Source organism: Streptomyces sp. UC4497 (assembly GCF_054871485.1).
Window position 1 is genome coordinate 111,006 of sequence record NZ_JBTYHB010000010.1, and the last position, 112,452, is coordinate 223,457.

The window sequence follows — 112,452 nt, forward strand, 5'->3', positions numbered from 1 at the left end:
CACCGCACCGACCGCCGCGAACAGGACGCCGGTCCGCCAGCGCACGGTTCCGGTGCCCGCGTGCCGGGCCAGGGCCGTGGCGGAGGTGACCGTGACGATGACCAGGCTGGTGGTGCCCGCGTCGGCCGGGTCGACGTCCAGGAGGTAGACGAGGGCCGGAACCGCGAGGACGCCACCGCCGCCGCCCAGCCCGCCGAGGGCCAGGCCGACCACGGCGCCGCAGAGCACCGCGAGGATCAGGGTGTTCACGCGGGGACGCCGCCCCCGTCGGCCGGATGCTCGACCGGGCCGTGCCATGCGGCGAAGCCACCGCGCAGGTCGTCGGCGTCGAAGCCGCGGGCCCGGAGAACGGAGGCGGCCACGGACGAGCGGTTGCCGCCGGCGCACATCACGACGAGTGGCTGATGCTGATGCGGCGTCAATTCGCCGATCCGTGCGACGAGTTCGGGCAGCGGGATGGTGCGGGCGTCGGGGAGGGTGCCGGTGTCGTGGATCTCGCCGGGGGCGCGTACGTCCAGCACGGTGAAGGGCCGGGGGCTTTCGGTGAGGCGGGTGGCGAGCGCCTCCGCCTCCACGCGCGGCATCGACGTCACGTGCTCGGCGCTCAGGGTGTCGGCGGGCAGGGCGCCGAGGACCCGGTCGTAGCCGATGCGGGCGAGGCGGTTGCGGGCCTCGCGCGCCGTGCCGGGGTCCCCGCACAGGACGAGGTCGGCCCCGGCCGGAAGCACCTCGCCGCAGAGTTCGGCGAAGCGGCCGCCGAGCGGGACGTTGACCGAGCCGGGCAGGTGGGCGGCGGCGAAGGCGTCCGGTGCCCGGGTGTCGAGGACGGTCGCGCCGTCGCCGACGGCCCGCCGTGCGGCGTCCGGGGTGAGTGCGGGCACGGGGGCGTCCTCGTCGAGCACCGGACGTGCCTCGCGGTTGCGCTCGGACGTGAACGAGAAGTAGGCGGGCGCCGCGGACTGGCCGGATGTCACGACCTCGACGAACGCGTCCTCGGACATGTCGGCCAGCGCGTAGTTGCTGACGCGCTGGGTGCCGAGCGTGCAACTCAGCTCGGCCGACAGGTTCTTGCCGCAGGAGGAGCCGGCCCCGTGTGCGGGGAAGACGCGGGTCTCGTCGGGGAGGGTGAGCAGGTGCTCGCGGGTGGAGCGGTAGAGGGCGCGGGCCATGTCCTCCGCCGACCGGCCGCGCGCGCTGAGCAGATCGGGGCGGCCCACGTCGCCGATGAACAGGGTGTCGCCGGTGAGGACGCCGTAGGGGACGGGGTCGGCCGCGTGCTCGCGTACGACGACGCAGACCGACTCCGGGGTGTGTCCGGGGGTGTGGAGGATCTGGAGGTCGACCTCACCGAGGCCGAGGTGTTGGCCGTCCGCGAGGGGGTCGGTGTCGAAGTCGACGTCGGCGGCGGAGCCGTAGGAGATGGGGGCGCCGGTGCGCTCGGCCAGCTCGAGGTGGCCGGAGAGGAAGTCGGCGTGGACGTGGGTCTCGATGACGCGCTCGATGGTGAGGCCGTGGTGTGCGGCGGTGGCGAGGTACTCGTTGACATCGCGCTGGGGGTCGACCACGACGGCGCGGCCCGTGGTGCGGTCGCCGATGAGGTACGAGGCGTGCGAGAGGCAGTCGAGGTAGAACTGCACGAATATCAGCGGGCCGGTGCCGTCGTGTATCAGCGGTCCGGTGCCGTCGTCGGTGACGGGATCTTGGGGGATGGCGGGCTCCTGGGACATGACGGACTCCTTGGGCATGGCGGACTCCTGGGTGATGACGCTGCTTGGGGAAGGCGTGCGGGTCACGCGAGCCCGCGGAGCATGAGGTTCCAGTACAGGAACGGCAGACCGTGCCGCTTGAGGTACCACATGTCGGTGCGCTCGCGGACCGTGTCGATCAGCGGGATCGACGGGGCGGGCCGCCCGCTGTAGTCGAACTCGGCGAGCAGCATCTTGTTGCGGGCCGTGGTCAGCGGGCACGAGGAGTAGCCGTTGTAGACGGCGAGCGGTTCCTGGCCGTGCGCCGTCGCGAGCAGGTTCTCGACGACCACGGGCGCCTGCTGGCGTACGGCCGCGCCGGTCTTGGAGTTGGGCGAGGAACCGGCGTCGCCGAGGGCCCAGATGTTGGGGTACCGGACGTGCCGCATCGTGTGCTTGTCGATCTCGACGTAGCCGGCCGGGTTGGCGGCGTCCGCGAGCGGGCTCCGCTTGATCCAGTCCGGGGCGCTCTGCGGCGGTACGAGATGGGCCATGTCGTACGGGAGGGTCCTCTTGCTGCCCGTACCGATGTCGCTGACGACGACCTCGCGGGCCTCGGGCCGGACCTCGGTGATCTCGCTGCCGTAGTGGACGTGGATGCCGTACCGGCGGGCCACGCCCTCAAGGACCCGCGCGAACTCCGGAACACCGAAGATGGTGTCCGTCGGGAGCACCAGGTGGATGTCCATCCGGCCGAGAACGCCCTCCCGGCGCCAGTGGTCGGCGGCGAGGTAGGCGATCTTCTGCGGGGCGCCGCCGCACTTGATGGCTCCGGGCGGCATGCCGAACACGGCGCTGCCCGAGCGGGTCTCGCGGATGAAACGCCAGGTCGCGGGCGCGGTGTGCGGAAGGTAGTTGCTGGAGAGCCCGTTCTGGCCGAGTCCGTCCGCAAGGCCGGGCACGCCGTCCCAGTCCAGCTGGATGCCGGCGCAGACCACGAGGTGGTCGTAGTGCACGACGCCGCCGTCGTCGAGGGTCACCTCCTGGGCGTCCGGATCGACGGCGACCGCGGCGCGCCGGATCCACCGGACGCCCTTCGGCATCACGGACTTCTGCGGCCGGACGCTCTCCTTCAGCGGCGCTCGTCCGCCCCCGACCAGCGTCCACAGCGGCTGGTAGTAGTGCCGCTCGCTCGGGTCGAGGACCGCGACGTCCCGCTCGCCGGCACGACGGAGCCGCGCCGCGACCGAGATGCCGGCGGAGCCGCCGCCCACGATCACCGTCCGGTGGTGCTGTGTGGTCACCAAGGGAATCCCTCCCGTGAATGTACGTACATCTACGCTAGAGCGTGCGACCGCTGGCGTACAAGCGGCTGAGGGTGATCTGGCTCAAGTTGTACGTACATTTAAGGGTGGGGTAAAGGAGGTGCGGGAGGTGGTGCGCGCCGTAGAAGGTGTGTGCGTGCACATCGACACCGCCCTGACCCGCAGACTCGTCGACGCGCAGTTCCCGCAGTGGGCGGGCCTGCCGCTGGAGCGCGTCGAACCGGGTGGCTCGGACCATGTCATCCATCGGCTCGGCACCGAGCTCGCGGTGCGGATGCCCCGGCACACCGGGCCGCTCGGCGGGCTGCACAAGGAGTTCGCCTGGCTGCCCAGACTCGCCCCGCGCCTGCCCCTCGCCGTGCCCGTCCCGGTGGCGCAGGGCCGTCCAGGCTTCGGCTACCCGTGGCCCTGGTCGGTCTCCCGCTGGCTGGACGGAGAGACGGCCGACGCCGGGAAGTTGGGCGACGACACCGCCGTCGCTGGTGAACTGGCCGCGTTTCTCCGTGCGTTGTGGAACTTCGGCCGGATCCACCGGCCCGCGCCGGGGCCCGCCGCGGTCCCGCCCCCGGAGCCACTGGCGGACCGTGACCGTGACACGCGCGCGGCGATCGCGCTGGCCGCGGACGCCTTCGATGCGGAGGCGATGGCCGAGGTGTGGGACGCGGCGCTGGCCGCCGAACCCTGGGGCCGGCCGCCGGTGTGGGTCCACGGCGACTTCCACACCGGCAACCTGCTCACCGTCGACGGTCGCCTCGGCGCGGTGATCGACTTCAGTGGCCTGGCCTACGGGGACCCGGCCACCGACCTGATGATGGCCTACTCGTTGATGACGGCGCCCAGTCGGGCGGTCTTCCGCAACGCCCTCGGGGTGGACGACGCCACCTGGGCGCGCGGTCGCGGCTGGGGCCTGACCGGTGGCCTCATCGCGTACGCCGCCTACGCCCACGAGTCGCCGGGAATCGCGGCGGTGACCACCCGTCAGATACAGGCTGTGCTGGAGGACTTGGCGGCGCATCCCGCAGAGAGCTGAGGGACGTGTGACCAGGTCCGCGTGATTGATGTGCCGTGGGTATCGCGAGATCCAGAAAGAGTGTTGGACGCGAATCACCCGCAGTCGTAGCGTCCTCTCATCCCCAGTGACTCCCTTCCAGAGGGCCCCCGCGGCTGGCGCCGACGCCCGGCGGAAGTCGACGGAAGGAGATCAGCAGCATGACGCTGGACGACGCGGCGCCGGTCATCGAGTCGATCGACATTCTGCGCGTGGCCATCCCCTACGACAGCGGGCGCAGGCGCCCCACCACCGTGGGGGACACGACACTGAACGCGGCCGCCGCGTCGGTGGAGCGCATGGAGTGCCTGCTGGTGAAGGTCGTCGACTCCGACGGGCGGACCGGTTGGGGCGAGGCGTTCGGGCACGCCGTGAACCCGGTGACGTTCGCCGCCCTGCGCGACCTGGTCGGTCCGCTGTACCTCGGCACACCGGCCCGCCCCGGCGCCGCCCCGCAGGCGGACCACGCGCTGCACGCCTTCGGCCGCGCCGGCCCCGTGCTGTTCGCCCAGTCGGGGATCGACATCGCCCTCTGGGACCTCGCCGCGCAGCGCGCCGGACTCCCGCTGCGCCGACTGCTGAACTCGCACGCCGCCGATCAGGTCGAGTCCTACGCCAGCCTCATGGTGTACGACAACGAGCCGGAGGAGATTGCCCACCGCACCAAGTACGCGGTGGAGCAGGGGTTTCGCGGCATCAAGCTGCACGAGACCGAGTACGAGGCGATCGCCGCCGCGCGCGCCGTACTGCCGGACGGCGTCGAACTCATGGTGGATGTCAACTGCCCCTGGACGCCGGACGAGGCCGAGCGCCGGATGGAACGGCTGCGGGACCTCGACCTGACCTGGTTGGAGGAGCCGGTCTTCCCACCGGACGACGCGGCCGCCCTCGCCGGGCTGCGGGCCACCGGCGTCCCGGTCGCGACCGGCGAGAACGCCTCGGGGCCCGCCGGTTTCGCCGCGCTCTTCGCGCGCCGGGCCTGCGACGTGGCACAGCCCAGCGTCTCGAAGATCGGCGGCATCAGCGGCCTCCTCGAGGTCGGCCTGCTGGCGAGGACACACGGCGTACGGGTCGTGCCGCACAACTTCGCCTGCGGCCCGGCCGCCCTCGCCACCGCCCAGTACCTGGCCGCGTACCAGCCCACCACACGCCTCGAAGTCCCGCTCGTGACCTGGCCCGTGCGGCTGCACGAGGCCCAGGCGTGGGAGCCCGTGACCGGCCTCTCCGGCGACCCCGGCCTCGGATTCGTCCCAGACCAACGCGTCCTCGACGACCACCTGATCGACTCCGCGCGCCTCGTTCCTCAGGGGGAATAGCCCTTGCCGTCGGGCGGCTGCTGGACTAGGCAGTTCATGACCGCGCAACCGACAGAGACGGGGATCCCACCCATGCGAGTCAAAGCTCTCGATCACTTGGTGCTGAACGTGGCCGACGTCGACAAGTCGCTGGAGTTCTACTCCGGCCGCCTTGGGCTCGCGCCCGAGCGCGTGGAGGAGTGGCGGGCCGGGAAGGTGCCGTTCCCGTCCGTGCGCATCGACGACAGCACGGTCATCGACCTGTTCGCCACCGCGCGGGTCGAGTCCAACGTCGACCATTTTTGTCTTGTGGTCGACCCGCTGGACTGGCAGGGGGTCATCGACTCGGGGGAGTTCGAGGTTTTGGAGGGGCCCGTGCCTCGGTGGGGTGCGCGGGGGCAGGCGCAGTCGGTGTACGTGAAGGACCCGGACGGGAACACGGTCGAACTGCGGTGGTATCCGCAGGACGTCGAGGGCTGAGTCGAGGGCTGTGTCGGACCGACGATCATGAACACCGGTCCGTTGACTGGCTAGAACGGCCGTGCGACGGTGAAAGAGCGTTGCCCCTTTTACCTGCCCAGGCCCCGTGCGAGCACGGGGCCGCTTCAAGAATGGGAAGCGGACACTGTGACGCTCGGACATGCCCAAACCCCTCAGCCCACCGACGCTCCGGCCGACAGCGACCGCAGTCTCACTCCGGCACAACTCGAGGCCTACGAAAAGGAGTTCGCCGCCCGCCCCGCGAACCGGCTGATGCAGAACGCCGTGACGCAGACGACGGTGGACGACATAGCCCTGGACCGGCGGATCGTCACCGCCATCGACCACTCGGTCTCGCACCACCTGGACGACTGGAAGGTCACCAACCAGAAGCGCAGCGGCCGCTGTTGGATGTTCGCCGGCCTCAATCTGCTGCGTGTCGGCGCCGCGGAGAAGCTCGGCGTGAAGGACTTCGAGTTCTCCCAGAACTACGTGCTGTGGTGGGACAAGTTCGAGCGCGCGAACCACTTCCTCGAGAGCGTCATCGACACCTCCGATCGCGACGTCGACGACCGTACGGTGGCGCACCTGCTCGGTGACCCGATCAGCGACGGCGGGCAGTGGAACATGTTCGTGGCGTTGGTCGCCAAGCACGGCCTCGTGCCCAAGTCGGCGATGCCGGAGACCGAGAGCTCGTCGGCGACCGGGCCCATGAACCGGGCCCTGATGAGTCTGCTGCGGCAGGGCGCCCGTGATCTGCGGCGCGCCGCGGCCGAGGGTGCGGAGGCGCAGCGGGCGCGCAAGGCGGAGGTGCTCGGCGCCGTGCACCGCGTGCTCAGCATCCACCTCGGCACACCGCCGCAGACGTTCCTGTGGCAGTGGCGGGACAAGGACCAGGAGTTCCACCGCGAAGGCTGGATGACACCGACCCAGTTCGCCGAGGCGTACGTACAGATACCCCTCGACGAGTACGTGTGCCTCGTCCACGACCCGCGCGAGTCGAGCCCGGCGGGGCGCACCTTCACCGTCGAGCACCTGGGCAATATCGTCGAGGCGCCGCCCGTGGTCTACCTCAACGCGGACATCGACCTGCTGAAGCGGCTCACCATGGAGGCCGTCGTGGGCGGCGAGCCCGTCTGGTTCGGCTGCGACGTCGCCCAGCAGATGCGCCCCGACCTCGGTATCTGGGACGCCGAGCTCTTCGACTACGAGTCCGTGTACGACGCGTCGTTCGAGCTCGACAAGGCGGACCGGCTCCTCCACCACGAGACCCAGATGACCCACGCGATGCTCTTCACCGGCGTCGACGTGGTGGACGGTACGCCGCGCCGGTGGCGGGTCGAGAACAGCTGGGGCGAGGAGAAGGCCGACAAGGGCTTCTGGACCATGAACGACTCGTGGTTCGGCGAGCACGTCTTCGAGGTCGCGGTCCGCCGCTCGGCGCTGCCGCCGGAGCTCTCCGCCGCCCTCGACGAGCCGCCGATCGTGCTGCCGGCCTGGGACCCGATGGGCGCGCTCGCCCACTGATCGGATCGTCAGGGGAGCACCGGTGAGTCCGGGGACATGACGACCGCCTCCAGGTCCGGGTGCTCGAGCACCTGCTCCGCCGTGGCGGCGGAGCAGGCGATCCACGTCGCCGTGAGATCGGTGTCTCCGTGCACGAACCAGGAGCGGTCGGCGGGCCACCACAGGTCGGGTACGAGGGCGTTGACCACGTCGGCGCCCTCCCCGACCTCACCCGCGACCGTCATGGCGAGGGCAGTCACCGAGGCGACCGGGCCGTGGAACACGGGGTACCCGCGGTGCGGGAGTTCGAGGCGGGGCGCGTCCGTGATGTCGACGGCCGGTCGCGCCTGCCATGACACCGCGCTCGTCCCGCTCACGAGCAGGGCAGTCACCGCACTGTCGTCGAAGTAGCCGCACCCCTCCCACACCCCGAAGTAGCAGTCGTCCGGTGTGGCCGTGCACTTCTCCAGGACCGACGCCAACGGCGCGGCCAGCGGGCCCGGCAGCGTACCCTCGCCCGGCCCGTCGTCCGCATCCGTGTCGTCGTCCTCGTCCTCGTCGGACCCGGCCGGATGCAGCACGCGGACGTACCGCTCGTAGCCGGCGGGCAGCAGCGAGCCGACCATGCCGGCCGCGAAGTCCGGCAGCGCGGCGCGGACCCATGCGGTCGGGGTCAGGTCATGGCAGAGCGTCAGCCCTGCGGGGAGTGAAGGCATAGGGGAAATCCTTAAGGCGACCGAAGGAACTCTCAATATCGCAGGCCACCTGCCGCGCCCTACGGTGACAGCCATGACACCCGTGACTCGCAGGGCAGCGGCGGACCAACTCACCTCGAACCAACGATCGTTCCGTGACGCGATGGCGAACCTCTCCGCAGGCGTCAACATCGTCACCACGGACGGACCGCGCGGACGCGCCGGCATCACGGTGAGCGCGGCCTGCTCCGTCACCGACGACCCGCCCACCATGCTCGTCTGCATCAACCGGTCGAGCCGCAGCCACGACCTGTTCACGGAGAACGGTCGGGTCTGCGTCAACGTCCTCGGCCCCGACCACGCCGACGTCGCCAAGGCCTTCGCGGGCGGCGTGCCCCCCGAGGAACGCTTCGCGGCCTGCGGCGACGTATGGGACCACGCACTCGCCGATGTTCCGGTGCTCAAGGGCTCCGCCGCCTCCGTCGTCGGGCGCGTCACCGGCACCGCCGAACAGGGTTCGCACACCGTGATGTTCATCGAGGCGGAGCGGGTGCTCGTCGGGGAGGACGGGGCGGGCGCGCTGGTCTACTTCCGCCGCCGGTTCCACTCGATCCCCACGTCGCTGACCGCGTGACAGGGGCGCGACTACGCCGCCGGCTCCGCGAGCGCGTGGCGGCGGAAGTCGCGCGGTGTCCGGCCGTACGCCGTCTTGAACACCCGGCTGAAGTGGCGGCCGTCCAGCAGCCCCCAGCGCGCGGCGATCATGCCGATGGGCTGCCGGGCCGCCGCCGGGTTCGCCAGATCCCGCGCGCACCGCTCCAGGCGGCGCGTCCGGATCCAGCCCGCGACCGTCTGGTCCTCGGCGGCGAACAGCTTGAACAGATAGCGGCGGGAGATCCCGTGCGCCTCGGCGATCGAGTCCGGCGTGAGGTCGGGGTCGGGGAGGCGGCTGTCGATGTGCGCGCGGATCCGCAGCATCATCGCGTGCCCCGGTTCCGTGGGCGCCGCACGGTCGAGGCGCTCCGACACCAGCGCCGTCATCAGGGACGCCGCCCCGTCCGCGAGCCCGGCCGCCGCGGGCCCCGCGCAGGTCCTGGCCTGCTCGCCGAGCGAGCGCAGGAAGGGCCCCACCACGGCCGCCGCCCCGCCGCTCTCCCCGGTCAGCCGGCGCGCCGTGAGGCCGCGCACCGCCTCGGGCCGCACCGGCAGCATCGCCCGCGGCACCAGCATCAGCACGGTGCGAAAAGCGGTGTCGTAGCGGAACGCGTACGGGCGCGTGGTGTCGCAGATCGCGAGGTCGCCGGGGCCCAACGCCCCCTGCGCGCCGTCCTGTTCGACGACACATGCGCCCGCGACCTGAAGCGCCACCTTGTAGTGGTCGTCCTCGCTCCGCGCCGCCAGCCGCTCCGTGCGCCGCACCCGCAGCGGTCCCGCGCTGATGGAGCCGAGCAGAAGCTGCCCCAGCGCGTCGCAGGTGGCGGTGCCGTGGAAGGCGCCCGCCGCGACCGGCCTGGTGTCGAGCCCGCCGAACACGTGCGACATCTCCTGCGCCCAGTGGTCGAAGCGGTCGTCCCGGGCGACGCCGTCGGTGGTCACGTACGAAGGCATGCTGCGCTCCACCCGCCGGAGGACTTTGGATCAACGTAGTCCGAACTTACGTGCATGCAAAGGCGGAAACGGATGCACGTACCCGCACTCCGGCACCGCCCGCCGCGCGCAAAGTACGTCCCGAACCGATCGAACTCCGGCCGCAAGGAGACCTCGTGACCGTGCAGTCCGCAGAACCGGAACCGCGCACCCGGCTGCGCAAGGGCGCCGTGGGCGTGGCCGGCATGGTGTTCTTCGTGCTGTCCGCGCAGGCGCCCCTCACCGGCGTCGCGGGAACCCTGCCCATTCCGCTCGGCCTCGGCAACGGCGGCGCCGCGCCCGCCGTCTATCTCGTGGTCGGCGTCATGGTCGGCCTGTTCGCCGTCGGGTTCATCGCGATGAGCCGGCACGTGACCGACGCCGGCGCCTTCTACGCGTACGTGACACGCGGCCTCGGCCGACCGCTCGGCGTCGGCGCCTCGCAAGCCGCGATCCTCTGCTACAGCGCGACACAGGCCGCGCTCTACGGCCTGTACGGCGTGGTGGCGCAGGGACTCGGACAGCGCTACCTCTCGCTCGACCTGCCGTGGTGGGCGTGGACGCTCGCCACGATGCTCCTCGTGCAGGCGCTCGGCTCGCTGAACATCGAGCTGGGGGCCCGTCTGCTCGCCGTGCTCGTCGTCGCCGAGACCTCGGTGCTGCTGCTGTTCGCGGGCCACCAACTCCTCGGCGGCGGCGGCCCGAACGGCCTCGACATCGCCGGGTCGTTCGCCCCGTCCGCCTTCTTCACCGGCGCGCCCGGCGTGGCGCTGACCTTCGCGATCGGCTGTCTCCTCGGGTTCGAGTCGACCGCCCTGTACGCGAAGGAGGCACGGGACCCCGCGCGGACAGTGCCCCGAGCCACCTATGTGTCGGTCGCGGTGATCTCGCTGTTCTTCGCCCTCGTCTCCTGGATGATCGTGAGCTACTACGGCGCGGACCGGGTGCAGGGTGCGGCACTTGACGCACTGCGCGAGGGCGATGCCACGTCCGTCGTCCTCACACCCCTCACGCACACGCTCGGCGGCTGGGCCGGTGATGTCACGCAGATCCTGCTCGCCAGTTCGCTGCTCGCGGGCGTCGTCGCCTTCCACAACGGGATCAACCGCTACTTCCACTCCCTGGGCACGACCGGGGTGCTGCCCCGCGGGCTCGCCCGCACCAACCGGCACGGGGCGCCCTACGCGGCGAGCCTGGCGCAGACGGTGCTCGCCGCCGCCCTCGTCGTGCCGTTCGCCCTCGCCGGGGCCGATCCGGTGCTCACGCTGCTGACCTGGGGCGGCGGTGTCAGCGTCCTCGCACTGATGCTGCTGTACCTGCTGACCTCGGTGTCCGTGATCGTGTTCTTCCGCAGGAACCGGCTCGATGGGAGGATCTGGCACACCATGCTCGCCCCACTGCTCGCGATCGCCCTGCTGTGCGGCGCGACCGTACTGGCGCTGCGCAACTTCACCACCCTGGTCTCCGCGTCCGGCACCACGGCGCTGATCCTGGAACTGACCGTGGTCGCGGTGTTCGCCGGGGGAGTGGTCCTCGGCCTCCTGCGGCCCGGCCGGGCGGAGGCACGTACGCACGAAGGAAGCGAGGAATCATGACAGGTGAACCGGCGGCCGACCTCGTCTACGTGCTCGACGACGACGAGCAACTGTGCCTCTCCCTGGCCTGGTTGCTGGAGTCGGTGCACATCAAGACGGAGTGGTTCACCGACGCCGACGCCTTCCTCGACGCCTTCGACCCGGACCGCCCGGCCTGCCTCGTCCTCGACGTACGCATGCCGGGCATCGGCGGATTCCACGTACAGGAACTCCTCAACGCCCAGGGCGCGGCCCTGCCCATCGTCTTCGTGTCCGCGCACGGCGACATCCCCATGTCGGTGCGCGCACTGCAGGCCGGAGCCGTCGACTTCCTGGAGAAGCCCTACGATCCCCAGCGGCTGCTCGACATCCTGCAGAACGCGCTGCGGGAGGCGGGCGAGCGCTACGCGCGCCGAACCGAGCAGCGCTCCCTGCGCGAGCGGATCACCCACCTCAGCCCGCGCGAACGCGAGATCCTGCGCCAGGTCGTCGAGGGCGTCCCCAGCAAGGTGATCGCCCGGCAGCTCGGCATCAGCCTGAAGACGGTCGACGCCCACCGTGCGCGCATCCGCGAGAAGACGGACGCCGACACACTCGGCGCGCTCATCGGCGACATGATGCGCTGCGGCCTGCGCCCCGAGGAGGTGTGACGGCCGATGCCCGCCACCGCCGACCTCGCCTGCCCCGACCTGGTCCGCCTCTTCGAGGCCGTCGACCACTGCGTCCTGGTGCACGACGCCCGCACCAAGGACATCCTGTGGGCCAACCCCGCCGCACGCACCGCGCTCGGCTTCACCCTCGACGAGCTCAAGCCGCTCAAGGCCCCCGACATGAGCTCCAACGCGGCGCAGTACGCGCGGCACATCGGTGTCGCCTGGCTGCAGCGGGCCGCCGACGAGGGCCGCAGCCGCATCGAGTGGTGCTACCGGTCGAAGTCCGGCACCGACATCCTCAGCGAGGCGCTCGCCAAGCGCGTGGAACTGTCGGCCGGACCCGTCGTCATGGTGCAGTTCCGCGACATCGCCGAGGAGAAGGCCACCCGCCGCGATCTGACCCGCACCGAGGCCCGGCTGCAGGCGTTCCTGCGCAACCTCGACGAGGGCATCGTCGTGCTCGACGACGACGGCCGGATCGTCTTCGCGGGCGAATCCGCGGGCATCCTGCTCGACCGGGACCCCGACGCCATGCTCGGCACGGACTTCACCGAGTTCCTCGCGGCCGACTCCGGCGCCGTCCTGCGCGACGTACTGAAGGACACCTCACGCGGCGGCCGCCCCACCGACACCCGCTACCGGCTCTCGGTACCCGACGGCGCGGGCGGCGGCCCCGACCGCTGGTTCGCGGCGCGCTGCCAGTACATCGACATCGAGAACGACCTGCGGGGACTGCTGCTCCTCTTCCACGACATCACCGACACGGTGCACACCGAGGAGGAACACCGGCGCGACGCCCAGTACCTCAACCACCTGGCCCGCTACAACGCCATGGGCGACATGGCGATGGCCATCGCCCACGAGGTCAGCCAGCCCATCGCGGCCGCCCACAACTTCGTCGCGGGCGCCCTCGGCCGCATCGACGACACCCCGGAGCCCGGCCCGCTGCGCTGGGGCCTCGACCACGCCACCCGCCAACTGGAGCGCGCCACCACCATCCTGTCGAGCCTGCGCGCCTACGTGGTGCGCCTGGAGGACGCGAAACGCTCCGTCGACCTGGGCGACGTCGTCGCCGACTGCGCGTACTTCGTCGACGTACGGGCCAGGGCGCACCAGGTCGCCGTGCGCTGGGAACCCACGGAAGCCGACCTCCCCGTCAGCTGCGAGAAGGTGCTCATCGGGCAGGTCGTCATGAACCTCGCCTTCAACGCCGTTGAGGAGATGGCCCGTTGGCCCGACGAACCGGGGGAGGTCACCATCGCCACCCGCAGGGACGCCGACTGCGCGGAGGTCGAGGTGCGCGACACCGGCGGCGGACTGCCGGCCTCGTCGGACGGGCGGATCTTCGACGGCGTGTTCACCTCGAAGGGCAACGGACACGGCATCGGCCTCGCCCTGAGCCATCGCATCATCACCCGCCACGGCGGCGAGATCGAGGCGTTCCCCAACTCCCCGCGCGGCACCGTCTTCCGGTTCAGGCTGCCGCTGCGCGGCGCCGCGGGCAACGGGGACGCCGCGGGTGCCGGGGCGTAAACGATCAGGGAAATCCCCTACACGTCCCTACTGATTCCCAATTGTTGGCGCAGAAGGCCGCGCCTAGTTTTGTCCGTGAAACGAGTTCGAGCGATCAACTCGCCGGTCAGGCAGGGGAATGACGCATGACGCAGACATTGGACAACGTGCTGGACCTGGTGGCCGAGCGCAGGGCGGAATTCGAGAACGGGCGCCACGTACCGCGCGACATGATCGCCGAATTCAAGAAGGCGGGCCTCTACCGCGCCAGCGCACCCCGGCGTTTCGGCGGCGAACCGCTGCCACCGGCCGAATTCCTGCACCTGATCGAGCGGATATCGCGGGTCGACGGATCGGCCGGCTGGGTCGCGAGTTTCGGCTCCTCCCTGATCTATCTCGCGGCGCTGCCGCTGGAGACCCAGAAGCAGCTGTACGCGGACGGGCCCGATGTCGCCTTCGCCGGCGGCCTCTTTCCCGTCCAGCCCGCCGAACCGGTCGACGGCGGCTACCGGGTCTCGGGCCGCTGGAAGTTCGCGAGCGGCTGCAAGGGCGCCGACGTCCTCGGCGTCGGCATCAAGGTCGGCGAGGACCGGGCCGGTCGGCCGCGCACCGCGGTGCTGCGCCCCGAGGACGTCGAGATCGTCGAGAACTGGGACGTCATCGGGATGCGCGGCACCGGCAGCCACGACCTCGCCGTCGACGGCGTCGTCGTCCCCGAGGAGTGGACCTTCGTCCGCGGCGGCGAGCCGACCGTCGACGAACCGCTCTACCGCTACCCGGCCGTCCCGTACGCGGCGCAGGTCCTCGCCGTCGTCGGCCTCGGCGTGGCGCGTGCCGCGCTCGACCAGGTCATCACCGAGGGCGGGCGCGCCAGTTACACCGGAGGTCCTGTCGCCGCCGACCGGGCCGCGTACCGGATCGCGGTGGGCCGGGCGGAGGCCCGGCTGCGCTCGGCCCGCGCCTTCTTCTACGAGATCACCGAAGAGGTGTGGGAGACCGTGCTGGGCGGCGACCCGGCCACCGCCCACCAGGCGAGCCTGCTGCGCCTCGCCTCCACGACCCTCGCGCAGGACTCCTTCGACGTCGCCCGCACCGCCTACCAGCTCGCGGGCATCCGGGCCATCGCGGACGGCAGCCCGATGCAGCGCTATCTGCGTGACGCCTCCGTCGTGCCGCAGCACGCGTTCTTGCAGGAGGGCCTGTACGACGGGGCGGGGGCGGTGCTCATGGGCGTCGAGCCGTTCCCCGGATACCTCTGAACCCGATCCGGCCATCTCTGAACTCGACCCGCCCAGTTCCGAATCCTGTTCACGAAAGGCGACCCCACCATGTCCACTTCCCCCCAGGCACCTCTGCGGGTGCTGTTCTGCATCGGCGTCAACCAGAACTTCTTCGACCTCCCGACCGGGCAGGGCAAGGCGGTCTGGGACGGCTTCACCAGCATGCTCCGCCAGCTGCACGAACTGCCGGGCGTCAACGTGATTGGCACCATCGACGACGACCAGCACATGGTCGGCCCCTCCGGCTCCTGGCCCTGGACCAGCTATGTCCTCGCCGACGTCGTGGACCAGCCGACGGTCGCCGCGGCCTGCAACCTCTTCCGTACCGTGCAGGTCGGCGAGTACGGCCTGTGGCGGTACATGAAGATCGAGGCCCGCGTCGGCCGGCCGCTGCCGGACGTGACGAAGTGAGCCCGGAGGGCGTGGGGGAGCGCTGGGAGGACGACACGCACCGCGTGGTCCTGGTCACCGGGGCGGCCGGCGGCCTCGGCGGCGCCATCGCCGCGCGCTTCTACGACCACGGGTACCGGGTCGCCCTGACCGACCTGGACGAGGACGCCGCGGCCAAGGCGGCGGCCGAACTCGACCCCACCGGGGAGAACGCCGTCGGCCTCGCCCTCGACGTCCGCGACAAGGAGGCGTTCGCCCGCGCCCGCGACCGGCTCGTCGAACGGTGGGGCGCGGTGCACGTCCTCGTGAACAACGCAGGGCACTCCAAGGTCGAGTCGCTCATGGACATCACGCCGGAGAGCTTCGCCGCCGTGGTGGAGACCAACATGCACGGCACCTTCTTCGGCTGCCAGGTCTTCGGCTCGTACTTCGCCGAGCGCGGCTACGGACGCATCGTCAACCTCGGCTCGCTCGCGGGCCAGAACGGCGGTACGGCGACCGGCGCCCACTACGCGGCGGCCAAGGGCGGCGTCGCCACGCTCACCAAGGTCTTCGCCCGCGACCTCGGCCCGCGCGGCGTCACCGTCAACGCCGTCTCGCCGGGCCCGCAGGACCTGCCGGTGGTGCGGCGCACCGTGGCCCCGGAGAAGCTCGCGCAGACCGAGGCGATGATCCCGGTGGGGCGCCTCGGTCGCCCGCAGTTCATCGCGGACATGGTCGTCCTGCTCGCCGCCGAGCACGCGGACACGGTGACGGGGGCGTGCTGGGACGCGAACGGGGGGTTGTTCATGCGGTGACCGACGTCGTGGTGCGGTCACTCGCCTCTGGCGGTGGGCCGCTCCCGCGTCTCGGGGCTCTGCCCCGGACCCCGCGGGCTCTCGTCCACAAGCGGGGCTTGTTGGTACACGCTCTGGAACCGCAGATACGCCGCGAGCCCCTCCGGCCCCAGCTCGCTGCCCAGGCCGCTCGACTTCGTGCCGCCGAACGGGGCGACGGGGTCCGGCAGATAGCCGTTCACGCCGATCGTGCCCGTGTGCACGCGGCGGGCGACGGCCGCGCCGCGCTCCGGGTCGGCGGTCCATACGGTGCCGCCGAGCCCGAAGTCGGAGTCGTTGGCGATGCGGACGGCGGCCTCCTCGTCCTCGTAGGGGATGACGCACAGGACCGGGCCGAAGATCTCCTCGCGGGCGACGGTCCAGGAGTTGTCGACGTCGGCGAGGACGGTCGGCTCCAGGAACCAGCCGCGGTCGAGTCCGGCCGGGCGGCGGCCGCCCGTGGTGAGCCGGGCGCCCTCGGCGAGGCCCTTGGCCACGTACCCCTCGACCCGGTCGCGCTGCGCGGCGCTGACGAGCGGGCCGACGAGGGTCTTCGGGTCCAGGGCGTTGCCGACGGGCAGGGAGCCGGCCAGGTCGGTGACGAGGTCGACGACCTCCGCGTAGCGGCCGCGCGGCGCGAGGATGCGGGTGCTGAGGAAGCAGGTCTGCCCGTTGTTGGTGAGCGTGGCCGCGACGAGGTCCTGGCCGATGACCGCCGGGTCGAGGACGGCGTCGTCGAGGACGATACCGGCCGACTTGCCGCCCAACTCCAGCGTCACGGGCCGCAGTAGACGTCCGCAGGTCTCGCCGATGGTGCGGCCCGCGGCCGTAGAGCCGGTGAACGCGACCTTGTCCACGCCCGGATGCGCCACCAGATGGGCGCCCGCCGCGCGCCCGCCCGGCACGATGTTCAGCACCCCCGCCGGCACCCCGGCGGCCTGCGCGGCCTCGGCGACCAGGTACGCATCGAGCACGGTTTCCGGGGACGGCTTGAGCACCACCGTGCAGCCCGCCGCCATCGCGGGCGCGATCTTGAACATGGACAGGACCTGCGGATAGTTCCACGGCACGATCGCCGCCACGACACCGACCGGCAGCCGCCGCACCTCCACCGCGCCGCCGAGTAGTCCGGTGCGCACCTCGCTGAACGTGGTCTCGCGGGCCAGGCCCGCGTAGTAGCGCAGCACCGCGCTCGGATAGCCGACCTCCAGCTGCCGGGCGATGCTCACGGGCATCCCGTTCTGCACGCTGACCAGCGTCGCGATGTCCTGCGCCCGCGCGTCCAGTTCCGCAGCGAACCGCTCCATCACCTCGGCGCGCCGCGAAGGCTCCCAACTCGCCCAGCCGCCGGGGGAGTCGAAGGTTTCACGAGCGGCGCGCACCGCTGCGTCGACATCCGCCTCTACCGCCTCGGGAACAGAGCCGAGCGGCAGCTCCGTGCTCGGGTCGACGGGCGCGAGGCGCCGCCCGGTGCTGGGGCGCACCCACGCTCCGCCGATGTACAGGTGGTCATGGCGATGGTCCATGTGCGTACTCCGTTGGTCGCTCGGTGGACCGTTCCCGGCCGGGACGGCATGCTGCGACCCTGACCCTTCGCGCGGGGCGCGGGACACCACTGGGTGCACGCATTGGCGCCTACGCGTGCACGCGCTGCCGCACCGGCGCGGATCCACCGGCCTACGTTCGCGGTGACACGGACGTAGGGCAAAGCTTCGGGAGCGTCTCATGAGTGACCTGCACGATCACGATCCGCTCGCACCGGTGACCGCCGAGGAGATCCGGGCGGCCCGGAACATCCTGAGCACCGCGGACCTGCTCGCCGACACCACCCGCTTCGCCTATCTGGGGCTCGAAGAGCCCGCGAAGGAAGCACTGTTCGGCATCAAGGCGGAGACGGAGACGGCGGACTGGCGTCGGGTGCGGGTCCTGCTCCAGGACACGGCCGGAGCGCCCGCCCGCGACGTCGTGGTGTCCCTGACGGACGGGCGCGTGGTGTCCGACCGGCAGCTCGACCCGGCGAAGGACGGGCAACTCCCCGTACTGGAGGAGGAGTTCGGAGCCGTCGAGGAGGTGCTCGCCAAGGACGAGCGCTGGCTCGCCGCGCTGGAGAGCCGGGGCCTCGACGTACGGAAGGTGCGGGTCGCACCGCTGTCCGCCGGTGTGTACGCCGACGAGTACCCGCAGGAGACCGGGCGGCGCATCCTGCGCGGCCTCGCCTTCGTGCAGGACCACGAGGCGGACCACGCCTGGGCGCACCCGGTCGACGGGCTCGTCGGCTACGTCGATGTCACCCACCGCACCGTCGACCGGGTCATCGACCTCGGCCCCGTCCCGGTCCCCGCCGGCTCCGGCAACTTCGACGACCCGGAGGTCGCGGGACCGCCGCGCACCAGCCAGCGTCCCATCGAGATCACCCAGCCCGACGGCCCGAGCTTCGCCCTCGACGGCCACCGCCTGACGTGGGAGAACTGGTCGCTCGACATCGGCTTCGACGTCCGCGAGGGCCTCGTCCTGCACCGTATCGCCTTCGCCGACCGCGACACCGGCCGCACCCGCCCGATCATCCACCGCGCCTCCATCGCGGAAATGGTCGTGCCCTACGCCGACCCGTCCCCGGTCCGCTCCTGGCAGAACTACTTCGACACCGGCGAGTATCTGATCGGCCGCTGTGCCAACCCCCTTGAGCTGGGCTGCGATTGCGTCGGCGACATCACCTACCTCGACGCCGTGATCGCCGACGAACAGGGCGCGCCGCGGACCCTGCGCAACGCGATCTGCCTGCACGAGGAGGACGCCGGGATCCTCTGGAAACACACCGACCTGTGGGCTGGCTCCGCCGAGACCCGGCGCCAACGCCGCATGGTGCTCTCCTTCTTCACCACGATCGGCAATTACGACTACGGCTTCTACTGGTACCTGTACCTCGACGGCACCATCGCCTTCGAGGCCAAGGCGACCGGCGTCGTCTTCACCGCCGCGTACGAGGGCGACGACCGGTTCCGGGCCGAGATCGCTCCGGGGCTCGGGGCCCCCTTCCACCAACACCTGTTCTGCGCACGCCTCGACATGGCAGTCGACGGAGTCACCAACCGCGTCGAAGAGGTCGACGCCGTCCGCGTCCCGGTCGGCCCCGACAACCCGCGCGGCAACGCCTTCACGCTGCGCCGCACCCCGCTGCTCACCGAGCGCGCGGCGCAGCGCGACGCCGACCCGGCCGCCGATCGCACGTGGCACATCACCAACCCGGAATCCCTCAACCACCTCGGCAGGCCCGTCGGTTACGCCCTCTTCCCCGAGGGGAAGCCGACCCTGCTCGCCGACCCGGGGTCCTCCGTCGCCGCCCGCGCCGCCTTCGCCACGAGGCACCTCTGGGTGACCCGCTCCGACGCCGCCGAGCGCTACCCGGCGGGCGACTTCGTCAACCAGCACCCCGGTGGCGCCGGCCTGCCCGCCTACGCCGCCGCGGACCGCGACCTCGACGGCCAACCCCTCACGCTGTGGCACACCTTCGGCCTCACCCACGCCCCGCGCCCCGAGGACTGGCCGATCATGCCGGTCGACCACACGGGCTTCACCCTCAAACCGTTCGGCTTCTTCGACCGCAACCCGACGCTGGACGTACCGCGTCCGGGGTCCGGCCACGGTGCGTGCGGTACACCGGACTGTCATGGGTGAGTGACGCGCGGCAGGATCCTCTCGCCGGCGCCGGCGTGGCGGCCGGACGTGTACCGGGGCGGCCCCCTACCAGGAGAACCGCTCCGCCCGAAACTCCGCGAGGAGCGCGTCGCCCCGCCCGCCGACGATCTCCGAGGCGAGCAGCCGTCCGATGACCGGCCCGAGCGTGATGCCGCTGTGGGTGACGGCTTCGTAGTAACCCGGCACGGCCGATACGGCGCCTACGGAGGGGAACCCGTCGGTCGGGATGGGCCGGTTGACGACACGGGTCCGTGCGATGCGGGCGTTGGCGAGCCCAGGGACGACGCGCTGAGCGGCCGCGTGGAGCAGCCTCCCGAACCCGTCCGGGCCCCCGGCGCCGCCGTCCGTATCGATCAGCGCGTCGACCTCCCGACTGTGCAGCACCACGGACGCGTCCCCGTCGGGGCGGATCTCGATGTGCGGCGTATGCATGGCACGTCGCACCGGCACCTCGGCGCAGTCGACCCGGGCGACGGCGCCCGGCTCCCGACGCATCGGCAAGTCCCGTCCGACGAGCCCGGCGATGTGCGAGGCATCGGGCCCGGCGGCATTCACGACGGCGTCGACGTCAAGTGCCCCGCCGTCGGAGAGGTCGAGCGTCCGCACACCACCATCCGCACCGGTACGGATGTCACGCACGGCGGTCCCTGCCCGAACCTCGGCACCGGCCGCGACGGCCTCCTCGACCAGCCGCCCGACGAGCTGCCGCCCCTGCACCCACCCCTCATCGGGATAGAACAGCACGCGGGCTGCCTCGGGAATGCTGACCACAGGCTCGAACCGCCGCCGCACCTCGGCCCCCGTACACGCCTCGACCCGGTACCCCCACCTCCCCAGCAACTCCGCCGTCTCCACGAGCTTCGCCTCCGCCGCAGCCTCGTCCGCCCAGCGCAGATGACCGGTGGGATGCCACCACGAGCCCGCCCCCAACACCCCGGCCAACTCCCGATGCGCCGCAATCCCGGCGACGTTCAGATCGAAGTAGGCCCTGCTGACCGTCTTGTTACTGGCATTGACCCACGAAAACGACCAGTCACTGACCCCTTCACCGGGCTGCCCGGCGTCGACGAGGACGACGTGGGCCCCGCGGCGGGCCAGGTTCCAGCCCACGCAGGCACCCACGACGCCCACGCCGATGACTGCGACACGCTCAGGTGACACGGCTCTCAGGCCCCCTCTGCCTCCACCAACGCCAGCAACGGCCCCCGCTCCTCCTCCGCCACATACCCCGCGTAGTAGTCGTACAACGTGCGACGTGAGATGCGGGCCGCTGCCAGGCCGTCGCGGGTGCGGATGGCCTCCAGGACCTCCTGGTGGTGGCGGAGGGAGGTGTGCATCAGGGCTTGGCGGTTGTCGGCGTGGGCGACCTTGTCGGCGATCAGGGTGAGGACCGCCCCGCGGACGACCTGGTTGGAGACCTCTATCAGTGCGTTGCGGCTGGCTCGCGCCACCACCTCGTGGAACGCCACGTCCGCCTTGCTGAACTCCTCGTAGCCCGCGTCGATGGCGTGCGACATCGACGTCACTGTCGCCTCCATCGCGGAGAGTTCGTCGTCCGTGCGCAGGCGTGCCGCGAGTTGGCTGGCCGAGCCGTCGAGGATCATGCGGAAGGAGATCAGCTCGGCCATCGAGATGGTGTCGAAGCGGGCGAGCCGCGTCATCTCCTTGGCCAGGCCCGCCGTGGTGAACGGCAGGATCTCCGGGCCGTGCGGATCGCCGTGGCGGGAGCGGATGAGGCCGTTGCTCTCCAGGACGCGCAGCGCCTCGCGCACCGTGGGGCGGCTCGCGCCGAACTGGCTGACCAATTCGCGTTCGCTCGGGAGGCGTTGACCCGGCTTCAGGTCGCCGGAGGCGATCGCCTGCTCGATCTGTTCGACGATGCGCTGGTAGAGCCGTACCGGCGCGACCTGCTGAAAGCGTGCCCCCTCCGGCGTCACGGAGCCTCCCCTTCCAGCGCCAGCGGCGCGTCGTCCGGCCACTGGGGGATCGCCTCGGCCGGCCGGTTCCGCTCGTACCAGGCCGCGGCCTGAAGGACGCCCAGGTCGTCGAAGCGGCGTCCCGAGATCTGTACGCCGATGGGCCGACCGTCCGCCGTGAAGGCGCAGTTGACCGTCGCGGCGGGCTGGCCCGACATGTTGTACGGGGCGGTGAAGCCGATGTGCGACATCGTCTTCCCCGGTTCCATGAACGGCATCGGCTGCTCCGCCGCGAACGCCGACACGGGCGCCACCGGCGAGAGCATGATGTCGTACGGAAGCGTCGCCGCCACCGTCTGGGCCTGGATCCGCATGATCTGCTGGTAGCAGCTGAGCACCCGGGTGCCGGGCACGTCGGCGCCCTCGCGGCACCAGCCCATGATGTACGGGTGGACGCGCAGTGCGGCCTCGGGGGACAGCTTGCGGAGGTCGTTCCAGGAGCGCACCCGCCAGAACAGGTCGAGATCGTCCAGGAGTTCCTGGGACATAAACGGCGACACCGCTTCGACCGTCGCGCCCGCCGACGCGAAGACGTCCGCCGCCCGGCGCACCGCCTCCACCACCTCCGGATCGCGCGGGCCTCCGCAACCCGCGTCCAGGTGCAGGCCCACGCGCAGTCCGCGCACGTCCCCGGTCGGCTGTGACCAGTCGATGTCCTGCGGTGGCAGGCTCGTCCAGTCGCGCGGGTCGGGCGTGCTCAGGACCCGCATGAGCAGGGCCAGGTCCGCGACCGTGCGTGCCATGGGGCCCGCCACGCGTCCCAAGTACGGGGTGTCCAAGGGGATTCGGCCGTCGCTCGGCTTGAGGGTGGCCAGGCCGAGCCACGTACCCGGAAGCCGGATCGAGCCGCCGATGTCCGAGCCGACGTGCAGCGGCCCGTACCCGCCCGCGGCCGCCGCCCCCGCCCCGGAGCTCGAACCGCCCGTCGTCCAGGCCGGGTTCCAGGGACTGCGGGTGATGCCGTGCCGGCTGGAGACGCCGGAGGAGAGCATGCCCCAGTCCGGCATCACGGTCGAGCCGAGAACCAACCCGCCGGATTCCAGGACCCGTTCGGTGATCGGCGCGTCCCGCTCGGGCACGACCGGCTCCACTCCCGCGTTGCCCGAAGGCATCGGGACGCCTCTGCGGGCGATGTTCTCCTTGAGCGTCACCGGCACGCCGTCGATCGGCCCCAGCGGCTCTCCGGCCGCCCAGCGCGCCTCGCTCGCCTCCGCCGCCTTGCGGGACTCGGCGGGGTCCCGCACCCAGAACGCGTTCAGCACACCCTCGCGCGCCTCGATCACCGACTGCACGGCGTCGTGCACCTCGACCGGTGACACCGTGCGATCGGCGAAGCGGGCGGTCATCTCGACGGCGGACATGGTGGCCAGGTTCTGTTCGGTGAACATCCGCACCCTCTCCTCTGGACGGGACCCACTCCACTGGACAGGCGTCAGGCATCTCTCCACTGGAACACGCGCCGCCCTCTTGACAGGTACTCCCTCAGTCGTCACGGTACCTGTCAAGTGAGCTTACTGGTCAGGCCAGTTACGGCGGAAGGTGTCGTGCATGAGCAAGGACCGACGATTCGGGCACCCCGCCCGGACGGCCGCCTCCGCGCTGGCCTGCTGTCTTCTGCTCCTGGCCACGGCCTGCTCCGCCGGTTCGACCGCCGCCGGATCCCGCCCGGAAGGCCCCGGCGACTCCCTCGCCATCGGCGTCACCGCCGAACCCGCCAATCTCGACTTCACGAAGACGGACGGCGCCGCCATCCCCCAGGCGCTGCTCTACAACGTCTACGAGAACCTGGTGAAGCTCGACCAGCACGGCAGGATCCGGCCCTCGCTCGCGAGGTCGTGGGAGCTGTCGAAGGACCGCAGGACGTACACCTTCCACCTCACCAAGAACGCGAAGTTCAGCAACGGCGCACGCTTCACCGCCGAGGACGCCAAGTTCTCCATCGAGCGCGTCGTCCCCAAGTGGACCGTGGCGCTGAAGGCCCAGATGAGCGTCGTGGACCGCGTACGGGCCGTCGCCGCCGACGAGTTGAAGGTGACGCTGAAGCGGCCCAGCAACGACTGGCTGTACCGGATGACCACCCGCACGGGCGCGATGTTCAGCCGCACCGGCGTCGACAAGCTGGCCACCGACCCCGTCGGCACCGGACCGTACGAGCTGAAGAGGTGGAACCGCGGCGACTCCATCACGCTCGCCCGCCGCCACGACTACTGGGGCCCGGCGCCGCACTTCGACACGGTCACCCTCAAGTACTTCAAGGACCCGACGGCGATGAACAACGCGCTGCTCACGGGCACCATCGACGTCATCGGCGCGATGCAGTCACCGGACTCCCTCTACCGCTTCGAGAACAACCCCAAGTACCGCGTCATCGAAGGCTCGACGAACGGCGAGGTGATGCTCTCGCTGAACAACGGGTCAGGGCCCATGAAGAGCAGGAAGGCCCGGCAGGCCGTCCGCCACGCCATCGACCACAAGGCCCTCGTCGACACCTGCTGGGGCGGGCGCGGCAAGCTCATCGGGAGCATGGTGCCGCCGACCGACCCCTGGTACCAGGACCTCACCGACCTGTACCCGTACGACCGGGACAAGGCGCGCAGGCTCCTCAAGGAGTCGGGTGAGGCCGGACGCACCCTGCGGCTGCGGATTCCGACGCTGCCGTACGCCGCCGCCTGCGGAACCGTCGTCAAGAGCCAGCTCGAACAGGCCGGATTCAAGGTCGAGTTGAGCCAGCTGGAATTCCCCGCGGCCTGGCTGTCGACGGTGTTCAAGAACGCCGACTACGACATGACGATCATGTCCCATGTCGAACCCCGCGACATGCCCGCCGTGTTCGGAGACAAGAAGTACTACACCCGCTACGACAGCCCCGCGTTCCGCGCGCTGTTGGCCAAGGCGGACACCGGCAGCCAGAAGGAGCAGATCTCCGCGATGCGCGAGGCCGCCCGCACGCTCTCGAAGGACGCCGCCGCCGACTGGCTGTTCCTGCTGCCGAACCTGATGGTGGCGGACGCGGACATCACGGGACTGCCGGTCAACAGCGTCACCGAATCCCTGGACCTCACCGGCCTGAGCCGGTCCGGCCGGACCGACGGGTCCTGAAAGGCGGCCTGAGCCGATGATCGTCCGTCTGGTGCAGCGGATCGCGATCCTGCTGGCGAGCCTGTTCGTGAGCTCCGTCGTGGTGTTCGCGTTCATGGCGGTGCTGCCGGGTGACCCCGCGCGCGTCGCCCTCGGGACCGGCGCGTCCGACTCCGCGGTGTCCCAACTGCGCGAGCAGTTCGGCCTCGACCGCTCCCTCCTCGACCAGTACCTGGGCTGGCTGCACGACCTGGTCACCTTCGACCTCGGCAACTCGTACATCTCCCATACGCCGATCGGTCCGCAGCTCGCCGACCGCCTCCTGGTCACCCTGTGGCTAGTGGGCACTGGCATGGTGATCGCCGTCATCGTGGCGGTGCCGCTGGGCACGCTGATGGCGGTCCGGCACCGTAAACCCTCGGGGCTCGTCCTGTCGGCGCTGTCCCAAGTGGGCGTCGCCGTACCGGCGTTCCTCGCGGGCATCCTGATGATCACCGTGTTCGCGGTGGGGCTCGGCTGGCTGCCGGCGAACGGCTGGACACCACCGGCCGACGATCCGGTGCTCTTCCTCAAACAGCTCCTGATGCCCGCGCTCTCCCTCGGCCTCGTGCAGGCCGCCGTCCTCACCCGCTACGTCCGCAGCTCCGTGCTCGACGTGCTGCGCGAGGACTACCTGCGCACCGCCCGCGCCAAGGGCCTGCGCCCGATGAAGGCACTGGTGCGGCACGGACTGCGCAACGCGTCCGTGCCCGTGGTCACCGTCCTGGCGCTGCAACTGGCGACGCTCCTCGTGGGCGCCGTCGTCATCGAGCGGGTCTTCGTGATCCCCGGCCTCGGTAGCCTGTTGCTCGACAGCGTCGCAGGCCGGGACCTCATCGTCGTACAGGACGTCGTCATGATCATCGCGGCGGCGGTGCTGCTCGTGAACTTCCTCGTCGACCTGGCCTATCTGCTGATCGATCCTCGACTCAGGGTGCGTGGGTGATGGCTGCTTCGAACGCCTTGGACGCCGGCGCGGCGGTACGTCGCCGCCGCAGGCCGCTGCCCGGCTCCCTCCTCGTCGGCGGGACCGTCGTCGCGCTCGTGGTCGCCGTGGCCCTGCTGTCCTTCCTCTGGACGCCGCACGACCCGACGCTGGTCGACCCCGCCGTGCGGATGCAGGACCCGTCCGCCGAGTACTGGTTCGGCACCGACAAGTTCGGCCGCGACGTGTTCAGCCAGATCATGATCGGCTCGCGGACGACGCTCTACGTCGGCCTGGTCGCGGTCGGCGTCGCCGCGGTCGTCGGAGTCCCGCTGGGCATCCTCGCCGGGATGGGCTCGCGCTGGTCCGGCGAACTCCTGATGCGCGGAAACGACCTGATCCTCGCGTTCCCCGCCCTGCTGCTCGCCATCATGTTCGCCGCCGTCTACGGCGCGGGGACCGGGGTCGCCATGGTCGCCATCGGCATCGCCTCCATCCCCGGCTTCGCCCGCCTGATCCGCGGCGGCACCCTCCAGGTGATGGGCACGGAGTACGTGATGGCCGCCCGAGCGGCCGGACGCAGGCCGTTCGCCATCGCGCTGCGGCACGTACTGCCCAACGTCAGCAGCCTCATCATCGTGCAGGCCTCGGTCGGCTTCGCCATCGCCGTCCTCGCCGAGGCCGCGCTGTCCTTCCTCGGCTTCGGCACCCCGCCGCCCACCCCGTCCTGGGGCCGGATGCTCCAGGAGAGCCAGGAACTGCTCGGCACCGCGCCGCGGCTCGCCGTCTTCCCCGGCCTCGCGATCGCGGTGGCCGTCCTCGGATTCAACCTGCTCGGCGACGGGCTGCGCGACCGCTTCGACCCCAAGGTGGAGGACCGCCGATGACCGCCGCTGCCGAGACCGACGACGTACTGAGAGTCCGCGGGCTCGACGTGACCACCGGTGACGGCCGGCCGCTCGTCGAGGACGTCGACTTCACCATCCGCTCCGGTGAACGCGTCGGCCTCATCGGCGAGTCCGGCTCCGGCAAGTCACTGACCTCGCTCAGCCTCATGGGCCTGCTCCCCGAAGGGCTGAGCGCCACCGGGTCGGTGCGGCTCGCCGGCGTCGGGCACGAGCTGGTCGGGGCGGACGAGGCGCGGATGTCCGGCGTACGGGGCAAGGACATCGCCATGGTGTTCCAGGAGCCCATGACCGCCCTGAACCCCACGATGCGGATCGGCCGCCAGATCGCCGAAGTGCTGCTCGTCCACCGCACCCGGCCCGACCGCGCCTCCGCCCACGCCGCAGCCGTCGAACTCCTCGACCAGGTGGGCCTTCCCGACCCGGCGGCCGCCGCGCGCGCCTACCCGCACCAGTTCTCCGGCGGCCAGCGCCAGCGCGTCGTCCTGGCCATTGCCCTCGCCAACGACCCCGCGCTGCTGGTCTGCGACGAACCCACCACGGCACTCGACGTCACCGTGCAGGCCCGCGTCCTCGACCTGATCGTGCGCGGGGTGAAGGAGCGTGGTTCGGCGCTCCTGTTCATCACGCACGATCTGGCCGTGGTCGCCACCGCCTGCGAACGCGTCATGGTCATGTACGGCGGCCGGGTCGTCGAATCAGGGCCCGTACGCGAGGTGTTCACGCGCCCGAGGCACCGCTACACGAAGGGCCTGATCGGCGCGTCCGACCTGACGGCCGTCGACGAGCGCGGCCGGCTCGCCACCATCGGCGGTTCGGTGCCGCCCGCGGGCGGCTTCCCCGCCGGATGCGTCTTCCGCAACCGGTGCACCGCGGCCACCGAGCAGTGCGCGACCCGCCCCGAGTGGACCTCGACGGGCCCCGACTCCGGCTACGCGTGCTTCCACCCGGTACCGACGGCGCACGCGGATGCGCACACCCCCGACCACCAGGAGGCCGGCCGTGGCTGAGCAGCAGACCGGTGGAGAGCGACAGGCCGGTGGAGAGGGCCAGACCGGTACCGACGCCCTCCGCGTCACCGACGTCACCCGCGACTACCACCGGCCGCGCGCCTCGCTGCGCACCCCCGCACCGCCCGTGCACGCGCTGCGCGGCGTCAGCTTCTCCGTGCCGCACGGCGGGAGCTTCGGCATCGTGGGGGAGTCGGGGTGCGGCAAGTCGACGCTGCTGCGCATCCTCGCGGGGCTCGACAAGCCGACGAGCGGCACGGTCGAGATCGACGGCCGGGACATCACCCGGCTCCGGGAGCGGCAGCTCCGCTTCGTCCGCGAACGCCTCCAGCTCGTCTTCCAGGACCCGATGAGCTCGCTCGACCCGCGGATGAAGGTGGGCGACATCGTGGCGGAGCCACTTGTCGCGCAGGGCATCGGCAACCGCAAGGAGCGGGTGGCCGAACTCCTCGAATCCGTGGGCCTGGGCGCGGATGCAGCGCGGCGCTACCCGCACCAGTTCTCCGGCGGCCAGCGCCAGCGCATCTCCATCGCCCGCGCCCTGGCCCCGCGTCCGGGCATCATCGTGGCGGACGAGCCGGTCAGCGCCCTCGACGTGTCCGTGCGCGCCCAGGTCCTCAACCTCATCGCCGACCTCGTCGACGAGCTGGACCTCACCCTCGTCTTCGTCTCCCACGACCTGTCCGTCGTGCGGCACGTGTGCGACCGCGTCGCCGTCATGCGGGCGGGCGAGATCGTCGAGAGCGGGCCGACCGAGGAGGTCTACGAGAACCCTCAACACCCCTACACCCGCAGGATGATCGCCGCCGTGCCCACGCTGGAGAAGGCGCTTGCGGGAGTGACGGCGGCCGACCTCAACCAGGAGCACCACTCGTGAACGCACACCCCGAACCGGACTCCGCCACAAGCTCGTTGACGAAGGAGTTCCCCGAGGGCCTGCCCGTCGGAGACACCTGGCTGCCCGCCCCCGTGAGCGACGACGTGCGCTTCCCGTACGACGGGTCGGTCATCGGCCGCGCGCCCGTCGGCGACACGGCGCTGGCCCGGCGGGCGCTGGACGAGGCGGTCGCGGTCCGCACCCGGGTCGGCGCGCTCCCTTCGCACGTCCGCAGCTCGGCCCTGCAGTCGACGCACGACGCGATCGCCGCCCGCCGCGCCGACTTCGAGCACCTCCTCGTCCTGGAAACGGGAAAGCCCCTGGTCGACTGCCGGGTGGAGGTGGACCGCACGCTCCTGACGCTGCGCACGTCCGCCGAGGAAGTGGCCCGGCTGCACGGCGAGACGGTGCCGCTCGACCTGCTGCCCTCGGGCGAGGGACTGCTCGGCTTCTGGACCCGCAAGCCGATCGGTGTCGTGGTCGGCATCGCCGGGTTCAACTACCCGCTGCTGCTCGCCGCGCACAAGCTCGCGCCGTCCGTCGCCGCCGGCTGCCCGGTCATCGCCAAGCCCGCCCCGCAGACTCCGCTGGCCACGCTGTGGCTCGTGCACCTGCTGCGTGAGGCCTTGTACGAGGCCGGGGCGCCGCGGGCGGCGGTGCAACTGGTCACCGGAGGCCCGGAGGTGGGCGAGACGCTCACCACGGACCGCAGGATCGGCGCGGTCTCCTTCACCGGCTCCGCTGCCGTCGGCCACCGCATCGCCAAGGATGCGGCCCCCACCAAGACCCTTCTCGAACTCGGCTCCAACGCCGCCCTGTTGGTGGCCGCCGACGCCGACCTCGACGCGGCGGCGGACGCCGTCGTGCGCGGCGGCTACTACGCGTCCGGGCAGGCCTGCATCAGTGTGCAGCGGGTCATGGTGGAGGCGGCGGTGCGTGAGGAGTTCGTGGCGCTCCTGAAGCAGCGCATCCCGGGGATCGTGACGGGTGACCCGCGCGATCCCGAGACACGTGTCTCGGCCCTCATCGACGAGGGCTCGACGAGCCGCGTACGTACGTGGGTCGAGGAAGCGGTGAAGTCGGGTGCGACCCTCGCGGTCGGCGGCGGGGCGACGGGCGGCGTGCTGGAGCCGACGCTCCTGCTCGACCCGGACCCCGATCTCGCCGTCTGGAGCGAGGAGATCTTCGGTCCGGTGGTGTGCCTGCGCTCGGTCCCGGACATGGACGCGGCGTTCGCCCTGGTCAACGACTCGCGCTACGGACTCCATGCCAGCGTCTACACCGCGTCCCTGGAGACCGCGTTCGCCGCGGTGGAGCGGCTTGAGGCGGGCGGCGTGGTCGTCAACGAGGTCCCCGGCTTCCGCTCCGACACCATGCCGTACGGCGGCGTGAAGGACTCGGGGGCGGGCCGCGAGGGGCCGCGGTTCGCGATCGACGAACTGACGGTGACCCGCATGGCAGTGATCCGCCCGAGCACGACGAAGAAGGACCGGTGACACGGTGACGACGCAGGAACCGACACAACCCACGGACTACGCGGGCCTGTTCCGCCTCGACGGGCGCAAGGCGGTCGTGGTGGGCGGGGGCGGCGGCATCGGCCGGGAGAGCGCCCTGGCGCTGGCCGCGCACGGCGCGCAGGTGGTGTGCGCGGACCGCGACCTGAAGGCGGCCGAGGAGTCGGCGTCGCTGGCCCCCGGCATGTCGGCGTACGCCCTGGACGTCCTGGACACCGACGCGGTGACGCGCGCGGCGGACGAGCTCGGCCCGGTCGACGTCCTCGTCTTCACCGCCGCGACGAACGTCCGCAAGCGCCTCCTCGACTATACGTCGGAGGAGTTCGACCGGGTCGTGTCGCTCAACCTGCGCGCCTCCTTCGACCTGGTGCGGGCGTTCGGCCGGGGCATGGCGGAGCGCGGCCGGGGCAGCATCATCGGCTTCAGCTCGATCCGCGCGGTGACCGTGGAGCCGGGCCAGGGCGTGTACGCGGCGACCAAGGCGGGCCTCGTCCAGCTCGCGCGCACGGCGGCGGCCGAACTGGGCCCGTCCGGCGTGCGCGTGAACACCATCGCGCCGGGCGTCGTGTCGACCCCGCTGACCGCGCAGATCCGCGCGGTCCCGGAGTGGTCCGACGCGTACGCCTCCAAGAGCGCCCTGGGCCGCTGGTCCCGCCCCGACGAACTGGCGGGTGCCGTCGTCTACTTGGCCTCCGACGCGTCGTCGTTCGTGACGGGCAGTCAACTCTTCGTGGACGGCGGCTGGACGGCCATCGACGGCCGATACACCCCGCCGAGCTGACCCGGCCCGGCTCGCCTCGGCACGGCCGGGCGCGTTGTCCCGTCAGTGAGTGGGCGCGACCTCACCCGTCAGGTCCGACGGATCCGTGTTCGCCCCGCACAGCAGCACGGCGACCCGCTCACCCGGCGCGGGGCGGTACGCGCCCGAGGACAGGGCCGCCGCGGCCGCGGCCGTGCCGTGCTCGACGACCACCCGGTACCGGTCCCAGACCGCACGGCGCGCCCGGACGATGGCGTCGTCGGTCACGAGCACCGACTCGACGTCCGCGGCGCGGGCGGCCGCGAAGGCGATGTCGCCGATCCGGCTCGCGCCGAGCGAATCCGCGGCGACGCCCGAGACGGGCACGGTCACCGGCCCGTCCGCGGCGAGCGCCGCGTGCAGCGTCGGCGCGCTCGTGGGCTCGACGGCGACGACCCGGGCCCGGCCCGCCAGAGCGGTGGCCACCCCCGACATGAGCCCGCCGCCACCGACGGCCACCAGCACCGTGTCCAGTTCGCCCGCGGTCTGTTCCCACAGTTCGAGGCCGATCGTGCCCTGCCCCGCGCACACCGCGGGCTGGTCGTAGGCGTGACAGAACAGGGCGCCCGAATCGGCGGCCCGCTTGGTCGCCGCCTCGTAGGCGTCGTTGTACTTCACGCCGACCTGCACCACGTCCGCGCCCAGCTCGCGCAGCTTGGCCACCTTCACGGCGGGCGCCGTCTCGGGCACGAACACCTGGGCGCGAGTGCCCAGTTCGGCGGCGGCGTACGCGAAGGCGAGCCCCGCGTTGCCACCGGAAGCGGCGACCACCCCGGCATCGGTCAACAGGCCCCGGTCCGCCGCGGTGAGCAGATGGTTGAAGGCGCCGCGGGCCTTGAACGAGCCGGTGTGCTGCAACAGTTCGAGCTTGAGCCAGGCCCGCCCGGCCGTCGGCGCGAGCTCCTGCGGAGCCACCTCCATGAGCGGGGTGCGCCGTACGCGCCCGTCGATGCGCCGGGCTGCCGACTCGACGTCTTCCAGAGTGATCAAAACGTGCCTTTCTGCGAATGCCTGTGGATGTCTACGGAGCCGTGGTCCGTGCGGACAGCCGGTCCAGTGCCGACTGGCTGTCCTCGTCCGCCGCGCGGAAGATCAGCAGGCGCTGATCCGGGTCCTGCACGGGCATGAGCACCTCGAACCGCACCGTGATCACACCCACCTCAGGATGCCGTACCGCCTTGTCACCCCGACCGTTGACCTGGATGTCCCGCTCGGCCCACAGCCGCGCGAACGTCTCGTCCCCCGCGAGGAACTCGGCGATGAGGTCGCTCAGCGCCCGGTCCTCGGGATGCGCGGCCCACGCGGAGCGCAGGTGCGCGACCCCTTCCCGCAGGACGCGGTCCCGGTCGACGTAGAACTCGCGGATCCGCGGATGCATCAGGCACAGCCACATCGCGTTGCGGCGCGCGGGCGGCAGGGTGTCGAAGTCCAGGAGCAGGTCCGCCATCTCACGGTTCCAGGCCAGGATGTCGAACCGGTGGTTCATCAGCATCGCCGGCAGCGGCGACAGGTCGGTGACCAGACGGGCCAGGGAGGGCGCCGCCGTGGCGGACGGCTCGGTGGCGGTGCGGGGGCGCTGCTGGGCCAGGTCGAAGAGGTAGGACCGTTCGACGGGGGACAGGCGCAGCGCGCCGGCGAGCGCCTCTACGACGTCCGCGGAGGGCCGCAGCCCGCGGGCCTGTTCGAGGCGCACCACGTAGTCGACGCTGACCCCGGCCAGCTCGGCGACCTCCTCGCGACGCAGCCCCGGCGTCCGGCGGGTCCCGCGCCGCGGCGGCAGGCCGAGCGCGCGCGGATCCAGCCGCTCGCGCCGGGCGCGCAGGAAGGCGGCCAGCTCCTGCGCGGTGTCCACGGTGTGCGTCGTCATGGTCGTTGCAACAACGAGGGTGGGACCGGCGTTCCCAGGATCGCCCTTCCCTTATGCGCGGCCGGCGATGGACGGAGCCTGGTTCCCGTCAGCAGCACACGTGCTCAGCGCAATAGAGGAGCACGGCAGCACACGTGCACCGCAGCACACGTACACCAGGAGAACCACACGATGTCCCTCACCCTCGACACCTACCGGCTGCTCGGCCGCTCCGGCCTCCGGGTCTCCCCGCTGGCCCTCGGCACCGCCACCTTCGGCACCGAATGGGGCTGGGGCGCCGAGCGGGACGAGGCGCGCAAGCTGTTCGACCTGTACGTCGAGCGCGGCGGGAACTTCGTCGACACCGCCGACACGTACACCAACGGCAGCTCCGAGCGCCTGCTGGGCGCCTTCGCCCGCGACCGGCGCGACAGCCTGGTCCTGGCGACGAAGTACACGACGCTGCGCACGCCCGGCGACCCGAACTCGGGCGGCAGCCACCGCAAGAACCTGTTCGCCGCGGTGGAGGAGAGCCTGCGCCGGCTCGACACGGACCGGATCGACGTCCTCTACCTCCACGTATGGGACGACACGACGCCCATCGAGGAGACCCTGCGCGCCCTGGACGACCTGGTCCGGCAGGGCAAGATCCTCTACGTGGCGATCTGCAACACGCCGGCCTGGCAGGTGGCCCGCATGCAGACCATCGCCGAGCTGCGCGGCTGGTCGCCCCTGGTCGCGCTCCAGATCGAGTACAACCTGATCGAGCGCGGCGGGGAGCGCGACCTGATCCCCATGGCACGCGAGCTGGGCCTCGGGGTGATTCCCTACTCGCCCCTCGGCGGCGGCGTGCTCACCGGTAAGTACGGCCGCGACGACCTCCGCCCGTCGGAGGCCGACGGCACCCGCAGGAACTTCAACCTCGCGCTGGGCACCCTCACCGAACGCAATCTCGCCATCGCCGACGCGGTACGGGAGGTCGCCGCCGACCTTGGCCGCACACCCGCCCAGATCGCCCTCGCCTGGACGCTGCGGAACCCCGGTGTGACGGCACCGATCATCGGCGCCCGCACCCCCGAGCAGTTGAAGGACAACCTGGGCGCCCTGGAGGTCGACCTCACCGACGCCCACCTGTCGCGCCTCGACGAGGCGAGCGCCATCGAACTCGGCTACCCGCACGACATGCTCGCGAGCGGGCACATCCGCACGGTGACGAGAGGAGACCTCAAGTTCGACCGGCGGGACTGACACGGTCGTCCTAAGTGGCAGGTCCGACGCGATTGTCCGAAGCGGCAGGACCGACACGGCCGTCCGAAGCGCGCACCGCCGCATCCGCGACCACCGCGTCCTGCCAGGCCATGCCCGAGCCCTTGAACAGCACGGGCCGGTCGGTGGCGTACAGCGACTCGTCGCGTACGACCCGTGCCATGGGGAGCAGCCGCGCCACCGGCAACACGCCCTCCGCCACGGGGATCACGATGTCGCCGCACTCCCGCAGCGCCGTGTCCGGGTCCTCCACGATCACCTGGGCGCGGGCCGTCAGGGCCGAGTCCACCTCGCGGGCGTCGGCGTCGTGCGAACCGACGGCCAGCACGACGGCGTCGTTGCCAAGGAGGGCCGAGTCGAAGAGCGGGGTGGCGGAAGGCGTCGCGCACACGACGAGGTCGGCGCGCCGCACCCATGCATCACCGTCCGCCGTGGCCACCACCCGGTCGTCCCCGACCAGTGCCGGATCCACCCGCGAAGGATCCCGTACGACGTACGTCACCTCGGCCAGTTCGGCGCCGACATCCCGCAACGTCCTTACGTGACCGATCCCTTGAGGCCCCGCGCCGAACACCACGACCTGCCACCGCCGCCCCGGCCGGGTCAGCAGCGGCAGCACCGCCGCCACCGACACGGCAGGCGTACGCAGCGTGGTCAGCGCCGCGCCGTCGACGACCGCGGCGGGTGCGTAGGACGGCGGGCGGAAGACGAGGTGGACGCCCTGGATGCGGGGGAGGCCGCGGTCGGCGTTGGCGGGGACGGCCGAGATCGCCTTCACCCCGACGCCGAACGCGGACGCGGACGGCATGGCGAGCAACTGGCCCTGCTCCTCCGGGAGTTCGAGGATCGAGCGGGGTGGTCCCGCGGTCGCCGGGTCGAGGCCGCCGATGAGTGCCTCACGGATCGCGGTGACCGCCTCGCGGGGCGGCAGCAGTTTCGTCAGCTCGTCGGCGCCGATGTACTCGATCTGCGTCGACGGATCCTGCGGCTCCCTCTGCTCCCTCTGCGCCTTCTGCTCCTCCTGCACGTGTGCTCCTCTTCGCGTGGGCGAGGCCGGATGATCACCGTATCCCCGAAGGGTCAGTCGGCCGGGTCCGCCGCGTCCCCACCTGTCTCCGGCTTCGTGTGCAGGATGTCGCGCACCTGGTCGGCGGCGCGCAGCATGCTCTCGCTGATGAAATCGCTGAAGCGGGCGATGTTCTCGAGCCGCGCGGCGGCCGGGGACTCACGGCCGAGGATGCCGACGCCCTGCCGTGCGACCTCGGCGATCCGCGCGGTGCCGCGGGCGCTCGCGATCGTCGACTGGTACCAGACGTCGTCGTCGACGAGATAGCGCTCGCGACGCCCCGCGTCCCGCTCGCGCCGGATCAGGCCCTGGTCCTCGAGGAACGCGATCGACTTGGAGACGGACGCCGGGCTGACGTCCAGGCGTTGCACCAGGTCCGAGGCGGTGAGGCTCCCGGCGTCGCTGGTGAACAGGCACGTCAGCACGCGCGCCGTCATCTTGGGCATGCCCTGCTGCATGAGGAGGGTCGTGAACGTCTCCTCGTACTCGCGCACCGCCTCGTCGTCCCGGCCCGGAGCGTGCGCGGGCCCGCGCGGGACGGCCTGCTTGCGGCGGTGGGCGCGGCGTTCGGTGGCGCGGTGGGCGAGGTCGGAACGGTAGGACGTGGGCCCGCCGTTGCGCATCACCTCGCGGGTGATGGTCGAGGTGGGGCGCTCCAGGCGGCGGGCGATCTCGGCGTAGGCGAGCCCGTCGGCGAGTCCGAGCGAGATCTGCTGCCGTTCCTGCTGGGTGAGTCGGCCTCCCGGCATCGCGAGCACCTCTCCGTCTTCTGCGTGGACCTGACGCACGGCAGCGTAGCGTTCACCGCCACCCCAATGCAACGGAACCGCGCGTTCTGTTGCGTTAGATCTCTACTCGTTGCAATGAAATTACCGTGCTGGCCTGGGGTTAAGTCTTTACAGTGCAATGCGGATGTTGCTCGATCATGAAACGCAACGTAGCTTTTCACTCATCGGAAACAGCGCAACGAAGAAACAAAGAAGCAACGAAGCAACGCAACGACGACAGCTCAAGGAGCACACCATGCAGAAGTTCGACACCCCCGCCGCCATCTCCGCCGTCCTGCGCCTCTCCGCCGGGCGCGTCCAGATCATCGCCGCCGACCGCGCCGACACCACCGTCGAGGTCCGGCCGGCCGACTCCTCGAAGGGCCGCGACGTGAAGGCCGCCGAGCAGACCACCGTCGAGTTCGCCGACGGGGTCCTGCGGGTCGACGCCCCGGCCGCGAAGAACCAGCTCCTCGGCGCGTCCGGCGCCATCGAGGTGACGGTCCAACTGCCCGCCGGATCCGGCGTCGAGGCCGTCTCCGCCGCCGTCGAGTTCCGCGGCGTCGGACGGCTCGGCGAGCTCGTCTGCGAGGGCGCGCACGGCACCGTGAAGATCGACGAGGCCGCGAGCGTGCGGCTGTCCTCCTCCGTCGGTGATGTCACGGTCGGCCGGCTGACCGGCCCCGCGGAGATCAAGGTGCAGAAGGGTGACATCCGTATCGCCGAGGCCACATCGGGCGCGCTCGACCTGAGCACCCAGATGGGCAACGTGACGGTCGACGCCGCCCCTGGTGTCTCCGCCACCCTCGACGCGGGCACCGGCTACGGCCGGATCAACAACTCGCTGACGAACTCCGAAGGTGCGAAGGCCCAGCTCACCATCCACGCGACCACCAGCCACGGGGACATCACCGCCCGCAGCCTGTGACCGCGCACCATGCACCACGCACCACGACCTCGCGGCAGCCGTCCGCGAGGTCGCGGTGCGTTGGTCAGGGGAGAGTCCGCAGCTGAATCGCCTCCCCGGTGGGGTGGTATCCGGCCCGCCATGCGGCGGCCGCCGTCGAGCCGTCCCAGGCGTCGGCCACGGTTGTCGCTGGCCCAGCGAAGGCGACGCGCCGACCTGGGAACCCGCATCCAGCGCCGCTCCGCTGCACGCACCCGGTCGGCGCTGTACCAACCCGCGCCGGATTGGCCCGAACCCGTGCCCGACACGCAGCCGTTCGGGCCGTCCGCGAGCTATGACCAGGGCAGGACCAGCGCGCCCCAGGCGACCACGGGACCGAGGGCCACGATGCCGCCGGTGTAGCTGATGACCTGGCGGTAGAAGCGGCGGGCGTCGACCCCGCGGGCGTTGCTCAGGACCAGCGCGCCGTTGGTGGAGAAGGGGGACGTGTCCACGATCGTCGTCGAGACGGCGAGCGCGGCGATCAGTCCCGCGGCGTTGAGGTGGCTGGACAGCAGCAGCGGGACGGCGACGGGGATGATCGCGGTGATGATCGCCGTGGAGGAGGCGAAGGCCGAGGTGATGGCCACGGTGAAGCACAGCAGCAGGGCGACGAAGAGCGGGGCGCCCAGGCCCGCCGCGTGTTCGGAGATGTTCTCGATGATGCCGGCCTTCTCCAGCATGGCGATGTACGTCATCATCCCCGCGACCAGCAGCAGCGTCGACCAGCTGATCCCGTCCACGGCCTTCTCCTGCCGCTTCATGTCCACCAGGGCGAGCAGCGCGCCCGCCGCGAGCGCCAACAGCCCGATCTCCAGGTGGAAGCCGAGCGCGCCGACGACCAGGACGACCAGGGCGCCGAGGGTGAGCCACTGACGCCAGTCCGGCATGCCGGAGACGGCCAGGTCCGGGTCCTCGGGCGTCGCGTCCGTGTCCTCGGCCAGCGGAGCGGGGCGCTTCGCGAGGAGCGCGTAGGTCACCGCCGACAGCACCAGGTTGATCACGAAACTGGCGGTGAACAGTGTCACGGGGGAGACCTGCAGCGAGGTCTTGTCGACGACCCCCAGCACCAGCGCCCCGGAGACGGCGAGCGGCGAGAACGCCCCCGCGTGGCCGCCGCTGATCACCATCATGCCGACGACCAGCGGGTTCAGCTTGTACCGGTGGGCGAAGTTCATGCCGATCGGAACGAGGAGCGCGACCGCGGCCGGGGTGAACGTGCCGAAGGCCGTCAGCAGCGCCGCGACCAGGAACAGCACCCACGGAATGAGCGCCACCTTGCCCCGCACCATCCGCACGCCCGCGGTGACGAGCCAGTCGATGGTGCCATTGCGGCGGGCGACGGAGAACAGATAGGTGACCCCGACGATCGTCACGAAGAGATCCACCGGGAACCCCTCGAAGATCTCCTCCTGCGTGAGGCCGAGGGAGGCGGTGCCGACCACGAAGGTCGCGACGAAGGCGAGGATGCCCAGGTTGATCGGCAGCACGGTGCCGACCACGAACATCACCAACAGGGCGCCTATGGATATCACTTCAGCAGACATCATTGTCCTTGGTGCGGTGGGGACAGGGTCGTACGGTCGGGGACCGGCGGTGAGGTGCGGGGGGTGGGGTGTGTTCGTGCGTCCCGGTCAGGCGGCCTGCGGCTCGCCGGTTCCGGGTACGTAGATCCGGGCGTCGGCGAGCAGTCGCGCGGCGCGCCGTACGGTGACCCGGCCCGGCAGGCCGTCCCGTACGTCGGAGCAGCGGACCGCCACCACGCCCGCCGGGGTGCCGAGCCGCAGCCAGCCGTCGTCCCGGGCGGCCGCGACCCCGCGGACCACGGAGCCCCGCACGAGGCCCGCGGCGGCGAGGGCGACGGCGGAGGTCAGGCCGATCGCCGGGTGCGGCGCGTTCATGCTGAGCATGCGCACCGACACGTCGTAGTCCTCGGCCGCTACCTGTTCGCCGAGCGTCGTGGTGTACGGCACCGGGGCCCCGACGAGCCCCACCTTCGGCACCGCGTCACCGGGTGCATGGCCCGGCTCGACCAGACCCATCAACGGCGCCGCGGCATGCCGGACCGCGCGCAGCCACGGCACATCGGTGCGTACCCGGTCCAGGGACTCGGAGCCGCTCCGCCCCGCCCCGTCGGCGTCGACGAGGACCACCGGGGCTCCGGCGTCCACCATGCTCACGAGGACCGGGTCGGCGTCGTGGAGCGGCAGCTTCTGCGTGGCCTGCCCGGTCGGGAGCAGGGCGCCCGTGGTGCCGCCCGCCGGGTCGCGGAACGTGAGGTCGACGGCGACACCACCGGCCCGCGTGCCCGGAACGGTCTGCCGTCCGAAGTGCTGCACCACGCCACCCGTGGTGTCCACGACTCCCTCGAGGACAGCGCCGGTGTTGCTGTTGCGCATGACCACGCGGGTCCGGTCGCCGGCGATCGGCACCATGCCCTTCGCCACCGCGTACAGGGCGACGCCCGTGGCGCAGTTTCCGCAGTTGCTCGTCCACTCCACGGTGGCGTCGCCGATGCCCACCTGGGCGAAGAGGTAGTCGATGTCGACGCCCGGCTCGGGCGAGGCGCTGACGATCGCCGCCTTGGAAGTGGTGGGGGTGGCGCCGCCGACCCCGTCCAGTTCCACGGGGTCCGCCGCGCCGTACGCGGCGACCAGCATCCGCGCCAACTCGTCGCGGTCCGCGGGGACATGGACCTGGTGGAACAGCCAGCACTTGCTGGTGCCGCCACGCACAAGGGTCGCAGGGATGTGCACGTCTGAGGCTCTTCCTTGATCAGTGGTGAACGCCGGCGGAACGGGAAGTTCCGGCGATTGCCAAGACCATCGCAGAGGTGTGACTTGGGGACAATGGCAGTTCACTTCACTCGGGTTTAGCTGCGCTAAAGTCAGCTACATTGGACCCATGCTGAACGTGCGTCGCCTGCTGCTCCTCACCGAGGCCGCCGAGCGCGGCTCGCTCACCGCGGCCGCGGAGGAGCTGGGCATGACCACCTCCGCGGCCTCCCAGCAGATGTCGCTCCTGGAGCAGGAGGCGGGCCAGCCCCTCGTGGAGCGGCTGCCCCGCGGCATCCGGCCCACCCCCGCGGGCGCCGCGCTGGCCGAGCGGGGCCGCGCGGTCCGCCGTGAGCTGCGCGCCGCCGAGGCCGACCTGCACTCGTTCGCCGCCCTCGACCAGGGCACGCTGCAGCTCGGTTCGTTTCCCACGGCGAGCGCGTCGCTGCTGCCGCTGGCGCTCACCAAGTTCCGCCGCAGCCACACCGGCATCCGTATCGAGGTGCGGGCGGGCGTGCTCGCCGAACTCCGCGAGATGCTGCACACGGGCGAGGTGGAGCAGGCGCTGCTGTGGGACTACGAGTGGAACAGGGTCGACGACCCGGCGCTCACGCTCACGCATCTCCTCGACGACCCCACGGTGCTTGTCGTCCCCGCCGACTCCCCGCTGCGCGCCCACGCGCCCGTGCACCTCGGCGGCCTCGCCGACCAGGAGTGGATCATCCGCGCGGACAACCACCCCGTCGCCGACGTGCTGCGGCGCAGCTGCCGTCAGGCGGGCTTCGAACCGCGTATCACCTACGCCTCGCACGACTACCAGGAAGCGCAGGCCATGGTCGCGGCCGGACTCGGGATCGCGCTTGCGCCCCGGCTCGCCCTCACCAGCCGGCGCAGCGACGTCCGGCTCCTGCCCTTCGCCTCCGACGTCGCGGCGCCGACCCGCCGCATCCTCCTCGCCCGCTCCACGTCCCGGCCCGCGACGCCGCCCGCGCAGGCGATGGCGCGCGTCCTGCGCACGGTGGCGCGGCGGTTCGCGGCGCCCGGCCTCGACCGGGCACAGCTCGGAGCGGTGCGCCGCGGCTGACGCGCGGGAGCCGGTGAGCTGGGCTCCCGCGCGCAGGCGCCGGTCAGACGATCAGCGTCACGGCCTGCGTGGAGTCCGAGGAGCGGCCCGTCTCGATCTCGTACGTGCCCGGTTCCACGGCCAGGTCCAAGGACCGTGTCACCGAGGCCAGGACGGTGTCGTCCAGGGGGAAGGCGACCGTGGCCTTCTCGCCCGGCCCCAGGTCCACGCGCCGGAAGCCGCGCAGCTCACGGACGCGCGGCCAGGACGTCCCGCCGCCGACCCGGCGCACGTACAGCTGCACGGTCTCGCGGACCAGCCGCTCCCCGGTGTTGACGACCTCGACCTCGCACACCCCGTCGCGGACGCGCGGCGCGCCGAACTCGGTGGTGGTGTACGACAGTCCGTGCCCGAACGGGTAGAGCGGGGTGCCGGGTTCGTCCACGTAGCCGCGGAAGCCGTGGTCCTTGGAGTTGTAGAAAACGGGGAGCTGGCCGGAGGAGCGGGGCACCGAGACGGGCAGCCGTCCGCTCGGCTCGCACACGCCGAGGAGCACGTCCGCGACGGCCCGGCCGCCCCACGGGCCCGGATACCAGGCGCTCACCAACGCCCCTGCCCCGTCCGCGAGTTCGGGCACCGCGTGCGGACGGCCCTGGATCAGCACCGCCACGCACGGTGTGCCGGTCGCCGCCACCGCCTCGGCGAGCGCCCGCTGCCCGGCGCCGAGCCGGACGTCGGCGAGGTCGACGCCCTCGCCGCAGGTCATCTCCGTCGGGTTGCCGGTGGTGATGACCGCGGCGCCGTTGTCGTCGAAGCGCGTGTCGTGCTCGCGGGCGCTGGAACCGCCGAGCACGAGCACCGCGACATCGGACGAGGCGGCCAGCTCCACGGCTTCCGCGATCCCCGAACGGTCGTCGCCCACCAGGTCACAGCCGCGCGCGTACGACACGTCCGCGCCGGTCTCCCGCAGCCCGGCGAGCACCGAGACACCACTGTCCGGCCGCTGCGGCGACGTGTAGTCGCCGATCTGCTGCGGGATCGAGTCGGCGTTCGGACCGATGACGGCGATGCGCTTCTTGTCGGGCCCGAGGGGGAGCAGCGCCCCGTCGTTGTGCAGGAGCGTGATCGACGCGCGGGCGATCCGCTCACTCAACTCCCGTGTATCAGCCGCCCGTTCGGGTGCCTCGGCGACGGAGGGGTGCTCGAAGAGGCCGAGCCGGAACTTCAGCGTCAGGACGCGGGCCACCGCCGCGTCGAGGGTCTCCACCGGGACGAGACCACGCTCCACCGCCGTCCCCAGCTCCGGGAACACCCCGTCCCACAGGCTCAGATCCGTGCCCGCCGACAGCGCGAGCGCCGCCGCGGACGGGCGGTCGCCGGCCAGCCGCACCAGACGGTCGAGGGCGCAGCCGTCCGCCATCACCAGGCCCTCGAAGCCCCAGCGCTCGCGGAGCAGCCCGGTGAGCAGGTCGCGCGAGGCCGCACACGGCAGGCCGTCGAACTCGTTGTAGGCGGCCATCACGCCCGCCGCCCCCGCCCGCACGCCCGCGAGGGCCGCCGGGAGATGGATCTCGTGCAGCTCACGGGCGCCGATCTCGGTCGCGGCACTGTTCCGCCCGCCCACCGAACTCCCTTGCCCGGCAAAGTGCTTGAGCACGACGGCCGCCCGGTCCGCGGCGATGGTGTCACCCGTGCCCTGCATCCCCTCCACCAGGGCCTCGGTGAGCCGCGCCGCCAGGTACGGGTCCTCGCCGAAGCACTCCTCGGCGCGGCCCCAGCGCGGGTCCCGCACCAGGTCGAGCGCCGACACGAGCGCGATGTGCCCGCCACGGGCCCGCAGTTCGGCCGCCGCGGCCGCCGCCGTCTCCCGGTACAGGTCCGGGTCCCAGGTGGCGCCGACCGCCAGGTTCACCGGAAGCACGGTGCCGTCGAGGGCCTGGTGGCCGTGCGGCACCTCCTCCACCATCAGGACGGGGATGCCGAGCCGCGTGTTCTCGACGACATGCCGCTGCACGGCGTCCGCGACCCGCGCCCCGTCCGCCGCCGTGATCCCGTCGGCGAAGGTGACACCGGACCACGGGTCGGCCCGTTGCAGGCCGTACAGCGCGCCCATCCCGCCGAACCGCGCCACCTCCTCATGGAAGGCGCCCGTGAGCCGGTGCCCCTGTGCCGTGCGCTCGTACGCGTCCCAGCCGTACATCCGCTGGTTGACCTGGCCGACCTTCTCCGTGAGCGTCATCCGGTCGAGCAGGTCACGCACCCGGTCGGCGACCGGCGCGTCCGCGTCCCGATACAGCTCCATGGGTCAGGCCTCCGTGTCCAGTTCGAGGACCCGCACCCCGTACGGTGCGAGCGTCACCTCGTCGAGCGGCTTGCCGAGTCGGTCGGACGGGCGCACCGTCAGCTCCTCGTCCGCCTGGCTGACCAGCCACAGGAACCGCCGCCCGTCCTCGTGGACGAGGGTGTCCGCGCTGACCAGCGGCGTGTCCACGGTCACGGGCCGGGCCGCGCCCGCGACCTCGGCGAGCGCCGCGTACAGCCGGTGCGTCTGCTCCGGGTTCACCTGCGCGGTCCGCGCCGCCATGTGTTCCAGCGGGTACGTGGCGAGGACCGCCCGGCCTGCGCCGATCTCGTGCACGAGCAGCGCCGGACGGCCGTGCGCGTCCGTCGCGACGACCCGCGCGCCGTCCGGCACGACCGGCAGCCACGCGCGGCTGTCCTCGTTCCCCGCGACGGGGAAACGCAGCGTCTCACCGGCCCGCACACCACCGAAGTCCTCGGTGAACGTCATGGCCAGCTCGTCGTCCTCGATCGGCTCCGCCACCCCGTACGACAGCTGCATCTCGACCCCGAACAAGCCGTCCAGGTCGTGGAACCACGGCCCGCGCGTCCCCGGATGCTCGCCGGAGCAGAACGACAGATACACCGTCGCCCCCTCGCGCGCCCGCTGCTCCAGACCGCGCCGCGTCCGCGTCGTCAACTGCCGTGTCGACGGCAGCAGATACAGCTGTACGTCACCGGCCTCCGGCAGCCCGTCGACCTCACGGACGAAGCCCACCGGCAGATCCGCGCCGCGCGCGGCGACGTAACCCTGGTGGAGCGAGCTGAAGATCAGCGGCCGGTCGGCGGGGCGGCTGTACGGGTAGCCCTTCTCCAGGAACGCCGGGACCACGAGCGCCGCGCCCGCGTCCGTGCGCCGACAGCGCGGGAAGTCCACGTCCTTCAACACCTCGGCGAACGCGGCGAGTTCACGCAGTGGCTCCTTCGGGCGGCCCGCGCTGTCCGTGATCCCGAAGTGCATCTCGAACGGGTGGTGGTCGTACGGCGACTGCTCCCACAGGTCGTCGTAGTCCGTGTTGTTCCAGGCCATCCAGCCGGTGGCCCCGCCGAGCAGCGAGTTGTGCAACGTCTGCCGGTAGTAGACGCCCGCGTTGCGCGCGGACACGGTGTCCGTGGAAAGGCCGAACTCCTCCAGGATCACCGGCTTCCCCGTGACCGCGGCCAACTCGCACTCGAACGCGGCCCGGTAGTGCTGGCGCGGCCGGTCCGTGTCCGAGCGGTAGACGTGCGGGCCGACGAAGTCCACGTACGCGTCGGTGTCGCGCAGCGAGAACCCGTTGTCCTTGCCGGTGACCTCGATGCCCCACGCGCCGTCGCCGAGCGACACCGGCTGCGTGGCGCCTGCCGCCACCACGGCCTGACACATGAACTGCGCCCAGGCCGTCACCACGTCGGAGGACGGCGGGTCGACCTGGTAGATCCGGCCGTACCCCGGCATCTCGTTGGTGATCAGCCAGCCGGTCACCGCCGGGTGGTCCTTGAAACGCCGCGTCATCTCGGACGCGAACCACGCCTGCCGGCCGACCATCCACACGTCCTCGTACAGGTCACGGTTGCCGCGCCAGGCCGGGTCCCAGTTCTCGCCGGACATGTGGCCGACGATGAAGGTGGGGACCGACCCCATGCCGAGCTCCTCGTGCGCGTCGAGGAAGTCCCGGAACCGGTCGCAGAGTTGCTCGTCGATGCGGTGCGGCTCCGGGTGGAAGTCGGGCCAGTAGAAGAAGGACCGGGTCATGTTCAGGCCGTGCTCGTGCAGGGCTCGGAGCTCCTCGCGCACGACGGCGGGGTCGTAGTTCCGCCACATGAGCGGACCGCCTGTGCGGGACCAGTAGTTGGCACCGAGCCAGGGCAGGACGGCGGGGTGGTGGGACAGCTGGGCGCTGTGGCGACGCATGGTGCTCCATAAGGTGGTGCCGAAAAGGTGTAAATGTATGGGGAGTTGGGGCTACGGCCCTGCCGGTCCCGTCGACTCCCGTACGACGAGCCGGGGGCTCTCGGTGAGGTCCGGTGCGGGCACACCCTCCTCGCCGACCTCCGCGAGCAGCACCCTCGCCGCCGCCGCGCCCACCACCGTCACCCGCTGGTCGACGGTGGTGAGCCGGGGGTGCAGCCAGCGGCCGAGCGGCAGGTCGTCGTAGCCGATGACGGACAGGTCGCCGGGGACCGAGAGGCCCGCGCGCTGGGCCGCGCCGATGCCGCACATCGCCATCGAGTCGTTGGCGTAGACGATCGCGGTGGGGAGGGAGGGGAGGGCGAGGAGACGCTCCGTGGCGGCGATCGCGTCCTCGGCGCTGAAGTCCGTGGGGATCACGGCGGCCGGGACGAGCCCGGACCGGGCGAGGACATCGGTGAACACGCCCTGCCGGAACCCCGAGTGGACCAGCTCCGGAGGACCGGACACATAGCCGATCCGCCGATGACCGAGGGCGAGCAGATGCTCCACGGCCTCCGTGACACCGGTCTCCTGGTGGCTGAGCATCACCCCGTCCGGGCCGCCGAGCAGCACGAACGGCAGCCCGAGGCGCCGCAGTTGGGCCGGACGCGGGTCGTCGATCCGGCTCTCCGTGAGCACCGCGCCGTCCACCCGGCCCTCGGCGGCGAGCCGCTCGTACAGCCGGCCCTCCTCGTCGACGTCCGCGACGAGGTGCAGGAGCAGACCGTAGCCGCGCGGCGCGAGCTCGCTCTCCAGGCCGTTGATCAGCTCGCTGAAGTGCGGGTCCGTGCCCAGGACATCGCTGGGGCGGCGCACCACGAGGGCGATGGTGTGGCTGCGGGAGCGGCGCAGGGCGCTCGCCGCGGCGTTCGGCGACCAGCCGAGGCGGGCCGCGGAGTCCTGCACGCGCTGCCGGGTGGGCTCGGAGATGCGGCCCGTGCCGTTGAACACCTTCGACACCGCGGCCGGTGACACCCCGGCCTCGGCCGCGACGTCCTTGATGGTGGGGCGCCTGCCCGGCGCCCGCCTTCCCAGCCCACTCACATCTTCACCGCGCCACTGACCAGGGCCGTCTGCATCCTCTTCTGCAGCACCGTGTACACGATCCACACCGGGACGAGGGTGAGCACGGTGCCCGCCGTCAGCACACCGTAGTCCGTGCCGGTCACCGACTTCAGGGTGGGCAGGGCGACTTGGATCGTGCGCAGGTCCGGGTCGGGGCCGATGAGGACGAGGGAGTACAGGTACTCGTTCCAGAAACTCAGGAAGTTGAGGAGCAGCACCGTCGCGATGCCGGGCAGACACATCGGCGTATAGATGTGCCGCAGCACCGCGAAGGTGGAGGCGCCGTCCATCCGCGCCGCCTCCTCCATCTCCTTCGGGATGGTCCGCATGAACTGCACCAGGATCACCACCGACAGCGGCAGCGCGGTCGCCGGGAGCAGCAGCACCATGAACGTACGGGTGTGGAACAGGCCGGCGGCGGCCGCGAGCAGGAACGTGGGGAACAGGGCGGCGAACGTCGGGATCAGGAACCCGAGCGAGAACACCTTCTCGATCACCGACGCCGCCCGGCCCTCGGAACGGGCGAGCGCGAACGCCGCCGGAACCGCGAGCCCGAGCGTCAACGCCAGGGCCACCACGGTCACAAGCGCGGAGTTCACCACCGCGGTGCCGAGGCCCGCGGTCCGGAAGGCCGTCGTGAAGTTGTCGAGGCCGAGCGAGGTCGGCGGCGCCAGCGGACTGCCGAAGATCGCGTCATTGGACTTGAACGAGGAGGCGACGAAGTAGTACAGCGGCACCGCGAGCAGCACCGCGTACCCCCACACCAGGATGTGCGCGGGCCACCACGACCGGCCGAACTTCGCACGACTCTTGCTCATGGGAACGCTCATGGGAAAACAGCTCCGATCGGCTCAGTGCTCAGTGCTCAGTGCTCGGCGCTCAGTGGCTGGCGCGGAAGACACGGCGGATGGTCAGCAGGCCCACGAGCCCGGAGAGGAACAGGATCACGCCCACGGCCTGGCTGTATCCGAGGTCCGCCTCGATGAACGCCTTCTGGTACACGAGGAAGGACAGCGTCGTCGACGAGGTGCCCGGGCCGCCCTGGGTGAGCAGCAGCACGTGCTGCGCGGAGCCGAACAGCGTCCACAGCAGCTGCAGCATCGTCACCACACCCACGTAGTCCCGCACGACCGGGAAGTGGATGCGCCACATCGTCCGCCAGTGCCCCGCCCCGTCCAACTGCGCGGCCTCACCGAGGTCTTCGGGCACGCTGGACAGGCGCGCCGCGAACAGCACGGCGGTGAAGCCGATGCCCGCCCAGATGTCCATCGCGATCAGGCAGTACAGGGCCGTCGACGGGCTGGCCAGCCAGGCGTCGGTGAGCGAGTCGAGGCCGAGCCCCGACAGGGCGCCGTTGAGCAGGCCGTCAGGGGAGAGGGCGGCGTAGAAGACCATCGCCTTCGCCGGCGTCGAGATCAGACCGGGTACGAACAGCAGATACCGGATGACGCGATGGCCCGGCGGCCGCTGCGCCACGTAGTAGCCGATCATGTACGCGCACACGATCATCACCGGCAGCGCGATCACGAGCTGGACCGCGGTGTTGCGGACGGCGGCCCAGAAGGCCGGATCGGCGAAAACGGTGCGGAAGTTGTCGAGGCCCGCGAAGGACACCGGCTGGAGCATGCCCGGCCAGTGCAGCGCCGCGATCACGAAGATCGCGACCATCGGGCCGACCATGAACAGCAGGTACCAGACGAGCGCGGGCAGCGCGAGGATCGTGCCGCCCTGACCGCCCTTGCGGCTGCCGCCGGGCTTTACGGGGGAGGGGGCCCGGCCCGCGGTGGCGGCGGGCCGAGACGTGGTGATCGTCATCGGGGTCGACTTCCGTTCTCGACGTTCTTGACGTTCTCGGCGTTGTCAGCGGTCTCGACGATGTCGGCGCTCTCGGTGTTCTCCACGGTGTTCTCCACGGCGGGCTCAGGCGGAGCGGTACGCGGATTCCAGCGCCGTGCGGATGGCGCGCGCGGAGGTACCGGGAGTGAAGGCGGTCGACGTCGCCTGGATCAGCGGCTGCGCGGCGGCAGCGGGGATGTACTGGTCCGGGAGCACCACCTGGCCGACGGAGTCGCCGAGTTGCTGCGCCTTCGCCACCAGCGGGAAGTCCGTGCTGAGCGCGTCGGTGACCACCGACATGTCGCGGCCGCCCTCGGTGACGAACCGGTCCACGACCTCGGGCCGGTACATGAAGCGGACGAACCGCTCGACCGTCTTGATCTTCTTGACCCCGTTCGGGCTGACCCAGAAGCCGGAGACGGTGTACGTACGCAGGATCGTCGGCTTCTTCTGCGCGGCGCCGTCGGCGAGCGGGAACCCGCCGACCGACGTGGTCTTGACAACGTTGTCCGGAACGCTGGCGAGCGCCGAGGACATCGCCGACTGCATGGCCGCGTGCCCGGTGTTGAACTGCGTCGTCATCGCGTCCGACGTGAGCCCCTGCGCCTTGTCGGCGAACACCCCGGCATCGCGCAGATCCACGAAGTACCCGATGCCCTCCTGCGCGCCGCGCGAGCCGCTGAAGTCACCCGTGCGGTACAGGTGCCGGGCCTCGGCCGGTGTCAGGAACGTCTGGATGATCTGGGCGAGCAGCTTCTGCCCCGTCCAGTCGTTGCCGCCCACCGTGAACGGCGTGATGCCCTTGCCGCGCAACTTCCGCGCGGAGGCGACGAGTTCGTCGGAGGTGGCCGGCGGGGTGTCGACCCCGGCGCGCTCAAGGAGCGCGTGGTTGAAGGCGATCGGCCAGTTCGTCCCGATGTAGGGGAAGGCGCGCAGCCGGCCCTCGGTGTCGGTCCACTCGGTGACGGCCTTCGGGATGATCCGCTCGCGCAGCCCCCAGTCGTCGAGATAGCCGCCGACCGGAACGGTGGCGCCGACCTCGGTCCACGACAGTGTCTTGTCGTAGAGGTTGACCATCACGACATCGGCCTCGGCGCGCGCGAGCCGCGAGGTCTCGTAGACCTGCCCGAGGTCATCGCCGTTGATCAGGTTCTTCACGGTGATGTCCGGGTTTTCCTTGCGGAACTGGTTCACGACCGCGCGGAACGTGGGGGAACCGGGAGCGTTCCCGCCCATCTGGCTGTGGATCACCAGGGTGTCGGGGTCCGAGCCGTAGGCGGAGAACGCGCTGCACGCACTGAGCGCGGGCACCGCCGCCAGACCCGCACCCAGAGCCATGAAGCCGCGTCGATTCATCGGGGAGCGCAAGGCGGGAGGCCTCCTGTCGCGTTGGTATATCGATATACCTTCGGGGTGCGAGCACCGTAAGCAGGAAGCGGAAGGGGGTCAACCCCTTGACACAGATGACGAGTTGCGCGGGGTGGCCGGGGGAGTGGCTCAGCCGGACGCCGTGACCGGGGGTCGCATGCCGAGCCACTGCTCGGCGTCCCACGCCTCGAACCGCTCGACCTCGGTGAAGCCCAGCGTGGCCGCGAGACGCATCGAGCCGGTGTTGGCGGTCTGGGTGGTGAGCAGCACCGGTTCGCCGGGAAGGACACCGGCGAGCCAGTCGAGCGCCGCCGCGCACGCCCGCGGCAGGAACAGGTAGCCGAGGTCGAGCTTCCCCGCCGCGGCCGGGCGTTGATGTTTCGGCGCCCTCCGGAGCAGGAGATGGCCGATCATCGCCCCGTCGAGCTCGACGACAAGGCTCCCGGGCCAGTGCTCCGGAACCGCGGGCAGCTCGCGCTCAAGAGCCTCGCGCGGCCTCGGGCCACCGAGGTAGGTGTGCACCTCCACCGAGGCCAGCAACTCGACGAACGCCGCACGGTCCCCGGCCTCGGACCCACGCAGCACGAGCCTCTCGGTCCTGATCGGCTCCGGCGGCCAGCTGGTGAGCCCCAAGTCTTCCATCGGCGCACGCTAACAGGCGGTCGAGGTGCTCACCCCTGCGCCGTCGGCCGGACCACGATGTCGCCGACGTCGACATTCGCCGGCTGCTCGACGGCGAAGGCGATGGCGCGCGCGATGGCGTCCGGCGGGATGCCGATGTCGCCCATCGTCGAGGTGATGTCGTCCTTCACCTCCGATGTGATGTGGTCGGCGAACTCCGTGCGGGTGACGCCCGGCGAGACGACCGTGACCCGCAGGCTGTCACCGGCCTCCTGGCGCAGGCCCTCGGAGACGGTGCGCACGGCGTTCTTGGTGGCCGCGTACACCGACATCGTCGGGACGATGCGCAGTCCGGCGGTGGAGACGATGTTGACGAAGTGGCCCGAGCCCTGCGCGCGGAAGACGGGCAGCGCGGCGGCGATCCCGTACAGGACGCCCTTGAAGTTGACGTCGATCATCTTCTCCCAGTCCTCGACGCGCAGGTCGTCGAGCGGGGAGATGGTGCCGATGCCCGCGTTGCTGACGAGGGCGTCGAGGCGGCCGAAGCGTTCGCGTGCCAACTCCACGAGTGACACCAGGTCCTGTTGGACCGTCACATCAGTGCGGATCCAAGCGACTTGGCCGCCGTTCTTCTCGATGCGGTCCGCCAGATCCGCCAGGCGCTCGGTGCGGCGCGCCGCGAGAACGACCTTCGCGCCGCGTTCCGCGAGCAGTAGGGCCGTGGCTTCGCCGATGCCGCTGCCGGCGCCCGTGATCGCCACGACTTTGCCTTCGATTCCAGACAGGGGGGTGGTCATTCCTGACATGGGGGTGGTCCTTCCCAGGGGGAGAGTGCGGGTGGGCCAAGGGCGCACCTCGCAGCCTAAGTGGGGGATCCCCCACTTAGTTCGATGGAGTGACCATAAGTGGGGTAGCCTCCACTTAGCAAGTGGGTACGAAGGGAACCGGTGATGGACCGAGCCGCGGAGCGGCCGCTCAGGGCGGACGCGCGACGCAACAGGGAGAAGATCCTCGCCGCCGCGGTGCGGGTGTTCACCGAGGACGGCCTCGACGCGCGCCTCGAACACATCGCCAAGGTCGCGGGCGTCGGCAGCGCGACGCTGTACCGGAACTTCCCGACCCGCGAGGCCCTCATCGAAGCGGCCTACCGCAACGAGGTGGCCCAGGTCTGCGAGGCCGCCACCGAGCTGCTCGCGGCGCACCCGCCGTTCGAGGCCCTGCGCGCGTGGACCCGCCGCTTCATGGACTACGCGAGCGCCAAGTACGGCATGGCCGACGCCCTGCGCGCCATGGCCGCCGAGGGCGGAAATCCGTACGGGCACAGCCGGGACATGATCGAGGCGTCCATCGCCGAGCTGATGGACGCCTGCAGGCGCGCCGGGGCGATCCGCTCCGACATTCCCACGGGTGACATCTTCGCCGCCCTCGCCGGGATCGCCCTCACCTCCGCCGGGCCCGAGCAGCGGGCCCAGGCCGAGCGGCTCCTCGACCTCACCCTGGACGGGCTGAGGCACACGGCCTGAGCGCTCAGGCGCGCAGGCCGGGGTGGGCGCGGGGCCTGCTGGGCGGGGGCAACTCCCCGGTTTCCACGAAGAGTTCGGGGCGCTCGGCCTGGATGGTGCCGATGTCGTCGAACACGCCCTGGAGGTGACCGCGCAGCGCCTGCTCGGCCCGCGCCGCATCGCGCAGTTCCAGGGCGTCGACCACCGCCCGGTGCTCGTCGATGAGGTGCTCGATACGGCGCGGCAGCGGCAGGCTCAGCCGGCGGGCGCGGTCGAGGTGGGCCTTGGCCGTGGTGACCGTGCGCCACAGTGTGCGGTGGCCGCTGGCTTCCATCAGCCGGCGGTGGAACGCCTCGTCCTGCTCGAAGAACAGATCGTCGTCCGCCGCCTCGAAAGCGGCGCGCTGCGCGTCGAGGTTCGCGCGCAGCGCCGCGATGTCCTCGTCGTCGGCCCGCTTTGCCGCCTCGCGCAGCGCGGCCAGTTCGAGTGCCTCGCGCATGAACTGCGCTTCGAGGACGGCGTCGACGCTGATCCGGGACACGAACGTGCCGAGCTTCGGGAAGATGTCGACCAGCGACTCCTCGCCGAGCAGGATCAGCGCCTCGCGCACCGGCGTGCGGCTGACGTCGAGCTCCGCGGCGAGCTCGTTCTCCGACAGCGGGGCGCCCGGCGGCAGTTCGAGAGACGTGATCCGGGAGCGCAGCAGCGCGTGCACACGTACCCGGTTGGACTCCTTGGGTGTCACGGCCTCCACCGTGCGCCGTGTCGCCCTGTCGCTTCGTCGCTGCTCGTCCCGCATGCCGTCACCCTCTCACCTCAGCTGCGGAAATTCTTACATACAAGCCTTGTATGTAAGCGGTCGCCCAGGTAGAAAATGACGAGCCCGCTTCCGACCGGAGGTCAATGATGACCAGCCACCCCGTCACCGACACCGAGGTGACGACGCCGTCCGGCACGACCCCGCCACCCCGTCCCCGCGGCCGCGGCAAGAACGTCCGCTGGGGCATCGCCGTGCTCTGTTTCGGCGGCCTCGCGGTCAACTACCTCGACCGCTCCACGCTCAGCGTCGCGCTGCCCACCATGTCCAAGGACCTGCACATAGGCCCCGAGACCCAGGGCTTCGTCCTCAGCGCGTTCTTCCTGACCTACGCGATCTGCCAGCTGCCCGCCGGCGCGCTTCTCGACAAGTACGGCGTGAAGCGGGTCTTCGCGCTCGGCGCGATCTGGTGGTCGGTGGCCACCATCTGCATGGGCCTGGTGCGCGGCGTCGGCTCGCTCGTCGGGGCGCGGATGCTGCTCGGCGCGGGCGAGGCCGCCGGCTATCCGGCGCCCGCGAAGGCCGTCTCGCGCTGGTTCCCGCGGCACGAGCGCACCCTCGCCAACAGCGTGTGGGACAACGGTGCCCGCGTCGGCACCGCCATCGCCCTGCCGCTCGTCACGATGCTGGTCTCGGCCTTCCACTGGCGGATCGCCTTCGTCGTCTGCGGACTGCTCGGCTTCCTGTGGATCATCGGCTGGTGGCGGCTGTACCACGAGCCCGCCGACCACCCGAAGCTCAGCGCCGAGGAGCGCGAGTACATCGAGGCCGGCGGCGCCCGCGTCGAGGAGACACCTGCAGAGAAGGACGACGCGCCCAAGGTGCGCTGGCGCGACCTGTTCCGGTACCGGACGGTCTGGGGCATGATGCTCGGCTTCTTCTGCCTCAACTACGTCATCTACTTCTTCATCACCTGGTTCCCCAGCTACCTCGTCGACGAGCGCGGTTTCGACCTCCTCTCGCTCGGCTTCTTCGGCACCGTCCCCGGCCTCGTCGCCATCGTGGGCTCGCTGCTCGGCGGCTACACGGCCGACCGGCTGCTGCGCAAGGGCTGGTCCACCACCAAGGTCCGTAAGACCTGCCTGATCTCCGGCACCTTGTGCTCGTCCGTCATCGCGCTCGCCGTCGTCGTGCCGACCGCGTCCGGCGCGCTCGCGCTGCTCTCCCTGAGCTACGCCTCGCTGACCTTTGCCACCGCGTCCGTGGCCTCACTGCCCGCCGACGTCGCGCCCACCGCGGGACACGTCGCGTCCCTCGCCGGCATCCAGAACTTCGCCTCGAACGTCGCCGGGGCGCTCGGCCCGATCGTCACCGGCTTCCTGCTGGCGGCCTCCGGCGGCTCGTACCTGGTGCCGCTGCTCGTCTCCGGCGCCCTGTCGATCGTCGGCGCCCTGACCTACGCGTTCGTCATCAAGCGCGTCGAACCGCTGCCGGTGCGGGCCTGAGACCGCCTGCAAGACTTTTCGTACGAGAGAAAGGAGCGCCTCGTGGCCACCACCACGACCCGCGCCGCCGTGCTGCACGGACCCAAGGACCTGCGCGTAGAGGACCGTCCGGTGCCCGAGCCAGGCGACGGTGAGGTGCTCGTCGCCGTCCGTGCCGTCGGCCTGTGCGGCTCCGATCTGCACTACTACGAGCACGGTGAGAACGGGCCCAACGTGTTGCGGCAGTCGACCGTCCTCGGCCACGAACCGGCCGGGTTCGTCGTCGGTCTCGGAGCGGGCGCCGAAGACCTGCCACACGGCACGCCCGTCGCGATCGAGCCGGCCCACCCCTGCGGGCGCTGCGCCCTGTGCCGGGCCGGGCGCTACAACCTGTGCCCGAAGGGCACCTGCTTCGGCTCGCCGCCCACGAACGGCGCGCTGACCGAACTGATCGCCGTACCAAGGGACTTCGTGCACCCGCTGCCCGAGGGCATGGACGTGAAGCTGGGCGCGCTCGTCGAACCCCTGGCGGTCGCCGTGCACGCCGTGCGCCGCGCCGGCGTCGCGCCCGGCGAGCGGGTCCTGGTCACCGGCGCCGGGCCGATCGGCGTGCTCGTCGCCCAGGTCGCCGCCGCCTGCGGAGCGCTGGTGACGGTGTCCGACGTGGCCCCGGCACGGCGCGAGTTCGCGGCCCGGCTCGGCGCCGACACCGTCGACGCGACCGCGCTCACCCCCGACCCCGACCGGGCACACGCACTCGCCGACCCGGACGGCTACGACACCGTCCTGGACTGCTCGGGCGTCGGCCCCGCCCTGGTCTCCGGGATCCGCGCGCTGCGCCCCGGCGGCACCGCCGTCGTCGTCGGCAACCCCAACCGCCCCGAGACCGAACTGCCGCTGGCCTGGATGCAGCGCCAGGAGATGTCCCTGCTCACCTCCTTCCGGTACGCCGCCGGGGACTTCGCGGCCGCCGTGCGGCTCGCCGGGTCCGGCCGCGTACGCCTCGACGAGCTGGTCACCGCCGAGTTCCCGCTGGAGCGGGCCGGCGAGGCGCTGCACACCGCGCTCACCGACCGCACCCAGATGAAGGTGCTCATCACGCCCGGCGAGGTGGACGCGTGACCACCGCCCAGCACCGCGCGGCGCCGCGCCTGACCCGGGCCGCGCTCCCGGTGGCAGGCCTCAAACTGCCGCCGCTGACCCCCGAGTCCGGCATCGTCCACCTCGGCCTCGGCAACTTCCACCGCGCCCACCAGGCCGTGTACACCGCCGACGCGCTGCGGCACACCGACGGGCCGTGGGGGATCACCGGTGTGTCCACCACGCCCGGCGCCCGGCCCCGGCCGGTGATCGAGGGCATGGCCGCACAGGACGGCCTCTACACGGTGCTCACCCTGCACCGCGACGGTGCCGTCGCCGCGAGTGTGCCCGGTGTGCACCACACGGGTCTGGTCGCCGACGGGCAGGGCGCGGACGTGGTCGCCGCCATCGGCGCGGACACCACCCGCATCGTCTCCCTCACGGTCACGGAGAAGGGCTACACGTTCGGCGCGGACGGCCGACTCGACCTCGACGACCCGCTCATCCGCGCCGACCTCGCGGGCGGCACCCCGCGCACTGCGTTCGGCCTGATGGCACGCGGCCTGCAACAGCGGCTCCGGACGGGCGCCCCGCCCGTGACGCTCCTCAGCTGCGACAACCTCATGGACAACGGGGCCCGACTCCGGTCCCTGCTCGGCGAGTTCATCGCGGCGCTGCCCGCCGCCGAGCGCGAGGACCTCCGGGCGTACGCAGATGCCTCCGTGTCGACACCGAACAGCATGGTCGACCGGATCGCGCCCGCCACCACCGACGAGCACCGCGACCTGGCCGCCCGCGCGTTCGGCGTCCGCGACACCGTTCCGGTGCCCGCCGAGCCGTACAAACTGTGGGTGATGCAGGACGACTTCCGCGCGGGACGGCCCGCCTGGGAGCACGCGGGCGCTGTGTTCACCAAGGACGTGGCGCCGTACGAGCTGATGAAGCTGCGCCTCCTCAACGGCGCGCATTCGCTGCTCGCCTACCTCGGGCTGCTGCGCGGCCACCGCTCCATCGACCAGGCGGTGGGCGACGAACTCCTCGGCGGTGTCGTCGAGTTCGCGATGCGCGAGGAGATCCTGCCGACCGTCCCCGAGCCGGACGGCATGCCCGGCGCGACGTACATCGATGAACTCCTCGACCGCTTCGCCAACCCGGCGCTCGGCCACCGCACCGCCCAGGTCGGCTCCGACGGCTCCCTGAAGATCCCCGTGCGCTGGGCAGGACCCCTCACCGAATCACTGTCCGCCGGACGCCTGCCGTGCGTGCTCGCGCTCGGCTTCGCCGCGTACATACGGGTGATCACGGCCGACGACGCGTACGACGAGCGGAGTCTCGGCACCGTCCACGACGGCGCCCGCGCCCGGCTGACCGAACTGGCGTCGCGCGCGACCGGCCCCGACGGGAAGGCCCGCCTGCTGCTCGCCGAAGGCGGTCTGCTGCCCCAAGAGGCCGCCCAGCACGCGGAGTTCGCGAACACCGTCGCCGAGTTCGCGCGGATTCTGGACGCGCACGGGGCCGAAGCAGCGCTGCGGGCCGCCGCCCGCGACTGACACACCATCCAACGACGCCACCCCCCGAGAGAACGGCACCGCATGTCCTCCACCATCACCTCCGCCGAGGTCTTCGTCACCTGCCCCGGCCGCAACTACGTCACCCTGAAGATCACTACCTCCGACGGTGTCACCGGCATCGGCGACGCCACCCTCAACGGCCGGGAGCTGGCCGTCGCCTCCTACCTGCGCGACCACGTCTGCCCCACGCTCATCGGCAAGGACCCGGCCCGCATCGAGCATCTGTGGCAGTACCTCTACAAGGGTGCCTACTGGCGGCGCGGACCCGTCACCATGACCGCGATAGCCGCCGTCGACGTGGCGCTCTGGGACATCAAGGGGAAGGTCGCGGGCCTCCCCGTCTACCAGCTGCTCGGCGGCGCCGCCCGCGACGGCGTCACCGTCTACGGGCACGCCAGCGGCAACACGATCCCCGAACTCCTCGACGACGTACGGCGGTTCCGCGACAAGGGCTTCCGCGCGGTCCGCGCCCAGGCGGCGGTGCCCGGCCTGGAGCGCGTCTACGGCATGCGCAAGGGCGACGGGGACACCTACGAGCCCGCCGACGGCAACCTGCCGACCGAGGAGGTCTGGGACACCGGCGCCTATCTGGACTTCGTGCCCCAGTACATGGCCGCCGTCCGCGAGGAGTTCGGCTACGGCTTCCACCTGCTGCACGACGTGCACCACCGGCTCTCCCCGATCGAGGCCGGCCGGCTCGGCAAGTCCCTCGAGCCGTACCGCATGTTCTGGATCGAGGACCCGACGCCGGCCGAGGACCAGGAGGCCTTCCGGCTCATCCGGCAGCACACCACGACGCCGCTCGCGGTCGGCGAGATCTTCAACTCGATCTGGGACTGCCAGCACCTCATCACCAACCGGCTGATCGACTACATCCGCGCCTCCGTCTCCCACGCGGGCGGCATCACGCACCTGCGCAGGATCTTCTCGCTCGCCGAGCTGTACGGGGTGCGCTCCGGTTCGCACGGCGCGGGCGACCTCTCCCCGGCCTCGTTCGCCGCCGCGCTCCACCTCGACATGTCGATCCCGAACTTCGGCATGCAGGAGTACATGGCCCACCTCCCCGGCTACGAGGAGGTGTTCCACACGTCCTGGACCTTCGAGGACGGCCTGATGCACCCCGGCGACCGCCCCGGCATCGGCGTCGAGTTCGACGAGAAGGCCGCCGAACGGTTCCCGTACGAGCGCAAGTACCTGCCGGTGAACCGGCTGCGGGACGGGGGCGTGCACGACTGGTGACGAGGCCGCGCGGCGCACGCCGGTTCAGCCGAGACAGTCCTCGGGTGTCGTGCCCGGGTGGGTCAACGGCAGGCCCAGCAGGGCGCGTTCGGTGAGCCAGTGGGTCGGGCGGTGGCGGGGATCGCCCGTCGTGGTGTGCAGGGACCGCTGAAGGTCCAGCATGCGGGTGGCGCCGACGCGGTCGCCCCAGGCCAGCGGTCCCGTGGGGTAGCCGAGGCCGAGCGTCACCGCCAGGTCGATGTCCGCCGGGGCGGCGAGCCCGCGCTCGGCGATCGACGCGGCGACCGACACCACGGAGGCGAGGAGGCGCTGGGCCACCGAACCCGCGGTGTCACGGACGAGCGTCACGGTGTGTTCGCCGCGTGCCAGTACCGCGCGCGCGTCGCGTGCGGCGGTCGGGTCGGCCGCCGGGGTCACCGACAGCACACGACGGTCGCCCGCCACGGACAGCGGATCCACGCCGAACGTGCGCTCAGCGGGGAGTTCGTGGGCGGCGATCGCGTCGGCCACGGTCGTGCCCCACACCGGGACGAGGACAAGGGCTTCGGGGGAGGGGCGGCTGTCGTGCTCCACGGAGGCACCGGCCGTCGTCAGCGCGTCCCGCAGGGCCCGCGCGGCCTCGCCCTCGCCCACCACGTGCACCGGGCGGTCCGCATCGCCCGTCACCGGCTCCTCGGGGGAGTCCGACGCCTCGGGACCGTACGCGTACCAGCCCCGCCCGGTCTTGCGGCCGAGCAGTCCGGCCGTCACCCGGTTCGGCGTGAGGTAGGACGGGCGGAGCCGGGGCTCGTGGCGGAAGCCCTGCCAGATCGAGTCGATGACCGCCGCCGTGACGTCGAGCCCGGTGAGGTCCATCAGCTCGAACGGGCCCATCCGCAGCCCCAGCACATCGCGCGCGACGCGGTCGATGTCCGCAGGACGCGCCACCGACTCCTCCAGGAGCGCGAGCGCCTCGGTCACCAGGCCGCGCCCCGCGTGGTTGACCAGAAAGCCGGGGGTGTCGGCCACCGTCACCGCGCGGTGCCCGCAGCTCTCGACCAACTCCGTCAGAAGGGGCGGGAGTTCGGGGCGGGTGGCGGCGCCCGGCACCACCTCCACGATGCGCATCAGCGGCACAGGGTTGAAGAAGTGCAGGCCCGCGAGGCGCGTCGGGTCCGCGAGCGTCGCCGCGATGCGCGTCACCGACAGGGAGGACGTGTTGGTCGCGAAGACTGTGGTGGCAGGGAGGGTCTGCTCCAGCTTTCCGAAGACCTCCGCCTTCGTGTCCAGGTCCTCCCGTACGGCCTCGACCACCAGCTCCACGTCGGGGCCCGGTGCCCAGGGGTCGTCCAGCGGGACCAGCCGCGCCACGGCCGCCGCGCTGTCCTCGGCGGACATGCGGCCCTTGGCCACCGCGCGGTCCAGCATCGACTGTACGAAGTCCACCGCCTCCCGCACCGCCTCCGCCCGGACGTCGCCCAGCTCGACGGTGTGTCCGGCACTCGCCGCCCACTGGGCGATGCCGCGGCCCATGGCTCCGGCGCCGACGATCCTGATACGCATGGCAGTGGGGACCTTTCGCAGATTCGGGAGGGGGTGGATCGGGGGAGTACGGGGTGTGTCAGCGGAGATAGACCCGGCCGGGGTCGACGTCCTCGCGCAGCAGGCGCAGCTCCGCCGCGCTCGGCGGCTCCACCGTGTCGACGTGCTCGGCCACCTTCAGGTCCCAGCCCGTCGCCTCCTTCACCTGCTCGACGGTGACACCGGGGTGGACGGCGGTGAGCCGCAGTTCCTCGCCGATGCCCTCGCGGGCCAGGATGCCCAGCTCGGTGATGACACGCGTGACACCGACGCCCAGCGGCCTGATGCCTTCCGCGAGCGCGCGGTCGGGTCCTGGCGTGGTGCAGAAGTCCAGTGTCTCGGTGAAGGAGCGCGGGTTGTGGCGGCGCATCACGACGAACACCTCACGGGAGTTGGCCATCACCTCGATGCCGCCGCCGGATCCCGGCAGCCGCACCGAGGGGCGTTCCCAGTCCCCGATGACCGAGGTGTTGAGGTTGCCCCAGCGGTCGATCTGCGCGGCGCCGAGGAAGCCGACGTCGATGTGTCCGCCCTGGAGAACGCAGCCGAACAGGGCCGGCATCGAGAGCACCGCCTCCGCGCCCGAGATGAGCACGGCGTCCGCGATGGTCTCCGGCAGGTGCGAGGGGTGCGCGCCGCACACCCCGGACTCGTACACGACCTCGATCTGCGGGGCGACCGTCAGGTGCGCCAGTTCGGTGGCGAGTGTGGGAAGGCCGATACCGGCGAACACCGTTCGGCGGGCGGCGAGTTCGCGTGAGGCGACGACGGAGAGCAGCTCCGAAGAGGTGACCGCCTCGGCGGTCCCGGGCGTGGCAGCAGTCATGGTGGTCAGGTCCTTCTCGTGTGTCGCGCTCACAGTCGCCGTCCGTAGTTCACCGGTTCGCTGAGGGCCTCGCCGACCGCGAGGCCCTCCCAGAACTCCTCGCCCTGCTTGGCGACGTACTCGGCGTGGTCGGCCGTTCCGTACACCCACTCCGCCAGCCATTCCTGGAGGCGCTGCGGGTCCTTGCTGATGTGGGACCAGGCGCGGTAGAAGGCGTTGTCCCGGTCGTAATAGCCCTGCGCGAACGACGGGTGCGCGCCGCGCGGGCAGACGACGACGGCGTCCACGGCGTGCGCCGGGACGAGCGTGCGGTTGGGGTCCGAGCGGACCACCTCGTCCTCGACGAGCTCCTCGACCACGACGATCGCCTTGTCGGCCGCGTACACCGCCTCGGCCTGGATGCCGGTCAGACCCCAGATCTGGGTGTTGCCCCGGCGGTCGGCGCGCTGCGCGTGGATGATCGTGACGTCCGGGTTCACTGGCGGCACCACATAGATCTGCTCGGGCTCGCCGTCCGGGCCGGGGTAGGGCGAAGTCACCTTCTGGAGCGCGTTGTTGATGCCGGGCAGGTCGCTGCCGCCGTAGGAGCGCAGCGGGAAGAACGGCAGGCGCTGGGAGCCGGCGAGGTAGCGGCAGATCATCCCGTAGTGGCTGTACTCCTCGAAGGCGAGCGGCGCCGGGTCCGCCCGCTCGATCCTGCGGCGCAGCTCACCGAGCGAACCCGCGGAGGAGTTGCCGACGAAGGAGGACACGAGGCGCGAGACGCAGCCCGCGGCGAGCATCTGGTCCACGACGATGTCCGCCGTCATCCGGACGACCGTGAGGTCCCTGCGGCCCTGCCGGATGATCTCGTGTCCGGCGGCGGTGGGGACGAGATGGGTGAAGCCCTCGATGCTGACGGTGGCGCCGTCGTGCACGAAGGCGGCGATGGCCTCCTTCATCGACATGACCTTCGGTGACTCGGCTTCCACGGTGCTCCTCGGCGAGTGCGTACTGGTCGCCCTACCGTGTCAGCGCCTATTGATTGCCGTCCAATACCAAATTAAGGTCGGATCAAGACCGCTGGCTAATGAATGGGGGCGGGCTCGTGGAGCTGCGTCATCTCACCGCGTTCACCGCCGTCGCCGAGGAGCTCCACTTCGGCCGGGCCGCCAAGCGGCTGCAGATGGCGCAGCCGCCGCTGAGCCAGCAGATCCGGCAGCTGGAGAAGGAGCTCGGCGTCCAGCTCTTCGAGCGCAACACCCGCTCCGTGCGCCTCACCAGCGCGGGGGAGTCCTTCCTTGAACCGGTACGCACCGTGCTCGCCGACCTCGACACGGCGGTGCGGGCGGCGAAGGCGGCCGGGCGCGGGGAGTTCGGCCGGGTCACGATCGGGTTCGCGGGCGCCTCCAGCCACGAGACGCTGCCCCGGCTCACCCGCGCCGTGCGGGCCGCGCACCCGGCTATCGAACTCGTCATGAAGGGCCAGACGTACGCCAACGTCGCGCTCGACCGGGTCGCGGACGGCTCGCTCGACCTCGGCTTCGTACGGCTCCCGGTGACCCAGCCGGGCGTGGCCCACCGGGTCATCGACGAGGAGGAGCTGCTGTGCGCGCTGCCCTCCGACCACCATCTCGCCGCGCTCGACGAGATCCCCATCGGCATCCTCGCGGACGAGCCCTTCGTCTCCTTCCCCGCGAACGCCGGGTCCACGGTCCGCGACGCGATGGTGGAGACCTGCGAGGCCGCCGGGTTCAACCCGCGGGTGGTGCAGGAGGCCCCCGACTCGTACACGATCCTGGCGCTCGTCGCGGCCGGTGTCGGTGTCACGCTCACGGTGTCCTCGGTCCGGCACATCCAGCAGACCGGGCTCGTCTACCGGCCCCTCGCGGGAGAGCCCATCCGACGCCAGGCGGCGCTCGCCTGGCGGGCCGACAACCCCTCCGCCGCTCTGCGTGCGGTGCTGGAGGTCTGCGAGGAGGCGCTGCCGACTCCCGGCAGCGTCGATTGAAACGCCGTCCGTGGTGCTGATTGAGACGCCACCCGTCTTGATGGATCGAAAACTTGGTATTGGACCGACTAAGCGGTCGGGTGCGATGGTCGGCTCACCTCCCTGAGCCGCCCGAAAGGTGTTCCGCCGTGCCCGAACAGGCCGATGTCGTCATCTGCGAACCACTGCGCACCCCCATCGGGCGCTTCGGCGGCGCCTTCGCCCGGCAGACGCCGGCGGCGCTCGCCGCGCGCGTCGTCGCCGAGCTCGTCGCCCGCACCGGAATCGACCCGGACCGCGTCGACGAGGTGATCCTCGGGCAGGCCTACCCCTCCTCGGACGCCCCGGCCATCGGCCGCGTCGCCGCCCTGGACGCCGGGCTCCCCGACTCCGTCACCGGCGCCCAGATCGACCGGCGCTGCGGCTCCGGTCTGCAGGCCGTCCTCGACGCCGCCATGCAGATCCGGGCGGGCTTCAGCGAGGTCGTGATCGCCGGTGGCGTCGACATGATGAGCGCCGCCCCGTACTACACGCACGAGGGCCGCTGGGGCATCAAGGGCCCCGGCCTCCAGCTCCACGACTCGCTCGCACGCGGCCGGGTCACCGCGGGCGGCATCCACCACCCCGTGCCCGGCGGCATGATCGAGACCGCCGAGAACCTGCGCCGCGAGTACGCGATCAGCCGCGCCGACCAGGACGCCCTCGCCCTGCGCTCGCAAGCGCGCGCCGCCCGCGCCATCGAGGAGGGCCGCTTCGACGCGGAGATCGTGCCCGTCACCGTACGAGGCCGCAAGGGTGACACCGTCGTCAGCGCCGACGAGCACCCGCGCCCGGACACCACCGCCGAGCAACTCGCCGCGCTGCGGCCCATCATGGCCAAGTCCGACGCGGAGGCCACCGTCACCGCGGGCAACGCCAGCGGCCAGAACGACGCGGCCGCCGCCTGCCTCGTCACCAGCGCCGCCACCGCCGAACGGCTCGGGCTCACCCCGCTGGTCCGCCTCGTGTCCTTCGCCCGCGCGGGCGTGCCCGCCGCGACGATGGGTATCGGCCCCGTCCCGGCCACCCACGCCGCCCTGGAGCGCGCCGGACTCACCCTCGCCGACCTCGACCTGATCGAGCTCAACGAGGCCTTCGCCGCCCAAGTCCTCGCCTGCACCCGTGAGTTGGGCCTCGGTGAGAAGGACCACGAGCAGCGCATCAACGTCAACGGCTCCGGTGTCTCGCTCGGTCACCCCGTCGGCGCCACCGGCGCCCGCATCCTCGCCACGCTCGCCCGCGAGATGCAGCGCAGCGAGGCGCGCTACGGCCTGGAGACCATGTGCATCGGCGGCGGCCAGGGCCTCGCCGCGGTCTTCGAGCGCATCGCCGCGTAACCACTCCCCAGTCACGCGTCACCACTCTCCAGCCATCAGAGCAGTCCCCACCCGTCCCCATCCGCTTGATCAACGACGTTCACGGAGCGACCCATGAGTGCGTCCACCGCCACCTCGCGTGCGGAGACCAGAGCCGCCAACAGAGCAGGATTCGGTGCCTTCGTCGGATCCACCATCGAGTGGTTCGACTTCTACATCTACGGCACCGCGGCGGCGCTCGCCTTCGACAAGGTGTTCTTCCCCGAACTGGACGGCGCCATCGGCACGTTGGTGGCCTTCGCCACCTTCTGGGTCGGTTTCCTCGCGCGCCCCATCGGCGGCATCGTCTTCGGTCACTTCGGTGACCGTCTGGGCCGCAAGAAGACGCTCGTCATCACGCTGCTGATGATGGGCATCTCCACCACCGCGATCGGCCTGCTGCCGAGCTACGCCTCCATCGGCGTCGCCGCGCCGATCCTGCTGGTCTGCATCCGCATGATCCAGGGCATCGGCCTCGGCGGCGAATGGGGCGGCTCCGTCCTCATCGCCTCCGAGAGCGCGCCCAAGGGCAAGTCGGTGCTTTACGGTGCGTTCGCCCAGCAGGGCTCGCCCGTCGGCAACACGCTCGCCACGCTGAGCTTCCTCGCCATCAGCCAGCTGCCCGACGACGCCTTCGTGTCCTGGGGCTGGCGGGTGCCGTTCCTCGCGTCCGCCGTCCTCGTCCTGGTGGGCCTGCTGGTCCGCCTCAAGGTCGCCGAGTCCCCGGCCATGGCCAAGCTCATCGAGAAGAAGGAAGTCGTCAAGCTTCCGCTCACCGAGGTCCTGCGCAGCCACCCCGGCCTGATCGCCCTCGGCATCGGCGCCTGCACCATCGGCCTGTCCGCGACGTACTTCAAGTCGACGTTCGCCCTGTCCTGGGCCACCAGCTCGCTCGACTTCGACCGCAGCTCCTTCCTGACGATCATCCTCGTCGCGAACATCACGCAGGTCATCGTCCAGCCCTTCGGCGCCGTGCTCGCCACCAAGATGAAGAGCTGGTCCCGCGCGGTCACCGTCATGCTGGTGCCCGAACTGGTCCTGCTGCCGCTGATGTTCGTCCTCATCAGCACCGGCAACTACGGCCTCGCGATGCTCGGCGTCGCCGTCGCCACCATCCCGCACTGCCTCTACTACGCGGCCCTCGCCGGCATGCTCGCCAGCCGCTTCCCCGCCCACCTGCGCTACACCGGCATCTCGCTCTGCTACCAGCTGTGCGGCACGCTCCTCGGCGGCACGACCCCGATCATCGGCCAGTTCCTCCTCAACAAGACCGGATCCATCAGCGCGGTCATCGCCTACGCCCTGTTCCAGGTCGCGTTGACGCTCGGCTGCATGCTGCTCCTGCTCAAGCGCCCGAACCACGACGAGCTGGCACTTGAAGCCCCTGCAGTGTCTGAGCAGCGGAGCCCCGAGGCCGCAACCACGAACGGAGCCTGACCATGCCGCTGACCGTCCACGGCATCCCTGAAATCCTCGGCCTCGCCGGCCGCGACCTCGGCCACTCCGAGTGGAAAGAGATCACCCAGGAGCTCATCGACGCGTACGCGTACGTCTCCGGTGACCACCAGTGGATCCACACCGACGTCGAGCGCGCGGCCAGCGGCCCGTACGGTCGCACCATCGCCCACGGCTACATGGTGCTCAGCTGGGGCATCCCGATGTTCGGCGAGCTGCTCCAGGTCAAGGGCGTCGGCCGGGCGCTCAACTACGGGGTGAACCGCGTCCGTTACCCGGCTCCCGTGCCGGTTGGCAGCCGCGTACGCCTGCACGCCTCCGTCACCTCGGTGACGGAGGTCGCGCGGGGCGGGGTGCAGATGACGCGGGCGTTCACCTTCGAACTGGAGGGCTCCGAGAAGCCGGCGTGCGTGGCGGAGTCGCTCACGCACTTTTACCCGTAGGTCGGCGGCTCCTTACGGCTCCTTAGGGACGATCCAGCGGAGCCGGCCGCTTCACGGACGACAGCACCGTGAGCGCGCCGGACTCCGGGGACGCGAGGGAGATCCGCTCCAGGACGTCGAGCACGTGGAAGGCGAACTCACCGGACGCGCGGTGCGGTCCGCCGTCCAGGTGCCGCGCCAGGTCGAGGACGCCGAGGCCGCGGAACGGCCCTGTGGCGGGTGCCTTCGCCTCGGTCACCGCGGGGAGTTCGCTCCACTCGGTGTCACCACGGCGCTTGATGCGCACCGGGCGGTCGAACGTATTGGGGTCCGGCAGGGAGAGCGTGCCGCCGGTGCCGTAGATCTCCACGTGCGGCAGCTCGGTGTCCCACACGTCGAAGGAGTACATCACCGTCGCCAACACCCCCGAGTCGAAACGGAGGATGGAGGTGGCGTGCGTGGGCACCTCCACCGGCACCGACTCCACGGTGCGCTTGGGGGCCGTCACCGCCAGCTCCTTCTCGGCCATCGCGTTGGCACCCATGACGTCCCGCACCGGGCCCAACAGGTTGACCAGCGCGGCCACATGGTACGGACCCCAGTCGAGGACGGGCCCGCCGCCGGCCTGGAAGAAGAAGCCCGGGCTGGGGTGCCACGCCTGCACCCGGCTCGATCGTACGAAGCTGGTGGCGGCGAAGGGCGTACCGATCAGGCCCTCGTCGATCGCGGCGCGCGCCGTCTGCCCGGCGGTACCGAGGAACGTGTCGGGCGCGCCGCCCAGCGTGCGGCCCGTCTCGGTCGCGGTCACCAGGTTGGCGCGTGCCAGCTCGGTGGTCGCGGCGAGCGGCTTCTCGGTGTAGACGTGCTTTCCGGCGCGCAGGGCGGCGTCGTTGAGGGGCGCGTGCACGGCGGGCGGGGTGATGTTGACGACGATCTCCACGTCGTCGTCGGCCAGCAGTTCCTCGGTGGTGCCTGCGGCCGGGATGCCGAACTCGGCCGCGGCCGTGCGGGCCCGGTCCAGGTCGACGTCGGCAACGCGGGTGACGGTCAGCTCGGGGAGGGTGGCGATGCCGGCGGCGTAGGCCCGGAAGATCGAACCGGTGCCGAGAATGCCGACGTTGACGCTGCGGCTCATGAGCGGGCAACTTCCCTTCGGGCGGGGTGGGTTCGGGGGACGAGACCTCCGCCGCGAAGTACACGATCTTGCGCCAATCAAACACCGGGGGTGTGGGATGTCAAGGGTGCGTGCAGCAACTCATGAGGCCGAGGCGCCCTGCGCACCCCGTCCCCGCCTCCGCTCCATCAGATCCACCACCCCGTCCGGCGACAGCACATGCTCCACCGCGAGGACCGTCCCGCCGACCCACCCCGCCCGCTCGCCCAGCACACTCGGTTCGAGGACGAGCCTGCGCGTGGCCAGCGGCAGCGCCTGCCGGTACACCACCGACCGCACCCCGGCCAGCAACTCGTCACCCGCCCCCGCAAGCGCCCCGCCGAGCACCACCCGCGCCGGGTTGTAGACGTGCAGCAGAAGCGCCACCACCTCACCGATCCGCTCCGCTCCGGCGCGCACCACGCGCAGTGCGTCGGGGTCGCCGTGTGCCACGAGCCGGGCCAGGTCACCGGTCGTACGCAACTCCGAACCCGCCGCCTCCCGCCCCGCGTTGAGCCCCCGGATCATCACCGCAGCCGAGGCGACCGCCTCCACGCACCCGCTCTTCCCGCACCGGCACACCACCCCCGACGCGCCACCGGAGGTGACCGGGAGATGCCCGATGTCGCCCGCCGCGCCGTCCGCCCCACGGTGCAGTTCGCCGTCCGCCGAGATCAGGCCACCGCCGATGCCGGTCGACACCTTCACGAACAGCAGCGGGAGTTGGTCCTCGGGCAGGCTGCGCGCCTCGCCGAGTGCCATCAGGTTCACGTCGTTGTCGACGAGCACCGCGCAGCCGAAGCGCTCCGCGAGCGCGTCGCCCACCGGGTACCCGTCCCACCCCGGCATGATCGGCGGCCGTACGGGCGCCCCGGCGGCGTGATCGACGGGACCCGGAAGCCCGACCGCGACCGCGCACAGCGGGGCACGGTCGTCGGTCGCGGACGCGTGCAGCTCACGCAGGGCTGCCTCCACCTGGCCGAGCACCTCCTTCGGGCCCTGTGCCAGGTCCACGGGTATGTGGGCGGTGGCCAGCGGGTTCTGCGAAAGGTCGGCGATCGCGAGGCGGGCGTCGCGGGCCCCGATGTCCGCCGCGGCCACGAGCCCGGCCCGAGGGTTGAGCGCGAGGAGCTGCGGCGGGCGGCCCCGGCCGGGACGCGCGACGCCCCCGCCCTCGACCACCACCCCGGCCTCGATCAGCGCGTCCAGGTGCCGGGTCACGGTCGAGCGGGCGAGCCCCGCGCGTTCCACCAGGTCACCGCGGTGCACGGCAGCTCCGGACGCGATGAGGCGGGCCAGCGTGGAGTACAGCAGCCCGCCGCCGTCCCGGAACCGCAGCGTGGGGACGGACAACCGGGCGCGGGCGGAGACAGAAGGGGACATGGCTGCACACCGTACACGCGTTCCCCACCATTTATGACTCTCAAGATGCAGTAACTTTTGCTTGTCAGGACCGAATTGAGTGTCCTACGTTCATCTGCGGGACGAGTTACCTCCGCCGATGGTGTGCACGGCGTCATGTGTCGACGTCGAAAGGAGGGCGGCCGCGATGGCCCCGCCCGCACCACCAAGCCCTGACCCCGCGACCGCCCAGGTCCGCTCCGCGACTGCTCAGGTCCGCTCCGCGATCGTCGGCGCGGGCATGATCGCCGAGGTGCACCGCCGCTCGGTCCGCACGGCCGGAGGTCGCCTTACGGGCGTGCTCGCCTCCACCCCGGAGCGGTCCACGCAGGTCGCCGCCGACTGGTCGACCCCCGGCCAACCCGTCGCCGCCTACGGGGACTTCGACGACCTCATCGCGGACGCGGACGTCGACGTCGTGCACATCTGCACCCCCAACCGCACCCACGCCGCGTACGCCGAACGCGCCCTCGCGGCCGGGAAGCACGTGGTGTGCGAGAAGCCCCTGGCGACCGGCGCGGCCGACGCCGAGCGCCTGGTGGCGGCCGCCGAACGGGCCGGCACCGTCGCCGCCGTACCGTTCGTGTACCGCTACCACCCCCTCGTACGGGAACTGCGCAGTCGAGCCCTTGCCGGAGAATTCGGCAACTGGCACCTGCTGCACGGCAGTTACCTACAGGACTGGATGCTCGACCCGGACGCGTCCGGCTGGCGTGTGGACCCGGCGGCCGGGGGAGACTCGCGCGCCTTCGCCGACATCGGCTCGCACTGGTGCGACCTCGTCGAGTGGGTCACCGGCGAACGTTTCACGGAACTGACGGCACACCGCACGGTCACCGTTCCGGACCGCCCCTCGGTCACGGACGCGAAGTCCTTTTCCACGGCAGGCAGTTCGGTCGAAGGTGAGCGCTCCACCGTCACCACCGAGGACGCCGCCGCGCTGCTCCTGCGCACCGAGAGCGGGGCACTCGCCTCGACCGTGGTGTCCCAGGTCTCCGCGGGCCGCAAGAACCGCCTCTGGTTCGAACTGGACGGTTCGGCCGGCAGCGCCGTCTTCGACCAGGAGAACCCGGACACCCTCTGGCTCGGCGGCGAGGACTCCTCCCGCATCCTGCACCGCGGCGCGGGACACACCTCTCCCGGCCAGCAGCGCCTCAACGTCGTCCCGCCCGGCCACCCGCAGGGCTACGTCGACTGCTTCGCCGCGTTCGTCGCCGACGTGTACACGGCCGTCGCCACCGGCGAGACACCCGAGGGGCTCCCGCTCTTCGCCGACGGACTGCGCTCCGCCCGCCTCGTCGACGCCTTCCTGACCTCATCCGCCAACGGCACCTGGACAAAGGTGAACTGACCCATGAGTGACCGAACCACGAGCCAGATCAAACTCGGCATGCTCACCGCATGCCTGCCCTCCTGGGACCTCGACAAGGTCGCCGACTACGCCGCGGGCCGCGGCTACCAGGCCCTCGAAGTCGCCGTCTGGCCCGGCACGGGAGGCCGCGACTTCGAAGCCGCCCACCTGCCCGTGGCCACCTTCACGGGCGAGGACGAGGAGCGCACCCGCGCCCTCCTCGACCGGCACGGCCTGGAGATCTCCGCGCTCGCCTACTACGAGAACCACCTCCACCCCGACCCGGCGCAGCGCGCCGCTTACGGCACCCACCTCAAGCACGCCATCGACACCGCCCAGCGCCTGAACGTCCCCTACGTGGGCACCTTCATCGGCCGCGACTGGACGAAGCCGGTCGCCGAGAACCTCGCCGAGGCGGAGCGCATCTTCCCCGAACTCGTCGACTACGCCGGTGAACGCGGCGTCAAGCTCATCATCGAGAACTGCGTGATGGAGGGCTGGCACCCGGACGGCTACCCCGGCAACCTCGCGTACTCCCCGGAGCTGTGGGAGTGGATGTTCGACCTGGGCCTGTACCTCAACTGGGACCCCTCCCACCTCACTTGGATCGGCATCGACCCGGTCGAGACCATCGCGCCGTACGCGGACCGGATCGTGCACGCGCAGGCCAAGGACGTCGAACTGCGCCCGCACGACCGGCAGCGCTACGGCCACTTCGGCCCCGCCCGCGACCGTACGAAGAACCCCTGGGACATGGGCTGGTGGCGCTACCGCGTGCCCGGCCGCGGGCAGGTCGACTGGGGAACGGTCCTCGACCGCCTCTACGAGCACGGCTTCACCGGCACCCTCTCCGTCGAGCACGAGGACCCCGTCTGGGGCGGCACCCCGGAAAAGGTCGTCCAGGGGCTCGACATCGCCCACAGCACGCTCCGCCCGCTGATCGTCGACTGACCCGGAGGACCGACACACCATGACCACCACGCACGCCACCCTCGCCGTCCAGCTGTTCAGCCTCCGCGAGGACCTGGACAAGGACCGCCCCGGCACCCTCGCCCGCCTCGCCGAACTCGGCTACCGCTACGTCGAGCCCTTCGGCTTCGGCGACTGGCGCACTCCGGCCGAGGTCCGCCTGGCCAAGGCTCGCGCACTCCGCGCTGACCTGGACGCTGCGGGCCTCTCGGTCTGCTCCCTCCACGCCTCGATCGCCGCCGGCGAGCTCGCCACCCTCGCCGAGGAGTGCCGCATCCTCGGCACCGACACCGTCTTCATCCCGATCCCCGGGCTCGTCGAGGGCTTCGACGGCGGGGACCACTTCGGCCGCGAGGTGTTCGGCGACCTGGACACCCTGACCCGGTTCGCCGCCCGCGTCGACGAGGCCGCCACCGAACTGGCAGGGCACGGCATCCGCCTCGGCTACCACAACCACGAGCTGGAGTGGACGACGCTGCCCGACGGCCGCCACGGGTACGACGTGTTCTGGGAGTTGACCGGCGCCCAGGTCATCGCCGAACTCGACGTCTACTGGGCGACGGTGGCGGGCCAGGACCCGGCGGCCGTGCTGCGCGCGCTCGACGGCCGCGTGGTGGCCGCACACCTCAAGGACGGCAAGGCGGTACGCCAGGAACCGCAGACCCCGATCGGCACGGGCGACGTCGACGTCCCCGCCGCGATCGAGGCCGGAGGCCCCACCCTCGCCTGGCACATCGCCGAAATCGACACAACAGAGCTGGACCGCTTCGACCTCCTGAAGCGCAACCGGGACGCGCTGCTGCAGCTGGGCACCGCGAGCCGCTGAGGCGGCGTCAAGCCTCTCTGGGCATATCAAGCCCCGCTCTTGGACGTGAGCCCGCGGGGTCCGGGGCGGAGCCCCGCGTCCGCAACCCCGCCGCGGCGCAACGAGAGGCCCCCCACATCCACCCTGGCTCGCAAGGAGGCGAACCATGGGATCCACCCCGCCCGCCGCCGCACAGGCCCCCGCTCCCACCATCCCCCACCCACCCGCAAGGCCCCGCCCCGGCTCATCGTCTTCCTCGCGATCGCCCAGGCCGGCCTGTACCTCGCCCTCCTCACACCCGTCTACGTCAGCCTCACCCTGAAGCTGCAGACGCTCACCGCCGACGGCGACGCCATCACCGCCCTGGCCACCGTCTCCTCGCTCGGCGCTGTCGGCGCCTTCCTCGCCAACCCGGTCTTCGGCCGGATCAGCGACATGACCACGGGCCGTTTCGGACGCCGCCGCCCCTGGCTGGTGTCCGGAGCGGCCGGGCTCACCGTCTGCCTGCTGGTGATCGCCCTCGCCCCCAACGTGGCCACCGTCGCCGTGGCCTGGCTGTTCGCCCAGGTCTGCGCGAACGCGGCGCTCGCCGCCTATCTGGCCTCGGTCGCCGACCAGGTGCCGACCCGGCAGCGCGGCAAGGTGTCCGGGCTCATCGGCCTGATGCAGAACGCGGGCGTGCTGGGCGCCGCGTACGCGGGTCAACTCCTCGGCCACGACATGCTGTTGCTGTTCATGGTGCCGGGCCTCGTGGGGCTCACCGCCATGGTGCTGTACGCGGTGATGCTCCCGGACGTCCCGCTGCGCGAGCGCCCGCGGACCGACGGCGGCTGGCGCACCGCGGTCAAGACGTTCTGGGTGAACCCGCGCCAACACCCCGACTTCGGCTGGGCGTTCGCCTCCCGCTTCATGGTGATCCTGGCGGCGTACATGTTCACCACGTTCCGGCTCATGTACCTGGAGCACCAGCTGGATCTGTCCGCGAGCGAGGCCACCGGCGCGATGGCCACCGGCATCCTCGTCTACACGGTCGCCCTGATGGTCGCCTCGCAGACGGCCGGATGGCTGTCGGACAAGACGGGCCGCCGCAAGGTGTTCGTGGGGGCGGCCACCCTGCTCTTCGGCATCGGCACGTACATGCTGGTGCACGTGGAGTCCATAGGGGCCTTCTACTGGGCGGAGTTGGTGCTCGGGCTCGGCTACGGCATGTACATCGGCGTGGACATCGCGCTGGTGATGGACGTCCTGCCGGACCCCGACAACGCGGCGAAGGACCTCGGTGTCTTCAATGTGGCCAACGCGGGCCCCCAGGCCCTCGCCCCGGGCCTCGCCGGCTTCCTCGTCACCACGGTCGGCGGCGACAGCTACGCGACGATGCTCCAGGTCGCGGCGGCGATCTGCGTGGTGGGCGCCCTGGTGGTGATCCCCATCAAGAAGGTCCGCTGATCAAGAAAGTCCGCTGACGGCCTCGCCGAGCACGGCCAGCAGCCGCTCCTGGCTCACCACTCCGGTCAGTACCTCGTCCTCGACGACGGCGACGGGCGCGGCGGTCCGCTGCGCGCACGGCGCGAACAGCTCGGCGAGCGGGGTGTTGGGGCCGACGCGGGCGGGCGCCTTCGCGAGCAGCTCGGTGTCGGTGAGGTCCGACCGGCCCGAGCAGGCGCGATGTGCGTCGGGGGACTCCATGACGGCCCCGGCGGTCAGCACCCGTGAACGGTCCACGTCCTGGATGAAGTTGGCGACGTAGTCGTCCGCCGGGCGGACCAGGATGTCCTCCGGCGTGCCGTTCTGCACGATGCGGCCGTCGCGCATGACGGCTATTCGGTCGCCGAGGCGCATGGCCTCGTTCAGGTCGTGCGTGATGAAGACGATGGTCTTCTTGAGCTTCTTCTGCAGCACGAGCAGTTGGTCCTGCATGTCCCGCCGGATCAGCGGGTCGAGGGCGCTGAACGACTCGTCCATCAGCAGCAGTTCGGCGTCGGTGGCGAGCGCGCGGGCGAGGCCGACGCGCTGCTGCATGCCGCCGGAGAGCTCGTCGGGGAAGGACTTCTCCCAGCCCTTGAGCCCGGTCAGCTCCAGGGCCTCCGTGGCCCGCCGCTCGCGCTCCGCGCGCGGCACACCCTGCACCGCGAGGCCGTAGGCCGCGTTCTCGAGCACACTGCGGTGCGGGAACAGCGCGAAGTGCTGGAAGACCATGCTGATCTTGTGGGAGCGGACCGCCCGCAGCTCCTTGGCGGGCAGGGCGGTCAGGTCCTGTCCGTCGAACTTCACGTGTCCGGAGGTCGGCTCCGACAGACCGTTGAGCATGCGCAGGAGCGTCGACTTGCCCGAGCCCGACAGGCCCATGACGACGAAGATCTTGCCGGACTCCACCGAGAAGGAGGCGTCGATCACGCCCGCGGTGGTCCCTTCGGATCGCAGCTCCTCGCGGTCGGTTCCGGAGCGGAGCCGCTCGACCGCCTCTTCCTGTCGCCTGCCGAAGACCTTGTACAGGTGCTCGGCCTCAAGCCTGACTGACACATGAACCTCGTCTCGTCGACCTCTTCGACCTGCGAAAAGTTGCAGAATCAAGCAGTGTTCGTCGGCGGTGGCGCCTGCCCCGGGCCCGGCGGGGCAAACACTCCGTATTCCGCTCGCCCATGTGTCGTCATCCGGCGCCGCGCATCCCGAACGCGCGGGCGGCCTCCGCGAAGGCCCGGATCCGCGCGGTCTCGCTGGTGGTGCGCCACACCAGCGCCCACTCGGTCGGCGGCGCGTCCCGGATCGGCAGGAACTCCACGCCGGGGTGGCGGTAGTAGCGCAGGACGTGCGCGTTGAGCGGCGTGATCACGGCGCGGGCGGCGACCTGCGTGAGGACCTCGTGGAAGGTGCGTACGCGGAGGCCGCGGGGGATCGCGCGCCCGCTGGGCGTACGGGTGGGCACCATGGCCGCGGCCCAGTCCTGCGGCACCTCGGGGCCGACGTCGACGACGGCGCGGCCCGCCAGGTCCTCCAGGGAGACATCGGTGTGCCCGGACAGTTCGTGCCCCGCCCACACCGCGAGCACCCGCCCCTCCGTCAGCACCACGGGGCCCACGGACACGTCGGGCTCGTCGACCGGCAGCCACAGCACCAGCACGTCCACCTCACCGCGGCGCAGCGGGCCGTACGGATCGCTGAAGTGGATCTCCTGCAACCGCACCTCGCACTCGGGATACAGCTTGCCGAAGTGCCCGATGTGGGACCGCAGTTCATGGCCGAGCGCACCCATCACGCCGAGCGTGAGCGTGCCGGACACACCACGGGCGGCGGCGCCGGCCTCCGCGACGGCGGCGTTGATGGCCTCCTGCCCCTGCCGCAGGCCCTCGGCCAGGCGCCGGCCGATCGGCGTGAGCCGCACCGACCGGCTGGTCCGCTCGAACAGGGCCGCGCCGATCCGCCGCTCCTGCGTCTTGACCACCTGGCTGACCCTGGCCGCCGAGATGTGCAGCCGCTCGGCGGTCCGGCCGAAGTGCAGCTCGTCCGCGAGCGTCAGGATGATCTCGATGTCACGCAGCTCCACCCCTGGCCCCCTCCCCATCGTTAACGCGGGGATTATCGCTCGTTACCGGGACGGCCGTTGATACCGTCCACGGCAACGAGGACCCTTGGCCGTATGTCCACCACCGTCGTCATCGTCACCGTCCTGACGGCCCTCTGGGTCGCCTTCTCCGGTGTCTCGCTGCTGCGCCGCGCCGAGTTCGTCGTGGATCCCCTCGTCTCGTACGGGGTCCCCGAGACCTGGTGGCCCCGGCTCGCCGTGGCCAAACTCCTGGGCGCCGCAGGCCTGTTGGCGGGTCTCGCCGTGCCGGCCGTCGGCATCGCGGCCGCGATCGGCCTGGTCCTGTACTTCGTCGGCGCGGTCGTCACCGTGCTGCGGGCGCGCTCCTACAAGACGGTCGCGTTCCCGGTGCTGTATCTCGCCCCGGTCGTCGCGACGTTGGCCGTTGCGCTGTAGGGCCCGGTGGCGGGGCGGCGCTCACCGCTTGTCGCGTGGGACGTAGAAGTCGGGGCGCTTCGGGATGTCCGTGGTGACGACCCGGCCCGAGGTGCGGGACTCGACGGTGGCGCCGGTGATGACGGTGGCGGCGTAGCCGTCCCAGGCGGAGGGGCCTGTGGGCTCGCGGCCCGCCGTCAGGTGCGCGACCCACTCGCGGAACTCGGTGTCGAAGGCGTCGGCGAAGCGGCCCGTCCAGTCCGGCAGGATCGCCGTGCTGTGCGCGCCCGCCGTGCGCACCCCGACCGCCGCCGGGTCGGGCAGCCGGACCAGGCCCTCCTCGCCGACCGTCTCGCACTGAATGTCGTAGCCGTAGCGGCAGTTGACGAAGACCTCCAGGTCGATACGGACGCCCTGCGCGGTCTCGAAGAGCATGAACTGGGGGTCGGTGAGGTGTGCGTGCTTCCGCGTCGTCGAACGCGGGATGATCACCTGCGTCGAGACGATCTCGTCGTCCAGGAGCCAGCGCAGCACGTCGATCTCGTGCACCGCCGTGTCGAGGGCGGCCATGTCGGAGGTGTAGGACTCCACGGACGAGGCGTTGCGGTGTGCGCAGTGCACCATCAGCGGGGTGCCGATCCGGCCCGCGTCGATGACGTCCTTCATCTGCCGGTAGCCCTGGTCGAAGCGGCGCATGAAGCCCACCTGGACGAGTCGGCTGCCGTGCGCCTGCTCGGCCTCGACGATCTTCAGACAGTCCTCGGCGGTGGTGGCGAGCGGCTTCTCGCAGAACACGGGCTTGCCCGCCGCGATGGCGTTCAGGACATGCTCGGCGTGGGTCGGCCCCCACGACGTGACGAGCACCGCGTCGACATCATCGGAGGCGATCAGTGAGGCACCGTCGGCGTACACCTTCGCGCCGGGGTACCGCGCCGCCTCGGCCGCGCGCTCCGCGTCGATGTCGGTCACCGCGGTGACCCGCGCCCCCACGACCACATCGGTGAGCCGGCGGATGTGCTCCCGGCCGATCCAGCCGGCTCCGATGACACCTATGCGCACCGTCTTCTCCTCAGACATCACCGTTCACCTCGCGGAGCTTCTCCTCGACCTCTGCCGCCGTGGGCATGGCGTCCGAACAGGCGAGACGGCCCGCCACCAGCGCGCCCGCCGCATTGGCGAACGACACCGTCCGCGCCACGTCCCAGCCCGAAAGAAGGCCATGGCACAGCGCACCGCCGAACGCGTCACCCGCGCCGAGCCCGTTGACCACGTCCACCGGCACCGGCGGCAGCTCGGCCACCGCGCCGTCGCGGTCCATGGCGAGCACGCCCTTGGGGCCCTGCTTCACGACGGCCAGCTCAGCTCCCGCCGCCAGCAGTGCCGTTGCCGCCGCGCGCGGCTCCCGCTCGCCGGTCGCGATCTCGCACTCGTCGAGATTGCCGACGGCCACCGTGGTGTGGGCGAGCGCCTCGCGGTAGTACACCCGCGCCTGGGCGGTGTCCTCCCAAAACATGGGCCGCCAGTCCAGGTCGAAGACCGTCGTCCCCTGCTTCGCCCGGTGCTGGAGCGCCGCCAGCGTCGCCGACCGGGAGGGCTCCTCGCTCAGCCCCGTCCCCGTCACCCAGAAGATGCGGGCCGCCGCCACCGCGTCCAGATCGAGGTCGTCGGGGCTGATGTCCAGGTCCGGGGCCTTCGGCAACCGGTAGAAGTACAGCGGGAAATCGTCCGGCGGGAAGATCTCGCAGAACGTCACCGGCGTCGGCGCGACGTCCGACGTTCCGACGAACGAGGCGTCGACTCCGTAGCCAGCCAAGGCAGTTCGTACGAAATCGCCGAAGGGGTCCCCGCCCGTCTTCGTGATCACCGACGTACGCCGCCCGTAGCGGGCCGCGGCGACCGCGACGTTCGTCGGGCTGCCGCCGAGGTACTTCCCGAACGTCGACACCTCCGCGAGCCCTACGCCCGTCTGGAGCGGATACACGTCCACTCCCACGCGGCCCATGGTCAAAACATCGAACGGCATCTCGGCTGGCGTCCCTTCGCTCCGGGCTTCTGGTGCGCTCTGGCCCGAGTACGATCGTCCTTGTTCAAATGTCATGTCAATGGGTGGTCGGCCGCTCGCGGCGGCCCCGTGTGCTCGAGAAAGGCCGACCAGTGACACCGAACGTTCCCGCCGACCCGACCGTGCTGCACCCGATGCCGGAGCAGCCGCGGGTCGTCCTCCTCAAGCCCCTGGTCAAGTCGCCGCTCATCGAGGTCGGCGAGTTCTCGTACTACGACGACCCGGACGACGCGACCGCCTTTGAAACCCGCAACGTGCTGTACCACTACGGGCCGGAGAAGCTGGTCATCGGGAAGTTCTGCGCGCTGGGGGAGGGCGTGCGGTTCATCATGAACGGCGCCAACCACCGCATGGACGGCGCCTCCACGTTCCCGTTCCCGATCATGGGCGGCTCCTGGGCCGAGCACTTCGACCTCATCACCGGGCTGCCGGGGCGGGGCGACACCGTGGTCGGCAACGATGTGTGGTTCGGCTACCGCGCGATGGTGATGCCCGGCGTCCGCATCGGGCACGGGGCGGTGATCGCCTCGGGGGCCGTGGTCGTCGACGACGTTCCCGACTACGGCGTCGTCGGCGGCAATCCGGGTCGCGTCATCCGCCGCAGGTACGGCGACGCCGACGTCGAGCGGCTGCTTCAAGTGGCGTGGTGGGACTGGCCGTTGGAGCACATCACCGCGCACGTGCGGGACATCATGTCGGGGAGCATCGACGACCTGGAGCGGGCCGCGCCGACCGGCTGAGCCGGGACGGCGGGCCCGCCGGGCGGGGGCTCTCAGTGCACGGGCCTTCAGCGCACAGGCCTTCGGCGCACGGGCCCTCAGTGCAGGCAGAGGCAGAAGGGGTGGCCGGCCGGGTCCGCGTAGACCCGCCAGTTGGTGCCCGGCCGGATCTGGTCCGTCCGCTCGAGGAGCGTCGCGCCGAGCGCGAGCACCCGCTGCTCGTCCGCTTCGAGGTCGTCCACGTCGAAGTCCAGGTGGATCTGCTGCGGGCGGTCCTGGCCGGGCCACTGCGGCGGCTGGTAGCTGTCCACACGCTGGCAGGCGAGGCGGGTCCCCTCGAACCCCGTCACATCGACCCAGTCGGGATCGTCCGGGTCCAGGACCACCCGGCCGCCGAGCAGCTCCGCGTAGAACTCGGCGAGCTGTACGGGGTCGGCACAGTCCAGCGCGACCGCCTGCAGTTTACGAATCACTTCCGGCACTCCTCGCTCTTCCGTCGCTACTGCGACATCCTGCACGGGAAGTGTCGTACCCGCCACCGCGGCGGACACACCCGCCGCGGTGGCGCTCCGTCAGCCGCGACCGATCAAGTCCGGTGCGCGCTCCGGAAGTTGATCGGCGGCGGTGTCGGTGCCCGCGCCGATGTCGGAGTTCTCGCCACCCGCCCGCCGCCACAGCGGCTTCAGCCGGTACGTGAACAGGTACACGACGACCGCGCCACCCGCGGCGACGAGCATGCTGAGGTCGCCGGCGCCCGGGTGGGCCGAGGCGAAGGCACCGGTGTAGATGTCGGACACCCAGAAGGGCACGGACGCCGCGACGCCGACGGCCCACGCCACCAGGCCCCAGTCGACGATCCGGGAACGGTCGTAGAGCTCGGCGATCCTGCGGGGGTCGCCGCGCCCGCCCAGGTAGAAGTCGATCAGGAGCACGGCGGCGAACGGGGCGATGAAGTACGCGGTCAGGTTGAGGAAGACCTTGAACTTGTCCTCCGTGCCGGAGGCGCCCCACAGGCTGATCCCGTAGGCGAGGACGCAGATCCCGGCCACCGCCTGCGTGCGGGTGACGGGGATCTTGAGGGTCTGGACGGAGATCGCGCCGCCGTAGACGTTGAGGAAGTTCTGCGCCAGGGCGGACAGGCCCACGGCGACGAGGGCGGGGACGGCGAACGGGCCCATCAGCTGGTGCAGGGCGGTGATGGTGTCCGAGCTGGAGGCGGAGGCGCCGACCACGACGCCCAGGATGCCGAGCCAGGCGATGGTGAGGAAGTTACCGAAGGCGGTGTACCAGGTGGTCTGCCGGACGACCTTCGCGGTGTCGGGCAGGTAGCGCGAGTAGTCGGAGGCGAAGGGCATCCACGCCACGAGGAACGCCAGGAACCAGCCACCGAGGGTGATCGAGCCGCCGGTCGCGCCGACATAGCCCTCCGCGTGCGGGTTGGCCTCGAAGAGGCTGCCGCCGCGCACCACCGCCACGACCGTGATCAGCACGAACAGCGGGGTGAGGACGTACGTCAGCGCCCGCTGCAGGAAATTGATCATGTTGTAGCCGAAGATGGCGACCACGAGCTCGACCACGGTGAGCAGGAGGGCGCACAGCCAGTACGGCAGGTGGCTCAGCTCCGCGAAGGCCTTGCCGCCGAGGATGACCGTGACGGCCGCCCAGCCCACACCGGAGAAGACGTTGATGTAGGCGACGGGCAGGAAGTTGCCGAAGAAGCCCAGCGGCCCCCTCGCCTGGATCTGCTGCGGCACACCGAGGCGGACGCCCATGCGCGACATGACGGCCATCAGGACGGCGCCGACACCGGCGCCGACAACGATCGCGGCGACGGCGGTGGTGAAGCTGAGCCCGAACCACGCGGCGCTGAAGCCGAGCAGGATGACCGGGAAATTGAGGCCGGCCGCGAACCACACGAAGAACTGTGAGCTCGGTTTACCGTGTCGCTCGCTGTCGGGGATGTGGTCGACACCGAACGGCTCGACCTTGGTGACGGCGCTGCCGTAGACAGGCGGCCCCTGTGCGTCATGGGTCATGGGTGCTCCAAAGAACGTGGGTGCGGGAAGCGGACGCGAGTCACCACGGAAGGGGCGCCGTCTGCGAGATGTCGAAGAAGCCGCCACCGCTGTAGACGAGCGGGGCGAGCTCAGAATGAGACGCCGACACTACACGTCCGGTGAAGACGGTGTGACTCCCGGCCTCCAGGCGCTCGCCGATCTCCACCTCAAGGCGGGCGGCGGAGCCCTCGAGCAGCGGGGCGCCGTGCTCCCCGGGCGCCCAGTCGAGGTCGGCGAACTTGTCGGTGCCCTTGCTCGCGAACACCTTCGCCACGTCGAGCTGGTCGGCCGCGAGGATGTTGATGCCGATGTGGGTGGCACGGTGCAGCGCGGGGTGTGTCGACGAGCTGCGCTGGACGCACACCAGGACCATCGGCGGGTCGAGCGAGATGCTGGAGAACGCGTTCACCGCGAGGCCCCTGGGGGTCCCGTCGTCGTCGGTGGTGACCACGGTGACACCGGTGATGAACTTGCGGTGCACCCCCTTGACCAGGTCGGCGTCGACGGCGGCCTCGTGCGCCGTCGTGATGATGCCGAGCGCTTCGAGGAGCTGCCGTGAGTCGAAGGTCACGGACTCCTCGGTGACGGTGTCACCGTCGAAGCGGGCGAACGTGGCGCCCGACACCTCGACGGGCCTGCCGGTGGGCGGCACACCCATGAACGTGTCGGTGTGCCGGCCCGTGCTGCGCCAGCGCACGGCCAGCCGGTCCCCGTCCACGACGAGGTCCTCGATCTCGGTGTGCAGATCGGGGAACGCCGCGCGCACCGCGCTGATGCTCTCCTTGAACCCCGCGCGGTTCTGAGCTGTGCCGGCCGGCCCGCGGCGGCGCACGTAGCCGGGGCTCAACACGGCGTCCAGAGCGTCGACCTCACCCCGGTTCCAGGCCGCGTCCCAGGCGGCGCGGAGGCGGGCGGGGCGGTCGGTGGCATGTTCCAGAGTGACTGACATGGCGGCTCCATCGATCGGATCGGCCTGCTCTTGCATGGCAGATCTGTTGTATGGCAGAGGACCGTAGGAATCGGGCATCCGTCATGTCAATGGTTCGGACGGAATTCGCTGCTCCCTTGGCTGTATTACCGGGAACTCCTAGGTCAGGGGCGCCTGTTTGCTGCCGCCCCTTGACGGCTACCCGGGTCACTCTTAGCCTCACTGCCATGGCACAGCAACCATCAGCAGGCCAACAGCTGTGGGCCACGCCCACACGAGGCAGACTGCGCAAGGTCGTCACCGTGGTGGACGAGGTCCTCCTGGAACTCGGCCGCCCGGTCGCGACCCCCGTACGCCGCGTCGCCGCGGCCGCCGTCATCGAGAACCCCTGGGCCGGGCGCGGATTCGTCGCCGACCTGCAGCCCGAGGTGGAGGAGATCGCGCCCGGCATCGGCCGCCTCCTCACCGACCGGCTGATCGAGACGCTGGGCGGCGTGGAGCATGTCGAGGCGTTCGGCAAGGCGGCCGTCGTCGGGCTCGACGGGGAGATCGAGCACGGCGGGGCATTGATCCACACCCCGTACTTCGGCAATGTGCTGCGCGAGCTGACCGAGGGCACCTCGATCATCGTGTTCAGCGACGACCGGCTCGCGGCGGGCGAACCGCTGACCGTCCCGGTGTGGCACAAGACCGCCGCCGCCACCCGCTCCCACTACCAGACCGTCCAGATCCGGGTGCCGGACGCGCCGCGCCCCGACGAGATCGTCGTCGTGGCCGCCGCCGCCTCGGGGCCGCGCCCCAACGCCCGTATCGGAGACCGCCGCCAGGACCCCGTGGTCCGCCTCGCCGACTTGGAGACCGCCCGATGAACCTCCGCAAGATCCTGACCTACGTCGAAGACATCCACGCCGAGGGCGGCCGCCCCGTCGACTCGGTGGCACGCACCGCGGTGGTGCTCGCCGTGATCGAGAACCCGTGGGCGGGCCAGGGCTTCGTCACCGACCTGCTGCCCGGCATCGACGAAGTGGCGCCCCAGCTCGGCGAGTTGCTCGCGCCGCGTGTCGTCGAGGCGCTCGGCGCGCCCGTCGAGGCGTACGGGAAGGCCGCCATCGTCGGCCTCGACGGCGAGGTCGAGCACGGCAGCGCCCTCATCCACACGCTGAAGTTCGGCGACCACTTCCGCAAGGCGGCGAACGCCACCACGCTGCTCCCGGCCGTGGAGAAGCGCGCGGTCGCCGGAGGTGTCTTCGACATCCCGCTGAAGCACATCACCGACGCCACCATCCGCTCCCACCACCAGAGCATCGAGGTACGGGTCCCGGACGGACCGCGCGCCGACGAGATCGTCATCGGCCTCGCCGCCGCGGCCCAGGGCCGCCCGCAGGCCCGCCTCGCCCCGCTCGCCACCGAGCAGTAGGCACCGCCATGGACAAGCCGCCCCTCGTACTCCTGCATGGCGTCGGCCTCGACCGCACCATGTGGGAGCCCGTCACCGCCCTGCTGGCCGACCGCTTCACCGTCATCGCTCTCGATCTGCCCGGACACGGCGCCCGCCCGCCCGTGCGCGGCGACGTGACCCTGACGGAGCTCGCCGACGGGGTCGCCGAGCACATCCCGGCAGGCTCGCACCTCGTCGGGTTCTCGCTCGGCGCGCTGGTAGCCCAGCAACTCGCTCTGCACCGGCCGGAGTTGACGCGCACGCTCACCTCGGTGAGCTCGGTCTGTCGCCGCACCCCCGACGAGCGGGCGGCCGTCCGGACCCGGCTGCGCAATGCCGAGAGCGACTTCGCGGCGAGCACCGCGGCGTCCATCGAGCGCTGGTACGCGGGCACCACCGTGCCGTCCGGCGTGGTGCGCCGCACCGAGGCGACATTGCGCGCGAATGATGTCGACTCCTTCCTGGGCTGCTACCGGGTGTTCGCGCACGCCGACGCCGAGCTCGGCCCGCGGCTCGGTGACATCACCGTGCCCTCCCTCGCCGTGACCGGGGAGAACGACCCCGGCTCCACGCCGGAGATGACACACCGCCTCGCCGCGGTGCTGCCCGCCTGCCGGGCCGTGATCGTGCCCGGAGCGCGACACATGCTGCCCGTCGAACGCCCTGAGGCGTTCGCCGAGGCCCTCACCACGTTCCTCACACAGAGCGCACAGCTCACCGACGAGAGCGCACCTGGAGACACCGCACATGTCTGAGCCCACGACGCTCACGACCTGGAAGCACTTCATCGGCGGCAGGTGGGTCGAGCCCGCCGCCGGCGAGTACTTCGACAGCACCGACCCGGCCACCGGCCGCACCCTCTACCGCGCCGCCCGTGGCACCGCCGCCGACATCGACAAGGCCGTCGCCGCCGCGCGCGCCGCCTTCGAAGACCCGGGCTGGCGCGACCTGAGCCAGACCAGGCGGGGCCACCTCCTGCGCCGCCTCGGCGAGCTGATCGCCGAGAACGCCGAGGAACTCGCCCTCATGGAGTCGCGGGACAACGGCAAGCTGCTGCGCGAGATGCGCGGCCAACTCGCCTCGCTGCCCGAGTACTTCCACTACTACGCGGGCCTCGCCGACAAGATCCACGGCGAGACGATCCCCACCTCCGACCGCGCCGTCCTCAACTACACGGCGCGCGAGCCCCTCGGCGTCGTGGGCGCGATCACCCCGTGGAACTCGCCGCTGACCCTGACCACCAGCAAGCTGGCCCCCGCCCTGTGCGCGGGCAACACGGTGGTCGTCAAGCCCTCCGAGTACACCTCGGCCAGCGGGCTGCGTCTCGCGGAGCTGGCCCTGGAGGCCGGCTTCCCGCCCGGCGTCGTCAACGTCGTCACCGGATACGGCGCCGAGGCCGGTGGGCCCCTCGTCGACCACGAGGGCCTCGCCAAGATCTCCTTCACCGGTTCCACGGCGACCGGATCGAAGATCGCCGCGTCGGCCGCGGGCCGCTTCATCGGCTCCACCCTCGAGCTCGGTGGCAAGTCGCCGCAGATCGTCTTCGAGGACGCCGACGTGGCGAACGCCGCGATGGGTGTCATCGCCGGTGTCTTCGCCGCGGCCGGGCAGACCTGCATCGCCGGCAGCCGCGTCTTCGCCCACCGCTCCGTCTACGACGAGCTCCTGGAGCGGGTCTGCGAGCGCGCCAAGTCCATCCGCATCGGCGACCCCCTCGACGAGGCCACCGAACTCGGCCCGCTCGCCTTCGAGGCGCAGCGCGACAAGGTCGCCGCGTACGTCGACCTCGGGCGCGAGGAGGGCGCCCGCGTGCTGACCGGCGGCGCGCCCACCGATGGCGGCACGGGCGGCTGCTTCTACGAGCCGACCGTCCTGGTCGACGTCGACAACAGCATGCGCGTGGTCCGCGAGGAGATCTTCGGCCCGGTCGTCGCGATCATGCCGTTCGACACCGAGGACGAGGTCGTGGGCCTCGCCAATGACACCGAGTACGGCCTCGCGGCCGGGATCTGGACCACCAACCTGTCCCGCGCCCACCGGGTGGCGGGCCGCCTCGACGCGGGCACGGTCTGGGTCAACACCTACCGGGCCATGTCCCCGATGTCACCGCGCCAGGGCTTCAAGGCCAGCGGCGTCGGCGTCGAGCACGGCACCGAGACCATCAAGGAGTACACCCGGCTCAAGAGCGTATGGATCAACACGAGCGAGGAGCCCGTGGCCGACCCGTTCACGATGCGGAGCTGAGGCCCGCCATGCCACAGATCACCGTCACGCTCGCCGAGGGCCGTACCCCCGAGCAGATCCGCACCCTGCAGCACGAGGTCCATGAGGCCGTGCTGCGCTCGATCGACACCCGGCCCGAGTACATCCGGGTCGTCGTCCACGAGGTGCCCGCGACGCACTGGTCCACCGCAGACACCACGATCGCCGAGATGCGGGCCACCGCCACCGCCACCGCTACCGAAGAAGAAGCCACCCCGACCGCAGCAAAGGAGCTGTCATGAGGTTTTCGCTGTTCGTGCACATGGAGCGCTGGGACGAGAGCACCACCCACCGCGAACTCTTCGAGAACCTCACCGAGCTGACGCAGATGGCCGAGGCCGGCGGATTCAGCACGGTGTGGGTCGGCGAGCACCACGCCATGGAGTACACGATCTCGCCCAGCCCGATGCCGATCCTGGCGCACTTGGCGGCGAAGACCGACACCATCCGGCTCGGCGCGGGCACCATCATCGCCCCGTTCTGGCACCCGGTCCGGGCCGCGGGGGAGACCGCGCTCCTCGACGTGATCAGCAACGGCCGGGCCGAGGTCGGGATCGCCCGCGGCGCGTACCAGATCGAGTTCGACCGCCTCGCCGACGGACTCAAGGCCTCCGACGGCGGCAAGCACCTGCGCGAACTCGTCCCCGCCGTACGGGCGTTGTGGCAGGGCGACTACGCGCACGACGGCGAGATCTGGCAGTTCCCGACGTCGACCAGCGTGCCCAAGCCCGTGCAGCAGCCCACCCCGCCGATGTGGGTCGCCGCCCGCGACCCCGCCTCGCACGACTTCGCCGTCTCCCAGGGCTGCAACGTCATGGTCACCCCGCTGATGAAGGGCGACGAGGAGGTCGCCGCCCTCAAGGAGAAGTTCGACACCGCCGTCACCAACCACCCCGAGGTGGAGCGCCCCGACATCATGGTGCTGCGCCACACCCATGTGCACGCCCCGGAGGACCCGGAGGGCTGGCGCCCGGCCGCCGAAGGAATCAACAAGTTCTACCGCACCTTCGACGCCTGGTTCGGCAACAAGAAGGCCCCGGTCAACGGCTTCCTGGAGCCCAGCCCCGAGGAGAAGTTCGCCGAGCGCCCCGAGTTCGCGCCCGAGGCCCTGCGCAAAACCGCGATGATCGGCACGCCCGCCGAGGTCATCGAGCGGCTGCGCGGCTACGAGGAGCTGGGCGTCGACGAGTACAGCTTCTGGATCGACAACACGCTCTCGCACGAGGAGAAGCGCGAGTCGCTGAAGCTGTTCATCAAGGAGGTCGTCCCGGCCTTCCAGTAGGTCACCCGCCCACACGGCATTGCCCGCCCTCTTGCATGGCAATTCCGGGATTCCCCGTCGATTGACGCCATGCGTCCCCGAAGACTAGGTTCTCGTGCCATGCAAGAGCCCAAGCACCTCGCACGCAGGCCGCTCCAGCAGACCAGCATGCAGGCGAAGGTCGCCGAAGAGCTGCGCCGGATGATCATCAGTGGGGAGCTGCCGCCGCGCTCCAGCCTCTCCGAGATGACGCTGTCGCAGACCTTCGGCGTCAGCCGCACCCCGATCCGTGAAGCCCTCAAGCAGCTCCAGATCGAGGGCCTGGTGGAGGTGCGCCCGCGGGTCGGCACGTTCGTCGCCGTGCCCTCGCGCCGCGAGATCACGGAACTCTTCCAGATGAAGGAGCTCCTCGAGGGCGCGGCGGCCCGCCTCCTCGCCTTCCGCGGCAACGTCCCCGAGGTGGAACGACTCGCCGCCAACATGAGCGCCGCCGACGACGCGGTGCGCGCCGGCGACTCGGAGCAGTACGAGAAGCTGGTGCACGACTTCCACGAGCTGATCATGGTCGGGGCCGACAACTCCAAGCTGGAGGCCCACTACCGCACCCTGATGAACCAGCTCGCCTACGCCCGCCTCGTCCGCACGTCCCTGTCCCAGCCCGGCCGCCTCACCGAGTCCGACCACGAGCACCACCGCGTCCTCGACCTCATCCGCGCCAAGGACGGCGACGGCGCGGAGCGCGTCATGCGCGAACACGTGCGGCGCAGCCACCAGGCGCTCATGGCGGGGATGGACGACGAGCGGTTCAAGGACTGAGGTAATTCAGGTGCGGACGTCGCGCCCCGTGGTGTGTCATCACCGGCATGGCCATCGAGTTGGTGACACCGGAAGTCGACGAGCTAGGTGACGTCGTCGACGTACTGCGCACATGGCAGCACGACGCCGCGCCCATGCAGTTGCACCCCGGCGACCTGGGCTGGTACTGGCGGACCGGCGCGGAGCGCACCGCGGCGGACGTCCGGACGTGGCGCCGCGGCGGGCGGGTCCTCGCCGTCGGCCTGCTGGACGGCCCCACCCTGCTGCGGCTGACCCTCGCGCCCGACGCCCACCAGGACCCGCAGCTGGCGCGGCAGTTGCTCGCCGACGCGGGGGAGCCGAAGCGCGGGGTCCTGCCCGAGGGGCCGGTCGACATCGAGGCTCCCCGGGGTGTCCTGCTGGATGACCTCTTGGCCGGTGCCGGCTGGCGCGCCGGCGAGGCGTGGACGCCGCTGCGGCGCGATCTCAGCGAGCCGGTCCGGCCCCCGGACGTGCGGATCGAGGTCGCGGGCCCGGATCGGGCGGACGAGTACGCCGCCGTGCACCGGGCGGCCTTCGACGGGTCGAGGTTCAGCGGAGCGGAGTGGCGCGCGATGGCGGCCGGGGCCCCGTACCCGGAGGCGCGGTGTCTGCTCGCGTACGACGACGGGGGCGCGGCGGTGGCGGCGGTGACCGTGTGGTCGGCGGGGCCGGGGCGGCCCGGGCTGCTCGAACCCATGGGGGTGCACCGGGACCACCGCGGCCGTGGTCACGGGGCGGCGATCTCCGTCGCCGCGGCGGCCGCGCTCCGCGCACTCGGCGCGTCGTGCGCCCTCGTGGGCACACCCAGCGCCAACACCGCGGCGGTGGCCACCTACAAGGCGGCCGGCTTCCAGGCGCTACCGGAGGTCAGGGACCGCTGCCGGGCGGCGCAGTGACTTCTGGTCGCCAACCGTGCTAGTCGCCGGTGGTGCCGTCCGCCATCTCCCGCAGGATGTCGATGTGCCCGTTGTGGCGCGAGGTCTCCTCGATGAGGTGCATCAGGATCCAGCCGAGGGTGACATGCGTGCCGTCCCTGACCGGGCGCTTCGCCGTCGCCAACAGGTCCGTGTCCGCGACCAGTTGACGGTAGCGGGCGCTCTGCTCCTCGTACTCGGCGACGAGTTGGGGGACGGGGGTCCCGGCTCCGAGCCGCATCTCGCGGTCCGGGTCCTCGTCCGTCCACGGGCCCGCGTCCTCCTCGCCGAGGAAGATCACCTGGAACCAGTGGTACTCGACCCACCGCAGGTGGTTGATCAGGCCGCCCAGGGTCATGAGGGGCGAGCCGGGCAGCGGCGCCGCGCCCCCGTGCTCGGGTGCGAGGTCGGCGCACTTGGCGACGGCTGTGGCGCGCGCGTAGTCGAGGAAGTGGGTGAGCATCGTCCGCTCGTCCCAGGACGGCGGCATGTCGGTGCGTGTCATGGCGTGATCCTGGCACGCACCGACAGGGCGCGGTACCGGTTATCGCCGCCGGCGCCGGGTCACGCCGCCCCGGCCCCGCCCAGACGCTCCCGCAGCGTGCCCGCGAACTCCTCCGCGCGGCCCAGCTGTTTGCGCAGATCCGCGACGCGGTCGGCCGCCGCCTGCTCGAAGTGGCGGACACGGTCCAGGAGTTGCTCGCGCTCGTCGCCCTCGGGCGGCGGCGTCGCGTCGAGGCGGTCCGTGGCGTCCAGGAGGTCCCGCATCTGGTCGAGGGTGAAGCCGAGCGGCTTCATGCGGCGGATCACCATCAGGCGGGCCACGTCGTGCTCGGTGTAGAGGCGGAAGCCCCCCTGCGAGCGGGCGGACGGGATGACGAGGCCCGTCTCCTCGTAGTGCCGGATGGTGCGCAACGACAGCTCGGTCCGCGTGGCGACCTCGCCGATCTGCATGTGCTCGCTGCTCACGCGGCGCCTTTCTCCGTGTCTGCGTGGTGTCACCGGGGCCACACTCGGCGACGCCGATCCCTACCCTAACGTTAGGGTAGAGTTGTCGGATGTCAGGGTTGGCCGCACGCCGCCCGTTCTCCCGCTCGCACAGGCCGCGTGACGCCGGTGTGCCCGACCACGACAGGTTACTTTCTCTTGTCCCCCTCTCCCGCCCCTTCCGCTCCGTCACCGGCCGCCCGGCTGCGCCGCCTGCGCCCCGACTGGTGGTCCGACCCGAAGGTGTGGCGCACCGAGATCCTGGGCGGGCTCGTGGTGGGGCTCGCGCTGATCCCCGAGGCGATCTCGTTCTCGGTCATCGCGGGCGTCGATCCGCAGATCGGTCTCTTCGCCGCGTTCACGATGGCCGTGACCATCTCCATCGTCGGCGGGCGGCGCGCCATGATCTCGGCGGCCACCGGCGCCGTCGCGCTGGTCATCGCGCCGCTCAACCGGGAGCACGGATTCGGATATCTGGTCGCCGCGGTGATCCTGGCCGGTGTCTTCCAGATCGTCCTCGGCGCGCTCGGCGTGGCCAAGCTGATGCGGTTCGTGCCGCGCAGCGTGATGGTCGGCTTCGTCAACGCGCTCGCCATCATGATCTTCATGGCCCAGGTGCCCGAGATGACGGACGTGCCGTGGGCCGTCTACCCGCTGATCGTCGCCGGGCTCGCGCTGATGGTGTTCTTCCCGAAGGTCACCAAGGCGGTCCCGGCCCCGCTCGTCTCCATCGTCATCCTGACCGTCATCACCGTCGCCGCCGGGATCGCGGTGCCGACCGTGGGGGACAAGGGCGCGCTGCCGTCCTCGCTGCCGGTGCCGGGCCTGCCGGACGTGCCGTTCACCCTGGAGACGCTGAAGATCATCGCTCCGTACGCGCTCGCCATGGCGCTCGTCGGGCTCATGGAGTCCCTGATGACGGCGAAGCTGGTCGACGAGATCACCGACAGCCGCTCGTCCAAGACCCGCGAGTCGATCGGGCAGGGCATCGCCAACATCGTCACCGGTTTCTTCGGCGGCATGGGCGGCTGCGCCATGATCGGGCAGACGATGATCAACGTAAAGGTGTCCGGTGCCAGGACCCGCCTGTCCACGTTCCTCGCGGGCGTGTTCCTGATGGTGCTGTGCGTGGTCTTCGGGCCCGTCGTCTCCGAGATCCCGATGGGCGCCCTGGTCGCCGTCATGGTGATGGTGTGCTTCGCGACGTTCGACTGGCACTCCATCGCCCCGAAGACGCTGAAGCGGATGCCGGCCGGCGAAATCGTCGTGATGGTGCTGACCGTCGTGGTCGTGGTCGCCACCAGCAACCTCGCGATCGGTGTCGTCGTCGGCTCGATCACCGCGATGGTCATCTTCGCCCGGCGCGTCGCCCACGTCGCGAACGTCACCTCGGTCACCGACCCCGACGGCGGCCAGGTCGTCTACTCGGTCACCGGTGAGCTCTTCTTCGCCTCCTCCAACGACCTGGTGACCCGGTTCGACTACGCGGGCGATCCCGAGAAGGTCGTCATCGACCTCTCCGCGACGCATGTCTGGGACGCCTCGTCGGTCGCCGCGCTCGACGCGATCGAGACCAAGTACGCGGAGCGCGGCAAGAGCGTCGAGATCGTCGGCTTCAACCCGGACAGCGCGGCCCTGCACGGAAAGCTGAGCGGCGAACTCACCGGCAGCAACTGACACCTTCCTTCTGCGATAGCGTCCCTCCTCTTCGAACGAGTGAGGGGCGCGGCGTGCAGGTTCAGGTGCAGGGGCGGGCGGTACGTCGGTGGGTCGTGCTGGGGTTGTCGGCGTTCGGCGCGATCTTCCTGGTGGTCGGGCTGATCCTGGCGTGGTCCTCCATCTCGCTGCTGCGGGAGGCGGACCGTACGACGGGCCGGGTCGTGGCCTTGCAGTGGCGCGACGCCGACATCGGCACGTCCCGCAAGTCGCGGGACCGGGACGAACCCTCCGCGTACCCCGTCGTCGAGTTCGCGGCCGCGGACGGCACCCCGTACACCTTCCGCAGCTCGACGGGGTCCAACCCGCCCTCGTACGAGGAGGGGGAGCGCGTCGAGGTGCTGTACCGGGCCGATGACCCCGAGGGCGCGCAGATCAACGGGTTCCTGTCGCTGTGGCTGCTGCCGCTCATCTTCGGCGGGATCGGGCTGATCGCCGCTGCCGTCGCCACGGGGATCGCGGTCTTCGGACGGCAGCGGCGCTCGTAACCGGAACTCGGCTCTACTGGGGGTCCGCCGGCTCCGTCGCGATCTGGATGAGGTTGCCACAGGTGTCGTCGAGCACGGCGGTCGTGACCGGGCCCATCTCCAGCGGCTCCTGGGTGAAGTGCACGCCGAGCGCCGTCAGCCGCTCGTACTCGGCCTGCACGTCGTCGACGGCGAACTGGGCGAGCGGGATACCGTCCGCGATGAGCGCGTCGCGGTAGGGCTTCACGGCCGGGTGGCCCGCCGGCTCCAGGAGGAGCTCGGTGCCGCCGGGCTCCTCGCTCGACACGACGGTCAGCCAGCGGTCGGTCTCGCCCACGGGCACGTCGTGCTTCTTCTGGAAGCCGAGGATCTCGGTGTAGAAGTGCTCGGCCTTGGCCTGGTCGTCGACGAAGATGCTCGTCAAGTGGATCTTCATGGGGTGCTCTCTTCCGGGTCCTGTGCGGGGGCTGCTGGCTTGAGCCACCGCTCCGCTATCTGGAGCAGCGGGGCGGTGTTCAGGTCGTGGAACTTGTAGCGGCCCTCCCGCCGTGTCTCGACGAGCCCGGCCGTTTCCAGCACGGCGAGATGCTGGGAGACGGCCTGCCTCGACAGGCTCAGCCGGTGCTTCATGGCCAGCCGTGAGCAGATCTCGAACAGTGTCTGCCCCGACTTCTCCGTCAGCTCGTCGAGGATCGTGCGGCGGGTGGGGTCGGCCAAGGCTCTGAACAGGTCATCGGCCACGACGCCAGCATAGGCAAGTGTTCGCTTGCCTATCAACCGGGAGAGCGGGCGCGTGCCGGGCGGACGACCCGTCAGGCCCGGTTGCCCACATGGCGGACGCCCAACTGCCCGCCACCAGCCAAAACTTGGCGCGCGACACTACGCGCGAAGTCGCATTTGTCCGGGTCTGGGCATTTAATTTGACGGGAGACGTCAACCCACGCGTCAGTCCCAGCACCACAGAACGGGCGTCCCACGGATGAAAATCAGCTTTCTGATCTTCAATGCCTACGGCATCGGCGGCACCATCCGCTCCACGATGAACCTCGCGGGCGCGCTCGCCGAGGCGGGCCACGAAGTAGAGATCGCATCGGTCGTACGAAGCAGGGAACACCCCGCACTGAAACCGGCACCCGGAGTGCGGATCCTGCCGCTCGTCGACGCGCGGCGCGGCTCCGCGGCCTTCGACCCGGAACACGATCCGGCGGCCTCTCCCTCGCGGCTCTACCTCCGCGCCGACGGCCCCTACGCCCACGCCAGCACCCTCACCGACAGACGCATCGTCGAGTGGCTGACCAGCACCGACGCCGACGTCGTCGTGGGGACACGGCCGGGCCTCAACGTGCTGCTCGCCGAGTACGGCCCCCGCCACGCGCTGCGCATCGGGCAGGAACATCTGACGCACACCATGCACAAGCCGGCCATCCAGTCGGCCCAGGACAAGGCGATCGCCGACCTCGACGCCTTCACCACCGTCTCGTACGCCGACGCCGAGTGCTACCGCGACGCCCTGCCCGGAGTCGACACCGAGATCCGCTGCATCCCCAACGGCGTCCCCGTCCCGGACGTCGCCGCGTCGACCGGACGCAACAAAGTGGTCGTGGCGGCGGGCCGCCTCATCCCCGTGAAGAACTACTCCCTGCTCATCGAGGCCTTCGGGCACGTCGTGGCCGAGCGCCCCGACTGGTCGCTGCGGCTCTACGGCCGGGGCCGCCTCGCGGGGCGGCTGCGCGAGCAGGTCATGGCGGCGGGGCTGCACCATCACGTGCGGCTCATGGGCGCCGTCGCACCCATCGAGCCGGAGTGGTCGAAGGGGTCCATCGCGGCGGTCTCGTCGAACGCCGAGTCCTTCGGCATGACCCTCGTCGAGGCGATGCACGCGGGCCTGCCCGTGGTCGCCACCGACTGCCCGTACGGGCCCGGCGAGATCATCGACGACGGCCGCGACGGATACCTGGTGCAGCCCGGCGACCCGAAGGCGCTCGCCGCCGCGCTGCTCGACCTGATCGAGAACGACGAGCGGCGCCACGCGATGGCCGAGGCGGCGCGGGCGAAGGCGCTGACCTTCACTCCGCAGACAGCGGCCGAACGGTTCCTCGCCCTGGTGGCGGAGCTGGGCGGCCCCCGAGGGCTCGACCCGGCGTCGACACCGGGCCGCGTGCGTCGACCCGTACGCAGCGTGGTGCGCGAGCGCGTCGGCACCGTCGCACGCCCCGTCCTGCGCGCGTCTCTGCGTAACCCCGTCCTCGCACCTGCCGTCCGCGCCCTGATGCCCGGGCGTGCCAAGCGCCTCACCCGCGTCCCCGGCTTCCACCCCGCGGCCCGGACGAGGGCCACGACCGACGGTGACATCGTCGTGGACATCACCGGAGTGCACACACCAGGGGCCGCACTGCTCCTGCGGCGGGGCGACGACACGCTGCGCCTCCCGCTCCGCCCGGAGTCGGAATCCCTGCGCGCCCGCATCGGCCGGGACCACGCGCTGGGCGAGGGGGAGTGGAGCGTCTACGTGGAGCGCACGGATGACGGCGTACGTCGCCGGGCCCACTCCCTGACGGTGGAGACCGCGGAACTGGTGGGCCGCACACCGGAGTTGATCGGGGACCGGGTGACCTCCCGCATCCCCCGCACCACGGGCACGGGACACCTCTCCGTACGGACCTGGGCCCGCCCCGCACACCTCGAGATCGGCACCGTGGACACGGGCGGGTCCGCCCTCATCGTGGAGGGCCGGATCGTCGGGCGGCCGCTGGGCGACGACACCGTGGTGGTGGCGTCGCGGCGCGGCGAGGACACCGCCTTCGAGTCGGCGGAGGTCGTCGTCTCCGGCGACCACGTGTGGTTCTCGGTGCCGTACACCGACTTCGCCGAGCGGTGCCGGGGCGCCGGCGAGGGCCGCGAGCTCTGGGACCTGCACCTGGTCGATCGCGGCGCCCGGATCCCGGTCGGCCGGATCGGCGGGGACGTGGTCGAGCGCAAGGGGACCGACCCGGTGCCCCCGGCCTTCCACGAGGGCGCCGGGGGCCAACAGGTGCGGATCGGCCCCTACTTCACCGCGAACAACAACCTGGCGGTGACGGTCCGCGAGGTGACCCCGTCCTCGCAGCCGGGGCGCGACGCGCAGGCGACGGACGTCCGGATGAGCGGGGTCGGATAGCGCTGACGCCCACCAACTGGGCGTCAGCGCAGGCCATAACGCCGGGCGGCGCGCTCCACGACGTCCGGCTTGACCTCGCCGCGCGCCGCCGTCCCCGTCCCCGTCGCCTCCGGCAGCGTCCGGAACAGCAGCCAGCTCAGCAGCGGCATGAGGATGAGCGGGGTCAGGGCGGTGCGCAGTGACGTATGGTCGGCGACGGTGCCGATGAGGGGGCTCGCCAGGCCGCCGATGCTCACCGTGAGACCGAGAGTGATGCCGCTCGCCGTGCCGACACGCGAGGGCAAGTAGTCCTGCCCGAGCGTGACTTGCAGCGAGAACGGCACGTACAGGCCGGCCGAGGTGAGCGCGAGGAAGCCGTAGAGCGGTGGGCCCGGCACCCACACCACGCCCGCCACCGACGCGGCCGTCAACAGGTACGACCAGCGCGAGACGGTGACCCGGTCCCAGCGGCCCGCCAGCGCCCCGCCCAGGACACTGCCGACCGCGCCGCCCACGTAGAGCACGAACAGGGCCGCGGTGCCCGCCGCCTTGCTGCCGCCCATGCGCTGGGTCGCGTACAGGGAGACGAAGGTGCTCAGGCCGGTGAACACGATGGAGCGGCACACCACCGCGAACGACAGCCGGACGAACGCCGGAACGTCGTCCCTGGCGGGCGTCGAGGTGGTGGCGGACGATGTGTCCTCGCGCCGTCCCAGTGCGCGCAGCACCGGCAGGCAGATCGCGGCGCCGGCCGCCGCGGGCAGCGCAAGGAGGGGAGTGAACCGCAGCCCGCCCGTGGCCACCGCGGCGGCGACCAGGAGCGGGGCCAGCGCGAAACCGACGTTGCCGCCGAGCGAGAACCAGGCCATCGCGCTGTGGCTGCCGCGGCTCGCGAGCCGGGCCACCCGCGCCGACTCCGGGTGGTAGGCGGCCACCCCGATCCCGGACACCGCCACGACGGCGAGGGTCACCGCGTACGAATCGCTCACCCCGCTCAGCGCGATGCCCACGCCCGCGAGGAGCGTGCTGAGCGGCAGCAGCCAGGGCATCGCCCGGCGGTCGGTGAGCAGGCCGAAGACCGGCTGCGCGACCGACGAAAGGAGCGACGCGGCGAGCACGATGCCGGACACGGCGGCGTAGCTGTAGGCGCGTTCGGCGACGAAGTACGGGACGAGCGAGGCGACGGCGCCCTGGTAGACGTCCACGCACGCGTGCCCGACGGAGAGCAGCGGGATGGAGGAGTTCTTTCGCACCCGGTCATCGTCGCGAGCGGGCGTGCTGTCCCGCTTCCGATAACCTGCCAGACAATGTCGAAGAACCGCCACGCCGCGCGAGACACTTCACGCCACACCCCACGGCGCACCGTCCGACACACCCCGGTGGCCCCCACCCGCACCAGGTACCTGGCGCACGGCGCCGAGATCGACGCCCACCGGCACGACGACCACCAGATCGCCTACGCGGGCCGGGGCGTCGTCGCCGTCACCACCGACGCCGGGTCCTGGGTCGCCCCGGGCACGCGCGCGCTATGGGTGCCCGCCGACACCGTGCACGCCCACCAGGCCCACGGCGACGTCGAACTGCACTTCGTGGGGCTGCCCGCGACGGAGAACCCGCTCGGCCTCGACACCCCTGCCGTGCTCGCCGTCGGCCCGCTGCTGCGCGAGCTGATCATCGAGTACGCGCGCACCGGGTCCCCGGACACCACGGACGTCGGAAGTCCCGAACGGGCGCGCCTGCGTGCGGTGTTGCTCGATCAGCTGAAGCTGTCACCGCAGCAGCCGCTGCACCTGCCGATGCCGTCCGCACCCCTGCTGCGCGCCGTGTGCGATCTCCTGCACGCGGATCCGGCCGACCGCCGCACCCTGGCGGAACTGGGCCGGGAGGTCGGGGCGAGCGACCGCACGCTGTCCCGGCTCTTCCGCGGCGACCTCGGCATGACGTTCCCGCAGTGGCGCACCCAACTGCGCCTGCACCACGCGCTGATCCTGCTCGCCGACCACACACCGGTGACGACCGTGGCGAACCTGTGCGGCTGGTCGTCGACGAGCGCGTTCATCGACGTGTTCCGGCGCGCGTTCGGGCACACACCGGGCAGCCACCCGGGTCAGGACCAGGACCGGTCCCGCGGTCAGGATCAGGACCGGTCCCGCGCCGAAGCCAGCTCGTCCCGGAGCAGCGCCACCTCGCCGACCTGACCCGTCCGATACGCGGCCCGCGCCACCAGATGGGCCGCGACCGCGCTGGTCAGGAGCTGGAAGAAGGCGACGAGCGCGAGCGTGCCCAGGTCGACGCCCGAGCGCAGGCGCAGCGCGACACCCGCCACGAGCAGCAGCATGCCGAGCGTCTGCGGATTGGTCGCGGCGTGGCTGCGGGTCAGTACGTCCGGCAGCCGCAGCATGCCGATGACACCGGTCAGACAGACCGCCGCCCCGGCGAACAGCAGGACGGAGCCGGCGAGATCGGTGACGTCGTGCCAGTTCACGGGCGCTCCTTGGGGCCTTGGACCTTCTTGAGGGAGACGGCGCCGGGCCGCGTCCGTACCCCCGGCCGGTCGCGCGCGGCGATGAAGCGGGCGATGGCCACCGAACTGGTGAAGCCGAGGAAGGCGGTGACCAGCATGATCGACAGGTAGTAACTGGTGCGTGTGATCGCGGCGTTGACCCCGATCCCGGCGATGATGAGCACCGCCGCGATGTCGACGGACACGGCCCGGTCCAGCATCGACGGGCCGCGCCAGATCCGCACCAGGAGCAGCGCGCCGGCCAGGACGATCAGCACCAGCGCGCCGTTGAGCAGGATGTCGTTGGCCAGCTTCATGCGTCGGGCGTCCTTCCGTCGGGAGCGTCGGGTGCAGTGGGCGCGTCCGAGGCGTCAGGAGCGTCGGGTGCTTCCGGCGGCGTGGAATTCTTGAGCCGGCCGATCTCCTCGCGCGTACCGAAGGCCCGTACGACGAGGGTCTCCAGGCGTCGCACGTCGTCGCGGGCCCGGTCCACCGCCCGCGGGTCGTCGGCGTGCACGACGTGCAGGAACAGGGTGGCGGTGGAGCCGTTGACCTCGACGAGCGCGCCGCCGGGGACGCTGGAGACGGCGACGGCGGTCGCCGCGATCATCAGGTCGGTGCGGCACCGCAGCGGGACCGCGATCACGGCCGCGGGCCCCGGTTTGCCGCGCAGCGTCTGCCAGGTCACGGTGACCGTGGACGACGTCATGTCGTACAGGAGGTAGCCGGCGAGCCGGACGATGCCGATCGGGCGCAGGCGCAGGTCGAGTTCGACGGCGGGCAGCGGGAAGACCAGGCACAACAGGACCGCGACGACCACGCCGCTGATGACGTTGCCCCAGCTGAGGCCGGTCCACAGCAGCGTCCAGATCACCGTGAGCCAGGCGATCAGCGGCAGGTCGATGCGGCGCCAACGGCCCCTGGGACTTGAGGAGTTCACTGGTTGAGCACCGCCTCCACGTAGGGCGTGCGGGAGAGGAGTTCGGCGGCCGAGCGGTCGGCGAGGCCGGTCAGCGGGGTGGCCAGCAGGGTGTAGGAGAGGCCGAGGACGACCGCGGCGGCCGTCGCCGCGGTCATGACGCGGGGCACGCGCATCGTGGTGCGTACGCACACGGAGGTCGCCGCCGAGATGCCGCCGCCCCCGCTCTCCTCCGGCTCCGAGTCGGAATCGTCGCTCTCCTCCAACACGTCGTCCTCGGAGGGTGGTTGGGCGGGGGCGGCTCGCCAGAACACCAGGTTCCACACCTTCGCCATCACGTAGAGGGTCAGCAGGCTGGTCACGGCCGCGGCGGCGAGCAGTGTGTACGACCACGCGCCGCCGGCCGCCGCACCCGCCCGCATCAGGCCCAGCTTGCCGAGGAACCCGGACAGGGGCGGGATCCCGGCGAGGTTCATGGCGGGCACGAACCAGAGCGCGGCGAGCAGCGGGGCCGAGCGCAGCGTGCCGCCGAGTCGTGTCAACTCCGTTGTCCCGTACCGCTTTTCGAGCAGTCCCGCGGCCAGGAACAGCGTCGTCTGTACGGTGATGTGGTGCGCCGTGTAGACGATGGCGCCGCCGATGCCGCCCCGACTGCCGAGCGCGAGCCCGTACAGCATGAAGCCGATGTGGCTGACGAGCGTGAAGGACAGCAGGCGCTTGAGGTCGGTCTGGGCCACCGCGCCGAGGATGCCGATGATCATCGAGGCGAACGCCACCGCCATCAGCACACCGGAGAGCCGGTTGCCCGGGAAGAAGAGGGTGTCGGCGCGGATCATCGAGTACACACCGACCTTGGTGAGCAGCCCGGCGAACACCGCCGTCACCGGCGCGGGCGCCGTCGGGTACGAGTCGGGCAGCCAGGCCGCGACGGGGAACGCCGCCGCCTTCACCCCGAACACCGTGAGCAGCAGTACCTCCGCCAACGTGCGTACGCCCAGCGGTAGTTCGGGCATGCGCTGGGCGAGCTGCGCGAAGTTCACGGTGCCCGCCGCCGCGTAGGTCACGGCGATCCCGCACAGGAACACCAGGGACGAGACGAGGGAGACGACGACATACGTCGACCCGGCGCGCACCCGTGGCTCCGTGGCGCCCACCGTGAGCAGCACGAAGCTGGCCATCAGCATGATCTCGAAGCCGACGTAGAGGTTCACGAGGTCGCCCGCGAGGAAGGTGAGCGACACCCCGGCGACCAGGACCAGATACGCGGGGTGGAAGACGGCGATCGGTGCCCGCTCCTCGCGGTCGGCCATGCCCTGGCTCATCGCGTAGATGAGGACGATGAAGGTGACGGCGCCGGACACCAGGAGCATCAGCGCGGCGAGCCGGTCGGCGACCAGTGTCACTCCGAGCGGCGGCCCGAAGTCGCCGAGGTGGACCACGAGCGGGCCCGTGCGGTCGGCCTCGACGAGCAGGATGACATCGACCGCGACGACCGCCGCGAGCACCCCGACGGTGATCAGCCGGTGCAGCCAGCGCAGCCGCGGCCCGATGAACAGGGTCAGCCCGCACACCACGAGGGGCAGTACGACGGGCAGCGGGACGAGGGAGTTCACCGGGTCTCCTCCGGGCGGGTCTCGGGGGGCTCGGCCGGGTCGGCGGCGGACGACTCGGGCGGGTCCGCGCCGAGGACGTCGTCCCACAGGTCGCCGTCCGCGTCCCGGGCGCGGGCCTGGTAGGCCCGCTCCGCGCGCAGCCGGCGGCGCTGGTCGCGCCGCTCCTCGCGCCAGGCGCTGGGGCCGTCCTCGCGGTGCAGCTCGCGCAGTTCGGCCCGCTCGGCGGAGATCTCCGCGCGCAGCACCACCCGCCGGTCGGCGACGTCGTCCGGCACGAAGTCCGAACCGGTCAACTGGCTGCTGCGGTACGCCATCGCGAGCACGAACGCCGTGGTGGCGAGCGTGATCACGACGGCGGTGAGGATGATGGCCTGCGGCAGCGGATCGGTCACCTTGGCCGCCTCGACGCCCGGGTACAGCAGCGGCGGGAAGCCCGCCGCCCCCGTCGAGGCGAGGACGAAGAGATTCACGCCGTTGCCGCACACGATGATGCCGACGAGGACCCGGGTGAGGCTGCGCGTGTGGATGAGGATCCCGCCTGCGCTGGTCAGCACGACCGCGCAGACCAGCAGGGTGAGACTGACGGTCACGAGTTCTGGGCCTCCCCGGCGAGCGCGAGACTCGCCCTGTACTCGGTCTGCTGGTCGATCTTCGAGCCGAGCGCCCGCACGACGTCCAGGACCACCCCGAGGACCAGCAGGTACACCCCGAGGTCGAAGATGACGGCGGTGCTCGCGTGCCAGTCGCCGATCAGCGGCAGGTGACCGTGCCAGGTCCAGCCGTGCAGCACCGTGCCGTCGGCGAGCCCGACGAGCGCGACCGACGTCGACAGGGTCAGGCCGAGCCCGGTGAAGAAGCCCGGGTGAACCGGCGCCGCCACCGCCAACTCGTGCCGCCCGCCCGCCAGATAACGGATCGTCAGGGCGACGCCGGCGACGAGACCGCCGACGAAGCCGCCGCCCGGCAGGTTCTCCGCGCACAGCAGCAGGTACACCGACAGCATCAGGATCGGGTGGAAGACGAGCCGGGCGACCACCTCGAAGACGACCGAGCGGTGCTCGGGCGCGAGGGTGTCACCGGCGACCAGCCAGCTGCGTTCGGGCGCGCCCTGCTGGTACTTGGCGGGCACCTTGAGCCGGGAGTTCGCGAGCGACCACGCGGTCACCCCGCCCGGGAGCCGGGGCGCCGGCGCGGTCGCCCGGCCCTGGCGGCGGTGCACGTACAGCAGGCTCGTCACACCGAGGACGGCGACGGCGAGGACGGCCGACTCGCCCATGGTGTCCCAGGCCCGGAAGTCCACGAGGATCGTCGCGACGACATCCTTGAGGCCGTGGTGCGCGGTCTCCTCGATGTGCGCGGCCCCCGCGGGTTCCGCCGTGCGCGCGCCCGTCGCCAGCCACACCGCGCACGCCACCGCCACGCTGCTGCCGAGCGCGAGCAGCATGCTCACCCCCCAACGCCAGGTCCGCTGCGTGTCACCGAAGAACACCGGGAGGCGCCGCAGGACGAGGACGAGCACCACCGTCGACACCGTCTCCACGCCGAACTGGGTGAGCGCCAGGTCGGGCGCGCCCTGCACGACGTACAGGAGCGCCGTGCCGTACCCGGTCAGGCCCGCGAGCACCGCGGCCTTCATGCGCCGCTGCACCACCAGGCACATCAGCGCGCACGCACACGTCAGCGCGCCGACGCCCGCCTGCATCGGGTGGTCCCACAGGCGGGGCGCGGGGGTGGCGCCCCAGGGTCGGTCGGTGGCGAGGACCGCGACAAGTCCGACGAACATGACGCCCAGGACCGTCGCCACGTACGAGGGCAGCGAGCCCTTCTGCACCGCGCCCGTGATCTGGAGCGAGGACCGTTCGAGGCCGAGCACGGTCCGGCCGAACACCTCGTCCGCCTTCGGCCAGGCGAACCGCCGCCCGAGCCGCACCACCGGCTCCCGCGCGAGGAACAGCGCCGCGCCGCCCGCCCATGCGAGCACGGACAGGCCGAGCGCCGTGCCGAATCCGTGCCACAGCGCCAGGTGGTAGGGGTGCGCGGGGGTCGGGTACTGCTGCGCGTACTGCTCGAAGAGGTGTGCCGTCCAGCCGATGCCCGGGCCGAGCAGCAGACCGGCGAGGGCAAGCACTGCGGGCGGCGCGAGGAAGGCGGCGCCGACGCGGTGCACGGGCGTGTCGGCGACCCCGGGCTTGCGCGCGAACGCGCCCCACAGGAAGCGCAGGGTGTACGCGGTGGTGAGCGCGGAGCCGACGACGACGCACGCGAGCACCCAGCGCTCGCCCACCGTGCCGTGCAGCAGCGCGTCGAACGCCGCCTCCTTCGCGGCGAACCCGAGCAGCGGCGGAAGCGCCGCCATCGACGCGCCCGCAAGGACGGCGACCGTACACACCCAGGGAAGTCTTCGTCCCACCCCCGACAGGCGGCGCAGATCGCGGGTGCCGCTCGCGTGGTCGACGATGCCCGTTACCAGGAACAGCGGCGCCTTGAACAGCGCGTGGCCGAGGAGCATCGCGATGGCCGCGAGGGCTGCGTTGTACGTGCCGGCGCCCGCGAGCACCACCAGAAAGCCGAGCTGGCTGACGGTCCCGTAGGCGAGCACCAGCTTGAGGTCGTTGAGCCGCAGCGCACGCCACCCGCCGAGCAGCATCGTCACCGCGCCCAAGGTCAGCAGCACGGAACGCCACGGCGTGACATGGGCGAAGGCGGGAGCGAACCGCGCCACCAGGTACACGCCCGCCTTCACCATCGCCGCGGCGTGCAGATAGGCGCTGACCGGAGTGGGCGCGGCCATCGCGTTCGGCAGCCACATGCTCAGCGGCCAGATCGCCGACTTAGCGAGCGCCCCGCACAGGATCAGGACGAGCGCGGCCGAGAGGGTGCCACTCGCGGCGGGCGGCGACTCCAGGATGTGCGAGATCCGGTACGTGCCCGCCAGGTGACCGAGCATCAGGAAGCCGACGAACATCGCGAGCCCGCCGACCGAGGTCACCGTCAGGGCCTGGAGCGCGCAGCGGCGGCTGGCGCGCTTCTCGCTGTCGTAGCCGATGAGCAGGAAGGACAGGACGGTGGTGAGTTCCCAGAACAGGTAGAGCGTCATCAGGTCGTCGGCCAGGACGAGCCCGAGCATCGCCCCCGCGAACGCGAGGAGGTTGCCGCCGAACGAGCCCAACTGCCGGGCGCCACCGTCGAAGTAGCGCACGCAGTACAGCAGCACGAGCGCCCCGATGCCGGCGGCGAGCAGCACCATGACGAGGGACAGCGCGTCGAGCCGGAACGCGATCTCGACGTCGTAGTCCCTGATCCACCACCAGGCCTCTTCGCTCGCCCCGCCGCCGCTCACCTCACCCCAGCGGGACAGCGCCCAGCCGAGGGCGGCGGCGGGCGGCAGCGCGAGCGCCACGAACCCGCGTGGCCCCACCCGGCGGATCAGCGGGGCAGCGCAGAGCGCGACGACGAAGTGTGCGAGGACCAGTGCGGTCATACACGATACATATCGGGTAAAAAGGGGTGCTGTGGGTGGGGCGCGCCGGGCGGGCCCCACCCGGTCCGTCAGCGCCGCGCGTCGTCGTCCGGCCGCAGGCGCACGGGCAGGGACACGTGCCCGTTGCTGATGAGAGTGGGATACGGGACGAGCTCCTCGACCGGCACCGCGAGCTGTATGTGCGGGAAGCGCTCGAAGAGCAGCCGCAGCGCGGTGGTCACTTCCAGGCGGGCGAGCGGGGCGCCGAGGCAGAAGTGGACGCCGTGCCCGAAGGCGAGATGCTCCTTGCTGGGGCGGGTGGCGTCGAACTCGTCGGCGGTGTCGCCGTGCAGGGCCGGGTGGCGGTTGGCGGCGGCGTAGGACGCGAGGATCGCCTCACCGGCGCGGATGGTCCGACCGTCGGGCAACGCGATGTCCTGGAGCGCGTAGCGCAGGGGAAGGTGCTTCACCGCCGGCTCGTGGCGCAGTGTCTCCTCGACGACGTCCTGCCAGGTGCAGCGTCCTGTGCGGATGTGGGCGAGCTGGGCCGGGTCGGCGAGCAGCGAGGTGACCGCCTGGTCGGTGAGATTGACGGTCGTCTCGTAGCCCGCACTGATCATCAGGAGCAGGGTGTCGCGCAGCTCCGCGTCGCTCAGGGTGCTGCCGTCGCCCTCCTCGTCGCGGGTGGCGATGAGGAGCGAGGTCATGTCGTCGGCCGGGTCGGCGCGCTTGGAGTCGATCAGCTCGTCGAGGAGCTGGTAGACGGCGGCCGTGTTCTTGGCGGCCTCCTCGGCGGTGAGGGTGGTGGCGAAGATCCGGTCCACCATGGTGCGGAACTGGGCCTGCTGGCTGCCCGGCACACCCATCAGCCGGCTGATGACGGCGATCGGCAGCGGGTACGCCAACTGCTCGCGCAGGTCGACCACTTCACCGTCGGGGACTTCGTCGAGGCCGTCGAGGATGCCGGTGACGAGTGCCTCGATGTCGGCCTGCATCGCGGTGATGCGGCGGGCCGAGAAGGCGGGCGCGATCATGCGGCGCAGCCGGCGGTGGTCGCTGCCGTAGGCGGTGAACATGTTGTCGACGGCCACCCACAGCGCCAGCGGCCAGGTGGCGACCGTCTCGGCGAAGGCCGGCCAGTGGGCGCGGGCGTTCTTGGACACGTGCGGACTGGTGAGCAGCTGCTTGAGGAGCGCGGGATCGGAGACCGACCAGGCCGTCACCCCGAGGATGTCGACGCGCGTGGCCGGCCCGCGCTCCCGTAACGCCCGGTGCTCGGCGTGATGGTCGGGGCTGTTGGGGTCGAGGACGAGTATCTGCTGGTCGGGCACGATGGGTCCCCTTCGGCGGACGGGCGGTGCTCCGCCCAAGAGCGTCCCGCTGCGCCGTCGTCTCGTCCAGAGCACCTTGTCGGCCACCTGGCGGTGGAGCCTGCCCCCTGGAGACTTCAGGACGCCGAGTCGCCCCGCCCCGCCGCCGAGCGCGCCGCGGCCACCACGCCGCCGTCGACCAGCAGATCGGTTCCCGTGACGAAGGACGCCGCGGGGGAGAGCAGGAACGCCGCCACCTCCGTGATGTCGTTCGGGGTGCCGGCGCGCCCCGTGCCCGAGCTCTCGATCATGGCGCGCATATGGCCGCCGGACTCGCCGGCCAGCTCCGCGCGGCCCATCGCGGTGGAGATCACGCCGGGGCTGATCGTGTTGACGCGGGCCCCGCGTGCGCCCCACGCGCGGGAGGCGGCCTGTACGCGCAGGTGGTTGGCGCGCTTCGCGAACGCGTAGGCGGCGCCGGGGTCGGTCAGCGCGTCCGGCCGCAGGAACGGCAGGTCGAGGAGTTCGTCGGTCGGGGTGGAGCGCAGCGCGGCCTCGACCTCGGGCGGCAGCGGCGCCAGGTGCCCGGCCATCGACGCGATCACGACCCCCGCGCCGCCCTCGGAGACCACTGAGCCGAACTCCTCAAGGACCAGGGCCACCCCCACCAGGTCCACGGCCAGCACGGCCGCGGTCGGGGCCTGCACCGGGGACAGGCCCGCGGTGTGCGCCACCTGCGTGACCGGGCCGAGCCCCGCGGCGGTCGCGGCCAGCTCCGCGACGGAGGCACGCTCGGCGACGTCGACCCGCAGAGACGTGACGTCGTAGCCGTCGGCCGTCAGGTCCTCGGCCACCGACGCCAGCGACTCGCCGTCGAAGTCGGCCAGTACGAGGCGGGCCCCGGAGCCCTGCCGGCGGGCGATCTCCCGCCCCATCCCGCCGACACCGATGACGACGACCACGGGCTTGGACATGAGTTTTCTCCTCGTTGATGTGGATGGGCCCATATGCATGGATAGGCCCGTATATGTGGAGGGGGTCGGGGAGGTGGAGGGAACCGGTATTGCGCTGCTTTACGCTTCCAAGGTGACGAACCCCTCCGACCCCGAACAAGCCCGCCCGGCGAACCAGGGACGCCGTGTCGCGGCCCGCAACCGGGCCGCCCTCATCGCCGCCGCCCGCGAGGTCTTCGCCGAGCAGGGGCTGAACGCGCCGCTGTCCTCCGTCGCGCGCCGGGCCGGGGTCGGGCAGGGCAGTCTGTACCGGCACTTCGCCGACCGGGTCGCCCTGGCCTCGGCCGTGCTCGACGAGAACGTACGGCAGATCGAGGCGGCCGCCGCCGAGCCGGACGCGAACCTCAAGTCCGTGCTCGGCGTGGTCACTTGGCACATCACACGCTCCACCGCCTTCGTCGACCTGCTGCGGGTGCGCGGCGACGACGAGCAGGGCCGGGAACTGTCCGCGCGGGTGCGCGGCGTCCTCGGCCGCTGCCCGTCCGCCGGTCGCGGACTGTCCGCCGACGAGCTGATGCTGGCCATCGCGATGGTCTCCGGCGCCGTCGCGGGACCCACCCTCGCCGAGCGCGAACGCCTGGCGCTCGCGGCCTGGGGCCTGCTCGGCGTCGAGGTGGGGCCGCTGCGCTCCGTCGACCTCGGCGACGACTGAGCGTCAGCCGCCGAGTCGATCTCGGCGACAGCTGACCATCAGCCGCCGTTGGACAGGCGGATGCCCTTGGCCAGCGCCGAGAACTTGTAGACGTAGCCGCCCTTCGGGCCGCTGACCGACATATAGGCGTCCGTGCCACCCCGCGTGATCGCGACATTGGTCGCCGACTGGAGCCCCTCCGCCTCCTTCGCGGGTACCTCCACCGTGCCGAGGCGCTCCCCGTACTTGCTGAAGACGGCCATGGCGGGCCGGCCGTGCAGCGCCTGGTAGAGATTGCCCTTGGCATCCACCGTGATGGAGTCGGTCTGCGCGAGACCGCCGTCGACGTGAATGGCCTCGTGCCGGTTGGTCACCGCCGTCTTGTGCGCGTCCAGCAGCAGGTACGAGATGGTGTCCTTCTCCAACTCGCTGATCCACAGCCCCTTCTGCTCGGGGTCGAACATGACGCCGTTGGGCTGGGCCAGCTTGTCGGCGAGGACGGTGGACTTCTTGCCGTCGCGGTCGATCCGTACGATGCGGCCCTCGGCCTGGCCCGTCTTCATGCCGTGCAGATCGCTGACGTACAGATTGCCGTCGTCGTCGAAGGCGATGTCGTCGGGGTTCATCGTGGAGCCGTCGACCTTGCCGGAGAAGAACGTGCGCGGGTCCGAGCCGTCCTTCGCGAGGCTGACGATGTCGCCGCTCTGGTACTCCGTCAGATAGACGCGGCCGTCGTGCGGACTGATCTGCGCGGAGGTGTACGCGCCGGTCTTGTCGGTGTAGACGCCCTTGTGCTTGCCGGTCTTCACGTCGACGGAGAGCAGCTTGGGGTCGCCGGGCGGCGCCGTGACGTCCACGACGTACAGCTCGTCGTCCTTGGCGAGGACGGGGCCTTCGAGGAGCGTCATCCCGGTGGCCTCGTGGACGTCGGTGACGTGGGAGACTTGGGTGGCGCGGATGGTGCGGCCCTCGCTGGAGGAGGCCGGTCCCGACTTCGAGGTGGTGGCGGTCTGCGTGCCGCAGGCGGTCAGGGCGAGGAGGCCGACGGCTGCGAGACCCACGAGGGTGCGGGGCGCGCGGTGCGTGGTCATGGGTGTCCTGTCTTCTTCGTCGTAGGTCTTCGTCGTCAGTCGGTGGGCTGTCGGGTTCAGGCCACCGACCAGCCCCCGTCCGACGGCAGAATGACCCCGTTGAGGTTCACCGCGTCCTTGCTGAGCAGGAACGTGATGGACGCCGCCAGCTCCTCCGCCATCGCGAGACCGGGGATCGCCACCCGCATCTTCGCGGTGCGCGCCGAGCCGTAGGGGGCACCCGCCGGAACCTGGATCCCCGTGGCGACCGCGCCCGGCGCGACCGCGTTGACCTGCACGCCCGTGCCCGCGTACTGGTACGCCGAGGACTTCGTCAGGCCCACGAGCGCGTGCTTCGACGTCGTGTACGCGGCGCCGGCCGCCGAGCCGCGCAGCGCCGCCTCGGACACGATGTTCACGATCCGGCCGCCGCCCGCCGCGAGCATTCCGGGCACCACGGCGCGCATCAGCAGCATCGGACCGTCGACGTTGATGCGCATGACGCGCTCCCAGATCTTGTCGTCGACCTCGTGCACGGCGGCGTCGTTGTCCATCACGCCCGCGACGTTCGCGAGCGCGTCCACGCGGCCGTCCGCCGCGGCGAGCACGGTGTCGGCGGACGCGGGCTCGGTGATGTCAGCGGCGACCGGCACGAGCGCTTCGCCCAACTCGGCCGCCAGGTCAGCCAGTTTGTCGCCGGACACGTCGACGGCGACGACCCGGCCGCCCTCGCGTACGACACGCGAGGCGACGGCCCTGCCGATGCCGGACGCGGCGCCGGTGACCACGACGGTCTGCCCGGCGAAGCGGCTGGAGGTGATCTGCTCGGTCCACGGCTCGGGGGTGCCGATCTCGATACCCGGGTCTTCCGACGGGGCGGTGGCGGCGGCCGGGGGAGCGGTTGGCAGACCCTCGGGTATCTCGCCGGTCTCGGCGGCGGTGACCAGCACACCGACCAGCTCCGCGGGGAACTTGCCGCCGGACATCTTGACGAGCTGCTCCAGCGGCAGTCCGAGGGCGGGCGCAAGGGCCTCCTCGCTCTGCCCCTGGGAGGCCAGCATGCCGCGCAGGATCTGCCCCGCGGCGGGGTTGGCGAGCCAGTCGCGCAGCGGGGAGGTGGGGGTGAGGTTCGACATCGCGGGCCTTTCGCGTCGAGTGGGGTCGCGTCGAGTCGTGTCGCGTCGCGTCTTTGAGCCGGCTGGGAGTGCACCGGACCCTACCGGACAGTGTTGTCCGGTTGTTGGGTTACGGTACCTGTGACCGTGCGGAAGCCCCACCGTGGGGCGCCTCGCATGTCCCCCCACGAGAGGAAGCCGCCGCATGACCCTGCCGCAGTGCGCCACGCCCCCCACCCCGCAGGAGACGGCGGAGCTGCGCGAGCGCTACCGCGTCGAGCGCGAGCGCCGCGTCCGCCCCGACGGTACGGCCCAATACCGTTCCACCACCGCGGAGTTCGGCTACTTCGCCGCCGACCCGTACGCGGGCGAGGTCCCCGAGCGCGAGCCGCTGGGCGACGCGGTGGACGTCGCGGTCGTCGGCGGCGGGTTCGGCGGGATCCTGGCCGGCGTGCGGATGCGGCAGCAGGGCCTGGAGAAGGTGCGGGTGATCGAGCAGGGCGGCGACTTCGGCGGCACCTGGTACTGGAACCGCTACCCCGGCATCCACTGCGACATCGAGTCGCACGTCTATCTGCCGATGCTGGACGAGACCGGCTACGTACCCGAGTGGAAGTACGCGCCCGGCGACGAGATCCGGCGCCACGCCGTACGCATCGCCGAGCGCTTCGGCCTGTACGAGGACGCCCTCTTCTCCACCGCCGTCACCGCCCTGACCTGGGACGAGAGCGCCCACCAGTGGGTGGTCACGACGGACAGGGGCGACGAGTTCCGGGCCACGTACGTCGTCACCGCCACCGGCACCCTCTCCGAGCCCAAGCTGCCCGGCATCCCCGGTATCGAGGACTTCAAGGGGCACACCTTCCACACCTCGCGCTGGGACTACGGCTACACGGGCGGCGGCCCCGACGGCGGCATGACGGGCCTCGCCGACAAGCGCGTCGGCGTCGTGGGCACGGGGGCCACCGGCGTCCAGGCCATCCCCAAACTGGCCGAGGACGCCCGGCAGTTGTACGTCTTCCAGCGCACGCCCTCCGCCGTCGACACGCGCGGGCAGCGCCGCACGACCCCGCAGGACGTCGGGGCGGACCGGCCCGGCTGGGCGCACGAGCGGCGCGAGAACTTCCTGCGGATCGTCTCCGGCGAGGACGCCGAGCGGGACCTGGTCGCCGACCGCTGGACCGAGTCGGCCGCCCTCCTCGAAAAGCTGCTGCCGAGCTTCCGCCGGGACGGCGAGGCGGAGTTCGAGGCCGCGTACGAGGCCGCCGACCACGCCACGATGAACCAGATCCGCGACCGCGTCGCCGCCGAGGTCACCGATCCGGCCACCGCCGAGGCCCTCAAGCCCTGGTACCGCTACGCCTGCAAGCGGCCCACGTTCTCCGACCTGTACCTGCCCGCCTTCAACCGCGACAACGTCACGCTCGTGGACACCGCGGAGACCCATGGCATCGAGCGCATGACGGAGCGCGGTGTCGTCGTCGGCGGGGTGGAGTACGAGATCGACTGCCTGGTCTTCGCGACCGGGTTCTCCGTCGGTGTCTCCGGAGTCACCTCGGGGAAGCTGCCGGTCACGGGCCGAGACGGGCTCCAACTCCTGGACTCCTACGCACGATTCGGCCCGCGCACCCTGCACGGTTTCACCAGCACGGGCTTCCCGAACCTGATCCAGCTGGGCCCGATGCAGAACGCCTCCAGCGTCAACTTCAGCCACATCCTGGACGAACAGGCCGTGCACGCCGCGGCCCTCGTCGTCGCCGCCGAAAAGGCAGACGCCGTCCTGGAGCCGACCCCCGAGGTCGTCGACGCGTGGCGCGAGACCTGCGCCCAAGGCTCCCCCGACCACGAGTGGTTCCACGCCGAGTGCACGCCCGGCTACTACAACCGCGAGGGCCGCGGCCGCCCCAACGGCCCGGGCTCCTACCCGCATGGCGCGGTCGCCTTCCACGAACTGCTGCGGCGGTGGCGGGAGGAGAACGTGGGGGAGGTGCTGCGCAAGAAGGGGTGAGGGCAGCAAGCGGCGGCCGCCACCCCTTCGTCGGCGTGGGTGGCGGCCGCCGGTGCGGGGACTCGCGCTCTCCCTCGGGCGCGAGCCCGCTCTGGGATGGTCCTCAGGTCACCTCGGGGGGCGCGGGAGTTCGCCCCCGCTCGGACGGGCCGGAGGACGGAGAGTGGGATCGGCGGGCAGGAATCCTTCCAGTGAATCCTTTCCCGGCGACTGGCCGGTATGGGGCAGACCTGGGGATTCAGCGGGGTGTATACCCGCCCTCCGTATGGGGGGCAGGCCCTCAACATGCCGCCGTGGACGCCCAGTTGTAGCCGGGCGGCCCGTGAGATCGGACCCGGTGCGGGCCCCGCGGAGTAGAGTCGAACCACGAGACCTTTGACGTGTCCGGCGGTTGCCCTGGCTCGGGAAAGCCTCCGTCGCAACCGGCCATCTCCGAGATCTGCTGCCCACCAGCCAGGAGAGCGGACATGGCACCCGACAGCCCCCCCCTCACCGTGGTCCTCGCCACCGACAGCTTCCTGATCGGCGACGGCCTCGCCGCGCTGCTCGCCGACGCCCCCGACATCAAGATCGTGGGCCGGGTCCGTCACCCCGACGACCTGCTGGCCATGGTCGAGAGCCATGAACCGGACGCCGTCATCATCAGTCTGCGCACACCCGTCGTCACCACCATGGCCACCCTCGAAGCGGCCCGCCGCCTGCGCACCGACCATCCGGGCGTCGGCATCGTCGTCATCTCCGACCGCGGCAACGGCTTCGCCCTGGAACTCCTGCGCGGCGGCGCCTCACGGATCGCCTACCTCCTCGATGACCGGATCCCGGGCATCGACACCGTGCTCGGCGCGCTGCAGGACATCCGCTCCGGCCAGACCGTCCTGGACCCGAGCATCGTGGACTCCCTGGTGACGCGCCGGGACGGCATCGCCATCGACGACCTGACCCTGCGCGAGATCGACGTCCTGGAACACATCTCCCACGGCCTGTCCAACCGGGGGATCGCCGCCGCGCTCTTCATATCGGTCAAGGCCGTCGAGAAGTACGTCAGCGTCATCTTCCGCCAACTCGAACTCACCGACCAGCCCCTGATCGACCGCCGGGTCACCGCGGCGCTCACCTTCATGAGCGCCCAGAACGACGGACCCTCCATGCCCCAGCGGACACCGATCCACTAGTAGCGGCAGATCAACTAAGGCTGCCGCACCGGCTCCAGATCCGCCCGGAACTGGTGGTGGTCCGAGTACGCGCTGGCGTGCACCGCGTGGCCGTGTGCCGTGAAGCCGCGCAGGAAGATGTAGTCGAACTTGCTGAGCCAGTCCGTGGTCGTTGCGCAGTCGGCGCCTGCCGCCGGGCGGCACCGGGGGTCCGCGTCCGTGGCAAGCGACCACATCGGGGCGAGCTCGGGAGCGTCCGGCACGGCGTTGAAGTCGCCCAGCACGACGGTGCGTTCGTGCCGGGCGACCGCCTTGGCGAAGACGGCGACCTGCTTCTCGCGGAACGCCTCCTGCTGCCGCTGCGCGAGATGAGTGTTGAAGACGCGGACGGGGCGGCCGCCCACCGAAGTGGTGACGGCCAGATAGCCGCGGTCCTCGGAACCGCCGTCCGGATACTCGACGGTGACGGGATCGGTCATCGGCGCCGCGGAGAGGATCGCCTGCCCGTAGCCGCCCGCCCGCCACGGAAGTCCCCCGCAGCGGCCCCAGTTGCGCAGCACCGAGCCGTACTCGACCCGGTACGTCAGCCCGTAGAAGGTCTTCAGATAGGCGCGGATCTCCTCGACGTCCCGCACACACGCCTCCTGAAGGCCGACGACCTGCGGCGCGTACGTCGCGATGTCCGCCGCCCTGCCGAGGTTCTGGGCGCTGCCGCAGGGGTTGCAGATGTTCCACGTCATGACGCGGCCCGGCACGAAGTCCTTCGCGGCGCCGACCGGCAGCGGGAGAGGCTCGGAGACGAGCGCGCCGCTGGGCGTGCTCGGGCCGATGAACACCATGCAGACCGCGGCCACGGCCACCCCGAAGAACCGCCTGCCCCGTCTGAACACCGGCACCTCCTCAGGATGGCCTCAGGGTGATCCTGTCATCGCACCGTCGTCGTCTGGAGCAGTTCGCGGGCCATTTCCCGCGCGGGCGCCTCGGTTTGTTCGGCGATGCGGTGGAACGTCTCCTGGGCGGCGCGGGCCGGCCAGTCGCGCGGGAGGTGCCCGGCCGGCAGCCGGGGATCGGCGCGGATGATGTCGAGCCACTCGCTGACCAGTCGCAGCCGGGTGCCGAGCGGGTCGTCGGCCCCCGCCGCGGGCGCGTCGCTCCACCTGCTGTCGAAGGCCCGGTACCGGGCCGCGACGCTCTCAAGGTCCCACGTGTCACGGATCATCTCCTCGATGTCCGTGGCCACCCCCGCCTCCCCGTGGAAGACCTTGACGTGCTTGGCGAGCCCCAGCTCCGCGACCACCGCCGACACGTCGACCTGCCCCGGCGCGATCCACAACCCGCTGTACAGCGCGCCGAACCCGGACCAGGCGAGGCGCGAACGCAGCTCGTGCCGCTGACGCTTCCAGGCGTCGGGGAGGGAGAAGGCGAGCAGCGTCCAGGTGCCGTCCCAGTCGTCGTTGACCGCGCCCTGCTTCCAGATGCGGGCGCCGCCGTCGTACAGCACCTGCTTCGCCTGCTCCGTCAGCCCGAAGTGCATGCGGCGGCCCTCGCGGCGGCGCTGCAACAGGCCCCGGTTGACCATCCGCGTCAGCGTCGACCGCACGGCCTGCTCACCGACGCCGACGCGGCCGAGCACGTCGATGATGCTGCCCGAGTACACGCACAGGTCCCCCTCCTCCAGCACGTGATTGCCGAAGAAGGCGAGCAGGAGCGACTGCGGGCGCGGCTGCGAGACGTCCGCCGCGTCACGGGTCGGGTCGATACCGATGTCCTCCACACCGGTAAGCCTACGGTCGCCCACCGACAACGCGGCGGGCGACCGTCCCGGCTCAGCGACCATCGGCGGGGTGCGCGCGGTCGTACGGACGGAGATAGGCGGTCGGTCGGTACGAGACGTAGCGGGCGGGGTCCGTTGAATTCGCGGCTGCCGCGCGGGAGTTGAGGGAGTCCGCGTCCGTGCCGTGCCACGCACCCGTGTCGATGCGGTCCTCCAGGGTGTGCAGCGCGGCGACCTGTTCCGCGGCGCTGAACGTGCAGTGCCCGGCGTTGTCGGTGTAGGCCTGCCGCAGTTGGGAGGAGGCGCCGGCGGCGGTGACGGCGCGGCGCAGCGCGCTCTCGGTCTGCACGGGGACGAGCGGGTCGCCGGTGGTGTGCACGTCGAACTGCGGCTTCGTGAGCTTGCCGGAGAACGTGCTGGTGCGGCGCATCCAGGACACCGCGTCCGGATCCGCGCTGATACGCGGGGCGCGGCCCAGCGTGGCGAGATCGTCCCGCAGCGAGAGCCCGGCCTTGCGGTACAGCTCGCCGACCTCCTTGCTCACGGAGGACTGGGCGAGCAGCTTCGCGTAGTCGACGCCGGTGTTCCAGGACGTGTTGCCGCCGGACCGGGTC

106 protein-coding genes (2 of these 106 running past the window's edge) are annotated in these 112,452 nt (G+C 71.3%); 52 read left to right on the forward strand and 54 right to left on the reverse strand.

The genetic code is table 11. The features are described 5' to 3' along the window. The 3 genes in view from ACYSUO_RS16425 to ACYSUO_RS16435 are tightly spaced (at most 44 nt apart) and all read right to left on the reverse strand, a layout consistent with a single transcriptional unit that may run on beyond the window. Positions 1-249 carry the 5' portion of a sulfite exporter TauE/SafE family protein gene (locus ACYSUO_RS16425; RefSeq protein WP_461776865.1) on the reverse strand. It extends 606 nt beyond the left edge of the window, so only the first 249 of its 855 coding nucleotides appear in the window; its start codon is at positions 247-249; its stop codon lies beyond the left edge, outside the window. Further along, positions 246-1,745: an MBL fold metallo-hydrolase gene (locus ACYSUO_RS16430; protein WP_461776866.1), complete on the reverse strand. Its 1,500-nt coding sequence runs from the start codon at positions 1,743-1,745 to the stop codon at positions 246-248. The genes ACYSUO_RS16425 and ACYSUO_RS16430 overlap by 4 nt, the downstream gene beginning before the upstream one ends. A gap of 44 nt (positions 1,746-1,789) precedes the next feature. Continuing rightward, the gene (locus ACYSUO_RS16435) at positions 1,790-2,992 is read right to left on the reverse strand and encodes an NAD(P)/FAD-dependent oxidoreductase (protein WP_461776867.1); all 1,203 of its coding nucleotides are present in this window, start codon (positions 2,990-2,992) and stop codon (positions 1,790-1,792) included. A gap of 154 nt (positions 2,993-3,146) precedes the next feature. Here ACYSUO_RS16435 and ACYSUO_RS16440 point away from each other — a divergent pair, with 154 nt between their 5' ends. From ACYSUO_RS16440 to ACYSUO_RS16455, 4 genes are all read left to right on the forward strand, one after another. After that, on the forward strand, positions 3,147-4,040 hold the full coding sequence (locus ACYSUO_RS16440) for an aminoglycoside phosphotransferase family protein (protein WP_461776868.1): 894 nt from the start codon (positions 3,147-3,149) through the stop codon (positions 4,038-4,040). 179 nt (positions 4,041-4,219) lie between these two features. Continuing rightward, positions 4,220-5,374, forward strand: coding sequence for a mandelate racemase/muconate lactonizing enzyme family protein (locus ACYSUO_RS16445; protein ID WP_461776869.1), 1,155 nt, complete (start codon positions 4,220-4,222; stop codon positions 5,372-5,374). Positions 5,375-5,446: 72 nt separating this feature from the next. Next, entirely contained in the window at positions 5,447-5,833 is a 387-nt protein-coding gene (locus ACYSUO_RS16450) for a VOC family protein (protein ID WP_461776870.1), read from the forward strand. Positions 5,834-5,980: 147 nt separating this feature from the next. Then, on the forward strand, positions 5,981-7,360 hold the full coding sequence (locus ACYSUO_RS16455) for a C1 family peptidase (protein ID WP_461776871.1): 1,380 nt from the start codon (positions 5,981-5,983) through the stop codon (positions 7,358-7,360). An 8-nt stretch (positions 7,361-7,368) separates the two neighbouring features. On the opposite strand, the gene ACYSUO_RS16460 is transcribed toward ACYSUO_RS16455, so the two are convergent. Next, the gene (locus ACYSUO_RS16460) at positions 7,369-8,055 is read right to left on the reverse strand and encodes a hypothetical protein (RefSeq protein WP_461776872.1); all 687 of its coding nucleotides are present in this window, start codon (positions 8,053-8,055) and stop codon (positions 7,369-7,371) included. Between the two features lie 73 nt (positions 8,056-8,128). Between ACYSUO_RS16460 and ACYSUO_RS16465 the strand changes: the two genes are divergently transcribed. Beyond that, the gene (locus ACYSUO_RS16465; protein WP_461776873.1) at positions 8,129-8,668 is read left to right on the forward strand and encodes a flavin reductase; all 540 of its coding nucleotides are present in this window, start codon (positions 8,129-8,131) and stop codon (positions 8,666-8,668) included. Positions 8,669-8,679: 11 nt separating this feature from the next. Here ACYSUO_RS16465 and ACYSUO_RS16470 read toward each other — a convergent pair whose 3' ends face one another. Then, the gene (locus ACYSUO_RS16470) at positions 8,680-9,642 is read right to left on the reverse strand and encodes an AraC-like ligand-binding domain-containing protein (RefSeq protein WP_461776874.1); all 963 of its coding nucleotides are present in this window, start codon (positions 9,640-9,642) and stop codon (positions 8,680-8,682) included. 155 nt (positions 9,643-9,797) lie between these two features. Between ACYSUO_RS16470 and ACYSUO_RS16475 the strand changes: the two genes are divergently transcribed. The 6 genes from ACYSUO_RS16475 to ACYSUO_RS16500 all read left to right on the forward strand — a co-directional run bounded on the left by ACYSUO_RS16475 (position 9,798) and on the right by ACYSUO_RS16500 (position 15,866). Beyond that, entirely contained in the window at positions 9,798-11,255 is a 1,458-nt protein-coding gene (locus ACYSUO_RS16475) for an APC family permease (protein WP_461776875.1), read from the forward strand. Continuing rightward, entirely contained in the window at positions 11,252-11,884 is a 633-nt protein-coding gene (locus ACYSUO_RS16480; RefSeq protein ID WP_461776876.1) for a response regulator transcription factor, read from the forward strand. Before ACYSUO_RS16475 ends, ACYSUO_RS16480 begins: the two co-directional genes overlap by 4 nt. A gap of 6 nt (positions 11,885-11,890) precedes the next feature. Then, entirely contained in the window at positions 11,891-13,420 is a 1,530-nt protein-coding gene (locus ACYSUO_RS16485; RefSeq protein WP_461776877.1) for a PAS domain-containing sensor histidine kinase, read from the forward strand. A 125-nt stretch (positions 13,421-13,545) separates the two neighbouring features. After that, on the forward strand, positions 13,546-14,658 hold the full coding sequence (locus tag ACYSUO_RS16490) for an acyl-CoA dehydrogenase family protein (RefSeq protein ID WP_461776878.1): 1,113 nt from the start codon (positions 13,546-13,548) through the stop codon (positions 14,656-14,658). A 69-nt stretch (positions 14,659-14,727) separates the two neighbouring features. Continuing rightward, positions 14,728-15,090, forward strand: coding sequence for a hypothetical protein (locus tag ACYSUO_RS16495; RefSeq protein ID WP_266716416.1), 363 nt, complete (start codon positions 14,728-14,730; stop codon positions 15,088-15,090). Between the two features lie 11 nt (positions 15,091-15,101). Further along, complete coding sequence (locus tag ACYSUO_RS16500) at positions 15,102-15,866, forward strand: SDR family NAD(P)-dependent oxidoreductase (protein ID WP_461776879.1); 765 nt, start codon at positions 15,102-15,104, stop codon at positions 15,864-15,866. A 17-nt stretch (positions 15,867-15,883) separates the two neighbouring features. On the opposite strand, the gene ACYSUO_RS16505 is transcribed toward ACYSUO_RS16500, so the two are convergent. Continuing rightward, the gene (locus tag ACYSUO_RS16505; RefSeq protein ID WP_461776880.1) at positions 15,884-17,410 is read right to left on the reverse strand and encodes an aldehyde dehydrogenase; all 1,527 of its coding nucleotides are present in this window, start codon (positions 17,408-17,410) and stop codon (positions 15,884-15,886) included. Positions 17,411-17,609: 199 nt separating this feature from the next. Here ACYSUO_RS16505 and ACYSUO_RS16510 point away from each other — a divergent pair, with 199 nt between their 5' ends. After that, positions 17,610-19,559 carry a primary-amine oxidase gene (locus ACYSUO_RS16510; protein WP_461776881.1) on the forward strand — a complete coding sequence of 650 codons (1,950 nt, stop codon included), beginning with the start codon at positions 17,610-17,612 and terminating at the stop codon, positions 19,557-19,559. Between the two features lie 66 nt (positions 19,560-19,625). On the opposite strand, the gene ACYSUO_RS16515 is transcribed toward ACYSUO_RS16510, so the two are convergent. From ACYSUO_RS16515 to ACYSUO_RS16525, 3 genes are read right to left on the reverse strand one after another with little or no spacing between them, the layout of a single operon-like run. After that, complete coding sequence (locus tag ACYSUO_RS16515) at positions 19,626-20,741, reverse strand: NAD(P)/FAD-dependent oxidoreductase (protein ID WP_461776882.1); 1,116 nt, start codon at positions 20,739-20,741, stop codon at positions 19,626-19,628. A 5-nt stretch (positions 20,742-20,746) separates the two neighbouring features. Further along, positions 20,747-21,517, reverse strand: a complete 771-nt coding sequence (locus tag ACYSUO_RS16520; protein ID WP_461776883.1) for a FadR/GntR family transcriptional regulator — start codon at positions 21,515-21,517, stop codon at positions 20,747-20,749. Continuing rightward, complete coding sequence (locus ACYSUO_RS16525) at positions 21,514-22,944, reverse strand: amidase (RefSeq protein WP_461776884.1); 1,431 nt, start codon at positions 22,942-22,944, stop codon at positions 21,514-21,516. Before ACYSUO_RS16525 ends, ACYSUO_RS16520 begins: the two co-directional genes overlap by 4 nt. 160 nt (positions 22,945-23,104) lie before the next feature. Between ACYSUO_RS16525 and ACYSUO_RS16530 the strand changes: the two genes are divergently transcribed. Genes ACYSUO_RS16530 through ACYSUO_RS16560 form a run of 7 tightly spaced genes read left to right on the forward strand, consistent with a single transcriptional unit; the run spans position 23,105 to position 30,685 of the window. After that, entirely contained in the window at positions 23,105-24,655 is a 1,551-nt protein-coding gene (locus tag ACYSUO_RS16530; protein WP_461776885.1) for an ABC transporter substrate-binding protein, read from the forward strand. Positions 24,656-24,671: 16 nt separating this feature from the next. Next, entirely contained in the window at positions 24,672-25,619 is a 948-nt protein-coding gene (locus ACYSUO_RS16535) for an ABC transporter permease (protein ID WP_461776886.1), read from the forward strand. Continuing rightward, complete coding sequence (locus tag ACYSUO_RS16540; RefSeq protein WP_461776887.1) at positions 25,619-26,485, forward strand: ABC transporter permease; 867 nt, start codon at positions 25,619-25,621, stop codon at positions 26,483-26,485. The genes ACYSUO_RS16535 and ACYSUO_RS16540 overlap by 1 nt, the downstream gene beginning before the upstream one ends. Then, a complete protein-coding gene (locus tag ACYSUO_RS16545) occupies positions 26,482-27,513 on the forward strand; it encodes an ABC transporter ATP-binding protein (RefSeq protein WP_461776888.1) in 1,032 nt (343 codons plus the stop codon). The genes ACYSUO_RS16540 and ACYSUO_RS16545 overlap by 4 nt, the downstream gene beginning before the upstream one ends. Beyond that, entirely contained in the window at positions 27,506-28,390 is an 885-nt protein-coding gene (locus ACYSUO_RS16550; protein WP_461776889.1) for an ATP-binding cassette domain-containing protein, read from the forward strand. The genes ACYSUO_RS16545 and ACYSUO_RS16550 overlap by 8 nt, the downstream gene beginning before the upstream one ends. After that, positions 28,387-29,886 (forward strand): aldehyde dehydrogenase family protein, encoded by a 1,500-nt coding sequence (locus ACYSUO_RS16555; protein ID WP_461776891.1) that lies wholly within the window; start codon positions 28,387-28,389, stop codon positions 29,884-29,886. Before ACYSUO_RS16550 ends, ACYSUO_RS16555 begins: the two co-directional genes overlap by 4 nt. Positions 29,887-29,890: 4 nt before the next feature. Next, positions 29,891-30,685: an SDR family NAD(P)-dependent oxidoreductase gene (locus ACYSUO_RS16560; protein ID WP_461776892.1), complete on the forward strand. Its 795-nt coding sequence runs from the start codon at positions 29,891-29,893 to the stop codon at positions 30,683-30,685. A gap of 42 nt (positions 30,686-30,727) precedes the next feature. Here ACYSUO_RS16560 and ACYSUO_RS16565 read toward each other — a convergent pair whose 3' ends face one another. Next, positions 30,728-31,693: a threonine/serine dehydratase gene (locus ACYSUO_RS16565; protein ID WP_461776893.1), complete on the reverse strand. Its 966-nt coding sequence runs from the start codon at positions 31,691-31,693 to the stop codon at positions 30,728-30,730. Between the two features lie 31 nt (positions 31,694-31,724). Further along, positions 31,725-32,570, reverse strand: coding sequence for a helix-turn-helix transcriptional regulator (locus ACYSUO_RS16570; RefSeq protein ID WP_461776894.1), 846 nt, complete (start codon positions 32,568-32,570; stop codon positions 31,725-31,727). Positions 32,571-32,741: 171 nt separating this feature from the next. On the opposite strand from ACYSUO_RS16570, the gene ACYSUO_RS16575 reads away from it, so the two are divergent. Then, positions 32,742-33,797, forward strand: a complete 1,056-nt coding sequence (locus tag ACYSUO_RS16575) for an aldo/keto reductase (RefSeq protein WP_461776895.1) — start codon at positions 32,742-32,744, stop codon at positions 33,795-33,797. Between the two features lie 10 nt (positions 33,798-33,807). Here ACYSUO_RS16575 and ACYSUO_RS16580 read toward each other — a convergent pair whose 3' ends face one another. Together ACYSUO_RS16580 and ACYSUO_RS16585 are read right to left on the reverse strand one after the other, a co-directional pair. Further along, positions 33,808-34,842, reverse strand: a complete 1,035-nt coding sequence (locus tag ACYSUO_RS16580; RefSeq protein WP_461776896.1) for an ornithine cyclodeaminase family protein — start codon at positions 34,840-34,842, stop codon at positions 33,808-33,810. Positions 34,843-34,895: 53 nt separating this feature from the next. Then, complete coding sequence (locus ACYSUO_RS16585; RefSeq protein WP_461776897.1) at positions 34,896-35,630, reverse strand: GbsR/MarR family transcriptional regulator; 735 nt, start codon at positions 35,628-35,630, stop codon at positions 34,896-34,898. Between the two features lie 274 nt (positions 35,631-35,904). On the opposite strand from ACYSUO_RS16585, the gene ACYSUO_RS16590 reads away from it, so the two are divergent. Then, complete coding sequence (locus ACYSUO_RS16590) at positions 35,905-36,576, forward strand: DUF4097 family beta strand repeat-containing protein (RefSeq protein WP_461776898.1); 672 nt, start codon at positions 35,905-35,907, stop codon at positions 36,574-36,576. A 311-nt stretch (positions 36,577-36,887) separates the two neighbouring features. On the opposite strand, the gene ACYSUO_RS16595 is transcribed toward ACYSUO_RS16590, so the two are convergent. Together ACYSUO_RS16595 and ACYSUO_RS16600 are read right to left on the reverse strand one after the other, a co-directional pair. Then, positions 36,888-38,144, reverse strand: a complete 1,257-nt coding sequence (locus ACYSUO_RS16595) for an SLC13 family permease (RefSeq protein WP_461776899.1) — start codon at positions 38,142-38,144, stop codon at positions 36,888-36,890. Between the two features lie 84 nt (positions 38,145-38,228). Further along, positions 38,229-39,350, reverse strand: a complete 1,122-nt coding sequence (locus ACYSUO_RS16600) for a PrpF domain-containing protein (RefSeq protein WP_461776900.1) — start codon at positions 39,348-39,350, stop codon at positions 38,229-38,231. 148 nt (positions 39,351-39,498) lie between these two features. On the opposite strand from ACYSUO_RS16600, the gene ACYSUO_RS16605 reads away from it, so the two are divergent. After that, positions 39,499-40,452: a LysR family transcriptional regulator gene (locus tag ACYSUO_RS16605; protein ID WP_461776901.1), complete on the forward strand. Its 954-nt coding sequence runs from the start codon at positions 39,499-39,501 to the stop codon at positions 40,450-40,452. A 43-nt stretch (positions 40,453-40,495) separates the two neighbouring features. Here ACYSUO_RS16605 and ACYSUO_RS16610 read toward each other — a convergent pair whose 3' ends face one another. The 8 genes from ACYSUO_RS16610 to ACYSUO_RS16645 all read right to left on the reverse strand — a co-directional run bounded on the left by ACYSUO_RS16610 (position 40,496) and on the right by ACYSUO_RS16645 (position 50,379). Further along, positions 40,496-42,733, reverse strand: a complete 2,238-nt coding sequence (locus ACYSUO_RS16610; RefSeq protein WP_461776902.1) for a glycoside hydrolase family 3 N-terminal domain-containing protein — start codon at positions 42,731-42,733, stop codon at positions 40,496-40,498. 3 nt (positions 42,734-42,736) lie between these two features. Then, positions 42,737-44,665 (reverse strand): glycoside hydrolase 5 family protein, encoded by a 1,929-nt coding sequence (locus ACYSUO_RS16615; protein ID WP_461776903.1) that lies wholly within the window; start codon positions 44,663-44,665, stop codon positions 42,737-42,739. Between the two features lie 51 nt (positions 44,666-44,716). Beyond that, positions 44,717-45,739 (reverse strand): LacI family DNA-binding transcriptional regulator, encoded by a 1,023-nt coding sequence (locus ACYSUO_RS16620; RefSeq protein WP_461777006.1) that lies wholly within the window; start codon positions 45,737-45,739, stop codon positions 44,717-44,719. Between the two features lie 5 nt (positions 45,740-45,744). Further along, positions 45,745-46,587: a carbohydrate ABC transporter permease gene (locus ACYSUO_RS16625; RefSeq protein WP_461776904.1), complete on the reverse strand. Its 843-nt coding sequence runs from the start codon at positions 46,585-46,587 to the stop codon at positions 45,745-45,747. A 61-nt stretch (positions 46,588-46,648) separates the two neighbouring features. Further along, positions 46,649-47,584 carry a carbohydrate ABC transporter permease gene (locus ACYSUO_RS16630; RefSeq protein WP_461776905.1) on the reverse strand — a complete coding sequence of 312 codons (936 nt, stop codon included), beginning with the start codon at positions 47,582-47,584 and terminating at the stop codon, positions 46,649-46,651. A 105-nt stretch (positions 47,585-47,689) separates the two neighbouring features. Next, positions 47,690-48,973 (reverse strand): ABC transporter substrate-binding protein, encoded by a 1,284-nt coding sequence (locus ACYSUO_RS16635; RefSeq protein ID WP_461776907.1) that lies wholly within the window; start codon positions 48,971-48,973, stop codon positions 47,690-47,692. Between the two features lie 129 nt (positions 48,974-49,102). Continuing rightward, positions 49,103-49,615, reverse strand: a complete 513-nt coding sequence (locus tag ACYSUO_RS16640; protein WP_461776908.1) for a GNAT family N-acetyltransferase — start codon at positions 49,613-49,615, stop codon at positions 49,103-49,105. A 29-nt stretch (positions 49,616-49,644) separates the two neighbouring features. Continuing rightward, positions 49,645-50,379 carry an SDR family oxidoreductase gene (locus ACYSUO_RS16645; RefSeq protein ID WP_461777007.1) on the reverse strand — a complete coding sequence of 245 codons (735 nt, stop codon included), beginning with the start codon at positions 50,377-50,379 and terminating at the stop codon, positions 49,645-49,647. 165 nt (positions 50,380-50,544) lie between these two features. Here ACYSUO_RS16645 and ACYSUO_RS16650 point away from each other — a divergent pair, with 165 nt between their 5' ends. Further along, positions 50,545-51,117, forward strand: a complete 573-nt coding sequence (locus tag ACYSUO_RS16650; protein WP_461776910.1) for a TetR/AcrR family transcriptional regulator — start codon at positions 50,545-50,547, stop codon at positions 51,115-51,117. A 4-nt stretch (positions 51,118-51,121) separates the two neighbouring features. Here the strand turns inward: ACYSUO_RS16650 and ACYSUO_RS16655 are convergent, their stop codons facing one another. Next, positions 51,122-51,841 (reverse strand): GntR family transcriptional regulator, encoded by a 720-nt coding sequence (locus tag ACYSUO_RS16655; RefSeq protein WP_461776911.1) that lies wholly within the window; start codon positions 51,839-51,841, stop codon positions 51,122-51,124. 161 nt (positions 51,842-52,002) lie between these two features. Here ACYSUO_RS16655 and ACYSUO_RS16660 point away from each other — a divergent pair, with 161 nt between their 5' ends. The 4 genes from ACYSUO_RS16660 to manD are packed head-to-tail and all read left to right on the forward strand — an operon-like array spanning position 52,003 to position 57,227. Further along, entirely contained in the window at positions 52,003-53,358 is a 1,356-nt protein-coding gene (locus tag ACYSUO_RS16660; protein WP_461776912.1) for an MFS transporter, read from the forward strand. A 42-nt stretch (positions 53,359-53,400) separates the two neighbouring features. Further along, positions 53,401-54,459: an NAD(P)-dependent alcohol dehydrogenase gene (locus ACYSUO_RS16665; RefSeq protein WP_461776913.1), complete on the forward strand. Its 1,059-nt coding sequence runs from the start codon at positions 53,401-53,403 to the stop codon at positions 54,457-54,459. Beyond that, on the forward strand, positions 54,456-55,967 hold the full coding sequence (locus tag ACYSUO_RS16670) for a mannitol dehydrogenase family protein (protein ID WP_461776914.1): 1,512 nt from the start codon (positions 54,456-54,458) through the stop codon (positions 55,965-55,967). The genes ACYSUO_RS16665 and ACYSUO_RS16670 overlap by 4 nt, the downstream gene beginning before the upstream one ends. 42 nt (positions 55,968-56,009) lie before the next feature. Next, positions 56,010-57,227 carry a D-mannonate dehydratase ManD gene (gene manD / locus ACYSUO_RS16675; protein WP_461776915.1) on the forward strand — a complete coding sequence of 406 codons (1,218 nt, stop codon included), beginning with the start codon at positions 56,010-56,012 and terminating at the stop codon, positions 57,225-57,227. A 24-nt stretch (positions 57,228-57,251) separates the two neighbouring features. On the opposite strand, the gene ACYSUO_RS16680 is transcribed toward manD, so the two are convergent. The 3 genes from ACYSUO_RS16680 to ACYSUO_RS16690 are packed head-to-tail and all read right to left on the reverse strand — an operon-like array spanning position 57,252 to position 60,560. Beyond that, positions 57,252-58,769 (reverse strand): 3-hydroxyacyl-CoA dehydrogenase, encoded by a 1,518-nt coding sequence (locus ACYSUO_RS16680; RefSeq protein ID WP_461776916.1) that lies wholly within the window; start codon positions 58,767-58,769, stop codon positions 57,252-57,254. A 58-nt stretch (positions 58,770-58,827) separates the two neighbouring features. Next, on the reverse strand, positions 58,828-59,613 hold the full coding sequence (locus tag ACYSUO_RS16685) for a CoA-transferase subunit beta (protein WP_461776917.1): 786 nt from the start codon (positions 59,611-59,613) through the stop codon (positions 58,828-58,830). Positions 59,614-59,642: 29 nt separating this feature from the next. Continuing rightward, positions 59,643-60,560 (reverse strand): CoA transferase subunit A, encoded by a 918-nt coding sequence (locus tag ACYSUO_RS16690; protein ID WP_461777008.1) that lies wholly within the window; start codon positions 60,558-60,560, stop codon positions 59,643-59,645. A 140-nt stretch (positions 60,561-60,700) separates the two neighbouring features. Here ACYSUO_RS16690 and ACYSUO_RS16695 point away from each other — a divergent pair, with 140 nt between their 5' ends. The 4 genes from ACYSUO_RS16695 to ACYSUO_RS16710 all read left to right on the forward strand — a co-directional run bounded on the left by ACYSUO_RS16695 (position 60,701) and on the right by ACYSUO_RS16710 (position 64,874). Continuing rightward, a complete protein-coding gene (locus ACYSUO_RS16695; RefSeq protein WP_461776918.1) occupies positions 60,701-61,603 on the forward strand; it encodes a LysR family transcriptional regulator in 903 nt (300 codons plus the stop codon). Positions 61,604-61,731: 128 nt separating this feature from the next. Then, a complete protein-coding gene (locus ACYSUO_RS16700) occupies positions 61,732-62,958 on the forward strand; it encodes an acetyl-CoA C-acetyltransferase (RefSeq protein ID WP_461776919.1) in 1,227 nt (408 codons plus the stop codon). A 93-nt stretch (positions 62,959-63,051) separates the two neighbouring features. Then, complete coding sequence (locus ACYSUO_RS16705) at positions 63,052-64,413, forward strand: MFS transporter (protein WP_461776920.1); 1,362 nt, start codon at positions 63,052-63,054, stop codon at positions 64,411-64,413. Between the two features lie 2 nt (positions 64,414-64,415). Next, positions 64,416-64,874 carry a MaoC family dehydratase gene (locus ACYSUO_RS16710; RefSeq protein WP_461776921.1) on the forward strand — a complete coding sequence of 153 codons (459 nt, stop codon included), beginning with the start codon at positions 64,416-64,418 and terminating at the stop codon, positions 64,872-64,874. A gap of 22 nt (positions 64,875-64,896) precedes the next feature. Here ACYSUO_RS16710 and ACYSUO_RS16715 read toward each other — a convergent pair whose 3' ends face one another. Beyond that, positions 64,897-65,988, reverse strand: coding sequence for a Gfo/Idh/MocA family protein (locus ACYSUO_RS16715; protein ID WP_461776922.1), 1,092 nt, complete (start codon positions 65,986-65,988; stop codon positions 64,897-64,899). Positions 65,989-66,108: 120 nt separating this feature from the next. Then, positions 66,109-67,389 (reverse strand): ROK family protein, encoded by a 1,281-nt coding sequence (locus ACYSUO_RS16720; protein ID WP_461776923.1) that lies wholly within the window; start codon positions 67,387-67,389, stop codon positions 66,109-66,111. A 166-nt stretch (positions 67,390-67,555) separates the two neighbouring features. Here ACYSUO_RS16720 and ACYSUO_RS16725 point away from each other — a divergent pair, with 166 nt between their 5' ends. Genes ACYSUO_RS16725 through ACYSUO_RS16740 form a run of 4 tightly spaced genes read left to right on the forward strand, consistent with a single transcriptional unit; the run spans position 67,556 to position 71,978 of the window. After that, the gene (locus ACYSUO_RS16725) at positions 67,556-68,758 is read left to right on the forward strand and encodes a Gfo/Idh/MocA family protein (RefSeq protein ID WP_461776924.1); all 1,203 of its coding nucleotides are present in this window, start codon (positions 67,556-67,558) and stop codon (positions 68,756-68,758) included. Positions 68,759-68,761: 3 nt separating this feature from the next. After that, positions 68,762-69,709 carry a sugar phosphate isomerase/epimerase family protein gene (locus ACYSUO_RS16730; RefSeq protein ID WP_461776925.1) on the forward strand — a complete coding sequence of 316 codons (948 nt, stop codon included), beginning with the start codon at positions 68,762-68,764 and terminating at the stop codon, positions 69,707-69,709. A 19-nt stretch (positions 69,710-69,728) separates the two neighbouring features. Further along, positions 69,729-70,553, forward strand: a complete 825-nt coding sequence (locus ACYSUO_RS16735; protein WP_461776926.1) for a sugar phosphate isomerase/epimerase family protein — start codon at positions 69,729-69,731, stop codon at positions 70,551-70,553. Between the two features lie 45 nt (positions 70,554-70,598). Then, on the forward strand, positions 70,599-71,978 hold the full coding sequence (locus tag ACYSUO_RS16740; RefSeq protein WP_461776927.1) for an MFS transporter: 1,380 nt from the start codon (positions 70,599-70,601) through the stop codon (positions 71,976-71,978). Here the strand turns inward: ACYSUO_RS16740 and ACYSUO_RS16745 are convergent, their stop codons facing one another. Then, entirely contained in the window at positions 71,979-73,052 is a 1,074-nt protein-coding gene (locus tag ACYSUO_RS16745) for a quaternary amine ABC transporter ATP-binding protein (RefSeq protein WP_461776928.1), read from the reverse strand. It lies immediately after the preceding gene. 127 nt (positions 73,053-73,179) lie between these two features. Next, positions 73,180-74,073: a LysR family transcriptional regulator gene (locus ACYSUO_RS16750; protein ID WP_461776929.1), complete on the reverse strand. Its 894-nt coding sequence runs from the start codon at positions 74,071-74,073 to the stop codon at positions 73,180-73,182. 93 nt (positions 74,074-74,166) lie between these two features. Here ACYSUO_RS16750 and ACYSUO_RS16755 point away from each other — a divergent pair, with 93 nt between their 5' ends. Next, entirely contained in the window at positions 74,167-74,508 is a 342-nt protein-coding gene (locus tag ACYSUO_RS16755) for a DoxX family protein (protein WP_461776930.1), read from the forward strand. A gap of 21 nt (positions 74,509-74,529) precedes the next feature. Here ACYSUO_RS16755 and ACYSUO_RS16760 read toward each other — a convergent pair whose 3' ends face one another. Continuing rightward, complete coding sequence (locus ACYSUO_RS16760; protein ID WP_461776931.1) at positions 74,530-75,564, reverse strand: Gfo/Idh/MocA family protein; 1,035 nt, start codon at positions 75,562-75,564, stop codon at positions 74,530-74,532. Continuing rightward, positions 75,557-76,510, reverse strand: a complete 954-nt coding sequence (gene iolC / locus ACYSUO_RS16765) for a 5-dehydro-2-deoxygluconokinase (protein WP_461776932.1) — start codon at positions 76,508-76,510, stop codon at positions 75,557-75,559. The genes ACYSUO_RS16760 and iolC overlap by 8 nt, the downstream gene beginning before the upstream one ends. Positions 76,511-76,683: 173 nt before the next feature. Between iolC and ACYSUO_RS16770 the strand changes: the two genes are divergently transcribed. Further along, positions 76,684-77,289 (forward strand): CatB-related O-acetyltransferase, encoded by a 606-nt coding sequence (locus ACYSUO_RS16770; protein ID WP_461777009.1) that lies wholly within the window; start codon positions 76,684-76,686, stop codon positions 77,287-77,289. 77 nt (positions 77,290-77,366) lie between these two features. Here the strand turns inward: ACYSUO_RS16770 and ACYSUO_RS16775 are convergent, their stop codons facing one another. The 3 genes from ACYSUO_RS16775 to ACYSUO_RS16785 form a co-directional block, all read right to left on the reverse strand. Further along, entirely contained in the window at positions 77,367-77,741 is a 375-nt protein-coding gene (locus ACYSUO_RS16775; protein ID WP_461776933.1) for a VOC family protein, read from the reverse strand. A gap of 99 nt (positions 77,742-77,840) precedes the next feature. After that, entirely contained in the window at positions 77,841-79,304 is a 1,464-nt protein-coding gene (locus ACYSUO_RS16780) for a purine-cytosine permease family protein (protein ID WP_461776934.1), read from the reverse strand. Between the two features lie 40 nt (positions 79,305-79,344). Then, positions 79,345-80,274 (reverse strand): flavin reductase, encoded by a 930-nt coding sequence (locus ACYSUO_RS16785; RefSeq protein WP_461776935.1) that lies wholly within the window; start codon positions 80,272-80,274, stop codon positions 79,345-79,347. Between the two features lie 206 nt (positions 80,275-80,480). Between ACYSUO_RS16785 and ACYSUO_RS16790 the strand changes: the two genes are divergently transcribed. From ACYSUO_RS16790 to ACYSUO_RS16825, 8 genes are all read left to right on the forward strand, one after another. Further along, positions 80,481-81,122, forward strand: a complete 642-nt coding sequence (locus ACYSUO_RS16790; protein WP_461776936.1) for an amino acid synthesis family protein — start codon at positions 80,481-80,483, stop codon at positions 81,120-81,122. Beyond that, positions 81,119-81,670, forward strand: coding sequence for an amino acid synthesis family protein (locus ACYSUO_RS16795; protein WP_461776937.1), 552 nt, complete (start codon positions 81,119-81,121; stop codon positions 81,668-81,670). The genes ACYSUO_RS16790 and ACYSUO_RS16795 overlap by 4 nt, the downstream gene beginning before the upstream one ends. Before the next feature lie 8 nt (positions 81,671-81,678). Then, positions 81,679-82,446, forward strand: coding sequence for an alpha/beta fold hydrolase (locus tag ACYSUO_RS16800; protein WP_461776938.1), 768 nt, complete (start codon positions 81,679-81,681; stop codon positions 82,444-82,446). After that, positions 82,439-83,935, forward strand: coding sequence for an aldehyde dehydrogenase (locus ACYSUO_RS16805; protein WP_461776939.1), 1,497 nt, complete (start codon positions 82,439-82,441; stop codon positions 83,933-83,935). The genes ACYSUO_RS16800 and ACYSUO_RS16805 overlap by 8 nt, the downstream gene beginning before the upstream one ends. Positions 83,936-83,943: 8 nt before the next feature. Then, positions 83,944-84,195 (forward strand): tautomerase family protein, encoded by a 252-nt coding sequence (locus ACYSUO_RS16810; RefSeq protein WP_461776940.1) that lies wholly within the window; start codon positions 83,944-83,946, stop codon positions 84,193-84,195. Then, the gene (locus ACYSUO_RS16815) at positions 84,192-85,235 is read left to right on the forward strand and encodes an LLM class flavin-dependent oxidoreductase (protein WP_461776941.1); all 1,044 of its coding nucleotides are present in this window, start codon (positions 84,192-84,194) and stop codon (positions 85,233-85,235) included. Before ACYSUO_RS16810 ends, ACYSUO_RS16815 begins: the two co-directional genes overlap by 4 nt. A gap of 99 nt (positions 85,236-85,334) precedes the next feature. After that, the gene (locus ACYSUO_RS16820; RefSeq protein ID WP_461776942.1) at positions 85,335-86,030 is read left to right on the forward strand and encodes a GntR family transcriptional regulator; all 696 of its coding nucleotides are present in this window, start codon (positions 85,335-85,337) and stop codon (positions 86,028-86,030) included. A gap of 47 nt (positions 86,031-86,077) precedes the next feature. Next, the gene (locus tag ACYSUO_RS16825) at positions 86,078-86,947 is read left to right on the forward strand and encodes a GNAT family N-acetyltransferase (RefSeq protein WP_461776943.1); all 870 of its coding nucleotides are present in this window, start codon (positions 86,078-86,080) and stop codon (positions 86,945-86,947) included. 19 nt (positions 86,948-86,966) lie between these two features. On the opposite strand, the gene ACYSUO_RS16830 is transcribed toward ACYSUO_RS16825, so the two are convergent. Together ACYSUO_RS16830 and ACYSUO_RS16835 are read right to left on the reverse strand one after the other, a co-directional pair. Further along, the gene (locus ACYSUO_RS16830) at positions 86,967-87,470 is read right to left on the reverse strand and encodes a DinB family protein (RefSeq protein ID WP_461776944.1); all 504 of its coding nucleotides are present in this window, start codon (positions 87,468-87,470) and stop codon (positions 86,967-86,969) included. A 59-nt stretch (positions 87,471-87,529) separates the two neighbouring features. Further along, entirely contained in the window at positions 87,530-87,934 is a 405-nt protein-coding gene (locus ACYSUO_RS16835) for a MerR family transcriptional regulator (RefSeq protein ID WP_461776945.1), read from the reverse strand. 177 nt (positions 87,935-88,111) lie between these two features. On the opposite strand from ACYSUO_RS16835, the gene ACYSUO_RS16840 reads away from it, so the two are divergent. Further along, positions 88,112-89,629 carry a SulP family inorganic anion transporter gene (locus ACYSUO_RS16840; RefSeq protein ID WP_461776946.1) on the forward strand — a complete coding sequence of 506 codons (1,518 nt, stop codon included), beginning with the start codon at positions 88,112-88,114 and terminating at the stop codon, positions 89,627-89,629. Between the two features lie 53 nt (positions 89,630-89,682). Then, positions 89,683-90,156: a DUF3592 domain-containing protein gene (locus ACYSUO_RS16845; protein ID WP_461776947.1), complete on the forward strand. Its 474-nt coding sequence runs from the start codon at positions 89,683-89,685 to the stop codon at positions 90,154-90,156. 13 nt (positions 90,157-90,169) lie between these two features. Here ACYSUO_RS16845 and ACYSUO_RS16850 read toward each other — a convergent pair whose 3' ends face one another. Together ACYSUO_RS16850 and ACYSUO_RS16855 are read right to left on the reverse strand one after the other, a co-directional pair. Next, complete coding sequence (locus ACYSUO_RS16850) at positions 90,170-90,571, reverse strand: VOC family protein (protein ID WP_461776948.1); 402 nt, start codon at positions 90,569-90,571, stop codon at positions 90,170-90,172. Next, positions 90,568-90,876, reverse strand: coding sequence for an ArsR/SmtB family transcription factor (locus tag ACYSUO_RS16855; protein WP_461776949.1), 309 nt, complete (start codon positions 90,874-90,876; stop codon positions 90,568-90,570). Before ACYSUO_RS16855 ends, ACYSUO_RS16850 begins: the two co-directional genes overlap by 4 nt. A gap of 238 nt (positions 90,877-91,114) precedes the next feature. Between ACYSUO_RS16855 and ACYSUO_RS16860 the strand changes: the two genes are divergently transcribed. Next, a complete protein-coding gene (locus ACYSUO_RS16860; protein WP_461776950.1) occupies positions 91,115-93,292 on the forward strand; it encodes a glycosyltransferase in 2,178 nt (725 codons plus the stop codon). A 23-nt stretch (positions 93,293-93,315) separates the two neighbouring features. Here ACYSUO_RS16860 and ACYSUO_RS16865 read toward each other — a convergent pair whose 3' ends face one another. Then, on the reverse strand, positions 93,316-94,524 hold the full coding sequence (locus ACYSUO_RS16865) for an MFS transporter (RefSeq protein WP_461776951.1): 1,209 nt from the start codon (positions 94,522-94,524) through the stop codon (positions 93,316-93,318). 54 nt (positions 94,525-94,578) lie between these two features. Between ACYSUO_RS16865 and ACYSUO_RS16870 the strand changes: the two genes are divergently transcribed. Beyond that, complete coding sequence (locus ACYSUO_RS16870) at positions 94,579-95,469, forward strand: AraC family transcriptional regulator (protein ID WP_461776952.1); 891 nt, start codon at positions 94,579-94,581, stop codon at positions 95,467-95,469. On the opposite strand, the gene mnhG is transcribed toward ACYSUO_RS16870, so the two are convergent. The 8 genes from mnhG to ACYSUO_RS16910 form a co-directional block, all read right to left on the reverse strand. Continuing rightward, entirely contained in the window at positions 95,409-95,756 is a 348-nt protein-coding gene (gene mnhG, locus ACYSUO_RS16875) for a monovalent cation/H(+) antiporter subunit G (RefSeq protein WP_461776953.1), read from the reverse strand. The two genes, ACYSUO_RS16870 and mnhG, sit on opposite strands and share 61 nt — an antisense overlap. Continuing rightward, on the reverse strand, positions 95,753-96,091 hold the full coding sequence (locus tag ACYSUO_RS16880) for a monovalent cation/H+ antiporter complex subunit F (RefSeq protein ID WP_461776954.1): 339 nt from the start codon (positions 96,089-96,091) through the stop codon (positions 95,753-95,755). The genes mnhG and ACYSUO_RS16880 overlap by 4 nt, the downstream gene beginning before the upstream one ends. After that, complete coding sequence (locus ACYSUO_RS16885; protein WP_461776955.1) at positions 96,088-96,714, reverse strand: Na+/H+ antiporter subunit E; 627 nt, start codon at positions 96,712-96,714, stop codon at positions 96,088-96,090. The genes ACYSUO_RS16880 and ACYSUO_RS16885 overlap by 4 nt, the downstream gene beginning before the upstream one ends. Then, positions 96,711-98,306, reverse strand: a complete 1,596-nt coding sequence (locus ACYSUO_RS16890; protein WP_461776956.1) for a Na+/H+ antiporter subunit D — start codon at positions 98,304-98,306, stop codon at positions 96,711-96,713. Before ACYSUO_RS16890 ends, ACYSUO_RS16885 begins: the two co-directional genes overlap by 4 nt. Then, the gene (locus tag ACYSUO_RS16895; protein ID WP_327668968.1) at positions 98,303-98,896 is read right to left on the reverse strand and encodes a Na(+)/H(+) antiporter subunit C; all 594 of its coding nucleotides are present in this window, start codon (positions 98,894-98,896) and stop codon (positions 98,303-98,305) included. The genes ACYSUO_RS16890 and ACYSUO_RS16895 overlap by 4 nt, the downstream gene beginning before the upstream one ends. Further along, the gene (locus tag ACYSUO_RS16900; RefSeq protein ID WP_461776957.1) at positions 98,893-101,787 is read right to left on the reverse strand and encodes a Na+/H+ antiporter subunit A; all 2,895 of its coding nucleotides are present in this window, start codon (positions 101,785-101,787) and stop codon (positions 98,893-98,895) included. Before ACYSUO_RS16900 ends, ACYSUO_RS16895 begins: the two co-directional genes overlap by 4 nt. Before the next feature lie 68 nt (positions 101,788-101,855). Beyond that, entirely contained in the window at positions 101,856-103,097 is a 1,242-nt protein-coding gene (locus ACYSUO_RS16905; protein ID WP_461776958.1) for a cytochrome P450 family protein, read from the reverse strand. A 116-nt stretch (positions 103,098-103,213) separates the two neighbouring features. Next, positions 103,214-104,050 carry an SDR family oxidoreductase gene (locus ACYSUO_RS16910; RefSeq protein WP_461776959.1) on the reverse strand — a complete coding sequence of 279 codons (837 nt, stop codon included), beginning with the start codon at positions 104,048-104,050 and terminating at the stop codon, positions 103,214-103,216. A gap of 112 nt (positions 104,051-104,162) precedes the next feature. Here ACYSUO_RS16910 and ACYSUO_RS16915 point away from each other — a divergent pair, with 112 nt between their 5' ends. Beyond that, on the forward strand, positions 104,163-104,741 hold the full coding sequence (locus ACYSUO_RS16915) for a TetR/AcrR family transcriptional regulator (protein ID WP_461776961.1): 579 nt from the start codon (positions 104,163-104,165) through the stop codon (positions 104,739-104,741). A gap of 38 nt (positions 104,742-104,779) precedes the next feature. Here ACYSUO_RS16915 and ACYSUO_RS16920 read toward each other — a convergent pair whose 3' ends face one another. Together ACYSUO_RS16920 and ACYSUO_RS16925 are read right to left on the reverse strand one after the other, a co-directional pair. Next, positions 104,780-105,811, reverse strand: coding sequence for an SMP-30/gluconolactonase/LRE family protein (locus tag ACYSUO_RS16920; RefSeq protein ID WP_461776962.1), 1,032 nt, complete (start codon positions 105,809-105,811; stop codon positions 104,780-104,782). Between the two features lie 56 nt (positions 105,812-105,867). Continuing rightward, positions 105,868-106,926, reverse strand: coding sequence for an SDR family NAD(P)-dependent oxidoreductase (locus ACYSUO_RS16925; protein ID WP_461776963.1), 1,059 nt, complete (start codon positions 106,924-106,926; stop codon positions 105,868-105,870). Positions 106,927-107,110: 184 nt separating this feature from the next. On the opposite strand from ACYSUO_RS16925, the gene ACYSUO_RS16930 reads away from it, so the two are divergent. Next, positions 107,111-108,913 (forward strand): flavin-containing monooxygenase, encoded by a 1,803-nt coding sequence (locus ACYSUO_RS16930; protein WP_461776964.1) that lies wholly within the window; start codon positions 107,111-107,113, stop codon positions 108,911-108,913. Positions 108,914-109,380: 467 nt separating this feature from the next. Further along, on the forward strand, positions 109,381-110,085 hold the full coding sequence (locus ACYSUO_RS16935) for a LuxR C-terminal-related transcriptional regulator (RefSeq protein WP_461776965.1): 705 nt from the start codon (positions 109,381-109,383) through the stop codon (positions 110,083-110,085). A gap of 14 nt (positions 110,086-110,099) precedes the next feature. Here ACYSUO_RS16935 and ACYSUO_RS16940 read toward each other — a convergent pair whose 3' ends face one another. The 3 genes in view from ACYSUO_RS16940 to ACYSUO_RS16950 are tightly spaced (at most 52 nt apart) and all read right to left on the reverse strand, a layout consistent with a single transcriptional unit that may run on beyond the window. Next, positions 110,100-110,954 carry an endonuclease/exonuclease/phosphatase family protein gene (locus tag ACYSUO_RS16940; RefSeq protein ID WP_461776966.1) on the reverse strand — a complete coding sequence of 285 codons (855 nt, stop codon included), beginning with the start codon at positions 110,952-110,954 and terminating at the stop codon, positions 110,100-110,102. Positions 110,955-110,989: 35 nt separating this feature from the next. Beyond that, positions 110,990-111,838, reverse strand: a complete 849-nt coding sequence (locus tag ACYSUO_RS16945) for a PaaX family transcriptional regulator (RefSeq protein WP_461776968.1) — start codon at positions 111,836-111,838, stop codon at positions 110,990-110,992. A gap of 52 nt (positions 111,839-111,890) precedes the next feature. Then, on the reverse strand, positions 111,891-112,452 hold the end of the coding sequence (locus tag ACYSUO_RS16950; RefSeq protein WP_461776970.1) for an alpha/beta fold hydrolase. 836 nt of this gene lie beyond the right edge of the window; the window shows 562 of its 1,398 coding nt (coding positions 837-1,398); the start codon falls outside the window, past its right edge — the gene reads right to left on this strand; its stop codon occupies positions 111,891-111,893.

What these genes read in the sequence shown, in the direction of transcription:
- ACYSUO_RS16595 (WP_461776899.1), bottom strand. Translation starts at nt 38,144, where the DNA reads ATGATGTCTGCTGAAGTGATATCCATAGGCGCCCTGTTGGTGATGTTC.
- ACYSUO_RS16460 (WP_461776872.1), bottom strand. Translation starts at nt 8,055, where the DNA reads ATGCCTTCACTCCCCGCAGGGCTGACGCTCTGCCATGACCTGACCCCG.
- ACYSUO_RS16925 (WP_461776963.1), bottom strand. Translation starts at nt 106,926, where the DNA reads ATGTCGAACCTCACCCCCACCTCCCCGCTGCGCGACTGGCTCGCCAAC.
- ACYSUO_RS16785 (WP_461776935.1), bottom strand. Translation starts at nt 80,274, where the DNA reads ATGTCAGTCACTCTGGAACATGCCACCGACCGCCCCGCCCGCCTCCGC.
- ACYSUO_RS16820 (WP_461776942.1), top strand. Translation starts at nt 85,335, where the DNA reads ATGCAAGAGCCCAAGCACCTCGCACGCAGGCCGCTCCAGCAGACCAGC.
- ACYSUO_RS16495 (WP_266716416.1), top strand. Translation starts at nt 14,728, where the DNA reads ATGTCCACTTCCCCCCAGGCACCTCTGCGGGTGCTGTTCTGCATCGGC.
- ACYSUO_RS16660 (WP_461776912.1), top strand. Translation starts at nt 52,003, where the DNA reads ATGACCAGCCACCCCGTCACCGACACCGAGGTGACGACGCCGTCCGGC.
- ACYSUO_RS16640 (WP_461776908.1), bottom strand. Translation starts at nt 49,615, where the DNA reads ATGGAAGACTTGGGGCTCACCAGCTGGCCGCCGGAGCCGATCAGGACC.
- ACYSUO_RS16465 (WP_461776873.1), top strand. Translation starts at nt 8,129, where the DNA reads ATGACACCCGTGACTCGCAGGGCAGCGGCGGACCAACTCACCTCGAAC.
- ACYSUO_RS16650 (WP_461776910.1), top strand. Translation starts at nt 50,545, where the DNA reads ATGGACCGAGCCGCGGAGCGGCCGCTCAGGGCGGACGCGCGACGCAAC.
- ACYSUO_RS16680 (WP_461776916.1), bottom strand. Translation starts at nt 58,769, where the DNA reads ATGCGTATCAGGATCGTCGGCGCCGGAGCCATGGGCCGCGGCATCGCC.
- ACYSUO_RS16450 (WP_461776870.1), top strand. Translation starts at nt 5,447, where the DNA reads ATGCGAGTCAAAGCTCTCGATCACTTGGTGCTGAACGTGGCCGACGTC.
- ACYSUO_RS16485 (WP_461776877.1), top strand. Translation starts at nt 11,891, where the DNA reads ATGCCCGCCACCGCCGACCTCGCCTGCCCCGACCTGGTCCGCCTCTTC.
- ACYSUO_RS16790 (WP_461776936.1), top strand. Translation starts at nt 80,481, where the DNA reads ATGGCACAGCAACCATCAGCAGGCCAACAGCTGTGGGCCACGCCCACA.
- ACYSUO_RS16720 (WP_461776923.1), bottom strand. Translation starts at nt 67,389, where the DNA reads ATGTCCCCTTCTGTCTCCGCCCGCGCCCGGTTGTCCGTCCCCACGCTG.
- ACYSUO_RS16535 (WP_461776886.1), top strand. Translation starts at nt 24,672, where the DNA reads ATGATCGTCCGTCTGGTGCAGCGGATCGCGATCCTGCTGGCGAGCCTG.
- ACYSUO_RS16710 (WP_461776921.1), top strand. Translation starts at nt 64,416, where the DNA reads ATGCCGCTGACCGTCCACGGCATCCCTGAAATCCTCGGCCTCGCCGGC.
- ACYSUO_RS16480 (WP_461776876.1), top strand. Translation starts at nt 11,252, where the DNA reads ATGACAGGTGAACCGGCGGCCGACCTCGTCTACGTGCTCGACGACGAC.
- ACYSUO_RS16760 (WP_461776931.1), bottom strand. Translation starts at nt 75,564, where the DNA reads ATGTCTGAGGAGAAGACGGTGCGCATAGGTGTCATCGGAGCCGGCTGG.
- ACYSUO_RS16545 (WP_461776888.1), top strand. Translation starts at nt 26,482, where the DNA reads ATGACCGCCGCTGCCGAGACCGACGACGTACTGAGAGTCCGCGGGCTC.
- ACYSUO_RS16780 (WP_461776934.1), bottom strand. Translation starts at nt 79,304, where the DNA reads ATGACCCATGACGCACAGGGGCCGCCTGTCTACGGCAGCGCCGTCACC.
- ACYSUO_RS16795 (WP_461776937.1), top strand. Translation starts at nt 81,119, where the DNA reads ATGAACCTCCGCAAGATCCTGACCTACGTCGAAGACATCCACGCCGAG.
- ACYSUO_RS16900 (WP_461776957.1), bottom strand. Translation starts at nt 101,787, where the DNA reads ATGACCGCACTGGTCCTCGCACACTTCGTCGTCGCGCTCTGCGCTGCC.
- ACYSUO_RS16920 (WP_461776962.1), bottom strand. Translation starts at nt 105,811, where the DNA reads ATGACCACGCACCGCGCGCCCCGCACCCTCGTGGGTCTCGCAGCCGTC.
- ACYSUO_RS16525 (WP_461776884.1), bottom strand. Translation starts at nt 22,944, where the DNA reads ATGTTCACCGAACAGAACCTGGCCACCATGTCCGCCGTCGAGATGACC.
- ACYSUO_RS16445 (WP_461776869.1), top strand. Translation starts at nt 4,220, where the DNA reads ATGACGCTGGACGACGCGGCGCCGGTCATCGAGTCGATCGACATTCTG.
- ACYSUO_RS16705 (WP_461776920.1), top strand. Translation starts at nt 63,052, where the DNA reads ATGAGTGCGTCCACCGCCACCTCGCGTGCGGAGACCAGAGCCGCCAAC.
- ACYSUO_RS16805 (WP_461776939.1), top strand. Translation starts at nt 82,439, where the DNA reads ATGTCTGAGCCCACGACGCTCACGACCTGGAAGCACTTCATCGGCGGC.
- ACYSUO_RS16625 (WP_461776904.1), bottom strand. Translation starts at nt 46,587, where the DNA reads ATGAGCAAGAGTCGTGCGAAGTTCGGCCGGTCGTGGTGGCCCGCGCAC.
- ACYSUO_RS16810 (WP_461776940.1), top strand. Translation starts at nt 83,944, where the DNA reads ATGCCACAGATCACCGTCACGCTCGCCGAGGGCCGTACCCCCGAGCAG.
- ACYSUO_RS16470 (WP_461776874.1), bottom strand. Translation starts at nt 9,642, where the DNA reads ATGCCTTCGTACGTGACCACCGACGGCGTCGCCCGGGACGACCGCTTC.
- ACYSUO_RS16630 (WP_461776905.1), bottom strand. Translation starts at nt 47,584, where the DNA reads ATGACGATCACCACGTCTCGGCCCGCCGCCACCGCGGGCCGGGCCCCC.
- ACYSUO_RS16910 (WP_461776959.1), bottom strand. Translation starts at nt 104,050, where the DNA reads ATGTCCAAGCCCGTGGTCGTCGTCATCGGTGTCGGCGGGATGGGGCGG.
- ACYSUO_RS16725 (WP_461776924.1), top strand. Translation starts at nt 67,556, where the DNA reads ATGGCCCCGCCCGCACCACCAAGCCCTGACCCCGCGACCGCCCAGGTC.
- ACYSUO_RS16615 (WP_461776903.1), bottom strand. Translation starts at nt 44,665, where the DNA reads ATGCGTCGCCACAGCGCCCAGCTGTCCCACCACCCCGCCGTCCTGCCC.
- ACYSUO_RS16755 (WP_461776930.1), top strand. Translation starts at nt 74,167, where the DNA reads ATGTCCACCACCGTCGTCATCGTCACCGTCCTGACGGCCCTCTGGGTC.
- ACYSUO_RS16735 (WP_461776926.1), top strand. Translation starts at nt 69,729, where the DNA reads ATGACCACCACGCACGCCACCCTCGCCGTCCAGCTGTTCAGCCTCCGC.
- manD (WP_461776915.1), top strand. Translation starts at nt 56,010, where the DNA reads ATGTCCTCCACCATCACCTCCGCCGAGGTCTTCGTCACCTGCCCCGGC.
- ACYSUO_RS16825 (WP_461776943.1), top strand. Translation starts at nt 86,078, where the DNA reads ATGGCCATCGAGTTGGTGACACCGGAAGTCGACGAGCTAGGTGACGTC.
- ACYSUO_RS16815 (WP_461776941.1), top strand. Translation starts at nt 84,192, where the DNA reads ATGAGGTTTTCGCTGTTCGTGCACATGGAGCGCTGGGACGAGAGCACC.
- ACYSUO_RS16850 (WP_461776948.1), bottom strand. Translation starts at nt 90,571, where the DNA reads ATGAAGATCCACTTGACGAGCATCTTCGTCGACGACCAGGCCAAGGCC.
- ACYSUO_RS16540 (WP_461776887.1), top strand. Translation starts at nt 25,619, where the DNA reads ATGGCTGCTTCGAACGCCTTGGACGCCGGCGCGGCGGTACGTCGCCGC.
- ACYSUO_RS16870 (WP_461776952.1), top strand. Translation starts at nt 94,579, where the DNA reads ATGTCGAAGAACCGCCACGCCGCGCGAGACACTTCACGCCACACCCCA.
- ACYSUO_RS16570 (WP_461776894.1), bottom strand. Translation starts at nt 32,570, where the DNA reads ATGACGACGCACACCGTGGACACCGCGCAGGAGCTGGCCGCCTTCCTG.
- ACYSUO_RS16575 (WP_461776895.1), top strand. Translation starts at nt 32,742, where the DNA reads ATGTCCCTCACCCTCGACACCTACCGGCTGCTCGGCCGCTCCGGCCTC.
- ACYSUO_RS16590 (WP_461776898.1), top strand. Translation starts at nt 35,905, where the DNA reads ATGCAGAAGTTCGACACCCCCGCCGCCATCTCCGCCGTCCTGCGCCTC.
- ACYSUO_RS16880 (WP_461776954.1), bottom strand. Translation starts at nt 96,091, where the DNA reads ATGAAGCTGGCCAACGACATCCTGCTCAACGGCGCGCTGGTGCTGATC.
- ACYSUO_RS16770 (WP_461777009.1), top strand. Translation starts at nt 76,684, where the DNA reads ATGCCGGAGCAGCCGCGGGTCGTCCTCCTCAAGCCCCTGGTCAAGTCG.
- ACYSUO_RS16490 (WP_461776878.1), top strand. Translation starts at nt 13,546, where the DNA reads ATGACGCAGACATTGGACAACGTGCTGGACCTGGTGGCCGAGCGCAGG.
- ACYSUO_RS16605 (WP_461776901.1), top strand. Translation starts at nt 39,499, where the DNA reads ATGCTGAACGTGCGTCGCCTGCTGCTCCTCACCGAGGCCGCCGAGCGC.
- ACYSUO_RS16505 (WP_461776880.1), bottom strand. Translation starts at nt 17,410, where the DNA reads ATGGACCATCGCCATGACCACCTGTACATCGGCGGAGCGTGGGTGCGC.
- ACYSUO_RS16830 (WP_461776944.1), bottom strand. Translation starts at nt 87,470, where the DNA reads ATGACACGCACCGACATGCCGCCGTCCTGGGACGAGCGGACGATGCTC.
- ACYSUO_RS16430 (WP_461776866.1), bottom strand. Translation starts at nt 1,745, where the DNA reads ATGCCCAAGGAGTCCGTCATGTCCCAGGAGCCCGCCATCCCCCAAGAT.
- ACYSUO_RS16800 (WP_461776938.1), top strand. Translation starts at nt 81,679, where the DNA reads ATGGACAAGCCGCCCCTCGTACTCCTGCATGGCGTCGGCCTCGACCGC.
- ACYSUO_RS16690 (WP_461777008.1), bottom strand. Translation starts at nt 60,560, where the DNA reads ATGTCGATGAAGGAGGCCATCGCCGCCTTCGTGCACGACGGCGCCACC.
- ACYSUO_RS16930 (WP_461776964.1), top strand. Translation starts at nt 107,111, where the DNA reads ATGACCCTGCCGCAGTGCGCCACGCCCCCCACCCCGCAGGAGACGGCG.
- ACYSUO_RS16935 (WP_461776965.1), top strand. Translation starts at nt 109,381, where the DNA reads ATGGCACCCGACAGCCCCCCCCTCACCGTGGTCCTCGCCACCGACAGC.
- ACYSUO_RS16510 (WP_461776881.1), top strand. Translation starts at nt 17,610, where the DNA reads ATGAGTGACCTGCACGATCACGATCCGCTCGCACCGGTGACCGCCGAG.
- ACYSUO_RS16730 (WP_461776925.1), top strand. Translation starts at nt 68,762, where the DNA reads ATGAGTGACCGAACCACGAGCCAGATCAAACTCGGCATGCTCACCGCA.
- ACYSUO_RS16530 (WP_461776885.1), top strand. Translation starts at nt 23,105, where the DNA reads ATGAGCAAGGACCGACGATTCGGGCACCCCGCCCGGACGGCCGCCTCC.
- ACYSUO_RS16860 (WP_461776950.1), top strand. Translation starts at nt 91,115, where the DNA reads ATGAAAATCAGCTTTCTGATCTTCAATGCCTACGGCATCGGCGGCACC.
- ACYSUO_RS16715 (WP_461776922.1), bottom strand. Translation starts at nt 65,988, where the DNA reads ATGAGCCGCAGCGTCAACGTCGGCATTCTCGGCACCGGTTCGATCTTC.
- ACYSUO_RS16610 (WP_461776902.1), bottom strand. Translation starts at nt 42,733, where the DNA reads ATGGAGCTGTATCGGGACGCGGACGCGCCGGTCGCCGACCGGGTGCGT.
- ACYSUO_RS16685 (WP_461776917.1), bottom strand. Translation starts at nt 59,613, where the DNA reads ATGACTGCTGCCACGCCCGGGACCGCCGAGGCGGTCACCTCTTCGGAG.
- ACYSUO_RS16585 (WP_461776897.1), bottom strand. Translation starts at nt 35,630, where the DNA reads ATGCCGGGAGGCCGACTCACCCAGCAGGAACGGCAGCAGATCTCGCTC.
- iolC (WP_461776932.1), bottom strand. Translation starts at nt 76,510, where the DNA reads ATGCCGTTCGATGTTTTGACCATGGGCCGCGTGGGAGTGGACGTGTAT.